Annotated in this window: 114 protein-coding genes and 2 riboswitches (2 of these 116 running past the window's edge); of the genes, 80 read left to right on the top strand and 34 right to left on the bottom strand. The window is 47.4% G+C overall.

Annotation, left to right across the window (positions count from 1 at the left end; genetic code table 11):
• On the bottom strand, nt 1-66 hold the 5' end (the start) of the coding sequence (locus MKY75_RS20160; RefSeq protein WP_029518208.1) for an MFS transporter. Its footprint begins 1,104 nt before the window's first position; the window shows 66 of its 1,170 coding nt (coding positions 1-66); its start codon is at nt 64-66; its stop codon lies off the left edge, out of view.
• A gap of 223 nt (nt 67-289) precedes the next feature.
• Here MKY75_RS20160 and MKY75_RS20155 point away from each other — a divergent pair, with 223 nt between their 5' ends.
• From MKY75_RS20155 to MKY75_RS20125, 7 genes are all read left to right on the top strand, one after another.
• A complete protein-coding gene (locus MKY75_RS20155) occupies nt 290-772 on the top strand; it encodes a hypothetical protein (RefSeq protein ID WP_340886351.1) in 483 nt (160 codons plus the stop codon).
• Between the two features lie 16 nt (nt 773-788).
• Complete coding sequence (locus tag MKY75_RS20150; protein WP_318627989.1) at nt 789-1,940, top strand: transglutaminase domain-containing protein; 1,152 nt, start codon at nt 789-791, stop codon at nt 1,938-1,940.
• Between the two features lie 20 nt (nt 1,941-1,960).
• A complete protein-coding gene (locus tag MKY75_RS20145; protein ID WP_069012605.1) occupies nt 1,961-4,045 on the top strand; it encodes a peptidoglycan D,D-transpeptidase FtsI family protein in 2,085 nt (694 codons plus the stop codon).
• Nucleotides 4,046-4,222: 177 nt separating this feature from the next.
• Nucleotides 4,223-6,301 carry a peptidoglycan D,D-transpeptidase FtsI family protein gene (locus tag MKY75_RS20140; protein ID WP_340886349.1) on the top strand — a complete coding sequence of 693 codons (2,079 nt, stop codon included), beginning with the start codon at nt 4,223-4,225 and terminating at the stop codon, nt 6,299-6,301.
• A gap of 82 nt (nt 6,302-6,383) precedes the next feature.
• Nucleotides 6,384-7,133 carry a Cof-type HAD-IIB family hydrolase gene (locus tag MKY75_RS20135; RefSeq protein WP_061829851.1) on the top strand — a complete coding sequence of 250 codons (750 nt, stop codon included), beginning with the start codon at nt 6,384-6,386 and terminating at the stop codon, nt 7,131-7,133.
• Between the two features lie 51 nt (nt 7,134-7,184).
• Nucleotides 7,185-7,664, top strand: a complete 480-nt coding sequence (locus tag MKY75_RS20130; protein ID WP_340886346.1) for a DUF456 domain-containing protein — start codon at nt 7,185-7,187, stop codon at nt 7,662-7,664.
• A gap of 138 nt (nt 7,665-7,802) precedes the next feature.
• Nucleotides 7,803-9,437 (top strand): putative polysaccharide biosynthesis protein, encoded by a 1,635-nt coding sequence (locus MKY75_RS20125; protein ID WP_340886343.1) that lies wholly within the window; start codon nt 7,803-7,805, stop codon nt 9,435-9,437.
• Between the two features lie 17 nt (nt 9,438-9,454).
• On the opposite strand, the gene MKY75_RS20120 is transcribed toward MKY75_RS20125, so the two are convergent.
• Nucleotides 9,455-10,744 carry a DUF2515 family protein gene (locus MKY75_RS20120; RefSeq protein ID WP_340886342.1) on the bottom strand — a complete coding sequence of 430 codons (1,290 nt, stop codon included), beginning with the start codon at nt 10,742-10,744 and terminating at the stop codon, nt 9,455-9,457.
• 239 nt (nt 10,745-10,983) lie between these two features.
• On the opposite strand from MKY75_RS20120, the gene MKY75_RS20115 reads away from it, so the two are divergent.
• The 8 genes from MKY75_RS20115 (at nt 10,984) to MKY75_RS20080 (ending at nt 19,062) form a co-directional block, all read left to right on the top strand.
• The gene (locus MKY75_RS20115; protein WP_029518216.1) at nt 10,984-11,328 is read left to right on the top strand and encodes a thioredoxin family protein; all 345 of its coding nucleotides are present in this window, start codon (nt 10,984-10,986) and stop codon (nt 11,326-11,328) included.
• 219 nt (nt 11,329-11,547) lie between these two features.
• The gene (locus tag MKY75_RS20110) at nt 11,548-12,477 is read left to right on the top strand and encodes a COX15/CtaA family protein (protein WP_029518217.1); all 930 of its coding nucleotides are present in this window, start codon (nt 11,548-11,550) and stop codon (nt 12,475-12,477) included.
• A gap of 129 nt (nt 12,478-12,606) precedes the next feature.
• Entirely contained in the window at nt 12,607-14,373 is a 1,767-nt protein-coding gene (locus tag MKY75_RS20105; protein ID WP_025723591.1) for a UbiD family decarboxylase, read from the top strand.
• 50 nt (nt 14,374-14,423) lie between these two features.
• Nucleotides 14,424-15,149 carry a Cthe_2314 family HEPN domain-containing protein gene (locus MKY75_RS20100; protein WP_069012609.1) on the top strand — a complete coding sequence of 242 codons (726 nt, stop codon included), beginning with the start codon at nt 14,424-14,426 and terminating at the stop codon, nt 15,147-15,149.
• 125 nt (nt 15,150-15,274) lie between these two features.
• A riboswitch (SAM riboswitch) is annotated at nt 15,275-15,414 on the top strand.
• Nucleotides 15,415-15,550: 136 nt separating this feature from the next.
• Entirely contained in the window at nt 15,551-16,573 is a 1,023-nt protein-coding gene (locus MKY75_RS20095) for a methionine ABC transporter ATP-binding protein (RefSeq protein WP_340886339.1), read from the top strand.
• Nucleotides 16,570-17,238, top strand: a complete 669-nt coding sequence (locus MKY75_RS20090; protein ID WP_069012611.1) for a methionine ABC transporter permease — start codon at nt 16,570-16,572, stop codon at nt 17,236-17,238. Before MKY75_RS20095 ends, MKY75_RS20090 begins: the two co-directional genes overlap by 4 nt.
• A 74-nt stretch (nt 17,239-17,312) precedes the next feature.
• Entirely contained in the window at nt 17,313-18,155 is an 843-nt protein-coding gene (locus tag MKY75_RS20085) for a MetQ/NlpA family ABC transporter substrate-binding protein (RefSeq protein ID WP_029518221.1), read from the top strand.
• Between the two features lie 142 nt (nt 18,156-18,297).
• The gene (locus MKY75_RS20080) at nt 18,298-19,062 is read left to right on the top strand and encodes an SDR family oxidoreductase (RefSeq protein WP_029518222.1); all 765 of its coding nucleotides are present in this window, start codon (nt 18,298-18,300) and stop codon (nt 19,060-19,062) included.
• 91 nt (nt 19,063-19,153) lie between these two features.
• Here the strand turns inward: MKY75_RS20080 and MKY75_RS20075 are convergent, their stop codons facing one another.
• Nucleotides 19,154-19,399, bottom strand: a complete 246-nt coding sequence (locus MKY75_RS20075) for a NifU family protein (RefSeq protein ID WP_013311836.1) — start codon at nt 19,397-19,399, stop codon at nt 19,154-19,156.
• A gap of 87 nt (nt 19,400-19,486) precedes the next feature.
• Here MKY75_RS20075 and MKY75_RS20070 point away from each other — a divergent pair, with 87 nt between their 5' ends.
• Nucleotides 19,487-19,744: a YuzB family protein gene (locus MKY75_RS20070; protein WP_023990179.1), complete on the top strand. Its 258-nt coding sequence runs from the start codon at nt 19,487-19,489 to the stop codon at nt 19,742-19,744.
• An 84-nt stretch (nt 19,745-19,828) separates the two neighbouring features.
• Here the strand turns inward: MKY75_RS20070 and MKY75_RS20065 are convergent, their stop codons facing one another.
• Nucleotides 19,829-20,896 carry an NAD(P)/FAD-dependent oxidoreductase gene (locus MKY75_RS20065; RefSeq protein ID WP_029518224.1) on the bottom strand — a complete coding sequence of 356 codons (1,068 nt, stop codon included), beginning with the start codon at nt 20,894-20,896 and terminating at the stop codon, nt 19,829-19,831.
• A 204-nt stretch (nt 20,897-21,100) separates the two neighbouring features.
• Nucleotides 21,101-22,207: an aminofutalosine synthase MqnE gene (gene mqnE / locus MKY75_RS20060; RefSeq protein WP_029518225.1), complete on the bottom strand. Its 1,107-nt coding sequence runs from the start codon at nt 22,205-22,207 to the stop codon at nt 21,101-21,103.
• A 371-nt stretch (nt 22,208-22,578) separates the two neighbouring features.
• Here mqnE and MKY75_RS20055 point away from each other — a divergent pair, with 371 nt between their 5' ends.
• Nucleotides 22,579-22,938, top strand: a complete 360-nt coding sequence (locus MKY75_RS20055; RefSeq protein WP_013311832.1) for a HesB/IscA family protein — start codon at nt 22,579-22,581, stop codon at nt 22,936-22,938.
• A 149-nt stretch (nt 22,939-23,087) separates the two neighbouring features.
• On the opposite strand, the gene MKY75_RS20050 is transcribed toward MKY75_RS20055, so the two are convergent.
• On the bottom strand, nt 23,088-23,288 hold the full coding sequence (locus tag MKY75_RS20050; protein WP_029518226.1) for a hypothetical protein: 201 nt from the start codon (nt 23,286-23,288) through the stop codon (nt 23,088-23,090).
• 261 nt (nt 23,289-23,549) lie between these two features.
• On the opposite strand from MKY75_RS20050, the gene MKY75_RS20045 reads away from it, so the two are divergent.
• The 3 genes from MKY75_RS20045 (at nt 23,550) to MKY75_RS20035 (ending at nt 26,162) form a co-directional block, all read left to right on the top strand.
• Entirely contained in the window at nt 23,550-23,915 is a 366-nt protein-coding gene (locus tag MKY75_RS20045; RefSeq protein ID WP_340886337.1) for a hypothetical protein, read from the top strand.
• Between the two features lie 94 nt (nt 23,916-24,009).
• Nucleotides 24,010-25,584 carry a sigma-70 family RNA polymerase sigma factor gene (locus MKY75_RS20040; protein WP_340886335.1) on the top strand — a complete coding sequence of 525 codons (1,575 nt, stop codon included), beginning with the start codon at nt 24,010-24,012 and terminating at the stop codon, nt 25,582-25,584.
• Between the two features lie 134 nt (nt 25,585-25,718).
• Nucleotides 25,719-26,162: a ferritin-like domain-containing protein gene (locus MKY75_RS20035; protein WP_445671531.1), complete on the top strand. Its 444-nt coding sequence runs from the start codon at nt 25,719-25,721 to the stop codon at nt 26,160-26,162.
• 20 nt (nt 26,163-26,182) lie between these two features.
• On the opposite strand, the gene MKY75_RS20030 is transcribed toward MKY75_RS20035, so the two are convergent.
• Nucleotides 26,183-26,890 (bottom strand): DUF421 domain-containing protein, encoded by a 708-nt coding sequence (locus MKY75_RS20030; RefSeq protein WP_069012613.1) that lies wholly within the window; start codon nt 26,888-26,890, stop codon nt 26,183-26,185.
• A gap of 193 nt (nt 26,891-27,083) precedes the next feature.
• Nucleotides 27,084-27,962: a LysR family transcriptional regulator gene (locus tag MKY75_RS20025; protein ID WP_340886330.1), complete on the bottom strand. Its 879-nt coding sequence runs from the start codon at nt 27,960-27,962 to the stop codon at nt 27,084-27,086.
• A gap of 149 nt (nt 27,963-28,111) precedes the next feature.
• Here MKY75_RS20025 and MKY75_RS20020 point away from each other — a divergent pair, with 149 nt between their 5' ends.
• The 5 genes from MKY75_RS20020 to MKY75_RS20000 all read left to right on the top strand — a co-directional run bounded on the left by MKY75_RS20020 (nt 28,112) and on the right by MKY75_RS20000 (nt 31,067).
• Entirely contained in the window at nt 28,112-29,041 is a 930-nt protein-coding gene (locus MKY75_RS20020) for a DMT family transporter (RefSeq protein WP_069012614.1), read from the top strand.
• An 84-nt stretch (nt 29,042-29,125) separates the two neighbouring features.
• The gene (locus tag MKY75_RS20015; protein WP_069012615.1) at nt 29,126-29,740 is read left to right on the top strand and encodes a hypothetical protein; all 615 of its coding nucleotides are present in this window, start codon (nt 29,126-29,128) and stop codon (nt 29,738-29,740) included.
• 57 nt (nt 29,741-29,797) lie between these two features.
• Nucleotides 29,798-30,124, top strand: a complete 327-nt coding sequence (locus MKY75_RS20010; RefSeq protein WP_039272696.1) for a hypothetical protein — start codon at nt 29,798-29,800, stop codon at nt 30,122-30,124.
• Nucleotides 30,125-30,142: 18 nt separating this feature from the next.
• A complete protein-coding gene (locus tag MKY75_RS20005) occupies nt 30,143-30,433 on the top strand; it encodes a hypothetical protein (protein WP_340886328.1) in 291 nt (96 codons plus the stop codon).
• 313 nt (nt 30,434-30,746) lie between these two features.
• Nucleotides 30,747-31,067 carry a hypothetical protein gene (locus MKY75_RS20000; protein ID WP_023990165.1) on the top strand — a complete coding sequence of 107 codons (321 nt, stop codon included), beginning with the start codon at nt 30,747-30,749 and terminating at the stop codon, nt 31,065-31,067.
• A gap of 156 nt (nt 31,068-31,223) precedes the next feature.
• Here MKY75_RS20000 and MKY75_RS19995 read toward each other — a convergent pair whose 3' ends face one another.
• From MKY75_RS19995 to MKY75_RS19985, 3 genes are all read right to left on the bottom strand, one after another.
• Nucleotides 31,224-32,081, bottom strand: coding sequence for a 1,4-dihydroxy-6-naphthoate synthase (locus tag MKY75_RS19995; protein ID WP_029518234.1), 858 nt, complete (start codon nt 32,079-32,081; stop codon nt 31,224-31,226).
• On the bottom strand, nt 32,082-32,744 hold the full coding sequence (locus tag MKY75_RS19990; protein WP_165148513.1) for a futalosine hydrolase: 663 nt from the start codon (nt 32,742-32,744) through the stop codon (nt 32,082-32,084).
• 200 nt (nt 32,745-32,944) lie between these two features.
• Nucleotides 32,945-33,190, bottom strand: a complete 246-nt coding sequence (locus MKY75_RS19985; RefSeq protein WP_029518236.1) for a hypothetical protein — start codon at nt 33,188-33,190, stop codon at nt 32,945-32,947.
• Between the two features lie 307 nt (nt 33,191-33,497).
• On the opposite strand from MKY75_RS19985, the gene ppk1 reads away from it, so the two are divergent.
• Nucleotides 33,498-35,606 carry a polyphosphate kinase 1 gene (ppk1, locus tag MKY75_RS19980; RefSeq protein ID WP_029518237.1) on the top strand — a complete coding sequence of 703 codons (2,109 nt, stop codon included), beginning with the start codon at nt 33,498-33,500 and terminating at the stop codon, nt 35,604-35,606.
• On the opposite strand, the gene MKY75_RS19975 is transcribed toward ppk1, so the two are convergent.
• On the bottom strand, nt 35,566-37,101 hold the full coding sequence (locus MKY75_RS19975) for a Ppx/GppA phosphatase family protein (RefSeq protein ID WP_029518238.1): 1,536 nt from the start codon (nt 37,099-37,101) through the stop codon (nt 35,566-35,568). The genes ppk1 and MKY75_RS19975 overlap by 41 nt on opposite strands.
• A 216-nt stretch (nt 37,102-37,317) precedes the next feature.
• Here MKY75_RS19975 and MKY75_RS19970 point away from each other — a divergent pair, with 216 nt between their 5' ends.
• Together MKY75_RS19970 and MKY75_RS19965 are read left to right on the top strand one after the other, a co-directional pair.
• Complete coding sequence (locus tag MKY75_RS19970; protein ID WP_165148519.1) at nt 37,318-37,974, top strand: YheC/YheD family protein; 657 nt, start codon at nt 37,318-37,320, stop codon at nt 37,972-37,974.
• A 282-nt stretch (nt 37,975-38,256) separates the two neighbouring features.
• Entirely contained in the window at nt 38,257-38,400 is a 144-nt protein-coding gene (locus MKY75_RS19965; protein WP_007431918.1) for a sporulation histidine kinase inhibitor Sda, read from the top strand.
• A gap of 160 nt (nt 38,401-38,560) precedes the next feature.
• On the opposite strand, the gene MKY75_RS19960 is transcribed toward MKY75_RS19965, so the two are convergent.
• Complete coding sequence (locus MKY75_RS19960) at nt 38,561-39,565, bottom strand: NAD(P)/FAD-dependent oxidoreductase (RefSeq protein ID WP_165148522.1); 1,005 nt, start codon at nt 39,563-39,565, stop codon at nt 38,561-38,563.
• A gap of 231 nt (nt 39,566-39,796) precedes the next feature.
• Here MKY75_RS19960 and MKY75_RS19955 point away from each other — a divergent pair, with 231 nt between their 5' ends.
• From MKY75_RS19955 to MKY75_RS19940, 4 genes are all read left to right on the top strand, one after another.
• A complete protein-coding gene (locus MKY75_RS19955) occupies nt 39,797-40,987 on the top strand; it encodes an NAD(P)/FAD-dependent oxidoreductase (RefSeq protein WP_340886326.1) in 1,191 nt (396 codons plus the stop codon).
• A 134-nt stretch (nt 40,988-41,121) separates the two neighbouring features.
• Nucleotides 41,122-41,628 (top strand): MarR family winged helix-turn-helix transcriptional regulator, encoded by a 507-nt coding sequence (locus MKY75_RS19950; protein WP_165148528.1) that lies wholly within the window; start codon nt 41,122-41,124, stop codon nt 41,626-41,628.
• A gap of 114 nt (nt 41,629-41,742) precedes the next feature.
• The gene (locus tag MKY75_RS19945) at nt 41,743-43,080 is read left to right on the top strand and encodes an HlyD family secretion protein (RefSeq protein WP_039272689.1); all 1,338 of its coding nucleotides are present in this window, start codon (nt 41,743-41,745) and stop codon (nt 43,078-43,080) included.
• Nucleotides 43,077-44,243, top strand: a complete 1,167-nt coding sequence (locus MKY75_RS19940) for an ABC transporter permease (RefSeq protein ID WP_340886322.1) — start codon at nt 43,077-43,079, stop codon at nt 44,241-44,243. Before MKY75_RS19945 ends, MKY75_RS19940 begins: the two co-directional genes overlap by 4 nt.
• Before the next feature lie 81 nt (nt 44,244-44,324).
• Here the strand turns inward: MKY75_RS19940 and hemQ are convergent, their stop codons facing one another.
• On the bottom strand, nt 44,325-45,104 hold the full coding sequence (gene hemQ / locus MKY75_RS19935) for a hydrogen peroxide-dependent heme synthase (protein ID WP_340886321.1): 780 nt from the start codon (nt 45,102-45,104) through the stop codon (nt 44,325-44,327).
• A gap of 345 nt (nt 45,105-45,449) precedes the next feature.
• Between hemQ and MKY75_RS19930 the strand changes: the two genes are divergently transcribed.
• The 4 genes from MKY75_RS19930 (at nt 45,450) to uvrC (ending at nt 50,656) form a co-directional block, all read left to right on the top strand.
• Nucleotides 45,450-46,967, top strand: coding sequence for a DnaD domain protein (locus MKY75_RS19930; RefSeq protein WP_069012623.1), 1,518 nt, complete (start codon nt 45,450-45,452; stop codon nt 46,965-46,967).
• Nucleotides 46,968-47,020: 53 nt separating this feature from the next.
• Nucleotides 47,021-47,968 (top strand): primosomal protein DnaI, encoded by a 948-nt coding sequence (gene dnaI / locus MKY75_RS19925; protein WP_029518246.1) that lies wholly within the window; start codon nt 47,021-47,023, stop codon nt 47,966-47,968.
• A 125-nt stretch (nt 47,969-48,093) separates the two neighbouring features.
• The gene (gene trxA, locus MKY75_RS19920) at nt 48,094-48,411 is read left to right on the top strand and encodes a thioredoxin (RefSeq protein WP_010347861.1); all 318 of its coding nucleotides are present in this window, start codon (nt 48,094-48,096) and stop codon (nt 48,409-48,411) included.
• Nucleotides 48,412-48,571: 160 nt separating this feature from the next.
• Nucleotides 48,572-50,656, top strand: a complete 2,085-nt coding sequence (uvrC, locus tag MKY75_RS19915) for an excinuclease ABC subunit UvrC (protein WP_069012624.1) — start codon at nt 48,572-48,574, stop codon at nt 50,654-50,656.
• Here uvrC and MKY75_RS19910 read toward each other — a convergent pair.
• Nucleotides 50,625-52,355 (bottom strand): CPBP family intramembrane glutamic endopeptidase, encoded by a 1,731-nt coding sequence (locus MKY75_RS19910; RefSeq protein ID WP_069012625.1) that lies wholly within the window; start codon nt 52,353-52,355, stop codon nt 50,625-50,627. The genes uvrC and MKY75_RS19910 overlap by 32 nt on opposite strands.
• 261 nt (nt 52,356-52,616) lie before the next feature.
• A riboswitch (cyclic di-AMP (ydaO/yuaA leader) is annotated at nt 52,617-52,770 on the top strand.
• 413 nt (nt 52,771-53,183) lie between these two features.
• Here MKY75_RS19910 and MKY75_RS19905 point away from each other — a divergent pair.
• Together MKY75_RS19905 and MKY75_RS19900 are read left to right on the top strand one after the other, a co-directional pair.
• Nucleotides 53,184-54,524: a TrkH family potassium uptake protein gene (locus tag MKY75_RS19905; protein WP_318628008.1), complete on the top strand. Its 1,341-nt coding sequence runs from the start codon at nt 53,184-53,186 to the stop codon at nt 54,522-54,524.
• An 18-nt stretch (nt 54,525-54,542) separates the two neighbouring features.
• Nucleotides 54,543-55,220 (top strand): potassium channel family protein, encoded by a 678-nt coding sequence (locus tag MKY75_RS19900; RefSeq protein ID WP_340886319.1) that lies wholly within the window; start codon nt 54,543-54,545, stop codon nt 55,218-55,220.
• A gap of 5 nt (nt 55,221-55,225) precedes the next feature.
• Here the strand turns inward: MKY75_RS19900 and MKY75_RS19895 are convergent, their stop codons facing one another.
• Nucleotides 55,226-56,131 (bottom strand): LysR family transcriptional regulator, encoded by a 906-nt coding sequence (locus tag MKY75_RS19895; protein WP_029518250.1) that lies wholly within the window; start codon nt 56,129-56,131, stop codon nt 55,226-55,228.
• 226 nt (nt 56,132-56,357) lie between these two features.
• On the opposite strand from MKY75_RS19895, the gene MKY75_RS19890 reads away from it, so the two are divergent.
• From MKY75_RS19890 to MKY75_RS19860, 7 genes are all read left to right on the top strand, one after another.
• Nucleotides 56,358-57,032 carry a succinate dehydrogenase cytochrome b558 subunit gene (locus tag MKY75_RS19890; protein ID WP_025724031.1) on the top strand — a complete coding sequence of 225 codons (675 nt, stop codon included), beginning with the start codon at nt 56,358-56,360 and terminating at the stop codon, nt 57,030-57,032.
• Between the two features lie 94 nt (nt 57,033-57,126).
• Nucleotides 57,127-58,872: a succinate dehydrogenase flavoprotein subunit gene (gene sdhA / locus MKY75_RS19885; protein WP_039272682.1), complete on the top strand. Its 1,746-nt coding sequence runs from the start codon at nt 57,127-57,129 to the stop codon at nt 58,870-58,872.
• Nucleotides 58,873-58,891: 19 nt separating this feature from the next.
• Nucleotides 58,892-59,659 carry a succinate dehydrogenase iron-sulfur subunit gene (gene sdhB / locus MKY75_RS19880; protein WP_013311795.1) on the top strand — a complete coding sequence of 256 codons (768 nt, stop codon included), beginning with the start codon at nt 58,892-58,894 and terminating at the stop codon, nt 59,657-59,659.
• Nucleotides 59,660-59,830: 171 nt separating this feature from the next.
• The gene (locus tag MKY75_RS19875) at nt 59,831-60,640 is read left to right on the top strand and encodes an aminoglycoside N(3)-acetyltransferase (protein ID WP_340887108.1); all 810 of its coding nucleotides are present in this window, start codon (nt 59,831-59,833) and stop codon (nt 60,638-60,640) included.
• A 64-nt stretch (nt 60,641-60,704) separates the two neighbouring features.
• Nucleotides 60,705-61,649, top strand: a complete 945-nt coding sequence (locus MKY75_RS19870) for a metallophosphoesterase (RefSeq protein WP_340886317.1) — start codon at nt 60,705-60,707, stop codon at nt 61,647-61,649.
• 104 nt (nt 61,650-61,753) lie between these two features.
• Nucleotides 61,754-62,494, top strand: coding sequence for a metallophosphoesterase family protein (locus MKY75_RS19865; RefSeq protein ID WP_318628009.1), 741 nt, complete (start codon nt 61,754-61,756; stop codon nt 62,492-62,494).
• Between the two features lie 51 nt (nt 62,495-62,545).
• The gene (locus MKY75_RS19860) at nt 62,546-63,154 is read left to right on the top strand and encodes a GNAT family N-acetyltransferase (protein WP_340886316.1); all 609 of its coding nucleotides are present in this window, start codon (nt 62,546-62,548) and stop codon (nt 63,152-63,154) included.
• A 351-nt stretch (nt 63,155-63,505) separates the two neighbouring features.
• On the opposite strand, the gene MKY75_RS19855 is transcribed toward MKY75_RS19860, so the two are convergent.
• Entirely contained in the window at nt 63,506-64,384 is an 879-nt protein-coding gene (locus MKY75_RS19855) for an NAD-dependent epimerase/dehydratase family protein (protein ID WP_340886315.1), read from the bottom strand.
• A 263-nt stretch (nt 64,385-64,647) separates the two neighbouring features.
• Between MKY75_RS19855 and MKY75_RS19850 the strand changes: the two genes are divergently transcribed.
• Nucleotides 64,648-64,920: an alpha/beta fold hydrolase gene (locus MKY75_RS19850; protein ID WP_238437842.1), complete on the top strand. Its 273-nt coding sequence runs from the start codon at nt 64,648-64,650 to the stop codon at nt 64,918-64,920.
• 37 nt (nt 64,921-64,957) lie between these two features.
• Here the strand turns inward: MKY75_RS19850 and MKY75_RS19845 are convergent, their stop codons facing one another.
• The 3 genes from MKY75_RS19845 to MKY75_RS19835 all read right to left on the bottom strand — a co-directional run bounded on the left by MKY75_RS19845 (nt 64,958) and on the right by MKY75_RS19835 (nt 67,626).
• The gene (locus MKY75_RS19845) at nt 64,958-65,698 is read right to left on the bottom strand and encodes a GTP pyrophosphokinase (protein WP_165148567.1); all 741 of its coding nucleotides are present in this window, start codon (nt 65,696-65,698) and stop codon (nt 64,958-64,960) included.
• Between the two features lie 155 nt (nt 65,699-65,853).
• On the bottom strand, nt 65,854-66,663 hold the full coding sequence (locus MKY75_RS19840; protein WP_039272676.1) for a histidinol-phosphatase: 810 nt from the start codon (nt 66,661-66,663) through the stop codon (nt 65,854-65,856).
• Nucleotides 66,664-66,723: 60 nt separating this feature from the next.
• Nucleotides 66,724-67,626, bottom strand: coding sequence for a LysR family transcriptional regulator (locus MKY75_RS19835; RefSeq protein WP_023990132.1), 903 nt, complete (start codon nt 67,624-67,626; stop codon nt 66,724-66,726).
• A 429-nt stretch (nt 67,627-68,055) separates the two neighbouring features.
• Here MKY75_RS19835 and MKY75_RS19830 point away from each other — a divergent pair, with 429 nt between their 5' ends.
• The 5 genes from MKY75_RS19830 (at nt 68,056) to MKY75_RS19810 (ending at nt 72,838) form a co-directional block, all read left to right on the top strand.
• Nucleotides 68,056-68,514 (top strand): chemotaxis protein CheX, encoded by a 459-nt coding sequence (locus MKY75_RS19830; protein ID WP_061830098.1) that lies wholly within the window; start codon nt 68,056-68,058, stop codon nt 68,512-68,514.
• 39 nt (nt 68,515-68,553) lie between these two features.
• The gene (locus MKY75_RS19825) at nt 68,554-69,333 is read left to right on the top strand and encodes an SDR family NAD(P)-dependent oxidoreductase (RefSeq protein ID WP_318628014.1); all 780 of its coding nucleotides are present in this window, start codon (nt 68,554-68,556) and stop codon (nt 69,331-69,333) included.
• Nucleotides 69,334-69,455: 122 nt separating this feature from the next.
• On the top strand, nt 69,456-70,847 hold the full coding sequence (locus MKY75_RS19820; RefSeq protein ID WP_029518262.1) for a DEAD/DEAH box helicase: 1,392 nt from the start codon (nt 69,456-69,458) through the stop codon (nt 70,845-70,847).
• A gap of 18 nt (nt 70,848-70,865) precedes the next feature.
• On the top strand, nt 70,866-71,612 hold the full coding sequence (locus tag MKY75_RS19815) for an ABC transporter ATP-binding protein (protein WP_013311782.1): 747 nt from the start codon (nt 70,866-70,868) through the stop codon (nt 71,610-71,612).
• A gap of 2 nt (nt 71,613-71,614) precedes the next feature.
• A complete protein-coding gene (locus MKY75_RS19810; protein ID WP_039272674.1) occupies nt 71,615-72,838 on the top strand; it encodes an ABC transporter permease in 1,224 nt (407 codons plus the stop codon).
• 111 nt (nt 72,839-72,949) lie between these two features.
• Here MKY75_RS19810 and MKY75_RS19805 read toward each other — a convergent pair whose 3' ends face one another.
• Nucleotides 72,950-73,066: a hypothetical protein gene (locus tag MKY75_RS19805; protein ID WP_023990126.1), complete on the bottom strand. Its 117-nt coding sequence runs from the start codon at nt 73,064-73,066 to the stop codon at nt 72,950-72,952.
• Nucleotides 73,067-73,272: 206 nt separating this feature from the next.
• Here MKY75_RS19805 and MKY75_RS19800 point away from each other — a divergent pair, with 206 nt between their 5' ends.
• The gene (locus MKY75_RS19800) at nt 73,273-74,550 is read left to right on the top strand and encodes a sensor histidine kinase (protein ID WP_029518264.1); all 1,278 of its coding nucleotides are present in this window, start codon (nt 73,273-73,275) and stop codon (nt 74,548-74,550) included.
• A gap of 101 nt (nt 74,551-74,651) precedes the next feature.
• On the opposite strand, the gene MKY75_RS19795 is transcribed toward MKY75_RS19800, so the two are convergent.
• A complete protein-coding gene (locus MKY75_RS19795; RefSeq protein ID WP_069012636.1) occupies nt 74,652-75,950 on the bottom strand; it encodes an aminotransferase class I/II-fold pyridoxal phosphate-dependent enzyme in 1,299 nt (432 codons plus the stop codon).
• A 180-nt stretch (nt 75,951-76,130) separates the two neighbouring features.
• Between MKY75_RS19795 and MKY75_RS19790 the strand changes: the two genes are divergently transcribed.
• Entirely contained in the window at nt 76,131-76,916 is a 786-nt protein-coding gene (locus tag MKY75_RS19790) for a helix-turn-helix domain-containing protein (RefSeq protein ID WP_061830088.1), read from the top strand.
• Nucleotides 76,917-77,103: 187 nt separating this feature from the next.
• Here the strand turns inward: MKY75_RS19790 and asd are convergent, their stop codons facing one another.
• Nucleotides 77,104-77,901, bottom strand: a complete 798-nt coding sequence (gene asd / locus MKY75_RS19785; protein ID WP_029518267.1) for an archaetidylserine decarboxylase — start codon at nt 77,899-77,901, stop codon at nt 77,104-77,106.
• Nucleotides 77,902-77,989: 88 nt separating this feature from the next.
• Nucleotides 77,990-79,117, bottom strand: a complete 1,128-nt coding sequence (locus MKY75_RS19780) for a YheC/YheD family endospore coat-associated protein (RefSeq protein WP_029518268.1) — start codon at nt 79,115-79,117, stop codon at nt 77,990-77,992.
• 204 nt (nt 79,118-79,321) lie between these two features.
• Here MKY75_RS19780 and MKY75_RS19775 point away from each other — a divergent pair, with 204 nt between their 5' ends.
• Together MKY75_RS19775 and MKY75_RS19770 are read left to right on the top strand one after the other, a co-directional pair.
• Nucleotides 79,322-80,485: a glycosyltransferase family 4 protein gene (locus tag MKY75_RS19775; RefSeq protein WP_029518269.1), complete on the top strand. Its 1,164-nt coding sequence runs from the start codon at nt 79,322-79,324 to the stop codon at nt 80,483-80,485.
• Between the two features lie 113 nt (nt 80,486-80,598).
• On the top strand, nt 80,599-81,381 hold the full coding sequence (locus tag MKY75_RS19770; RefSeq protein WP_340886313.1) for a WIAG-tail domain: 783 nt from the start codon (nt 80,599-80,601) through the stop codon (nt 81,379-81,381).
• A gap of 130 nt (nt 81,382-81,511) precedes the next feature.
• Here the strand turns inward: MKY75_RS19770 and MKY75_RS19765 are convergent, their stop codons facing one another.
• Both MKY75_RS19765 and MKY75_RS19760 read right to left on the bottom strand, forming a co-directional pair.
• Complete coding sequence (locus tag MKY75_RS19765) at nt 81,512-83,311, bottom strand: M4 family metallopeptidase (protein ID WP_340886312.1); 1,800 nt, start codon at nt 83,309-83,311, stop codon at nt 81,512-81,514.
• A gap of 468 nt (nt 83,312-83,779) precedes the next feature.
• Nucleotides 83,780-85,558 (bottom strand): M4 family metallopeptidase, encoded by a 1,779-nt coding sequence (locus tag MKY75_RS19760; RefSeq protein ID WP_069012639.1) that lies wholly within the window; start codon nt 85,556-85,558, stop codon nt 83,780-83,782.
• A gap of 559 nt (nt 85,559-86,117) precedes the next feature.
• Here MKY75_RS19760 and MKY75_RS19755 point away from each other — a divergent pair.
• From MKY75_RS19755 to MKY75_RS19670, 18 genes are all read left to right on the top strand, one after another.
• Nucleotides 86,118-87,047: a glycosyltransferase family 2 protein gene (locus MKY75_RS19755; RefSeq protein WP_069012640.1), complete on the top strand. Its 930-nt coding sequence runs from the start codon at nt 86,118-86,120 to the stop codon at nt 87,045-87,047.
• Nucleotides 87,044-87,979, top strand: a complete 936-nt coding sequence (locus tag MKY75_RS19750) for a glycosyltransferase family 2 protein (RefSeq protein ID WP_340886309.1) — start codon at nt 87,044-87,046, stop codon at nt 87,977-87,979. The genes MKY75_RS19755 and MKY75_RS19750 overlap by 4 nt, the downstream gene beginning before the upstream one ends.
• A complete protein-coding gene (locus tag MKY75_RS19745) occupies nt 87,976-88,776 on the top strand; it encodes a glycosyltransferase family 2 protein (protein WP_069012642.1) in 801 nt (266 codons plus the stop codon). Before MKY75_RS19750 ends, MKY75_RS19745 begins: the two co-directional genes overlap by 4 nt.
• Nucleotides 88,773-89,504 carry a sugar phosphate nucleotidyltransferase gene (locus tag MKY75_RS19740; RefSeq protein WP_029518275.1) on the top strand — a complete coding sequence of 244 codons (732 nt, stop codon included), beginning with the start codon at nt 88,773-88,775 and terminating at the stop codon, nt 89,502-89,504. Before MKY75_RS19745 ends, MKY75_RS19740 begins: the two co-directional genes overlap by 4 nt.
• 72 nt (nt 89,505-89,576) lie before the next feature.
• The gene (locus MKY75_RS19735; RefSeq protein ID WP_340886308.1) at nt 89,577-91,031 is read left to right on the top strand and encodes a glycosyltransferase family 2 protein; all 1,455 of its coding nucleotides are present in this window, start codon (nt 89,577-89,579) and stop codon (nt 91,029-91,031) included.
• A gap of 119 nt (nt 91,032-91,150) precedes the next feature.
• Complete coding sequence (locus MKY75_RS19730; protein ID WP_013311765.1) at nt 91,151-91,438, top strand: hypothetical protein; 288 nt, start codon at nt 91,151-91,153, stop codon at nt 91,436-91,438.
• A 29-nt stretch (nt 91,439-91,467) separates the two neighbouring features.
• Nucleotides 91,468-91,800 (top strand): hypothetical protein, encoded by a 333-nt coding sequence (locus tag MKY75_RS19725; protein ID WP_029518277.1) that lies wholly within the window; start codon nt 91,468-91,470, stop codon nt 91,798-91,800.
• Nucleotides 91,800-92,150: a hypothetical protein gene (locus MKY75_RS19720; RefSeq protein ID WP_039272663.1), complete on the top strand. Its 351-nt coding sequence runs from the start codon at nt 91,800-91,802 to the stop codon at nt 92,148-92,150. The genes MKY75_RS19725 and MKY75_RS19720 overlap by 1 nt, the downstream gene beginning before the upstream one ends.
• Nucleotides 92,098-92,457, top strand: a complete 360-nt coding sequence (locus MKY75_RS19715) for a hypothetical protein (protein ID WP_069012644.1) — start codon at nt 92,098-92,100, stop codon at nt 92,455-92,457. Before MKY75_RS19720 ends, MKY75_RS19715 begins: the two co-directional genes overlap by 53 nt.
• 182 nt (nt 92,458-92,639) lie before the next feature.
• Nucleotides 92,640-93,731 (top strand): CgeB family protein, encoded by a 1,092-nt coding sequence (locus MKY75_RS19710; RefSeq protein ID WP_029518280.1) that lies wholly within the window; start codon nt 92,640-92,642, stop codon nt 93,729-93,731.
• Between the two features lie 33 nt (nt 93,732-93,764).
• Nucleotides 93,765-94,898 carry a CgeB family protein gene (locus MKY75_RS19705; protein ID WP_029518281.1) on the top strand — a complete coding sequence of 378 codons (1,134 nt, stop codon included), beginning with the start codon at nt 93,765-93,767 and terminating at the stop codon, nt 94,896-94,898.
• Nucleotides 94,899-94,958: 60 nt separating this feature from the next.
• Nucleotides 94,959-96,620, top strand: a complete 1,662-nt coding sequence (locus MKY75_RS19700; RefSeq protein ID WP_069012645.1) for a glycosyltransferase — start codon at nt 94,959-94,961, stop codon at nt 96,618-96,620.
• Between the two features lie 121 nt (nt 96,621-96,741).
• Nucleotides 96,742-97,833 carry a non-hydrolyzing UDP-N-acetylglucosamine 2-epimerase gene (gene wecB / locus MKY75_RS19695; RefSeq protein WP_069012646.1) on the top strand — a complete coding sequence of 364 codons (1,092 nt, stop codon included), beginning with the start codon at nt 96,742-96,744 and terminating at the stop codon, nt 97,831-97,833.
• Nucleotides 97,826-98,812 carry a polysaccharide biosynthesis protein gene (locus MKY75_RS19690; protein WP_029518284.1) on the top strand — a complete coding sequence of 329 codons (987 nt, stop codon included), beginning with the start codon at nt 97,826-97,828 and terminating at the stop codon, nt 98,810-98,812. The genes wecB and MKY75_RS19690 overlap by 8 nt, the downstream gene beginning before the upstream one ends.
• Entirely contained in the window at nt 98,809-99,663 is an 855-nt protein-coding gene (locus MKY75_RS19685; protein WP_069012647.1) for a dTDP-4-dehydrorhamnose reductase family protein, read from the top strand. Before MKY75_RS19690 ends, MKY75_RS19685 begins: the two co-directional genes overlap by 4 nt.
• Nucleotides 99,624-100,622, top strand: a complete 999-nt coding sequence (locus tag MKY75_RS19680; RefSeq protein WP_029518286.1) for an NAD-dependent epimerase/dehydratase family protein — start codon at nt 99,624-99,626, stop codon at nt 100,620-100,622. Before MKY75_RS19685 ends, MKY75_RS19680 begins: the two co-directional genes overlap by 40 nt.
• Nucleotides 100,619-101,335 (top strand): glycosyltransferase, encoded by a 717-nt coding sequence (locus tag MKY75_RS19675; protein WP_029518287.1) that lies wholly within the window; start codon nt 100,619-100,621, stop codon nt 101,333-101,335. Before MKY75_RS19680 ends, MKY75_RS19675 begins: the two co-directional genes overlap by 4 nt.
• Before the next feature lie 28 nt (nt 101,336-101,363).
• Nucleotides 101,364-102,563 (top strand): glycosyltransferase, encoded by a 1,200-nt coding sequence (locus tag MKY75_RS19670; RefSeq protein WP_069012648.1) that lies wholly within the window; start codon nt 101,364-101,366, stop codon nt 102,561-102,563.
• Here MKY75_RS19670 and MKY75_RS19665 read toward each other — a convergent pair.
• Nucleotides 102,560-102,916, bottom strand: a complete 357-nt coding sequence (locus MKY75_RS19665) for a hypothetical protein (protein ID WP_239645229.1) — start codon at nt 102,914-102,916, stop codon at nt 102,560-102,562. The genes MKY75_RS19670 and MKY75_RS19665 overlap by 4 nt on opposite strands.
• A 196-nt stretch (nt 102,917-103,112) precedes the next feature.
• On the opposite strand from MKY75_RS19665, the gene MKY75_RS19660 reads away from it, so the two are divergent.
• From MKY75_RS19660 to MKY75_RS19645, 4 genes are read left to right on the top strand one after another with little or no spacing between them, the layout of a single operon-like run.
• The gene (locus MKY75_RS19660) at nt 103,113-104,354 is read left to right on the top strand and encodes a sialidase family protein (protein ID WP_069012649.1); all 1,242 of its coding nucleotides are present in this window, start codon (nt 103,113-103,115) and stop codon (nt 104,352-104,354) included.
• Nucleotides 104,354-105,580: a sialidase family protein gene (locus MKY75_RS19655; protein WP_069012650.1), complete on the top strand. Its 1,227-nt coding sequence runs from the start codon at nt 104,354-104,356 to the stop codon at nt 105,578-105,580. Before MKY75_RS19660 ends, MKY75_RS19655 begins: the two co-directional genes overlap by 1 nt.
• Before the next feature lie 33 nt (nt 105,581-105,613).
• Nucleotides 105,614-106,834: a glycosyltransferase family 4 protein gene (locus MKY75_RS19650; RefSeq protein ID WP_340886306.1), complete on the top strand. Its 1,221-nt coding sequence runs from the start codon at nt 105,614-105,616 to the stop codon at nt 106,832-106,834.
• A 31-nt stretch (nt 106,835-106,865) separates the two neighbouring features.
• On the top strand, nt 106,866-107,039 hold the full coding sequence (locus MKY75_RS19645; RefSeq protein WP_165148594.1) for a hypothetical protein: 174 nt from the start codon (nt 106,866-106,868) through the stop codon (nt 107,037-107,039).
• A 65-nt stretch (nt 107,040-107,104) separates the two neighbouring features.
• Here the strand turns inward: MKY75_RS19645 and MKY75_RS19640 are convergent, their stop codons facing one another.
• Together MKY75_RS19640 and MKY75_RS19635 are read right to left on the bottom strand one after the other, a co-directional pair.
• Nucleotides 107,105-107,527 (bottom strand): hypothetical protein, encoded by a 423-nt coding sequence (locus MKY75_RS19640; protein ID WP_029518293.1) that lies wholly within the window; start codon nt 107,525-107,527, stop codon nt 107,105-107,107.
• A 25-nt stretch (nt 107,528-107,552) separates the two neighbouring features.
• Nucleotides 107,553-107,900: a hypothetical protein gene (locus tag MKY75_RS19635; protein WP_029518294.1), complete on the bottom strand. Its 348-nt coding sequence runs from the start codon at nt 107,898-107,900 to the stop codon at nt 107,553-107,555.
• Nucleotides 107,901-108,145: 245 nt separating this feature from the next.
• Here MKY75_RS19635 and MKY75_RS19630 point away from each other — a divergent pair, with 245 nt between their 5' ends.
• The 3 genes from MKY75_RS19630 to MKY75_RS19620 all read left to right on the top strand — a co-directional run bounded on the left by MKY75_RS19630 (nt 108,146) and on the right by MKY75_RS19620 (nt 110,476).
• Nucleotides 108,146-108,793 (top strand): DUF1796 family putative cysteine peptidase, encoded by a 648-nt coding sequence (locus MKY75_RS19630; RefSeq protein ID WP_029518295.1) that lies wholly within the window; start codon nt 108,146-108,148, stop codon nt 108,791-108,793.
• Nucleotides 108,786-109,412 (top strand): DUF1796 family putative cysteine peptidase, encoded by a 627-nt coding sequence (locus MKY75_RS19625; protein ID WP_340886304.1) that lies wholly within the window; start codon nt 108,786-108,788, stop codon nt 109,410-109,412. The genes MKY75_RS19630 and MKY75_RS19625 overlap by 8 nt, the downstream gene beginning before the upstream one ends.
• Before the next feature lie 131 nt (nt 109,413-109,543).
• Nucleotides 109,544-110,476, top strand: coding sequence for an NAD-dependent epimerase/dehydratase family protein (locus MKY75_RS19620; RefSeq protein WP_209949729.1), 933 nt, complete (start codon nt 109,544-109,546; stop codon nt 110,474-110,476).
• A gap of 66 nt (nt 110,477-110,542) precedes the next feature.
• On the opposite strand, the gene MKY75_RS19615 is transcribed toward MKY75_RS19620, so the two are convergent.
• From MKY75_RS19615 to MKY75_RS19595, 5 genes are all read right to left on the bottom strand, one after another.
• Nucleotides 110,543-110,869 carry a PTS sugar transporter subunit IIB gene (locus tag MKY75_RS19615; RefSeq protein ID WP_029518298.1) on the bottom strand — a complete coding sequence of 109 codons (327 nt, stop codon included), beginning with the start codon at nt 110,867-110,869 and terminating at the stop codon, nt 110,543-110,545.
• A gap of 29 nt (nt 110,870-110,898) precedes the next feature.
• Nucleotides 110,899-112,335 (bottom strand): glycoside hydrolase family 1 protein, encoded by a 1,437-nt coding sequence (locus tag MKY75_RS19610; protein WP_340886302.1) that lies wholly within the window; start codon nt 112,333-112,335, stop codon nt 110,899-110,901.
• Nucleotides 112,336-112,405: 70 nt separating this feature from the next.
• A complete protein-coding gene (locus tag MKY75_RS19605; protein ID WP_318628026.1) occupies nt 112,406-113,701 on the bottom strand; it encodes a PTS sugar transporter subunit IIC in 1,296 nt (431 codons plus the stop codon).
• An 18-nt stretch (nt 113,702-113,719) separates the two neighbouring features.
• On the bottom strand, nt 113,720-114,088 hold the full coding sequence (locus MKY75_RS19600; protein ID WP_029518301.1) for a PTS lactose/cellobiose transporter subunit IIA: 369 nt from the start codon (nt 114,086-114,088) through the stop codon (nt 113,720-113,722).
• Between the two features lie 123 nt (nt 114,089-114,211).
• Nucleotides 114,212-115,343: the 3' portion of a BglG family transcription antiterminator gene (locus MKY75_RS19595; RefSeq protein WP_340886301.1), read on the bottom strand. 794 nt of this gene lie beyond the right edge of the window; 1,132 of the gene's 1,926 nt are visible here — the last part of the coding sequence; the start codon falls outside the window, past its right edge — the gene reads right to left on this strand; its stop codon occupies nt 114,212-114,214.

The following is a 115,343-nucleotide window of genomic DNA, read 5'->3' as shown; positions in this document are numbered from 1 at the left end:
ATATTGCGCATGCAGATCAAAAAAGGCAATGAACAAAAAGAGATACAGCCAGAGGGCTGTTTTCATGTGAATGACCCCCTTTCCTTAATGTAAACTTTCATGTTACTTCGTATTGGCCCTTCCTAAGTTGTACGCTGGATTGGACGAACATAGACCACTTTGTATGGACAAGAATTGAAAGACAAGGTATGTATAAGACCTAAGCTGACAGGACATTGCGTAATCATGTATAATTACAGAGACAATTTTGCAATTCGAATCATGTAGTTGAAAACGGGAGTGTAGCGAAATGGATAAGGGCGTCTGGAGAGAGTTTTTGGAACATAATTGGCAGATTGTTCAAGATAATTGGCTGTATATATTAATTGGGCTTGTCCTATTGTTAGTCATATTGAAGGTTGTAAGAACTCTCATAAAATGGCTGATTGTCATCGTCGTAATTGCAGGCTTGCTTATCTACAGTGGCATTTCCTTTGAACAGGTCGGCAAGATCGTTACTCAGGCAAAGGATGATGCGATTAACAAGGTTCAGAGCGAGGCCTTGAACATGATGATCAAAGAGGGACGGGATGCCCAATACACATCCAACGCGGATGGTACGTTTTCGGTAACCAGCTCCAACTTGGAAGTGAAAGGTCCATTTGATGGTGACAAGGTCAAGGTATGGTTTCAGGGGATGTCGCTGGGCGAGTGGAGTATGGGCGATACCGTCAAGAAATATATCGAAGGTGCGAAAGGCTCGGCTGTAACACAGTCGCCACAGTCGCCGTAGAGACAGGAGGAACACAATGAAACCATCCTGGCTGGAGCCTATTCTTCATTGGAATGGCGTGACGGTGTTTTTAATTGTCATTGTACTGCTGTCGTTGATTCAGGGCTGGAGACGAGGAGCTTCCAGATCTGTAGGGGCGCTGTTTAGTCTTATTGTGGATGGCATACTGACTGTAGCGGGTATTTTGTGCTCGCTCGGATTAGCCATGTGGCTTTCACCGAAGGTGCAACAATGGCTGGCAGCTTACATGGAGCATTTGCCACAGCGAAAACTAAGCGGGATTGAGCAATTTTATTATACGCTTGTGGCGGGGATAGAGGGTTTTCCGCTGCTGCGATTCGCCGTATTGTTCATGCTCAGTTATGCTATTGCCCAGTTTATACTGCGTGCCATTTATGTGTTGATGGTAGGTGGAAAATCAGATTCCTCTCTCCATGAGCATCCCCAAAAATCGGGCTTTTTCAGCAGGGTGGCAGGGGCTGGAATAGGTACTCTTATTGGTGGAGCTCGCGCCATGATAATCATAGCCCTGCTGTTCATAGGCGTAAGTCTGTACCCAGACAGCGGGTTTAGCAGCTACGTACAAGCTTCACCGATTTATAAGCAAGGTGCGCAATCGGTCATTGAGCCGTTGTCGGGGACTCTGATTAAGGATAAGCTGCCCGTATTTACGCAGGCTGTTACCAAGGAATTGAATGGTATCATGCAGCGCAAATATGAAATAATCGACCGGGACATTCCAAGCGATATCGTTCAGGCAGCGGCCAAGATTACAGAAGGGGCTAGCGGTGACGAGCAAAAAGCTAGAGCGTTGTATGAATGGGTAGGCACCCGTATTAGCTATGATTACAGTAAGGTCGAAGCCTATGAGCAACGTGGTGACTGGCATGAACAGACTCCTAGAGATACGTTTGATACACGTAAAGGAGTGTGCATTGATTATGCCCGCCTGTACTCAATGATGGCTCGTTCGCAGGGGCTACAGGTCAAGGTGGTGACAGGCCTTGGGTACAACGGACAGGGAGGATACGGGTCCCATGCCTGGAATGAGGTATATTTGAGCGGACAGAATCAGTGGGTACCGCTAGACCCGACCTGGGCGCAAAGTGGGGACTGGTTTAATCCGCCTGGTTTTGCCCAAACACATATCAAGGATAAAGTGATTTAATAAGGAGTGGAAAAGGGCACATGAGAAAGATAGACAACGAGCAGGGAACAGACAATGGGACGTCTGATCGAAAAAGATTCAGCTTTCGGATCAATCTGTTCTTTTTCAGCTCGTTCATTATATTTACAGTCATCATTGTAAGATTGGCGATACTTCAATTCGTGGATGGACCTCAGCTCAAGCAGCAGGAGGCCAGTAATGTTACCAAAAATGTACCACTTACGCCGATTCGCGGAACGATTTATGATTCCACCGGGCAGAACAGACTAGCGTATTCTACACCTGTACAATCGCTGTATATCACGCTCTCCAAGAACTACAGTGATGGTATGGAAGAAAAGCGTGATAATGACAAAAAGCTATTGCCTGAGCTGGAGAAAATGACACAGAAGCTGGCGAATCGCTTTGCTGAATATGGGAATAAAGATGAGCCGAAAATGACGGCAGAGCAAATTATGGACGCTATGGACCGTAACTATCAGCGATTTAGCGGTTTTACGCCGCGTCTGATTAAAACGAATCTTAACAAAGATGAAGTGGCCTATTTTATGCAGCATAAGAGTGAGTTCCCGGGCATAGATGTCGTAGAGGAAACGGTACGTCATTACGATCCAGATACGGTAGCTGTCCAAACGGTTGGCTACATTAAAAGCTATAAAAGTGCGCGTGAAACGTTGGATAAATATAAGAATATTCAAAAATCCATGTCAGCTGAAAATGATCCGGGCCTCATTTATATGGATAACGAATCTGTTGGCTTTGATGGACTGGAATATCAATATCAGGAACAGTTACGAGGGAAAAATGGCTATAAAACGGTTCCGATTGATCCACGCAATATGCCGGAAGGTGTAGATTCTGTTACTCCTCCGCAAAAAGGAAATAATGTATATTCTACGATTAACAAAGAAATTCAGGTTAAAACGGAAGATGCTATTATGGATCAATTGAGATGGCTCCATTCACACGCTGTATCTGGCAAGACCCATCCTTATGCTAAAACAGGCTTTGCTGTGGCTATGGAAGTGGATACAGGAAATGTGGTGGCGATGGCTAGTATGCCGGATTATGATGCTAATTACTGGCAGACCGGAAATATATCTAGTGATAATTATAAGAAAATACAAAATGTATACTTGAATGGTACTATTCGCTCCTTTGGATCGGGCCAATCAGGTCAACATCCAGAGTCGGTTGTCCTACTTGGCTCCACCATTAAGCCGCTTTCTGTGTTAGTAGGACTGGAGGAAAATCTATTCAGTACCTCATCGTATTACCAGGATACAGGAGCGGCTTACTTTGGGCGTAATAATTCGTCACGAGTTCGGAATTCCTCGGGTCATGTGTACGGCGGGTTGGACCCAGCTTCTGCCATTCGGCATTCCTCCAATGCATTTATGGTCGATATGGTGGGCAAAAGATTGTACAACAAATACATTAATAATGCCAAGGAAGATCAAGGTGTGAATGTATGGGACCGCTACATGAAGGAATTTGGACTAGGTGTTTCTACGGGTGTAGATTTACCAAGTGAATGGTCTGGACGCAGAGAGTATGCTCATAATTCGAAAGAGTCTTCATTATCTAAACTTGCATATGCTTCTTTTGGTCAGCAGGGTAAATATACAACGCTTCAGCTTGCACAATATACAGCAGTATTGGCTACCAAGGGCAAACGGATGGAGCCACATTTGGTCAGCCAAATTAAAGATACCAACGGTAATGTAGTTCAAACGTTTAAGCCAAAGGTGCTAAATGAAGTGAAATTCCCGGATGCCTACTGGAATGAGGTAATACGCGGGATGGCAACAGATGTCAGCGCATTTAAAGGTTTCCCTTATGACTTTGCTCGCAAAACAGGGACATCGCAGCAAAGTGTGGGCAGAGAACTAAAAGATAACGGGGTATTTATTGCCTTTGCTCCACGTCAAAATCCCAAACTTGCAGTAGCGGTTGTTATTCCTGAAGGGGGCTTCGGGGCCTGGAGCGCCGGACCTGTGGCACGTAAAATCTTTGATGCCTACGACGAAGTTTATGGATTGGACGGGGTACCTAAGAAAAAGGATGCCACAGCAACCGATCCTAACGCAATCAAACAGCCATAATCATTTTATACGATATCATTTCATAAAAGCTTCTCTTAGCCTTTGGGCTGAGGGAAGCTTTTTTATGTTTTTTCTATGTTTTCTTACAAAATTGTCATCTCGGAATTCATCGTTTATGGCTTTGGATATGGTAGGATCAGGAATATACCCTATTGGAAGGAGTAATGACAAGCTAATATGGACAGAGGAAGTTTGGATAAAAAGTTTTCATTCAAAAAGAAAAATGTTGAAGAGAATGAAGAGTCACGAAAAAAACGGACGGTTTTACGAACCAACCTGCTGTTTTTTAGTGCTTTTGTGCTGTTTGCCCTGATCATTACCAGACTAGCTGTATTGCAGTTTGTACAATCGGAGGAGCTGAAAGGCCAGCAGCAATCCATAAATACGAAAAATGTCCCGTTAGCCCCGAGTCGCGGCACGATTTATGACTCTACAGGTACGGTTAAGCTGGCGTATTCGACTTCAGTACAGTCCTTGTATGTAACTTTATCTAAGGATTATAGCAAACGTACGGAGAAAGATCGGAAGCCGGGGGAAAAACTGCTCCCTGAGCTCAATGCATTTGCTGCCAAGCTTGCTGCCAAATTAAACGAACTGGGTCGTACCGAAGGAGAGCAGCTTAATGCAGAGGAAATAAAAAAGAGACTGGACCCGGACTATAATCAATATAGGGGATTTACCCCACGTTTGGTCAAATCCGACCTGAGTCGGGAGGAAATCGCTTATTTTCTGGAACATCGGACAGAGTTCCCTGGTGTAGAGGTTGTAGAAGAAAGTGTACGCCATTATGACCCGGATCGGGTGGCGGTACAAACGATTGGATATATGTACAAGTTCAAAGGAGCTCGAACGAACCGGCCCAAATATAAAGAGCTCTATGAAGCGAATTCGGAGGTTTTAAAACCGGCACAGGTTTATTCGGAAAGTGAAACGGTCGGATATGATGGCTTGGAGCTTCAGTACCAGGACGAGCTGAGAGGGAAAAACGGATATAAAACGGTAGAGGTCAATCCTCGCAGCATGCCGGAGGGCATTGAATCCATTACTCCTCCGGAAAAAGGACATCATTTATATTCCACCATCAACAAAGAAATTCAGCAGAAAACCGAACAAGCCATTATGGATCAGCTTGGCTGGCTTCATACTCATGCCGTATCGGGGAAGCTTCATCAAGACGCAACCACTGGCTTCGCTGTAGCGATGGAGGTAGAGACCGGAAATATCGTGGCAATGGCCAGTATGCCGGATTATGACTCTAATGTATGGAAAAGTGGAAGTACCTCACCTTCGGTATATGACGAAATTCAGCATAAAATGGGAAATGGAACCATTAAATCCGTGCCTAGCGGAAAAGCGGGTCCACATCCAGAATCCTCAGTGCTTCTGGGTTCAACCATTAAACCACTGACCGTGCTGATCGGGTTGAAGGAAAACTTTTTTTCTCCCGGACAAACTTATCTGGATACGGGAAGTGCGTACTACGGCAAAAATCGCTCCAGCCGGGTTGGAAATTCTAGCGGGCATGTGTATGGTTCTTTGACACCTAGCAGGGCAATTGAGGTCTCGTCAAATACGTTTATGGTGGATATGATCGGCAAGCCGCTGTATGCCAAATACGGAAGTAATGCAGGGATGCATCAGGGAATTGACGTATGGGACAAATATATGAAGGAATTTGGATTAGGCGTACCGACAGAAGTAGATCTGCCGGGCGAGTGGGCAGGCAGACTTGAGTATACGAGCAAGCATGAAAGTGCACTGACACGTTTGGTACAGGCATCCTTTGGTCAGCAGGGAAAGTATACGGCCATGCAATTGGCCCAGTATACGACTGTGCTGGCAACAAAGGGCAAGCGTATGCAGCCTCATTTGGTCAGCAAAATTGTAGATGATCAGGGGAATCTTGTACGTGAATTTAAGCCGAAGGTACTGAATGAGGTCGCTTTTTCAGATACGTACTGGAATACAGTGATTCGGGGTATGGCTACCGATGTTAAAGCCTTTAACGGATTTCCTTATGACTATGCCCGTAAAACAGGGACTTCTGAGCAGGTGGTGGGACGTACGGTTAAAGATAATGGGGTGTTCATCGCTTTTGCTCCACGTCAAAATCCGAAGCTGGCGGTAGCGGTCATCATTCCTGAAGGGGGCTTTGGTGCGACGAGTGCGGGACCGGTTGCGCGTAAAATATTCGATGCGTATGACGAAGTTTACGGGCTAGATGGTACTCCTAAAAAGCCTGTGGCAGCAAAGTGAGGACTTGAATACTTTTGTGGGCTTCTCTTTTTCATGGTAAAATGTCGTTGGACATAAGGGACATACAGGAGGAAGAGAGACTATGGGAGAAAACCAATATAAATACAAACTGCTTGCGCTCGACATGGATGGAACTTTACTGAATGATAATCATGAAATTTCCCTGGAAACGATTAACTGGATTAACAAGGCGATTCAGGAAGGGATTCATGTATGCTTATCCACCGGACGTGCTGCCATGCATGCTCTGCCTTACGGTCAGCAACTCGGCCTGGAGACACCCATGGTAACCGTAAACGGCAGTGAGGTGTGGAAATCACCCCACGAGTTGTGGCGCCGGTATTTACTTGATAAGGAGCTCGTTCGCAAGATGCACCAGATTGCCGTAGAAACAGGCTCTTGGTTCTGGGCTTACTCAACGGAGGAATTATATAATAGGGATCGTTGGCCGGATACATTGGACACACAGGAGTGGCTCAAATTCGGTTATAATACGGAAAATGACGAAATTCGCCACCAAATTTTGCTTAAGCTTCAGGACATGGGTGGACTTGAGATTTCCAATTCTTCGATGACAAATCTGGAAATTAACCCAGCTGGTATATCCAAGGCCAGTGGAATCGCTGAAGTGTGCGACCTGCTTGGCATTACTCTGGAGCAGGTGGTTGCCGTTGGCGACAGTCTGAATGACCTGGCTGTGATTCAAGCGGTTGGACTGGGCGTAGCCATGGGGAATGCTCAGGATACAGTAAAAGAAGCCGCTGATGTGGTCGTGGCTTCGAACAATGACGACGGCATTGTAGAAGTGATCCGCGATTATGTGCTTGTGTAATAAAACGAATGATGCAGCAAGCAGAATAAATGGACGAGAAGGAGGAGGCCCATGGACATTGTAGGCTGGATTGTTGTTATTGTGCTATTCATTGTGGGCATGGCCGGGGCGGTATATCCCGTATTGCCGGGGGCGCTCGCCATCTATTTTGCATTTTTTGTATACGGCTGGTTTTTCTCGTTTGCTCCATACAATGCACTGTTTTGGATTATACAAACACTAATCGTCGTTGCCCTTTTTGTTGCGGATTATGCTGTGAATGCGTGGGGAGTTAAGCGATTTGGTGGCTCGCGCCTGTCAGCGATACTGAGTACTATCGGGATTATTATTGGCCCCTTTGTTATTCCGGCATTTGGCCTGATTTTGGGACCATTTATTGGCGCTGTGCTAGGTGAGCTGATAAGCAAAGCCCCGCTGGACCGAGCTATTAAAGTGGGCTTTGGCTCTGTGTTAGGCCTTTTTACCAGCACCGTGATGAAAGTGATTTTGCAGCTTGCCATGATTATTGTATTCTTAATTTGGGTGTTATAACCCGAGATTCATTTTCGTTTATTATGATTTGCAGAGACAGAATCGACATGCGGCTCCGCACCGGTGATGGCTCAGGCCATGACAGTTTGTGCGGGGCTTTTGCATGCGTGTGAACAGCAAGAAAGAAGGGAACGCATTTTGTCCAATAAAGAAACATTCCTTAAAGGTACGCTTATTTTAGCCGCTGCCGCCTTGGTGGCCAGAGTGCTTGGTCTGGTACAGCGTGTTCCACTGGAGCATCTGCTCGGTTCCGTCGGGAACGCCTCGTTTACCATTGCGAACAACGCTTACTTGATGCTGCTCACGGTGGCTACGGCCGGCATTCCAAGCACATTGAGCAAAATGGTTTCAGAACGTTATGCACTGGACCGACCTTCGGAAGCGCGACGTGTGTATCGTGCGGCTTTGATATTCGCGGCTGCGGCAGGCATTATCATTACAGCGCTGCTGTATTTTGGAGCGCCTTATTTTGCCGAGCATGTAGCAGGGGTTCCGCAATCCGCTTTGGCCATTCAGGCTTTGGCGCCAGCATTACTGCTGTTCCCTGCCATTGCTATGATGCGTGGATACTTCCAAGGGCGCGGTAATATGACCGCAGGGGGTATTTCACAAATTGTGGAGCAGGTTGCACGGGTAGCGACCGCTATTATACTCGCTTTTATTATTTTGAAGCTGGGTTATGGAGATCGCGAGGTTGCAGCTGGGGCCTCCTTTGGGGGTGTCATGGGAAGTCTTGGCGCTCTGGCGGTCATGTTGTACTACACGGTAAAATTGCGTCGTCAGGATCGACAGGATCGTCAAGATCAATTCCAAGAGGAAAGCTCCGCGCTACCGATGATGCGCATTTACAAAGATATTTTCAAGCTTTCCATTCCAATTGTATTGTCGTCTCTGACGGTTCCGGCGGTCAACTTTATTGATACGTCGATTGTGGTGAGACTGCTATCTGGTCAAGTGGGATTGGATCAGGCGACTACTCAGTTGGGTTATCTAGGCTCTCGGGCACAGAGTGTGGCGGGAATTCCGCCGATTTTGGCCATTGCGCTCAGTCAATCGCTTATTCCGATCATTTCAGCGGCATTTGCCCGTAAGGATGAGCAGCATTTACAAAATCAGATGACGCTGGCTTTGCGTATCTCTATTTTGACTGGAATGCCGATTGTGCTGGCTTTATGTGTGACCGCTTATTCTATTAATGGTTTACTGTTCAGCTCGCTTGGAGGCAGTGGTATCATCGCTGTTCTGACACTCGGAACGATATTCCAGATTACGATGATGACTTCTAATTCAATACTGATCGGTATGGGCAAGCCGCGTATTTCAATGGTTAATGTCATGGTCGGTATCGTCGTTAAGTTTGCAGCGAGCTGGCTGCTGGCTGGTTGGCTTGGGATTTACGGGATCATTGCCGCAACCGGATTATGTTTCCTCGTGATCACGTTGCTGAATTTGCGTGTGCTTAAAGGGATCGTCTCCTTTTCCATCATGGGCCGTCGCTGGGCAGGGTTCTTAACCGCAGTCGTCGTCTCGGGAGCTATCGGATACGGTGTAAATGAAGCCTGTATTCTGCTGGTGCATCTGATGCCTGCGCGTGTAGCCTTCTTCATCGCATGCTGCATTGCCGGAGCGACTGTACTGGTATGCTACTTGGTGTTGCTGGTTGTATTGCGCGTATTGCGCAGGGACGAGCTGGGCAACTATCCACGTATGTTGCAAAAGGTACTACGTCCGTTAATGCGCCTACAGGGTGAGTCCACAGGACAACGAGGCTAAAAGAGTCCTCGAGTCTTTCAGTGGAAAGGTTGCAGGCTGTTATGGGCAACGTGGGCCATCGCTGTTTTTTGGATGCTGTGGCGATGCTCGTGGCGCATGGCAAATAACAGCGGTCGCCTTGGTTCGCTGAGATGCCCGAGTGTGGAGCCGTCCTGAAACCAGTCATACCGGGGAATTGGATCATAAGCTGTATCGGACCAGACGGCGTTCAGCTCCGGGCTGTACAGACGTTGTCCTGGCGGTAGCCATTCATGTGCTAAAAGCGTTGCACTTTCATCTGGAGAGTGCAACGCTTTTTGTTCATTCGGTGTGAACAATCCGGGCCAATAGTCGCTACGTGAACCCGTATGCGGCACACTGTTAGCGAATGCTGATGCCTGATCCAGCACCTGCTGATGGCCGAAGAGCATAGCATAGAGACTTTTGCCAAAGCCGATCCGCTCATCCAAATGGCCGAAACGCTCCATCACTAGTCCAGCAAGCCCACCGTTCAGCCCAAGTGGAAATATAACCTGATTAAGCTGGAGCCAGTCATGCAAATAAAAGCCCGGCTTGTGTGTCACAAATTTTTGAAAATACGGATCTTTTACTACACGTCCTTCAATATAGTTTTGTTCATTAATGATGAGCGCCACAGTCAACAGAGAGCTATCACGCCATGCCCAGAAACGTTCCCAAAAGGGCTTCATGAATGGCGAAACGTGAAAATAAGGCAACAAATGAAAGCAACTCCGACCCAAATGGCGGCTGTGCATGTAAAGTTGCAACTGCGGATAAGCGTCTTGAAAAATAAGGGCGTTACAGCGCTCCAGTAGCCGATACAGCCATTCCTTTTCCTGCTCGCCGAATAGGTTGTCAATCAGTCCCCCTTTCAAATCGGTCATATGATAGCCGCCATTACGAGAAACCAGGTGGGCCAGTAATGCCCAGTGTAACTCCGGGTAGCCACGATAGCATTCAAGGTAAGCGGCAGTGCGGGTGACGTTGCTGCGATTCTCCTGTGCTGTATCATTCTTGATCCGCTCCAGCAGCTCACAGTCTGTTTCGCATAAGGGCATATTCAGAGAAGAGGGACGCGTAGCGGGTCCGTTCACCAACATTAACGCTTCAGCTTCATTCATAGCGGCCTGTGCCGTATGATAATCCCACGCTAGTTCACGCAAGGGGTAGCGTAATTTGCGGGATTCGGTCCAGGCTGCCCGTTTGCCTTCCCAAGCTTCCTCAGCAACACGGGGAACGGAACCCAGTAACTTTAGCCCTCCCTGAAGCTGTCGAGATGCCGTATGGAGCCATTCGGTAAGAGACATGACTAAATAACCTCCTTTCCAACTGCAAGCATCCCCGTATCCTGCCAAGTAAGTTGGGTATGCTGTTAGGATGTCGTCGTTTATGTGGTGGATTCTTAAGTATATCTTTAGTATGCCTCAATGAGAGGGCTTCCAATCGGCATGTGAGCAGAATGGGGGAGTGTGCAAAAGCTTCACTTGGCGTTACAATAGAAAGTGCAATCTTTTCAGTATAAAAAGAATTTAAGGAGGAATCATCCATGCAAAAAATCGTCTCTCATGAAGACTTTAATAAGGCAATATCCACTCCGGGCGTAACGGTGGCTGTATTTAAGGCGGACTGGTGTGGGGATTGTCATTTCATTGATCCGTTCATGCCTGATGTGGAACAACAATATGCAGATAAGCTTACATTAATTGAGATTGATGTAGAACAGGCCGAAAGCGTCAGTCAAGAGCAGAATGTATTGGGGATTCCTAGCTTTATCGCTTACAGTGAAGGGCGAGAACTGGTACGTCTGGTGAACAGACTGCGCAAATCCCGCGAGGAGATTGAGCAATTTTTGGATCGGGCTGTTGAAGTCCATACGAGCTTGGCAAAATAATGAATGCTGTACATGCATACATGAAGGTTCCAAATTGAATTTTAAACATCAAGACATTCAGAAAGCCGCTTCCTTTCAAGGGGGCGGCTTTCTCACGAACACGTTCACATTTTGTCAACAAAGCTCGTATGTCAAGGAACGATATATCAGTTATAATTACTATAAGTGATCATTTCACAACATATAAAGTGAATAAATATTATATTTGGAAGGATACGGGTGAATTTGAATAACAAAATTAGAATATTAAAATGGCTGGCACTCGTAACATGTATTGTCATGTTTTTGGCTACCTTCGGTGGAGGTGTTGTGACGCGGACGGATTCGGGTCTGGGCTGTGGCCGGGAATTCCCGCTATGCAATGGTAAGCTGGTTCCGGCACATACGATCGCATCCCTTATTGAGTTCTCTCACCGCTCCGTCAGTGCCATGGCCGGGATTCTTTCTATCGCCTCATTTGTTGGCTTTTTGCTGTTTATGAAGCATCGAAAGGATTTACAGCTATTCTCGCTGCTCACGCTCTTGTTTGTGATCATACAAGGTGCAATGGGGGCGTTGGCTGTCATATTCTCCCAATCAGCTGCGGTCATGGGACTGCATTTTGGCTTTGCGCTTATCGCTTTTGCCAGTGCGACTATGATGACGCTGGGGGCCTGGCAGGAGCATGCGGACTCACGCCACACTCCGCGTCTGATTCCTGGGCCTGTCAGTCGGGGCTTTCGTAATTTTATATGGCTATCGACGATCTATACCTATATTGCTGTCTATTCAGGGGCGTTGCTTAGTCACTCGGTCATCCAGAAGGTTGTAAATATTGGAGGCTTCATATCTCCACTGTTGCTTCATCAGATTTCAGCCGGTCTGCTGTTCGTCATTATCTTGGCTGTGGGTCACTACGCATACCGTTATCACCCGAATCACCGGGACATCCGTATATTGGGTGTTGTATCGGTCTTGTTAATCCTGCTTCAAGTGGTGATTGGAATTATCTTGCTGTACGTCAACAGACCTGAAATCTACATGTTTATCGTGCTGGGGCATATGCTGGTGATTGCATCGTTGTTCTCCATCTTGGCTTATCTGAGCTATCGTGTATGGCAATTGTCACCGGATCGCAAGCTTGTTCCGACCCAAGCACAACGTACCTAAGCATTTCATAGATCATAGTGAAGCGGATTTTTGCCCAAGTGGCGTTTAAACACGTATAATAGCATATAAGAAACAAACCAGGCCCACGAGTTTCTCGAGGGCTTGATTTGCTTAGGAGGAATCGTCCAGTTGATCTACCAGAATTTGCGCCAATTTATTGAAGCACTGCGTAAAGAAAATCATCTTAAAATTATAGAGGCACCTGTCGATCCTTACTTGGAGCTGGCTGAGATTCATCGAAGAGTCATTGAGGAAGAAGGGCCGGCACTGCTGTTCACGAATGTAAAAGGAACTCCGTTTCCTGTAGCCAGTAATCTGTTTGGCACGAATCGCCGTGTGGACATGGCTTTTGGCCCGCGCCCAGAGCAACTGATGGATGCGATTGTAGGAGCAACCAAAACATTGTTTCCACCTACACCCAAAGCATTGTGGAATGAACGTGGCCTGATTAAGGACATGCTAAAAGTAGGCCTAAAAACAGTATCTCATAGCGAGGCTCCTGTATTGGGAGTTCGCCGTACAGAGGCTCCGCTGGCACCACTGCCTAAAGTGACCAGTTGGCATGAGGATGGAGGACCGTTTATTACCCTTCCACTCGTGTATACCGAGAAGCCAGGTCAGCCCAAGGATCATAATCTGGGGATGTACCGCATTCAGATTTATGATGATCAGACGACGGGCATTCACTGGCAAATTCATAAAGGCGGCGGTTTCCATTATCATGAAGCGGAGCTACGTAATGAGCCGTTGCCTACGACGATTATCATCGGTGGCCCGCCTGCTCTGATTGCGTCTGCCATTGCTCCAGCACCGGAAAACTTGCCTGAGCTGTTGCTGGCTTCGCTTATTATGGGAGGCAAGCTGCCCATGACAGAGGACCCGCTTGGGGGTCATCGGATTCCAGCAGAAGCAGAATTTGCAATCAGCGGTTATGTGCCACCTCATGAACGCCGTCCGGAAGGCCCGTTTGGCGATCATTTTGGATATTATTCATTACAGCATGATTTCCCTGTATTTCATGTCAAACATATGCATCACCGCAAGGATGCCATTTATCCGGCAACCATTGTAGGTAAGCCTCGGCAAGAAGACTACTACCTCGGTGAGTTTTTGCAACGTCTGCTGTCGCCTGCCTATCCGCTTGTGATGCCTTCCGTCAAGTCCCTGTGGGCGTATGCGGAAACGGGCGTACATGCGCTGGCAGCGGCAGTCGTACGTGAAAGCTACTCCCGTGAAGCGCTTGTATCCGGTTTTACCATTTTGGGTCAAGGTCAATTGTCATTGACCAAGTTCCTGATGCTGACAGATCGAGTCATTGATTTATCTGACTTTAACCTGCTGCTGGAAACCATTCTGGAGCGATTTAATCCAGCAAGGGATTTATTTATTTTCAATCACACGTCACACGATACACTCGATTACACAGGCCGCAAGCTGAATCATGGCAGTAAGGCGATCCTGATGGGAATAGGTGAGCCTGTACGTGAATTGCCTCGTGCCTATGAGGGAGGCGATCTGCCGGGGATTCGTGAAATTGAACCCTATTGCGGAGGTTGCCTCGTCGTATCGGGTGCGTCTTTTGAGCAAGAGCCTGAGCTGGCGGCACGTGTTTTGGAGCGATTAGCTGCGGGTGAGCAAGAGTGGCCGCTCGTTTTCATTGTGGACGATGCCAAAGAAGTCGTTCGTTCTCAAGCCTCGTTCCTGTGGACGGTATTCACTCGCTTTAACCCGGCTACGGATATGTACGCGGACAGCGAAGTGCGTTTGCATCACCTGAACTATAAGCTGCCGATTGTAGTGGATGCGCGTATGAAGCCGGGGTATCCGGATGAGGTGTTACCGCGTGAGGATATTGTTAAGCTTGTAGATCAACGATGGACAAGTTATTTCGCTTGACGCCCTAATTAACCTACAGCCGGATTTTACATTTATAAGGAGGCGTAAGCATGATACGCAAGCTACTGGGTGAGCCGCCACGTGTGAACAAGGGCATCCTGCTAGATGCCATGAATAGCATGTCAGATATGTTGAACCTGCTGGAGCGGCAAATTCAGGCTGGTGGAGATCCGACCCACGATTTTCGGAAGGCGGATATTTTGACACGCGGTCTAATGTCATCCTTGGATGAACTGGAGCAGAGCCATCATGCTGCCGCCTTTTTCCGTATGAAAGTGAAAGCCGGATATGCTGAAGATATGAGTGAGGATGAAAAATCCGACTATGCATTGTATGTTTTCTTTTATAAGGATGGGTTTGTGAGGGTATTTTCCATTTTGGATAAGCTGGGCAACTGGCTGAATGATCTGTATGATTTAAAAACAGGGCAGTATAAGGCGCATTATTCGTATTTTACCGTGTTGCGGCAACTCAAGTATCTCAAAATGCATCCTGTATTGACCGATAATTTAAATGATATCAAGGATACATACAACGATGCCATCAATCGGCTGCGTAAGCGGCGGAATACGGAGATACACTATATGAATACGGAAATGCAGGATGATCTCTGGCAACGACACCGAGCTTTGTATGGAAAAATCCAATTGGAGGACCTCGATCACCATTTGGAAGATTTGCAGCAGGGCTTGGAAATGGTGTGTCGGTCGTTGTCAATCGCCTTTACTTATACTGCGAAACAATGGGAGAACCGGGCAGTACGCCCAAAAATATGATAGAAAATATCCTTTGACAAAGCAATGTAAACTATCTATACTGAAACCTAGTTTCAGAAAAATGCTTGAATTATGTTTTTTTATATAAACTTAACGGACAGCTAAAGCTGGAGTTTAACATATTTTTCTTATCCAGAGAGGTGGAGGGACTGGCCCGATGAAGCCCGGCAACCCGTTCTTTCCCGGTGTAATACACTGGGAGGGAACATGATGGTGCTAATTCCTACAAAACCGCTAGAGTTATAGCGATTTTGGCAGATGAGAAAAGGATCGCAAGGTGGGGCCCTTTTCATTCTGTGAAAGGGGCTCTTTTTTGTATAAATAAATAGCGATTTTATACAATCCTGAGAGATGACAACTGGTAAAAAGGGTAAGGAAGAAGTGAAGGGGGTCGCAGCACGTTGATAGAGCTTAAGCAGTTAACCAAGCATTATGGCAAAGGCAACCGACGCGTTAATGCGCTGTCTGGGTTGAATCTTTCTATACAGCGTGGAGAAATATTCGGAGTGATTGGTCACTCCGGGGCAGGGAAAAGTACATTGATCCGCTGTATTAATTTATTGGAACGCCCTACTTCAGGTGAAGTATGGGTAGACGGGGTAAACCTCACTACTGTGAGTCAATCCCAGTTACAAATGCAGCGCCGAAAAATCGGAATGATTTTTCAGCATTTTAATTTGTTGTCTTCGGCGACGGTATATGACAATATTGCATTTCCGTTGCGGCTGGTAAACACGCCCAAGCAGAAGTTGGACCAGAAGGTTCGTGAACTGTTGGAATTGGTGGGTCTCGAAGAACACAGTGGAAAGTATCCGTCACAGCTCTCAGGTGGACAGAAACAGCGGGTAGGAATTGCGCGGGCGTTGGCTAGTGATCCTCATGTATTGCTGTGTGACGAAGCGACTTCTGCGCTTGATCCACAGACGACGGGGTCTATCCTGAAATTGCTGCTGGATATTAATCAGCGCTTTAATTTGACCATCGTGCTCATTACACATGAAATGCATGTCATTCAAAGCATTTGTGATAAAGTTGGCGTCATTCATCAGGGTGACATCGTGGAGCAAGGTCCGGTGGCTGAGGTATTTTTGAAGCCGCAGCACCAGGTAACCAAGGACTTTATCCAGCGGGAGTCAGAACATCCCGAGGAGTTGCAAGCAGCGATTGCGGCAGCAGGTGAGGGCGAGTCGGCACAGGTGGTGCGTATCTCCTTTTTGGGCAGCAAAACATATGATGCGATTCTGTCGCGTACGGCTCGAAGCACTGGGGTTGATTTTGCGATCTTGCAGGGAACCATATCTACGATTAAAAATGTACCCTATGGTCAGCTAATCGTTCGTTTTGAAGGAAATCATGAGGATATAGAGCATACGCTGCGCGAAGTGTCTGGGCAAGGACTTGATGTGGAGGTGATCGGACAATGAGCGAACTTGATTTTTCACAAGTGAGTTGGGAAGAGCTAGGGAATTCTACTATGGAAACCCTTCAGATGCTCGGTGCATCCGCATTGTTCACCCTCATTATTGGTTTGCCGCTCGGCATATTATTGTTTCTGGCGAGCCGCTCCTCGTTGACTCTGATGAAGGTGATATACATTGTATTATCATTCATCGTTAACATTTTACGTTCCGTGCCATTTATCATTTTGATCGTTGCACTTATTCCTTTTACACGATCGCTGGTAGGTACCTCGACCGGGGTGTTGGGAACCATCCCACCATTGGTTATCGGGGCTGCCCCATTCTTCGCACGTCTTGTCGAAACGTCTCTGCGTGAAGTGGACAAGGGTGTCATTGAAGCCGCACAAGCAATGGGGGCCTCGACAGGACAAATTATCCGGCGTGTGCTGTTACGTGAGGCACTTCCGGGACTGCTAGCCGCATTAACCATTACCGTCGTTACACTCGTATCCTACACGGCAATGTCCGGGATGATCGGGGGCGGTGGACTGGGTACACTGGCTATCAACTACGGCTATTATCGTTATGAAACGGCTGTAATGATCGTTGCGGTCGTGCTGATGGTCGTATTGGTTCAATTGCTGCAAATGGCGGGAGACCGTCTCGTGCGGCATTATACTCGAAAATAGGGAAAACATATAGATATCCTTATTGATCAGGACGTCTGCTCCTGAATATTACAAATTTTTGGAGGGGTAATAACATGAAGAAATGGGTATTGGCTGTATTAAGCTTGACATTAATTGCGGTGCTGGCTGCTTGCGGCACAAAGAGCACAACATCGGATACAAACAATGCGGCCGAAAATACAGGCGGATCACCACGTGAAGTGGAGCTGAAAGTTGGAGCTTCTCCTGTGCCGCATGCGGAAATTTTGGAAGCAATCAAACCTCAGTTGGAAAAAGAAGGGGTTCGTCTCCAAGTCGTTCAGTTTAACGACTATGTACAGCCGAACGTTCAATTGTTTGACAAGCAGTTGGATGCTAACTTCTATCAACATGTACCTTACTTGAATGTTATGAACAAAGAGCGCAAAATGAATTTGGTTTCTGTGGGCGCGGTTCACCTGGAGCCTTTCGGCATCTACTCCCAAAAATATAAAAAGCTTGATGAACTCCCAGATGGCGCAACGGTAGCCATTCCGAACGATGCAACAAACGGAGGCCGTGCATTGTTGTTGTTGGAAAAACAAGGTCTGATCAAGCTGAAAGACGCAAGCAACATTGAAGCTACGGTAAAAGATATTACTGAAAATAAGAAAAACCTGAAATTCAAGGAGCTGGAAGCGGCTATGCTGCCACGTCAGTTGCCTGAAGTGGACATTGCGTTGATCAACACGAACTACGCTCTGGAAGCTAAGCTGAACCCGACGAAGGATGCACTGGCACTGGAAGATAAAGATTCTCCATATGCTAACGTTCTGGTAGCTCGTCCTGATAATAAAGATTCTGAAGCGATTCAGAAGCTGCTTAAAGCTTTGCAATCCCCAGAAACTAAAAAATTCATTGAAGATAAATACCAAGGCGCAATTATCCCGGCATTTTAAGTAGGGAACGAGAACACATTGCACGCAAACCCCAGATTCTCTTGAACAAGAGGACTGGGGTTTCTTTTGGATAGAGTTGTAGGGGAAGCTTAAATATTTTATACTTGGGGGTGACCGTTCTCTGTGAACAGGAGGAAAATTGTTGAGAGATAAAGTCGCATTCATAACGGGTAGTGCCAAAGGTTTAGGTAAAACGACCGCTCTGCGTCTGGCGAATGAAGGCTGTAATATTGCGCTGAATTATGTGCATAGCCAAGCAGAAGCCGAAGCGCTTAAGCGGGTGATTGAGTCTAAGGGAGTACGCTGCCTGTCTTTACAAGGGGATATCACTGTTCAGAAAGATATCACGAGGCTGATTGGTGAAGTCCAGGATCGGCTAGGCGGAGTCGATATTATGGTGAACAATGCTGGACCGTTCATCCGGGAACGCCGCCTGTTTGCGGATTACAGTGTAGCTGAGATTCATACCATGATACAAGGGAATCTGGTCGGTACCATGTTGCTGGATCATTTGGTATTGCCTCACATGCGTAGCCAGCAATGGGGACGTATTATTCATTTTGGCTTTGGTCATGCTGGAGAAGCGAGGGCTTGGCCGCATCGCGCCGTCTACGCAGCCGCCAAGGTGGGGCTGGTGTCTTTTACGAAGTCACTGGCTGTGGAGGAGGCTCCTTATGGCATCACGGTCAATATGATCTGTCCAGGGGATATTCGAGGAGCAAATAAGGAAATGTCAATCGCCGATGTCATCGGCATGCAGGATAAAGAGACACCGCGTGGGCGTCCGGGGAGCGGAGAGGACATTGCGCGAGTGATCGCCTATTTGTGTGAGGAGCATTCGGATTTTATAACAGGCAATATTATGGATGTATCGGGAGGATTGGACCCCATTCGGCCAACCATATAAGCTTGAGTGATCCCTCAGACGCTGTAACACAAAAAAGAGTCTTGAGCTTCGTTACCGAAGTCAAGACTCTCATGATCTTATGCATCAAGCATTAGAATACTTGTACCACTTCTTGGACGCCGTCGACTTCTTCGAGAAGAGCGCGTTCAATCCCTGCTTTCAGCGTGATTGTGGAACTTGGGCAACTGCCGCAAGCGCCTACCAGCTTCAGCTTAACGATGCCGTCTTCTACGTCAACCAGCTCAACGTCGCCGCCATCGCGTTGCAGGAACGGACGGAGCTTATCCAGTACATCTGCTACTTCATCATACATTTGAACGCTTTGTGTTTCGCTCATTAGAATTCAACTCCTTTCCTATACCTTTATTATTATATTACAAAGCGGGCCAAATTAAAATGCCCGTCATCCAAAGCAGGTGAAAAAATGTTAAGACCTATTATTGAGTTTTGCACCAGTAATATGCATTGGGGCACTGATGAAATCATGTCCAAGCTGGAACAGAATCCAGATTATGATGTGATTGAATACGGCTGCCTAAGCAATTGCGGTCAGTGTAACGCGGAACCCTATGCGATGGTCAATGGTGAGATTGTATCCGCAGATTCAGCAGAGCTTCTGTACGAAGTGATTATGAATAAAATTAAGGAAGCTGAAGCATGGGATAACCTAGACTTGGATTGAAATATAATGCTCTGTTAGCCCATACACGCAATATACAAAGAAGACCTGCTTTGGGAGCGGGTCTTCTTTGTTTGTTTAGCATGATCAGCCAAAATGGCGTTTGGACTTCCAGAGCACACCGCTTTTAAGCAGGCGTGGTACACGGCCGCGCAATGAAGTGCTGCCCATAAAGCCATAGCCGAACCCGGCCTTCTTGCCAAGTGCGCCTAATGTACCGCGCAGCTTTAAAGGATGCGGGTGAGGCGTTTGACCTTTCCATAGATCACGTACAATATGTGCGATTTGTTCCCCTTGCACCTCTGCTGCCTGAGCGCTTGGAGAGTAGGGAAGGCTCGCACAGTCTCCGACCACATATACCTCTGGATGATCTGGTATTTGGTAGTAATCGTTGAGCACGATACGACCCTGAGGGTCTTTAGGGACAGCTAAATCCTGCACGATTTTTACTGGCTGAATCCCGGCCGTCCATACCACTGCATCCGTTACAATTTGCTCGTCACGGTTATAAATAGCCCCCGGCTCAATACGAGAAACCGCAACATGGTTCAGGGCATTAACCTGATGCTCCTTGAACCAAGCATGTACATAGGCAGACAAACGTTGCGGGAATGCTGACAGCACCCGCTCGCCCCGATCCATAATGGTAATATTCAAATCCGTGCGGCTTTCACGTAACTCCGCTGCAATCTCAACACCGCTAAGACCGCCGCCTACAATATGGACATGTCCATATGGCTTGATTTCGTTCAAGCGCAGATAGGTTTGGCGGGTATGGTTAAACGACTGGATCGTACAGCTGTGTTCTTCAGCCCCCGGTGTATTGTGAAAGCGGTCGGTACAACCCAACGCAATGACAAGCTGATCATAGGGCAAGGGTTCACCGTCTTGAAAATGGACCATTTTATTCTCCAGATCCATCGAGGTGACCTCTCCGTATTTGCGAATAAGACGTTGCTCATCTGGAAAATGCACCCGCAAATCAAAATCAGAAACCGTACCTGCTGCGAGGGCATAGTACTCTGTTTTCAAGCCCTGAAAGGGCATTCGATCCACTAAAATAACTTGAACATCGTCGGGAATGTGTTTATCCAGCAATTCTTTGGCAATGGTAAGGCCGCCATAGCCGCCCCCCAGAATAACGAAATTTTTCATCAAAATCCGCCTTCCTTTCGCTACCGTGTCCCCGGCAAATGGTCTGGTGTCTCGTCGATCTAACACAAGTTTTTGTTGTTATAAAACCCGAGAATCGGGCCTGCCTGTGGCAGACAGACCAGCGTATTCCGGGGCAGCATGATGCTGCATGATGTGAGTAATGGGGATGATATGCTCGCGGGAAATCTGAATCCGATATTACATTTATTCGAAAACTTCGATTTCGTTATAGAAGGTGTCTCGTTCTACAGGTATGCGTCCTGCACCTTTGACCAGCCAGATCAGCTCTTTACGGGTCAATCCGGCAGGGGTCAACGCACCTGCGGCATGGCTGATCTGCTCGCGCACAATCGTGCCATGGACGTCTGATGCGCCAAAGGTGAGAGCGACCTGCGTCAATTGCGGGCCAATATTAATGAAGTAAGCTTTGACATGGTCGATATTGTCCAGCATCAGGCGGCTGATCGCAATGGTTTTGAGATCTTCGTAAGCGGAGTTACGACGCATAATGTTGGCGTTTTTGCTTTTCGGCTGCATGGACAGTGGAATAAATACCATAAATCCGTTCGTTTCGTCCTGCAATTCGCGAATTTGCAGCATATGTTCAATACGATCCTGATACGATTCGACCGAACCGTACAGCATAGTCGTATGAGTTTTCATGCCGAGATTGTGGGCCGTGCGATGTACTTCGAGATAGCGGTCCACGTTGGCTTTGGTAACACGCATCTTCTTGCGATATTCGTCGGACAAGATTTCTGCGCCACCACCAGTCAGGGATTGAAGTCCAGCCTTTTGCAGCTCCTCAAGCACTTCTTTAATACTCAAGCCGCTTATGCGTGTGAAAAAGTCAATTTCCGCTGCTGTGTAGGCTTTCAGTGTAACGTGGGGATATTTTTCATTCAGCGCCTTCAATGAGTCTACATAGTATTGGAAAGGCACATGATTATTATGACCACCGACGATATGAAATTCTCTTACCCCCGGATGGATGTGTTGCTCTACATAATCAATCATTTCCTGCCCGGACAACGTATAAGAGCCGTCCTCCCCCTGATCCTTGCGGAAATTGCAGAACGCGCAGCGCGCTTCGCATACATTGGTGAAGTACAGGCTCATGTTTTCGATAAAATAAACCTTTTTTCCGTTCTTGCGTAAATTAGCTTCGTTAGCCAACTGACCCAGTGTGAGGATATCGTCAGTTTCATACAAATATATACCATCTTCGAGGTTCAAACGAATCCCGTTCTGTACCTTTTCTACAATTTCCGCCATTCTGCGGTCTGTAAAAGGTGTAACTAATGTGGACATGCCTATTCCTCCTTCAAGTTGCTCTGTGCGAGGCTGTCCGCCAAATCAGCGGCACAAGCGCTTGATGCGCACAGGATGTCCCGTTCCGTCGGTAAAATCCGGCAGCGCGGATATACGATATGTGAAAAATGTTACAATGCCAGGCTACAATGATGAATATCTCAAAATATCGCCTTTGAAATGACAAATTTCCGACAGTTTCTTTTACACACTCTTCACCTATTATAAACCTCACACCACCGGTGTTCAATACAAACGAATAGAAAAACAGGTCTTGAAGCCTGTAAGGGAAGGACATTCCATGACTTGAGCACCTGCAAATAGTGGAGTATACTGAAGGAGAACATGAAGTAAAAGAGGAGGATGGAGCTATGATTAACATCACCGATTCCGCTGCTGAGCGTTTGAAGGATATGCTGGAGCAGCAGGAAACGCCGAATATGTTTTTACGTCTGGGTGTTACGCCAGGTGGTTGCACCGGATTCTCGTATGCAATGGGCTTTGACGACAACGAGACGGATCAGGATATATATATGAACGTACAGGATATGAAGATTGTAGTGGAAAAGGAAAGCATCCGCTACCTGGACGGTCTGGAAATCGACTTTGAAGAGTCTGGAATGTCAGGCGGCTTCACGATTCATAACCCGAATGCCGTAGCTACATGCGGCTGCGGTTCAAGCTTCCGTACAGCTACAGATGCCGGGAAACCGAACGAAGAGCCTTGTTAAGGTAGTTTAAAAGGGTACAATGAAATGAATTGTCTGCAAACCTGCATGATGGGGTGTTAACAATTCGAAAATGTAAATCAAGACCTCCAGAACGGTATAGTCACGTACTATATTCGTCCTGGAGGTCTTTTTTAATATGTAGAGATTACTTACTTAGGATCATTATCACTACGTGTGGATTGGACAAATTTACTCAGGGCATTAAAAAAGGCAAATGCAACTGTAAAAAGCAAAAGAGCTACGGGTTTAATTTCAATCTTAGAAAAAACACTATATAAAACTAAAAATGCAAAAAAGAGTACTGAGCTATTTACGTTTTGTTTTGTATAAATAGATTTTATAAAATTCATTGTATCACTCTCCAATTTGATTATAAGAATTCAAAACATATAGTATAAGTACCTCATTAACAAAATAGAAGTTAACTTGGTATATATACCATATTGCGAATGTATTCAATGAACGACTTCTTATACATAAATTACAGTATTGCATACAAACATTCAGGACTTATCAAATAAAAAATTCACATTATTTTAATTAGAGTTTTACTTCACTAGAATTTCAGTATAGGAACTTACAATTTAAATTCTGAGGGAGTGAAAGAATATATGAACAATCCAGTTAGTTTAAAAAGGGCTACCATGACATATGGACCTGATGATGATCCTCATATGTATGAATTAATTGAGGGAGTTCTGTATGATCGTAGTTATTTCTTTTATCTTGAACATGGGATACTGTGTCTGCGACATGTAAGAAAGGTAGAACAACCGGACCATCCACATCTTTATGTGGATGGGGAAAGTGGGGGCCTCCAACTAGCGAAGAATGTACAGCGTGGGATTATGGAAGTCGTTACAGAACTGATCGAGCGTTTGCGTAGTAAGGATGGATTGACGTTTTTACTGGACGAACTGCTATGGCTACATGGTCGAAGTCATATTGAACTTAACCTCGTAAAAAATAAAGGATGATATATTTCTGTTGAGAAACTAGCTGATTTGTAACCTTCCTCCACGGAGTTGGCACTTAAGACTAAGAACACGAAAGAAAAGAGGCTAGGGATGTATGAAGGAGTGGGTTGAAAAGGCACGGCAGGGGGATGAAGAAGCGTTCGGGCAGCTAATGCTGCATTTTCGCGGGATGGCCTATGCGGTGTCCTATGACATGCTGAAGGATGTTCATCTCGCGGAAGATGCCGTGCAGGATGCGTTCATAGAGTCTTATCAGAATCTGGAGAAGCTACAGAACCCGTCCGCTTTTCCAGGCTGGTTCAAGACCATTGTCGTAAGACAGTGCCAGCGGATGCTGCGGCGCAAGCATCATTCGGTGCTTCCTCTGGATGAGGCTGTGCAGATATCGGGAGGAGTACCGGGTGTAGCAGAAATTGCGGAGCGTAGGGAGGAGAGCCAAGTTCTGCAACAATCGGTGAAGGCACTGTCTGCCAAGCTGCGCGTGCCTCTGCTGCTGTTTTATTTTTACGGCTACTCTCTTCAGGAAATTTCCGATTATCTGGGCACTCCGGTCCCGACGCTTAAGAAGCGGCTGCACGATGCTCGCCGAAAGCTGAAAGGTACACTCCCGGTAGCTGATCTCGTTTCTGTGTTCAATCATTTGTATGAGGGAGGGCAAAACATGCTACATATTGTTAACGGTGATGTTGTAGGCGAGATGTTGAAGCAGGGTGTTGTACAGGGTGATGTGCTTGTATGGAGAGAGGTATATCCGGGAGGACCGATATTTTTAAATCCAGCGGGGGCGGAAGAACGGGCATTGCGGGCCAAGGTCCTAGAAGAAACGATGGGTATTCCGGCCAGCGAATATATAACGGGCTGTGAGGAACAAGAGCGGAAACTTCGTGAGTTTATCAAGTATGATGAAGTCGTGTTGTGGTTTGAGCATGACCTATTTGATCAGAGCATGCTCGCCTATCTGCTCCACTGGTTCAAAAGACAGAAACTAGGCCGCACGAAGCTGAGCCTGCTCTGTATTGGGGAGTTTCCGGGAATCGAACGGTTTCATGGTCTAGGACAGCTCACTCCGGCACAGCTTCAGACATTATCCGGGAGCTGGCGGACCATTGGGCGGCAAGAAATGGAGCTCGGAAGCGAGCTTTGGCAGGCGTATGCTTCTCCTGATCCTGCTCAAATGGCTAATCTGTTGGAAGACAAGAAGGCAGAATTGGCAGCATCCGGCCTGCCTTTTGCCTATGAAGCTTTCACAGCGCATCTCAAGCGGCTGCCCTCGGAGCGGAATGGTCTTGGCGTTGTGGAACAGACCACGCTTCAGGCCGTTCATAATGAAGTGAATACGGCATTGGAATTGTTTCGTCAGGTAACTGACGTTCTGCATGTGCTTGGCATGGGTGATCTCGAATACTGGAAATTTATTCGTGCTTTGGCGCAAGGCGAACATCCTTTGCTGATCATTGACGGGATTGAGGCGGGCTTGGATTTCAGACAAATTCCGGATTTTCTGAACCGAAAGGTAATTCTGACAGAGTTGGGTAAAGAGGTACTGAATGGATCAGCGGACCGCATTGCAGTTCAAGGGATCGATGAGTGGTTTGGGGGGCTGCATCTCCATGGACATGAGGTTTCTTGGCGCTGGGATGATGTAGCTGGAGGTTTGATCCGACATTGAAGGATAGCTATCATCAGTATATTCTCCTAATGTTAGGAACCGACATGGGCAGATGCGCATATACTTTCTAAAAACTAACATTAGGAGGAATAAACTTGTATCAAGTACCTTCTTACTGGGGAAATTCATACTATATGCGGGCCGATTTTGTACCGATCTGGAACACAGGATTTCCGAAAGCAGTACAAATGATAAAGGAAGCGGTACAAGGGGAGCGTAACGATGAGTTGTTCTACGGTGAATTGATCAATTTGGCACCCTCACAAGAGCAGGTGGCTATTATTGAAAGCATCCGTAATGATGAGCGCGGTCACAATAAAATGTTCAGAGAGATGTATCGGGCTTTGACAGGACAGGAAATTGCAGGCATCAGTAGTGAGCAATATGAGAGGGTGCAATCTTATACAGAAGGTCTACAGCGCGCCTTGATGGGAGAGTTGGGTGCGGTGGAACGATATCGCAACATCTGGTTTGGTTTGCCTGCCGGTATCTATAAGGACACGGTGTACGGTATCATTTTGGATGAGCTTAAGCACGCTGCCAAATACAATTATCTGATTACGTTGAATCTCAGGTAACTATTGACCGAAAGTCAATACTACTCCACATCAATTGGATGCTGGATTTTATCCTTATATTCATCCACATAGAGTTGGCCGTTGCTGCCTTTAACGGCATAGAATACGTCCTCTAACTTTTTGTCGCGGGCCTTCAGTTGAGACAGCAGCCATGATTCGGGAATATGATTGGAGTTTAAATTGCCATGCAAAAGCTGTCCGTCGATTACAAGCTCAATTGGGAACTGTGTGGCATTACCTGCATTCAACTGCAGGTCTTTTAATGTCACGGCTTGCAGTTCCTTTTTCTTTTGAACAGATAGTTTTCCGTTAATCTCAAGGAGGGCGTACTGCACTTCTTCTATATTAAAAATTTCTTTCTGGCGAAGTTGTTGGTTTAAAGAATCCAATGTCATATTATTTTTTTTTAGGTTATCTTCGAGAATGAACCCTCCTTCTATGAGAACGGTGGGTGCTCCCTCTGTCCACATCTTAAAGTTTCTGAATTTCAAAAAAAACTTGGATAAAACATAAGAAGTAATTGTAAAAACAGACAGGGCTATTAATAGGTGGACAACTTCTATTTTTTGGTTAAATGCAAAATTAGCAGCCATAGCTCCTAATATAACTGCCGTTACGAATTCGTGAAAGTTCATATTGGAAAGGGTTTGCTTCCCCAATATTCTCCCAATTAGCATGAGGATAACGAATGCAGAAAAACTTCTGATCAAAATAACGAGATGATCCATGCAAAACCCTCCTAGTTTGAAAATTGCAGGTATTCAGCATATAGGTTACCCGCTGGGATGGGATAATATACCAATGTAATTAATGCATTATATGTGATGTATAAGCTTATAGGTTAGAAATTTAGCTATTTGGTCGAATGATTTGATTTCTCTGCATATGAATAGACCTCCTTATGTTCATAATCCAATGCTTCTACTGCTTCATATCCGTAAACAGCTCCTGCGCAGTACGCACAAATAACTGTACAGCCAGAGAAGCATTGTGCAGGGATGGTACAGCGATACCGATTTGACGTGTGATCAGAGGTGAAGTCTCCTTGACGGTCAGATCATGGGGGAACGTGGACAAGGCGAGTGAAGAAACAATGCCCGTACCCAGTCCTTGTCGAACCATGCTGACCAAGGTGCTGACATTGTGAGTAATGAATTGTGCCTGCAACTGACTTTGTTCGCGTTCAAAACCTTCCATAATGGCGACCTCATGTCCACCTTTACAAAAGATCATATCCTGCTCATTCAAGTCACGGATGGCAATTTTATTGTGCGATTGTAGAGGGTGACCGTCTGGCAGGAGAATAACCATGTCATCCTGACATAATGGGATGATATCTACCTGAGGGTCTGGTAACAGGATGATACCGACTTCGATTTCTCTGGTATGCACCCACTCCTTGACTTCATTCGTGGAGCCTTCATGTAGATCGAAAACAAGGTTCGGATAATGCTGACGAATATGATGAATAATCGGGGGCAGAAAATAGGCTGAGGCAGAAGGAAAGGCACCGATCGTGATCGTGCCCACGTCTAGACCTTTTTCAGCAGCCACCTGCTGCTGTACCTTTTCCATGCTTTGCAGCATCATACGGAATTGCAGCAGTACCTTGTGCCCGATATTTGTCAGCAGCACTCCTTTTTTTCGGTCGCGCAGCAATAGCTGGACACCCAGCTCGTTTTCGATGCTGGCGATGGCATGGCTGACCGCGGGCTGCGTCATATGCAGCTCATGGGCAGTTTGGGTGAAGTTTAGCGTTTCAGCTACACGAACGAAGATCATAATCTGAGTAATGGTCATAAGTGAAAAGTTATCTCCCTTATTGAAAACATTCATTTTATTTATTAGTGACCACAGTATACGCTAGTAAAGCAAAACTTTGCAAACGGCTATTCAGATTTTAGTCGGTAGCAATGAGCGATGAAAAATCTAAGGGAGAGAAGACATCTATGAAAAAATTAACACCTAAAGCTACGTTGTGGCTTGTCTTGATATTAGTGATGGTATGGGGGATCAACTGGCCGTTGACCAAGCTGGCTTTGCCAGATACGCCGCCGATATTTTTTTCAGGAATCCGTACCCTGCTGGGTGGTGTGATTCTGCTATTGTTCGCTATACGTCACCGGGAAACCTTGCGTTTTAGACAGAATGCGTGGACTTATCTTGTGCTGTCCATATTTAATATTGCAGGCTACTATGGCTTGCAGACGGTAGGGCTGCGTTATTTGCCTGCTGGGTTATTTTCCACTTTAGTATTCCTTCAGCCGATCCTGTTGGGATTATTCTCCTGGATGTGGTTAGGGGAGCGCATGTTTCCCCTGAAGGTCATTGGACTGGTACTGGGTTTTGGCGGGGTGATCGTGATTAGCTCTGGTGGAATGGCAGGGCATTTATCGGTACTGGGTATTGTGTTGGGGCTAGCTTCAGGATTGTGCTGGGCGCTCGGAACGATTTATATGAAGAAAAAAAGTCAGCAGCTGGACTCCATTTGGGCGGTGACGATGCAGCTCGTATTGGGAGGGATTATACTCAATGGGATTGGATTTACGACCGAGAAATGGAGCGATATTCACTGGACGACCTCCTTTATCGCAATTCTATTGTTTATTTCGATATTCGTGATTGCGATGGGCTGGATAATTTATTTTAAACTGATCGACAATGGAGATGCAGGAACCGTCGGCTCATATACGTTTATGATTCCGGTGTTGTCCACAGTCTTTAGTATGGTAATGCTCAAGGAATCGCTTACTTTGACGTTTGTTGTGGGGCTGGTGCTGATTGCAGGCAGTGTGTATCTGGTAAATACAGCATCTCCTAGAAAACGAAAGAACCGAAACTCCAGGGCTGATGAAACGAATTCCTGTACAAATGCATAGAAATATGGAATTAGGAAAAATATACTAGATTATCAGAGAAGGGAATAGTAAAATATGACTATATAAGTAGAGAGGAAGTTTGGTATGGGAGAATTAAGCAGTCATGCTCAGTCTGTGGAGCCGCAAGCACATTCTGTTCGTAAGCTCGCAGTTGTAGCAACAGTCATTTCAGGAGTAGCTGTACTAGGATGTATAGCCTTGGCGGTGTGGAATTATAATCTGAATACGAAGGTCAATACTTTAACTAGTGCGAACGCTTCACTAAATAAAACAACACAAGCGTTAACGAAGCAACACAACGATACAGAGGCGCTACTGGGACGAGTTAGATTAACAGCTAACCTGTCAGCCATAACGCATATGTTAGAGCAGACATCTGTCGTTACCGATGATTTTGTATTGGAAAAAGTGACTTTTGATGTAACAGAGGATGGCACGTTGAAGGGTGTGCTACTGAATGTGAACAATCAACCTAATCTTGGTTTTGGCGGTGCTTATCAAGGTTATGGTAAATATAATATGTCCTCAGCTGCATTGACGAAGAAGGCGGAGGAAGTCATAAACATAGCTATGAAAGAGTACGGTACATCTGACAAGCTTCCGGTATGGGATAAGAATACGAGGGTGGAAATGACGGTTCAAAATTATCCGCTTGGGAAGCGGGAAGGCGGCACTTTTAAACTCACCGGTCAGCAGTAGGAGGAACCTAATGTATTCCGATGTTGGGTTTTGCAGATGAAGCGGGGGAGTTAAGGAATGGACAGATATACACCTACAGCGAGGGAACGTTGGCAGATGAAACAGAGCGAGCCGCAGCAGCAGGGATGGCTGCTCGCTTTCTTTGGCTGGATTTTTGCAGGTTTGGGGTTCATATTTAGTTTTTTTGTCTTTGGAGGATTGTTGGGTGTCTTAGGTTTGGTTTTTGGAATTTTGACGAAACGAATGGAACAAAGAAACACGCAGGGCATCTTCATTATTGTAATCAGCTCCGTTGCTATTGGCATCGGTCTATTGATTTTTATGATTTTTTTTACGCAAGGTTTTGTAGAGGGTCTGAGAGAAGGGTATAATGAGCATTATTAGGTCAGGGAGGTAACAGCATTGAGCGTCATTATTTCACAGCAAATCTCGGCAACGGGCGTGAAGGAATATACGAAGGTGATGAAAACATTTGATTCTCTGTTTACACCTTTAGTTGGACAGAAGATCAGGGACACGGCATTTGGCGATATGCAATATTACGATGTCGAGGACGTATTTATTGATCTAGCGGAGAATGAATATTGGGTTATTCTACCTGCCGTTTTGCTGCATACTGATGATATTGAGGATATACGAGACGCTGTGCGTGAGTATCGTTCACATGGTTGGGAATGTACGAAACCTCTGTAAATGCATACCACTTAGGCATCTATACGGAAACGTCTTTCTTTTGCGAGATAGGCGTTTTTTTGTGTATTTGTGTAGGTGATATTCCTAATGATTGGCATGAAAAGAAAGAATTTATGCTGAAAATGCGCAAATTTTATCATTTTTTATCATAAAACGACAAGTTGGGAAATGAAAACGGCCTTAATGTGTTATACTTAGTATATCAAAGGACAAGAGTCTAAAACGACCGGTAAGGCCCTTTCTTTGAAGAGCCTCTGAAAGGTTCAACGTTTATCCAAAATAAATGGTCAAAAGGAAAAGGGGAAATGCTAACGTGAGAGTGAATTTGAAATTTACCAACAAAGGGCAAGTTGCAGTTGAGAAGTTCAACAATGAGGAGCTTATCGAAATCTTTACCCGCTACATTAAAACGTTAAGCAAGAAGTATGATATCTCGGTTACCGTACCGGAGGATCTGAATGAGCAGATCTTGGAGGAGGGTACCGTGAAGGTCGTGTTGGATAAGATTAATTGTGACATGGACGCTTTTTTCAAGGAGCTGAGCCGGGATATCAAGGTGCCGCTGGTCAAAAGATTGGGTACCAAACTGGATAACGTATTTAAGACCGAGGTTGTGGAGCAGGAACAGAACTAAGTATAGGGATCAAGCGAGTCGAATGAAGATTCGCCATATGAAATGATAAAACCTCCCGAATGGGGCGCATGGCTAGGCCATGTGCTCGTTCGGGAGGTTTTATATGTTTAAACTACTCTATTCAGTAGGAAAACATGCAAGGCATGTCTCTCCCTTTTAACGTATTGTTGTGGATGTAGGGCGCAGTTGGGCTAAATCAAACGAAGGTACCAGCCCTTCCTGCGCGGCACGACCGAGCAAAGCTTCGATGGCGGCATATCCACTGTCGCCCAGATTGGCGGTAAAATCGTTAACGTACAGGTCGATATGCGATTGGGCGACATCAGGTGAAAGCTCCTGCGCATGAGACAATACATATTCACGCGAAGCTTCGGGATGCTGCCAAGCGTATTCGACAGAGGCGCGTATCCAGTTTGTGATCGCATCCAGATCCAGCGTACGGCGGGCAATAATAGCTCCGAGCGGGATCGGCAGTCCTGTATCTTCTTCCCACCAGTTCCCCAGATCGACTTGCTTACTAAGCCCGTAGGACGGATACGTGAACCGTGCTTCATGAATAACTAGTCCGGCATCTATCTTCCCGTCACGGACAGCAGGCATAATTTGGTCGAACGGCATCACGACGATCTCGCCGACACCCCCAGGCACATGCTTGGCCGCCCACAGGCGGAACAGCAGATAGGCAGTGGAACGTTCACTCGGAACGGCTACACGCTTGCCGGACAGGGCTTCCGGGCCTTTGACGGTGGAACCTTCCTTGGTCAGCACGAGTGGCCCACAACCCCGGCCCAGTGCGCCCCCACAAGGCAGCAGGGCATATTCATCCAGTACCCAAGGGAGTGCAGCATACGAAATTTTCATGATATCCAGTCCGTCTGGTGTGATCGCCAGATTGTTGGTGATGTCGATATCGGCGAATGTAATGTCCAGCGCGGGTGCGCCCGGAATCAAACCATGCGCCAGGGCATGGAAGACAAAAGTGTCGTTGGGACAAGGTGAAAAAGCAATTTGCATCTATATAACCTCCGTTAATGTAGAAAATGCGGCTTCCAATGCTTGCAAAGCCTCTTTGATTCGCCAGGCTGCACGGTCACGTGGACCGACAGCATTGGAAATCGTGCGGATTTCCATCGTCGGCAGTTCTAGCCTATTTGCCGCCACGGCCACGCCGTAGCCTTCCATCGCTTCGGCAGCAGCTCCAGGAACGCGTTTGGCCAGCCGTTCCGCTGTTGCCGCCGTACCGGTGGCCGTAGAGACGGTCAGGATCGGCCCCGCGACAGCCGTCTGTCCGGCGGCACGCAACGTCTGAACCAATCGCTGCGCGGTGGCAACGTTCACGGCAATTTTGCTTGAGCCGAACCCTAGCTCGTCCACGCTGCTGAAGCCCTCTGCCGTCTCGGCCCCCAGGTCGGCGGCAATGATCGCGTCAGCAACAACGACGCTCTCCAATGCAGCGACCTCCGCGAAGCCGCCACCAATTCCGGCGCTGATGACCAGACGGTAGTCACCAGCCGCCGCCAGTGCTAGCGCGGTTGAAGCCGCCGCGGACGGTGCGCCCACGCCAGCTAGCTCGACCACAAAACGGGTGTCGCCTTTCAGGCCCCGCAGTACAGCTTCCCGTTCGCCTTCAACCGCGGTCATAACCAGGATGCGCTCATCTGATGTTGTATGCTCCATCGGTTGATTCCCCTTTAAATTTAGGTAATATGCTCCCTTATCATACTGCTTTTCGAAACGATGTTCAAAAAAGGTCGACAAAAAAAGCGCTCTGAGGCGCTTTTTGAAAAACTGCAAGATTCAGCAGATATGAAAATCGGTAGTTGTAAACATAAAGCAATTCTAATCTGGAAGAACAGCGCAGGCATAGCATATAATAATTATATCGGCTGATCCTTTGTGATTAGCTGAAACATGGTAATATTGCGGTCATAATGGCTTGGGGTTCCATCTTGATTGCGCACCCGAATCATCTCGCTACTGAATAACTCGATATATCCACAGCCAATCTCACAGTATACACCTGTAGGGTCCTCTTGCCAGACCGTAACGAGGTGTTGAGACAGCGCTGCGGTGAAAAATTCGATGTTTTTTTGCAGTACGCGTGGCGTTTTCTTGGGTTCCATAACGTAAATCCTCCCTATATCATGCCATTTGAAAATCAGCAATTGAACGTGGCTTCTAAGTGGTTACTACACATCATAACGAACATAAACAACAGAAAAAGAAACGGTTCTTCAATCTACTCTATGAAACAGACGTAAACACTGTACCGCTTAATGCTATTTTTGTAAAGCATCCGAATGACCTTTTCAAATATCCAGTTTGTGTTTACACACATTTTACATTGCGTTTACACTGCTGTGATGCTAGTGCGTTTCATCTAATAGTACAATAAAGGGTAACTATACTGCATGAATTGATGGAGGCCATATGTTGATAGAGAGTCAGAATAAGGATAAAGCCGGGTCAGAACGTTACTTTAACCGAGATTTAAGCTGGATTGAATTTAATCGCCGTGTGCTTCAGGAAGCTCAGGATGCAGATACACCGTTGCTGGAGAGAGCCAAATTTTTGGCGATTGTATCTAGCAATTTGGATGAGTTTATGGCTGTTCGTGTTGCAGAGACGCGCGAGAAAATCAAGGCGGGTTTTATGCAAAAGGATTTTACGGGATATACCCCCTCCGGTTTGTACAAACGCCTGATCAAGCGTACTGTCTCGATGGTATCGGAACAATACCGGACCTATCGTGATATTTCTCGCCTCTTGACGAAAAAAGGTCTTTTACTGCTCGAATATGAAGACTTAAATACGACACAGCGCAAGTCGCTGGATGCATATTTTCATGAAATTATATTTCCGGTGCTCACGCCGATGGCGGTCGATCAGAGCCGTCCTTTTCCACTCGTTCACAATAAATACGTATATTTAGCGGTCGTTTTGAGACGTCCGGGGGATACGGAGGAGGATAAACCGCTTTTTGCCATTGTGCAGGTGCCTTCGAATATTCCACGTGTGGTTACAGTGCCGTTACGTTCCAATAGCAAGAAGAAATCATTTATTTTAATTGAGGAACTGATCAAGCATCATATCCAAACGCTGTTCACTGGGTATATCCCAGAGGCCGTTCATGCTTTTCGTGTGACACGTAACTCCGATTTATCCATTAATGAAGAAGAAATCGAAGATTTGCTCGAAGAGATTGAAAAAGAGCTGCGTCGAAGACGACGGGGCGCGCCAGTAAGACTGGAAGTAGAAAAAGGGATTCATCCCTATGCCCTGATGGAGCTTCAACGCGAATTCAAGCTGTTCGACCATGTGTTTGAGGTGGACGGGCCGTTGGATCTGACATTTTTATCGTCTTTTGCCGATCATTTGGAGGGGTATTCACATTTGAAATTTCCGGCAATCAAACCACTGTATCCGGAAGAACTGCCCCCGCAAGAGGATATTTTCAACGTACTTCGCAAACGGGACGTGCTCGTGTACCACCCGTATGAATCATTCGATGCGGTAACTGATTTTATCATTGAGGCATCAGAGGACCCAGATGTGATGGCAATCAAAATGACCCTGTACCGTGTCAACGGGGAATCGAAGCTGATTCCGGCATTGGCACGTGCGGCCGAATCGGGCAAGCAGGTAACAGTGGTGGTGGAGCTGAAAGCCCGTTTTGACGAGGAACGTAATATTGCCTGGGCGCGTACGCTTGAAAAAGCAGGCTGTCACGTAGTGTATGGGTTGGTTGGCTTGAAGACGCACGCCAAAATCATTCTTGTCATACGCCATGAGCGCAACGCACTCAAACGATATGTGCATGTAGGTACAGGCAATTATAATGAAAGCACGGCGCGTGTGTATACGGATATCGGATTGTTTACGTCGGATCCAGTACTTGGTGAGGATGCCTCCGAACTGTTTAATGAAATCACGGGATTCTCTGCGCTCAAGACTTTGCAAGCTTTTACGGTGGCTCCAACGGGAATGAAGAACAAGCTGTTTGAACTCATCCGTAGGGAAGCAGAGCAAGCATTGGCAGGTAAGCCCGCCCGGATTATTGCCAAGATCAACTCCTTATCCAATCAGGAGATGATCGATGAACTATATGCGGCTTCCCAAGCAGGTGTGAAGATTGATCTTATCATCAGAGGGGTCTGCTGTTTGCGTCCCGGTGTGGAAGGATTCAGCGAGAATATACGTGTCATCAGTATTGTAGACCGCTTTCTGGAGCATTCCAGATTGTTTTATTTTGAAAATGGAGGGAAATCCGAGTTATTTCTGTCCAGTGCGGATTGGATGACTCGCAATTTGACCCGCCGAATTGAACTGATGTGCCCGATTTATGATGACGGGATCAAAGAAATGCTGGCAGATATTCTGCATTTATCGTTAAGGGATAATGTGAAGGCGCGCCAGCTTTTGCCTAATGGCAGCTATCAATTTGTGTCCAGAAACGACAAAGAGGCTCCCATCAGGAGCCAATCTGAAGCGATGAAGGTTAGAAATTGGAAGAAGGTAGAATGGACCACGACAATGTGAGGTTCCACGCCTTTTGGAAATCTTTCGCAACGGATTCTAGTTCTCGTTGTTCTAATATGGGTTCACTCTTGCTTTCCAAACGAAGATGCATTGCGTCATCCCCTGTAGTAGGATTGATGCTGGTAATCATTCCGGACTCACTCCGATCCATGCCAATCGCGAGCTGGAGCAGCGAGCCGAGCCGATGTACACGTTCCTCGTCGGAAGGCTCCAAAATATCCGCATGTGTGCGTAGCAAACGGGGGGTCCGGTTCTTGGGATGGTAATCCGCGATCAACGCGGCTAGTACCGTTTCCCTATGGGATAGACCGCCAATGCCTGCATGTAAGATCCAGAACACGGAATTCTGGCGAAAATGATAGTAATTCAAGGCAGCTCCCGTTTTGTAAAGAGTTGCTGCGGTCAGTAACAAACGTTTGTCCATAGCAGCTGAGGTTCCGCTAGCTAATGTGTCATAGAGCCGGACGGCGTACTCGTTAACCCGCTTGACATGCGCTTCGCTAACCGGGACAGCAAACGAAAGGATATTGCGAATGGATGTGATAAGCGGATTAGCTACCACGGGCTGTTCCGCGTTGACCAGCTCATGAAATAGGCCGTCTCGCAGACCCGCTCCACTGACCAGATACGCGGAGCCTTGAGCAGCTTCAAATATCGTTTTCAATATAATAAGCCCCGGTACAATGATGTCGGCTCTGTCCTTGGACAGGCCGGCTGTTTTTTTGCGTTTTTCATAGGGAAGATGGGGCAGACTGCCATAGAAGTAATCGACATCTTCTATCGTCATTTCGTAATGGTGCGTCACAGGAAGTGAGTAATCCTGCCGCTTCTGATTGATTTTAGCCAAAGTACGCAGGGTCCCACCTAGCCCGATGAATGGCAGATCCGGATTGGAGAAGATCCAATCATGATTTTGCAGTGAAGAACGGACAAAGCTCTCCATTTCCTCAATCTGCTGAGGAGACCATTCGCCATTCTTGACCTCACGTCCAAAGCGCCAGTTCATATTGACGGCGCCAAAGGGAAATGACACCGTATGCAGTCGCTTTCGATCGCGGAACAGCGTAATTTCGGTACTGCCACCCCCGATGTCAATGATGATTCCATCACTCACATTCATAGTGTTCACTACACCCAGAAAACCGGCATAGCCTTCTTGCTCTCCGCTCAGTATTTCCAATGTTAAATTTGTCTCCTCCGCAATCCATTGGACGATTTCGTCCGAATTCGTGGCATTGCGGATGGCTGCTGTTGCTGCTGCACGCATACGGACAACCCCGTGCATATGGCATACCGCCATAAATTGGCGCAACAATGGAGCGATGCTTCGAATCGCCTCCCGCTCCATACGGCCGTTGGCCCCAACCTTTTCGCTCAGTCGGGCAGCTTCTTTGCATTCCTGCACAATGCGATAGGCTCCTGTCTCTGTCATTTCATAGATCACCAGACGTATGGAGTTTGAGCCAATGTCCATGATGCCAATTTTGCTATTCATGAGTTGACCTCCTTGTTGAAAAACGATTTGGCGGTAATTTCCGCTGTTCCGTGCAAATGGTAGTAGATTATTGTCATTGTACCAGTGATATTCGGTGCATGCTACCGTTCGCCATGATCTTGTCGAAATAGACACATGCCGCGGACAATCATCCAAGAATAGAATATTCCTGTTGAGTATGTATAAGTATACCTGACGGCGAAAGGAGAGGGTTAGATGAGACAACTTGCAAGCAAATGGCTAAAGACGAAGGCGCTGCTCCACCATCCACATACCGCCGTTTATATACCGGAAACCTGTCTATATAGTGAAGATCAATTGCGCATGATGCTGCGGCGGCATGCTTTTGTGTTTATAAAACCTGTAAAAGGAGGCGGAGGAATCGGAGTCATGCGTGTGGCAAAGGAGCGTAGGGGATACACCTGCACGCGTATGGAGCACACGCACCGGTTCAGTCATTTTAGAGCACTTGTAATCGGAATCCATAAGCTCCGAATCCAACGCCCATATCTCATTCAACAAGGGATCCAACTGGCAAGTATTCAAGGTAGACCTGTCGACTATCGAGTCAAAGTTGTGAAGGAAGGGCAGAGATGGGATTTTCGTGCGGTAGTTGCACGTCATGCTCGTCCCGGACTGGTCATTACGAATCTGTGCAGAGGGGGAACTTTGCTGAAGGGAACAGATGCGCTTCGAATGATATATCCCCGGCGGCTTGCTACGCGAAAGCGGCGAGAGATCATTGAACTTACACAGCGCTGTATTCCTGTGCTGGAAAAAAGGTTTCCTGGGATTGGACAACTAGGATTTGATTACGGGCTTGATCAGAATGGAAGGGTATGGATTTTAGAGGTTAATACAAGACCTCAATAAATTTCTGTTTTCTTCAATAAAATCCCAATTTAATCTATTAACAAGACGCTAAATATAATATATTTGTATAAATAATAAAAATATTTTTTTTGTGTTCAAGCTTCAAAATTCTGTGTATAAATATTGTCCACATTATCCCCTGTCACATATAAGGGTTAACGACACTTACCAACAATTTATACACAGGATTTCCACAATTGGCTGTGGATAACAGAACGCTTGTTCCGTTTTTGGTATTTTGATAGAATAGATTTTGAAATAAAAGGAAAGGTTGTGTCGAGGATGGCTATGCTGACGGATGAGATGCTTTTGGATTCCTATCAGATGGCAATCGAGCTTAAACTTGAATGTGACTTCATTGCACTGTTGCTGGCTGAAATTCACAAAAGAAATCTAGAGATGAATACAGCCGTAGTCCTTCATTAGACCGGACAAGCTCTCGTACTGCGACTGTAAAGTCATTCAGGGTTCGAATGGCTTTACGGACAATCACTGCAACGAATAGGCACACCGTAAAAAAGGGTATTTCACTCCAAACATTCAAATTTGGAGTAAAATACCCTTTTTTGTCATAGTCTAAACTAAACTACATTTTCATGTTACTGCTGTGACCAGGAGACAACTTGGCATCTGGATCTACATAGACCTTGGCGTTGTTGACTGCCGTAGGGGCTTCACCAAAGCCGACCGCAATCAGCTTGAGCTTGCCTGGATAGGTTGTAATATCCCCTGCGGCGAAAATGCCGGGAATATTGGTTTCCTGGCGAGAATCGACCACGATGGAATTACTTTCGATTTCAATTCCCCATTCAGCAATCGGGCCAAGTGTGGATACAAATCCAAAGTTAACGATCACATCGTCCACTTCGATTTCCTGTGTTTCTTTGGTTTTTACATGAGCAAGAGTGACTTTCGTAATCGTGTCTTCTCCATGCAATTCTGTAATTTCCGTTGGTGTAATAACATTTACTTTGGATGCGAGGAGGTTTTCGACACTGTGTTCATGCGCACGGAATTTGTCGCGGCGGTGAATCAATGTAACCTGTTCTGCAATTGGTTCCAGCATGAGTGCCCAGTCTACGGCAGAGTCACCGCCACCACTGATTAGCACTTTTCGGCCTGCAAATTTGCTCAGGTCGCTAACAAAGTAATGCAGGTTCGTTTTTTCAAAATGTTCGGCACCTGGAAGCTCCAGTCTGCGCGGCTCGAAAGCACCAACACCAGCGGTAATAATAACCGCCTTACCATGATACTCGCCACCTTTGTCTGTTTTTACGATGAAGTGGCGTTCTTCTTTTTTCTCTAACGATACGACTTTCTCTTCTAGCTGCACTTCTGGATTAAAGTGGTTCATTTGTTGAACCAAATTGTTGACCAGTTCCTGTGCAGTTACTTTAGGAAAGCCAGCAACGTCATAAATATATTTTTCAGGATAAAGGGCTGCAAGCTGGCCGCCCAGTTGGGGCATACTTTCAATTAAGGTGACGGATGCCTGACGCATTCCTCCGTAAAAAGCGGCGAAAATACCGGCTGGACCGCCTCCAATAATGATCAGATCGCGGATCTCCGCGCCTGTGGATTGAGTTGTCACTCTAAAAACACCTCCGAAAGGGATAGTATGGAATTTGTAATTATTGAATCAGCCGCATAGAGGTTCAGATAGCCGCCGAACGCATGATTCACTGTTTATCATTATAAACTGCCAGGTTCCGCTTGCAAAGTTAAAGCTATTAATATTTGATGAAGACTTTTTTGTGAGTGTAAATTAACCGTTTTGAGAGAACAGCTTTGAATAATTATGTATATCGGAAGGGGTAGAAGCATGAGCAGTATTCCCAAAATTGTCATTGTGGGCGCCGGATATGGCGGTATATTGACGGCTCAGCAATTGCAAAAGGAGCTCAAGCACAATGAGGCGGATGTCACGCTGATCAACCGTCATGATTACCACTATATTACGACACATCTTCATATGCCTGCGGCAGGTACGGATACGATTGAGCATTCAAGGATTCCGATTGCCCAACTGATCGATGAGTTCAAGGTGGATTTAGTCAAAGGAACGGTTAAGGAAATCATACCGAAGGAGAAAAAAATCTTGCTGGAGGATGGTTCGCTCTCCTATGATTATTTGGTCATTGGACTAGGCGGGGAGCCAGAAACATTCGGTATTCCGGGAATGGATAAGTTCGCGCTGACGATTCGCAGTATTAACTCGGTTCGCCTGATTCGTGAGCATATTGAATACCAGCTGGCCTTGTATAAAAACGACGGTAAACCAGGTCGCCTCAATTTCGTCGTAGGGGGCGCTGGTTTTAGCGGTATTGAGTTTGTAGCGGAGTTAGCGGATCGTTTGCCACAGCTGGCTAGAGCGTATGACATCGATTTTAACCGAATTCAAATCATTAACGTCGAGGCGGCTCCAACGGCACTGCCAGGGTTCGATCCTGAGCTGGTGGAGTATGCGATGGATGTCCTTAAGCGAAAAGGGGTCACCTTCCGCATTGGAATTCCGATTAAGGAATGCTTACAGGATGGTGTAATCGTTGGTGAGGGTGAGAAAATCGAAGCCTGCACCGTGGTCTGGACGGGAGGAATCCGTGGGAACGGATTAATCGAGAAAGCTGGATTCGAAGTGATGCGCGGAAGGGTGAAAATCGACGATTTTCTGCGTGCACCGGAACATGATGACATTTTTATTATCGGGGACAGCTCCTTGATGTTTAATCCCGAAGGACGCCCTTATCCACCGACGGCCCAAATTGCGATGCAGCAAGGGGTCCTTTGTGCCAAGAATCTGGCCGCTACTCTTCGCAAAAAGGAACTGCACAAGTTCGTATTTTCCAACAAAGGGACGGTTGCTTCTCTTGGAAAAGGCGAAGCCGTCGCTGTGGTGGGTAAGCGCAAAATAAAAGGTTGGGTGGCCGCACAATTGAAAAAAATTGTGGATCTCCGCTATCTGTTCATCATTGGCGGAATTCCACTGGTACTGAAAAAAGGACGGTTTTTCTAAGGCAAAAAGGTTTCCATGACTCCTAAAAAGGAGCTTGGAGACCTTTTTTATTTCAATGAACAAAAAAAGATATTGACCCATAACTATTCGACGTCGTATAGTATGATTACTAATTACAGAGGGGGAGCTTCACATTGAATTCTGATTTTAAAATCAATGCCGATCCCAGTAGAATACATTTATTGACTGAAAAGTTTCCAAATGTGGACTCCCAATCGTTGAATACGTGGGTACTTTTCGTGCAGGCAGCACATGAAGTGTACAATGGAGTGTCTTCCAGACTCTCGGAATATGGGCTATCTGTAGGCAACCTGAAAATTTTAATGCCATTGTTTTTACATGAACGTGCATTGACTCCATCAGAGCTGGCTGAATATTCAGGGGTTACTCGTTCAACAGTAACCAGCGTAATTGATAAGCTGGAACGGGACGGCATCATCCGAAGAAGTACGCTGACGGATCGACGTATGACCGCGATCTCCTTGACTGGTGAAGGAAAACAGTTAATGACGGAAAAAATTCCGATGTTCATCCAGCTTTTTTCGGATTTAATGAATGAATTTACTAAGGAAGATCATATTCTATTTGCTACGTTATTAAATAAGTTTTCTTCAGGACTTGAACGGATAAAACGGGAATAATCAAATTTCCCGGCTTAAATAGTTAGACGTCGTACTATCAGATTCCTTATTTGTTTTTGACTATTATTTTTTAACTATCATTGGCTAAATCATCATGAAGGAGAGTTTATTGCAATGAATAAAAAGATCATTGTGTACGTGCTACTTGTTGTTGCATTAGGTACCGGAGGTACGCTGATGGCAATGAGCGGCAAGGATGCTGTGAGTATGGCAGCCCAACAAAAAAACACACTGCTTACGGCAGATACCGTAAATGTTGCTTTTCAGGGCGTAGGGGGAAGAGTAAACACGATTGAGGTGAAGGAAGAACAACAGGTGAAAAAAGGGGATGTGCTCATGACCCTCGATCCTGTAGACCTTGATTTGCAAATTGAGAAATTAAAAACGGATATCGCACAGGCTGATGTGAAAATAAAACAGGCTAAAGACGGGCTGCAAAATCAGTCGGAAAAAATTTCAACTTCAGAAAAACAGGGACAATTGGACATTCAAGCCGCGCAAGCAGGAGAGTCCTTATTAAATCAAGGAACACGTGCGGAGGATATTCTAAGACAAAAGCTGGCTATTGAAGCAGCACAGCAATCGTTGGACGCAGCTCTGACAGGAGTAGAGACAGCCAAAAGGAATGCGGAAATCGCGCAAAAAACAGTATCATCCAGACAACAGGCTCTGGACTTGGCTAATGTGAATTACAACCGTATCAAAGCGTTATATGATGCTGGAGCTGGAACTAAAGCAGAACTGGATAACGCCAAAAACCAACTGGATAATGCCCAAATCGCGTTAGATACAGCTACAGATCAGGTTGAAATTGCCAAAAACCAGATTATAGCGGCTAGCAAACAATCGGACATTGCTAAAAATGGGATCGCTCAGCAGCAAACCGCTTTGGATAAAATGGAGGCAGGCGCAACTGCTGAGGAACGCCAGCAGGCTCGTATCAAAACAGAAAAAGCAAAGGAAGCCTTGACTCAAACCTCGCAAACACGAAAAGATGTTAAGAATAGCGAATACAATGTGGATCTTCTGGCTCAACAAAAGCAGGCATTAAGTGTTCAACTCAAAACTTTGGAATTGCAGCGCGGACGTATGGTGCTGAAGGCATCCGCAGATGGTAAGGTGTCGCGTATTGTACCTAAAATGGGAGAGATCGTTTCTACGGGGGCAACGGGCGTCGTTATTGAAACCAATCAGCTATACTACGATATTTATGTGGGCGAGGATTCCATGTCACAGTTTAAAGCTGGGGGAAATGTGAATACGCACGTCGTAGCTTTAGATAAAGATGTCCAAGGCAAGGTGAGGTACATTACTTCTGCCCCTCAGTATACCAACATGAGAATGAGTCGGGACAAAGGTCTGTCGGATATAAGCTCCTTCCAAGTGCGGGTGGATGTCCAGCGAACATCTGAATTATTACCTGGAATGACGGTAGAGGTTGTGACGAAATGAAGGCGTTTATAGAAGAATGGAAGCTGATGATCAGTGGTAAGATGGTTTTTATCATGCTGCTCGTTCCTATCGTAGTAGCTGTAGCCTTTGGATTTGTTTTTAAAAATAATCAGCTTAACGATGCCTCTGTAGCTGTAGTCGATTTAGATCATAGCAGTTATAGCCGACAGCTTATTAATAAATTAGATGCATCGCAGTATATTGATGTACGCCATGTGCAAGAGAATGAAGCCGATCCGAATTTACTTTTATATAATGAAAAGTTTTTTGCGGTGATTTACCTTCCAGCTGGGTTGGAGGAAAATAGGATCAAAGGAGTTCAGAGCAACATCGGTTTTTATGTGGATAATACGGTAGGTCAGGCTACGGGAAATCTACGCTCGGCAGTCACAGAGATTATGGCGACGGAAAATGCGATGCTGGCTGGTGGTGGATTAAAGGGTATGGGAATGAGTGACAGCCAGGTTACAGGGCTTACTTCCAATATGCTGCTTCAGCAGCGCCTGTTATATAATCCTACCAATGCTACTTTGATGACCTCAGTTATGGGGTTCATTAATACGGTCATGATTTCACTGATGGGTGCTACTGTACTGACAATTGTCCCGCGATTGCGGGAGCAAGGAAGATTAAAAGAGGAGCTTCAGTTTTCGTATGGTTTGATTCTTAGGGTGTTGCCGTATGCGTTAGTAGGATGTGTGTCCTTTTACCTGTCCATTGGTTTACTTAAGCAAATTGGCGGACTACGCTTTGAAGCGAATGTATGGCAGCTCAGTATTCCATTTCTCCTGTACACGATTACGTTGAGTTTGTTTGCTATGGCTTTAGGGTGGAATGCGGCGAATCCGGGAAAAGCTTCCCCACGCCTCATGCTAATTATACTGCCTTCGTTTTTACTGAGCGGCGCTCAATTGCCAGTAGCTATGCTGCCTACATCGCTGCAATATATTAGTAATATTCTTCCATTGACCTGGCATTTCAAGTTTTTGAGAGGGATGGGCTTCAAAGGTGGGAGCTTAAAATATTTTATTCCTGAGCTTGGCGGCTTTTTGATCCTATTAAGTGGTCTAATGCTTGTTATCTTTATTCAGATCGCTTTGGAGAAAAGAAAGCTGGCGAAAAGTGAGGATACATCCGTAGGGGTCGAGCCTGTGCTGCAATAAAAAAAGGATTCCGCCGTCCCGAAAGTGGGAGTTCGCGGAATCCTTAATTGTATGCTGCGATATGGTACTGACGGTTGTGCTTTACAGCTTCAACATGTCTTCAAATGATTCCTCATTCAACACACTGCCGACATAGAAGGAGCCAAATTCACCGTAACGGGCACTGACTTCATCAAAACGCATTTCGTAGATTAGCTTCTTGAACTGAAGTGCGTCATCGGAGAACAGTGTTACGCCCCATTCCCAATCGTCAAAGCCGACGGAACCGGAAATGATTTGTTTTACTTTGCCAGCATAGCTGCGTCCAATTAAACCGTGGCTGCGCATCAAGGTGCGACGCTCGTCCATTGAAAGCATGTACCAGTTATCGTTCAGGTCACGTTTTTTGTTCATTGGATAGAAGCAAATATAACGAGCCTTGTTTAATACAGGCTTCAAGCGTGCGACAATTTGTGGATTTTGCATAGGATCTTCATCTTTGCTCAAATAATTGCTCAGTTCCACCACACTCACATAAGAGTAGGTTTTAGTTGTATATTTGGCGAAGGTTGTTTTGTTAAAATCATTTTCCAGTTTATTGAGGTCTTCCAGCGTTTCGCGCAGGTGCATCATGACAAAATCAGCCTTTTGTCCGACTACAGTATAGACAGCTGAGCTGCCCAGACCCGCTTCCTCGGTAACGTTCCATTCCTTCATAAACTCTTGAAGCTCGTCCAGTGCTCCGGCGCGCTCTTCATCGTCTGCGGTCTTCCATGCTGTCCAGTTGATGGACCGAAAATCGTGAAGCGCATACCAGCCTTCCAGTGTGGAGGCTACTTCGTTAGGTGTTGCTGGGGTTTGTTGAGGTTGATGTTGACTCACGATCTACACTCCTTTACGATCTGTAAATGGTAATCGGCTTAGCCGAAATATGTGTACTTCCTAATATCATTCCTGTATCCAATACGTGATACTTAACCATTATATTGTAGCTCAAAGTAAAGCTTTTCACCAATGAAAGAAGTGTGAAGAATTTTATTTTTACCATGATGCAGGTCACAAAGTCATAAAATAGTTAGTATTCTCGAAAAAAGTAGAACTCAGACGAATACGGCTGCCAAAAAGGAGAACAATTGCCCTTATTTTGTTGGTCCCACCAGAAGGCAAGTATGATAGAATAGAAAAACATCTTGGAGACCGTTATGTCAGGAAAGGAAGAATGTTGGAATGCGGATGAAAAACCTGCTGCACTATACTGAGAACCACCGCTACTGCGTTTATCGGGAATTTGGCTTGAGCGCACTGGATGAATTGATGCTGGGAAGCGTCTATCAGCCGATGGTAGGCGCATTTGCGGTCAGTCTGTATCGACTGTTGTTCCAGCATGTGCCAGTCGGACAAATCGGTTATTCGCCGTTGGAACAGCAGCGTCGCCTTTTTCTGACACTGGGACTGGAGCCGAGTGAGAAGGGACGCAAGTATTTGATTGAACAGACCTCCAAACTGGAGGCCGTCGGTCTGTTACAGACGTCCAGGCTGTATGCACCCGAAACGGACGACTATATGTATGAATATGAGATGCAGCCGCCGCTCGCACCTGCTGAATTTTTCAGAACACAGCATCTCACCCTTTTGTTGAGAGACAAAATCGGTAAGTTTGCAGTGCTTTCTCTGAGAGAATCATTGTGGAGCAGAGAATCTAGCGAATGGTCGCAATCTTCCTATAATAAAGAGAATATTTCGATTCCATTTTATGAGTTATTTGAACTGAATACCCATGTTATAGATTATGAATTGGAGCAGGCGTTGTCCGAGGTGTCTACTAGCCGTCAGACTGGACCACTTGCGTCAGAATCGGAGGAAGCATTGAATTATGCAGATATTATTCTCCGTTTTCCGCGTGAATCTGCCAATCGTAAGCACGTGGAGCGTCTTCGGTTTGAGCACGAGCAGTTAGGCATGGTCAATTACGTTGTTCGCAAATTTGATCTATCTGTACAGGATATTAGCCGATTGCTGGATGAGGATGGTATTTTTACCGAAGCAGGCGACTTGTTGCTCGACGAGCTTCAGCTTCGGGCTAGCCAGCACTCCAGACAGGATCGCAAGCGTCAGGAGGAGCAGCAGGTTCAAGCCGCCAAGGTAGTTGCTTTGCGCCAAAGGGAAGCTTCCACATCTGAAGAGCCGCCTGCAGAGCAAGCTGTGGAAATGGAATTTTATGTGGAGGTTCCCCCACAATTCACAGCCAAGTGTGACATTCACCAATATAATATGATGTTGCGCAACGAGCCTTATCGCCGTTTGCTGCAAACCTTTTTCCCCGGCACGGTTCCCGGTAACCTGCTGGATATATTCGAGAAAATTGATATCAGCTATAAGCTGCCAGGCGAAGTCATCAACGTGCTGATCCATTATTTGATGTCACTGCTCGTATCCGGGAGCGATCAGCGGATTAACCGCAACTTTGTCGAGGCCGTTGCTTCCAATATGCTGCTTAAGCAGGTAAACACTTACGAGAAAGCCGTTCAATATATAAGGGATCAAGCTAAGGTAAAAGGAAAACAGTCCTCTGCTTCTCCTTCCGGCGGTCGATCCCGCGCGTATGCCAAAAATAACGGGCCAGCCAAGCCATCCATTCCAATCGTTCAAGATCAACCTTCCGAGGAGTCTGTATCTGAGGAAGAATTGGATGAACTGCTGCGTCTGGCCGAACGAATGCAATCCGGTAAACAGAAAAAGGTGTAGGTAGATTTTAAGGTATCCATAACTCTGCACTTTTTAAGAAAGGAGGAGCGTTCTTGGAATCACTGGGCGATTTGCTGCAGCAGATGCAGAACCCTTCGTTTCGCCAGCGTACTCGCAATGTAGCCGATCAGGTTCTAAATGATCCGCTCGTGCAGGAGTTTTGTGCTGCGCATCCTGATGTGGACGAAACACAATTGCGACTCAACATGAGCATGCTCTTTCAGTATGCCCGAGATCGTCGAAATTGCGACAATTGTCCGGGACTGGAACGGTGTCCTAACGATTTTCAGGGCCACTTTTGCAAGCTGGGCGTGGAATATCCGAATGGAACTGCTGAAATTGTAGACATTCGGACCCCATGTGCGAAGCAGATTGCTTCCCAACATGAGCAACGGGTGCGTGAGCGAATTAAAAGCTTCTATGTGGATGAACGCGCACTTCTGGAGGGATATAACGCCCTTGAAATTGCGCGCAAAGATTCACAACGCATGCCTGCCGTCACACAGCTATTCCGTTACATTGAAGAAACGAAAAGTCAGGGTCTATCCAAAAAAGGACTGTATCTGGAAGGTACGTTTGGTACGGGTAAAACTTTTTTGATGGGCTATTTATTGCACGAGTTGGCCCTGTCGGGTCTGAACGGTGTGATCGTGTATATGCCTGATTTTGTGGAGGACTTAAAGTCCATGATCCAGGATGGGCAGAAGTTGAAGGAAACGACCGAAATGCTCAAAAATTGTGATCTGCTTGTATTTGACGATATTGGAGCCGAAAATTTAAGCCCGTGGGTACGGGACCACGTGATGGGCTCTATTTTGAATTACCGAATGAACCGCAAACCTACTTTTTATACTTCCAATTATTCGTTGCAAGGGCTGGAGAAGCATCTCAGCTTTACGAGCAAGGATGGAGAGGAAATGTATAAAGGACAACGCTTGATGGACCGGATTCGTCCTTTTGTAGATGTCATTACCGTAAAGGGAAAAAATCAGCGGGGGTAAGCGTTTATCCGTCTGCTATTTCGATATCTTACAATTAAAAGACTATTGTGATATAATTAAAAGGTGTCGAAACAGACATTACAGGTTATAATAATCTTGACTTTTCTATAAAGGAGGAACATACAATGGCAATTGTTAACGTGTCCGATCAATCCTTCAACGCAGAAGTCGAAGGCACAGGAACCGTTTTGGTTGATTTTTGGGCGCCATGGTGCGGTCCTTGCAAAATGATCGCTCCTATTCTGGAGGATCTGTCCACAGAAGTTGGCGACAGCGTCAAAATCGCGAAGGTGAACGTGGATGAAAATCCAGAGTCTGCTTCCCGTTTCGGCGTGATGAGTATTCCGACCCTGATCGTTTTCAAAGACGGACAGCCTGTTGATAAAGTGGTAGGTCTGAACTCCAAAGAAGCGCTGAAAAGCATGCTTACTAAACACCAATAATCATTGCATGTGACCCATGCTCCCGCGGGGGCTTGGTGGAGCGGCCATGAAAGGTCAATGCCTCCGGTTGTAAATACCGGGGGCGTTTTTGTGTATTATTCCTATATATTATAAGTAGTTAGTTGAGTAGTCATTAAGAATGGAAGGAGGAACCGGGCAAATGAAACCTTATGCGGAGGACTTGCAGAATCAGGAGAAGGCGCTGGAGAACATACGGCACAAATTAGCGTTACTGCCGGATGCATCAGGCTGTTACCTGATGAAGAATAGCGAAGGCACCATTATTTATGTCGGCAAGGCCAAAGTGTTGAAAAACCGGGTCCGTTCCTATTTTACAGGTAGCCATAACGGCAAGACGCAGCGACTGGTTTCCGATATTCGTGATTTTGAATATATCGTTACAGGCAGTAATATGGAGGCGCTCATTTTGGAGTGCAACCTCATTAAAAAGTACCAGCCGCGTTATAACGTGCTATTGAAGGATGATAAAACCTTTCCGTATTTGAAAATTACGAACGAGGCACACCCCAAGCTGGAGGTGACCCGTCGCGTTCTGAAAGATAAAGCAAAATATTTTGGACCGTACCCCAATTCCTACGCGGCACATCAGACGAAGAAGTTGCTGGACCGTATGTATCCGTTACGCAAGTGTGGTGTGATGCCCAAGGAAGTGTGTCTGTATTATCACATGCATCAATGTTTGGGGCCTTGTGTGAAAGAGGTCGAAAAGGAAACGTATGACCAGATTGGTCAGGAAATTGGTTCCTTTTTGAGCGGGGGACATGAGGAAATTAAAAAGGATCTTCAGCGTAAAATGCAGGAGGCCGCAGAGGAATTGTACTTTGAGCGGGCCAAGGAGTTGCGAGATCAGATTATCAGCATCGACGCGATGATGGAAAAGCAGAAAATCACCACATCGGATGCGAAAGATCGAGATGTATTCGGTTTTTCAGTAGATAAGGGCTGGATGTGTGTACAGATCCTATATGTCCGCAAAGGTAAAATGATCGAGCGCCATATGTCGACTTTTCCTTTCTACGGTGAGGCTTACAGTGATTTTATGTCCTATGTGACGCAATATTATAGTGACAACCCAGCAGTGCCGCAGGAAATATTGCTGCCGGATTCTCCTAAGCTGATGCAGGCGAAACAGGTCAATGTCGATCAACCGGTTGCGGCAGAAACTGCACTCTACAGTGCACCTACAGCCGATGTTACCGGACAGACAGATGAGAATGCGATACAAACGGAGACAGAGCATTCTGCTGACTCACTGCTGGTGGCTGAAGAACGGGCAACTTATGCAGCGGCAACGAATCAAGATCAAGCTGGTGACCAAGATGCCGAGATAAAGGAAATAGAAACTCAACTATCCGGTGGACTGGAGGACCCGAGTACGGCGGCTCTCGCTCTGGCTGAATGGTTGGATGTAAAGGTACTTGTACCGCAGCGTGGACTGAAAAAGCAAATGACAGGCATGGCGACGGAAAATGCACGTGTAGCTTTGGATGAGAAGTTTAAGCTGATCGAGCGGGATGAGGAACGAACATCCAAAGCTGCAAGCAATCTCGGACGTGCCATTGGGCTGGATAGCTTGCACCGGGTGGAGGCATTTGATAACTCCAACATCCAGGGTTCCGATCCAGTCTCAGCCATGATCGTGTTTATTGATGGCAAGCCTGCCAAGAAGGAGTATCGAAAATATAAAATCCGTTCTGTGCAGGGACCCGATGATTATGAAACAATGCGTGAGGTTATCCGGCGTCGATATGAACGTGTGCTTAAGGAAAATTTGGAACGTCCCGACTTGATCGTTGTCGATGGTGGACGTGGACAAATTAAGGCGGCGACCGATGTATTGCAAAATGAGCTGGGTTTGTTCATTCCTGTATGTGGTTTGGTGAAGGATGCCAAACATAGAACATCCCAACTATTGGTGGGAGAATCCTCTGAGGCCGTGACACTTGCACGTAATAGCGAAGAATTTTACCTGCTGCAACGGATTCAGGACGAGGTTCACCGTTTCGCCATCACGTTCCACCGCGAGCAACGCGGCAAATCTATGGTAACTTCCCGGCTGGACTCTATTCCAGGCATTGGCGAGAAACGGCGTAAGTTACTGCTTAAGCATTTTGGATCGCTCAAAAAAATAAGAGAGGCCAGTGTCGAAGACTTCCGGCCTCTCTCTATTGGGGATAAGCTTGCGCGTCAGATTATAGCTGCCCTTCGGGAGGAGGAGTCGTAGAATGCGACTCCTCTTTTTGTATAGGTTCAAACATCATTCGATTTGGCTTTTTAGGACTAAACCAATAAATGATGTAACCCACAATGGCTGGAAGTAAGATCCAGAATAGGCCCGCGCTCACGTTCACAGTATCTCCCAGACTCATCACACTAAGTCCCATTAGAATGCTGTCAAAAATAACGTGGCTGAACATGGCGGCAATAAAGCCGTAACGCAGGAACACAAAACTGAACAGCAAACCAAGAAAAGTCAGCTCAATAGGTCTGGAAATCACTGGATAGATCGGATAAAGTGTATGTCCCAGTGCCCAAATCAGCGTGGTGATCAGACAAGCAACAAAAGTATTTTTCACTATTTTTTTGACCATCGGAATACCAAACAGACGGTAGACAGTCTCTTCACCAATACCTGCCATCCAGGCCATAATCGGCAGTAGCCATGGATAAGCCATATTGTAAGGGGATTGCGTGGCATCTGTGGTGGAGAATGTATTAAATGTGCGCTCCAGTATAAAGAATAAAATGGATTGTACCCCGAGCAAAATAAAGGCCCACAAGTAGCCAACATACATACTGCGAAGCACATACAGCCCGTAGCCCGGCTCTTTCGCACGTGGCCATGCATTCAGTCCAACCTGACGCATAAGTCCGTCACCGCCGACCAAGGAGAAGTAGAGCGCTACAGCCATGACGAAGGTAACACCAATCTGGAAAACCATAAGAAATAGAAGCATGCCCTTACCGCCTGCTTCTGCTTGCAATAAAGGCAGCATGTTCATGGTCCCAGCTATACTAGCAATAAAGTATATAACGGATAGAACAATGCCGCGTACAAATGAAGTATGTCGTCGGGTGAGTGACGCATACACAATGGCAAGTACACCCAGCACAAAGCTAAATAGGGCATAACCCGCATAGGTCATCCAATTCGCCCAAAATGTTTGCTTTTCGATATAATCGGTATAGGATGACGGGGCCGAAAAGCTTTGAGTGAAGGAGCGAACATCACCGTCTTCAAAAGTAAAAGCCAGTGTAAGTACCGAGGCGCCAATTTTTTTATCGTCTACGGTATACTTTAATCCGCCTTCTTGTTCAGTGGTCGCGAGCTTCAAGTCCGACGGCTTAAAGCCAAAGCGCTTCACCCATACAGCGGCCGCCTGCTCCTTGGCTTCAAGCGTCATGCCGTCCTCAGCCACACGTACAAGCCTGTTACGTGCTTGTTCATCCGTAGAAATATCAGCCTGCGTGTAATTGGTGCTGGAGGTGATCCGTTTAAAACTAACGACCTTCCCAGTGGATAAATCTACATGAATTTGCAGCTTGCTCTTCGCTGAGGATTCAGGCAGATCGACCCGAAAGGTTTCGTAAGGGTAATTTTTCTTCCATGTACGGTCGTACTGTTGAAGCAGTTTTTCTCTAGATAAATAACCGTACAAATCTGTTTCGGCCTGATAGGTTACCAGAGGCTCCTCTGGCTGTGATTCAGTATATCCCAGCTCGGAGCGGGCGAAGTCCAATGCGTGTATGACCGCTTCTTGTTTGCTGATGACCTTTGCATTCATTACTGATTCTGGACTCGGATTGCTAAGCGAGGGAATAAGCAATTGAAAGATAAAAAAGCAAATCAGGCCAATCCCGCCCAGCAAGCCTAATTTTTTGAAGTTGGCCGTGAGCACGACCGGTTTCCCGATAGGATTCATGAGTTTCCTCCTTAATCTGTAAATAAGAACATCCATTAAAGATATCATACTGCACAGGTTCCCGCCAACAGACCAGCGATATTCATGAAAATAGAGTGAAAGCACTTTAAAGTTCCAATAAAATAAGATAAGCTGCGATTAAACGATGCCCATTCGCAAAATAAAGCCAATTTCACGTTTTTTCGACGAAATCGGTTTTGTGATCTGGATATAGAAGGATTATAATCTTGAGGCAATGCCTATAAAATACATAGGTAATGATATACAGTTGAGCCGAATTTCTATGGGAAAACGGGGGAACCATGTTACTGGGGTGAATTTTACAGCCGATCACTGGTGGATCGGAAGTGTAAATAGGGCATACTGTGCTGCCCGAATCCGTCAGCTAACCTCGTAGGCTATGAGCAGGAACCAAGTCAGGCACTCGGTTTTCCGGTGTCTTTTTTTGTGTGTATAAAAGTGTTTGGATTGGTTAGATAGACCGCTGCGGGTGCAGATTATTCTTCCGATTGCTGTTATCCCCGGATTTTTTGATTGTATACCCCCTTTAATGGTTAAAATCCGGAGATAAAGGCAAACGCTTCGCTTCTTCAGAACAATTCTGCCCCCTTCGCTACTGCCCGCCAATAGCACAGGGGACCGAGTAGTGCTTGACATGCATTCTTCCTGTATTCAGGGAATGCTAATTATAGTTAACTAAGGTTTGGAAAAATCAAAAAATTCAGGGGCAACGACGATCGGAAGATCAAATGGAACGCGTAGCAAGCTTACACCGTATTAAATCACTGTTTTTATAGTTTTAAGAATTAGGAGAGAAGTGATGAATAGATGAATCCCAATGCAAGCTGGCTCCGGCTTTCTCCACCGCAGATATTCGTTGCGGGCTTTGCCATTATCATTCTAATAGGTAGTTTATTGTTAATGCTGCCGATCTCCAATACAACAGGAAAGCCACTTGCGTTTGTAGACGCTTTGTTTACTGCCGCTTCCGCGACCTGTGTTACAGGGCTTGTCGTAAAGGATACGGGGACCTTTTTTACAACCTTTGGTCAAGTTGTTATCGTGGCGCTCATTCAGATCGGCGGTCTGGGCTTTATGACCATGGCTACCTTAATCGCGCTGGTGTTCAAACGTCGGATTTCCTTGCGGGAGCGACTCATTTTACAGGAAGCGATGAATCAGACCTCTGTCGAAGGAATTGTCGGATTGATCCGTAAGGTGCTGTTGTACTCGCTGGTCATTGAGGGCATATGTGCTGTAATATTTGCGATTCGCTGGTCGTTTGATATGCCTGTAGGCAGGGCGATTTATTTTGGGATTTGGCATGCCATCTCCATGTTTAACAATGCTGGTTTTGACTTATTCGGGCACTTTCGCAGCCTAACAGGTTATGTATATGATCCGATTGTTAATTTTACAGCCATGTTTTTGATTATTTCAGGCGGCATTGGTTTTGTAGTGATGTCGGACCTGGCAGAATATCGCAAGCGTAAGAGACTGTCCTTGCATACCAAGGTGGTACTCAGCATGACGGGCGCTCTGATTGTAGTCGGCACGCTCGTGATTTTTGTGTTTGAGTTTACGAATCCAAAGACTCTTGGCTCGCTTGATTGGGGTGGTAAACTGCTGGGATCTTTATTCCAGTCTGTTACTCCCCGTACCGCAGGTGCCAATACACTGGACATTGCAGGCTTGCGGCAGGCTACGCAGTTTTTTATCATCATACTCATGTTTATCGGGGCTTCTCCTGGCTCCACTGGAGGCGGGATTAAGACCACAACATTCGCGCTGCTCATTGGAGCAGTGATTTCGATGCTGCGGGGGCGGGAAGATATTGTGCTGTTCAGGTATCGACTTGCGCAGGGACGAATTTACAAGGCTTTGACCATTACACTGCTGGGGCTGCTGTTCGTGATCGGGGTGACGATGATTTTGTCAGCAACCGAAGATCATCATTTTCTGATGATCTTGTTCGAGACGGTGTCTGCGTTTGGTACGGTGGGGCTGTCGATGGGGCTTACACCTGATTTGACAGTCATAGGCAAGCTGGTGATTACCCTGACGATGTTTGCAGGTAGACTGGGGCCACTCACGCTAGCTTATGCACTGGGGCCGAAAAAGGGTAAAGAATTATATCGTCATCCGGAAGGTAAAATGATTATAGGATAAGGGAGTTTTCGAGTAGACATGAAAACGCAGCAGTTTGTAGTTATTGGCTTGGGGCGGTTTGGCTCAAGCCTAGCTTTGCAATTGGTGGATATGGGGTGCGAGGTGCTAGGCATTGACCGGAATGAGGATGTTGTGGACAGTATGAGTGAGATGTTGACACATACTGTCGTGGCGGACGCTACCGATGAAGACTCATTGCGATCACTGGGCATCCGTAATTTCGATTGCGGCATTGTTGCTATTGGTGATGACATCCAGGTAAGCATCCTGACCGCCATTTTGCTGAAGGAGCTGGGTGTGAAAAAGGTCGTAGCCAAAGCCATATCTGTGCTGCACGGGCGTGCGTTAGAAAAGCTCGGTGTGGATCGGATTATTTATCCAGAACGGGACATGGGTATCCGTGTGGCTCACCAGCTAGTCACGCCTAATTTGCTCGATTATTTGGAGTTGTCTAAGGAATACAGTATTGTGGAACTCAATGTACCTGCATGTCTGAACGGCAAAACGCTTGCAGAACTAAATGCTCGCACCCGCTTTGGCTGTAGTGTCGTGGCGCTTCATACGGCGAACGGTATCTTGATCGCACCGACGGCTATGGATCGGCTAAAAGAAGACGATATTATGGTCATCATCGGCTCAAATGACAATATCGGCCGCTTTGAGGATGAGGTTGTTAATGTCAATGAAGAGGGCTAAACTCTCTACACCATACGATAGCCTGCAAACGACGCACGTGTCTCGCTAATCCAGCGTCGTGCTGTCGGACCGAGATCGGTCGTCTCCGAGTAAATGAGGGAGGTCGTTCGGCGTGTCTCCTTCAAATCGGGCAAGTACAATGCAGTGAGTCCATTATCCCGCAGCAGTTCGCTACGCAAATAGGATTTGGGTAGCAAGGCGGAAGCCTTACAGGTTGGAAGCAGGCGTACAATCGCCTCGAAGGAGTCGATTTCCATGCGGATATCCGGCATGATGCCGCTGCGCTGGAACAAGTCATCCGTCAGACTGCGGTACCAGGTTCCTTTGGAGAAAATAATCATCGGCAATCCTTGCAGATCTTTCATCGAGGCCGTTCCTGTCTTAACGGTTAATTCATGTCCAATGGGAACAACGAGCTCCAAATGATCGTCAAATAGCGGAATGCAACGCAGTCCGACTTCATGAATGGCAGACCCGACAATACCGGCGTCTGCTTTTTTGTCACGTACAAAGGCGACGATTTCATGGGTTTTACCGGTGAGCAGCTTCAGCTCGGTTTGAGGATGCTTGCTCATAAAAGCTTCGACAAGGGTAGGCAGCGTTGTCTGGAGTGTCGTGAGACTTGCGCCGAGTGTAAGCATACTCTGGGCTTCATTTTTGTGCTGGGAGAGCTTTTGTAAGAAGCGAAGCTGCCGTTGCCGTTGCTCTAGTGCGAATGTATAAACAAATCGGCCGGTGGACGTAATTTCGAGTCGTTTGCCCCGACGATCAAAGAGATTTACACCCAGCTCTTCCTCTAGCTTGGCAATTTTGCGGGACAGGGCGGGTTGGGACAGATTCAGCAGTTTGGAGGCTTTATTCAGGCTGGACTGCTCGACAATGACGGCAAAAGCGTTCAAATCCTCAAACAAATCATCCACTTCCTCTCTATATGCAAAAAAGACATAATAATTAATACGTATATTGCAATTCCATTATAAGCCGAAAAGGAGTAACATGAAAGCGACACAAGATGTTCACACTTTTGTTTTTCCTAATAAGGGACACCTTGTTGGACATTTCCTGTCGGGAACTGTCAATTTATATGTTATATTACTATTGAAAACGCTATTATTGGGAGAAGGGAGCATGACCTAGATGAGAGGATTTTATTCCAGAAAGCTGCATTCGCTTCTTGGCGTCATTCCGTTGGCTCTATTTTTTGTTGAGCATTTGGTGACGAACTTCACAGCGGTGGAGGGCGGCAAGGAAGGATTTAACCGCAGCGTGGCCTTCCTGAATGGTTTGCCGCTGGTTATTGTACTAGAAACGTTATTCATCTACTTGCCATTACTGTTCCACGGAATTTATGGCTTGTATATCGCTTATCAAGCTGATCCGAATGTCAAAAGGTTCGGCTATTCACGTAACTGGCGCTTTCTGTTCCAGCGTATTTCCGGCGTCATTACGTTTGTATTTATTATCTGGCACGTATACGACACACGCTTTCAGGTGGCTCTGGGTAATGTAACTCATGAGGAGCTAGGCGGGGTCATGCATGGCATCGTGACGAACCCGGTTTATTTCATTTTGTATCTAATCAGTGTCGTTTCGGCATCCTTTCACTTTGCTAACGGACTGTGGGCATTTATGGTCAGTTGGGGGATTACCGTGGGACCACGTGCGCAAAAAGTATCTTCTTATATCTGTATGACCCTGTTCGTGGTGGTGTCTATCGGCTTCATCGCTTCCCTGCTTGCATTCCGCAGCGCGGAATTTCAGGAAATAGCAACTGCCTTGGTGCAATGCAGTACTTTTAAACAACTACTGTAAATGAGTCATATCCATTATACATTGTGTTGAAATTCTATTTTCAAACGTAAAAGGGGATTTGGTTAAAAATCCTGAAAAAAAGGAGTGAGCAGAAATGGCAGCATCCAACATTATTGTCGTGGGCGGCGGTCTGGCAGGTCTAATGGCTACGATCAAGGCGGCAGAGGCGGGAGTTCACGTTCATTTATTTTCTTTGGTTCCGGTCAAAAGGTCCCACTCCGTCTGTGCTCAAGGTGGCATCAATGGTGCGGTAAATACCAAGGGTGAGGGAGACTCCCCCTGGATTCACTTTGATGATTCGGTCTATGGCGGGGATTTTCTGGCCAACCAGCCTCCGGTAAAAGCGATGTGCGAAGCGGCGCCGGGGATCATTCATCTCATGGACCGCATGGGCGTCATGTTTAACCGGACACCGGAAGGACTGCTGGACTTCCGCCGCTTCGGCGGTACCCAGCATCATCGGACCGCCTTTGCTGGTGCGACGACAGGACAGCAGCTTCTGTACGCTCTCGATGAGCAGGTACGGCGCTGGGAATCTGCGGGTTTGGTGACCAAGTATGAAAACTGGGAGTTTTTACAGGCTGTACTGGATGATGAAGGCATCTGTCGAGGGATTTGCGGGCAGGATTTGCGTACGATGGAAGTGAAGACTTTTGCGGCGGATGCAGTTATTTTGGCATCTGGTGGGCCCGGGATTATTTTCGGTAAAACCACGAATTCCGTCATTAATACGGGCACAGCTGCCGGTGCGGTGTATCAGCAAGGCGTACGCTATGCGAACGGTGAGTTTATCCAGATTCATCCGACGGCTATACCAGGTGATGACAAGCTACGTCTCATGTCCGAGTCGGCACGGGGAGAGGGCGGTCGTATTTGGACGTATAAGGACGGTAAGCCATGGTATTTTCTCGAAGAAAAGTATCCAGCTTACGGAAATCTGGTCCCTCGCGATATTGCGACACGTGAAATATTCAGTGTATGCGTTGATGATGGACTGGGTATTAATGGCGAGAACATGGTCTACCTCGATCTGTCCCACAAGGACCCGAAAGAGCTGGATGTAAAACTGGGCGGCATTATTGAAATTTATGAGAAATTCGTCGGTGATGATCCGCGCAAAATTCCGATGAAAATATTCCCGGCTGTTCATTATTCAATGGGCGGCATGTGGGTCGATTACAATCAGATGACCAATATACCAGGCCTGTTCGCGGCTGGTGAGTGTGAATTCCAATACCACGGAGCGAACCGTTTGGGTGCGAACTCGTTGCTCTCAGCCATTTACGGCGGGATGGTGGCTGGACCTAAGGCTGTGGAATATATCAAAGGCTTGAAAAAATCTGCACAGGATACAGCGTCCTCCGTATTTGATGCCGCAGTCAATCAGCAGACGGAGAAGTATGAGCGTATTTTGCATATGGACGGAAAAGAAAATGCCTATGTTCTTCATAAAGAGCTGGGCGAGTGGATGACGAACAACATGACTGTGGTTCGTTATAATGACAAGCTGGAAGCTACGATCCACAAGATCAAGGAGCTGAAGGAGCGTTATTCTAACATTAACATCAATGACGCTTCGCGCTGGAACAATGCGGGTGCGGCGTTTACACGGCAACTGTGGAATATGATGGAGCTGGCTGAAGCGATGACCAAAGGTGCGCTGCTGCGCAACGAAAGCCGTGGGGCCCATTACAAACCAGACTTTCCAGATCGCAACGATGAGGATTTCCTGAAAACGACGATTGCGGACTGGACACCGGAAGGACCACAAATCTCGTATGAAGCGGTGGATGTTTCGCTGATCAAGCCGCGTATTCGGGATTATTCCAAGAACAAATAACGGAAGGGAGTGTATTTAGATGTCGGAGCAAGCAGTGAAGTCGAATAAAACAGTGAAGTTCGTTGTGACCCGTCAAGCTGATCCTAAAGCCAGTCCCTATACGGAAGAATTCGAATTGGCTTATCGTCCGGGAATGAATGTGATTAGCGCGCTGATGGAAATTCAGCGTAATCCGGTGGACAGCCACGGTAAAGAGACGGCTCCGGTGTGCTGGGAGTCGAATTGCCTGGAGGAAGTATGCGGAGCATGCTCCATGGTGATTAACGGCAAGCCGCGTCAGGCTTGTGCGGCGCTTGTCGATAAGCTGGAGCAGCCGATTACGATTGCACCGATGAGCACGTTCCCGGTAGTACGGGATTTGGTCATTGACCGCAGCCGGATGTTTAATGCGCTCAAGAAGGTCAAAGCGTGGATTCCGATTGACGGTACCTACGATCTGGGCCCTGGTCCTAGAATGGCTGAGAAAAAGCGTCAGTGGGCGTATGAGCTGTCCAAGTGCATGACCTGTGGTGTCTGTCTGGAAGCTTGTCCGAACGTCAACGAGAAGACGACGTTCATCGGACCTGCGGCGATATCTCAGGTTCGCCTGTTTAACAGCCATCCGACAGGGGAAATGAATCAGGAAGAGCGGCTAGAGGCGTTGATGACAGACGACGGGCTGGAAGGGTGCGGGAACTCGCAAAACTGCGTACGCTCTTGTCCGAAAGGTATTCCGTTGACCACTTCTATTGCCGAAATGAACAAGGAAACGACCAAGCATATGTTCAAGCGCTGGCTGACTGTATAGCACTAGACAGCGAATAGGTTATGCCCAAACAGGCTTTTTCTCAAACTGGAGAAAGCCTGTTTTTTGCGCTCAGGAATGATGGAGGGTAACATGGAGGAAGGAGCGCGGGATAGCAGTTATGGTATAATTATGGTATTGTGTATCGTTTTTGGAGAAAAGGAGGCTGGACAGGTGACTGTGCAACCGATAACGAATCGACCTGTCACTAGGTCGGATGTATTGAAGGGATTAGAGGATCTGGGGGTTCGGAGCGGCATGACATTGCTTGTTCACTCGTCGATGCGCAGCTTTGGACGCTTTGTTCCAGGCTGGGCCTCGGTCATTCTTGCCGCACTAACCGAAGCAGTTGGCCCGGAAGGGACGCTGGTGATGCCGACACAGTCACATGACTTGACTGATCCCTCGACTTGGATGAACCCGCCTCTGGATGAGTCATGGTGGGAACTGGTACGCGAGGAAATGCCCGCTTATGATCCGGCCTGGACGCTGACCGGAGGGATGGGCATCATTGTAGAAACGTTCCGTGGCCTGCCGGGAACCAAGCGCAGCGGGCATCCGCATGTTTCTCTGGCGGCACGTGGACCCACAGCTTCGGAATTACTGGCAGCTCATGAGCTCGACTTTGGACTGGGTGAGCATTCGCCCTTGGCGAAGCTGTACGAGGCAGATGCTTATGTAGTGCTGTTGGGCTGCGGACATGACAGCAACACGTCCCTGCATTTGGCGGAATATCGAACAGCCTACAATGGACGTGAAGTGATCACCCATCAAGCTCCTATGATGGTGGATGGAGCAAAAGCGTGGGTATCTTTTCAGGATTTTAATATTACCTCAGATGACTTTGAGAAGCTGGGACTTGATTTTGAACGGGACTGTCCCTCAGCTTTTACGCGGGTGAACATTGGGGAGGCTTCATGTTTTTTCGCGAGGCAACGTGATTTGGTAGACTATGCGGAGCAGTGGTTGTCCACCCATCGCTAAAGCTTTTGGACGGTAAGAATTCGAATAAGTGAGATCAAGGAATAGATCGCAAGGGGGAACGCATATGGAGAAGACGCCGCACACCCGCCGCGAGAGTCAGGATGGCCCGCATCAGGGGGCCGCTATCCCTCCCGGTTCTTCGCGGCGTTCCGTTTCAAATGAACCAGCCAATCCTTCGCGCCGCCATTTTTTGAAAAAAGCGGCTTTAGCCACAGCCGGAACCGCGCTTCTAGCTGGAGGATATGCTTCCTTATGGGAGCCTAATCATTTGGAAATTACACGCTTCAACTTGTCTATCCCTCGTCTTCCGTCTGCTTTTGACGGAATCAGGGTCGTACATTTCAGTGATGTGCACTTGGGTTTTCACATGGATGAGCAGGATTTACGCGAGCTTGCGGACCGGATAGCAGGTCTGAAGCCAGATTTGCTCTGTTTTACAGGCGATATTGTGGATGACTATGCAGTATCCATGAAGGCTGCTGTTCCAGTTATGGCTTCTATGTACGCCACACTTGGCAAATTTGCTATTCTGGGCAATCATGATTATAGAGGCTTACCCGCCGGAGTACAGGAATTGTATCCGAAAACCGGGTTTACGTTGCTGAGAAACGAGCATGCGATTGTAGAGCTTGCGGGACAGCGTGTAGCTATGGTCGGTTTAGAGGATAACATCATGGGCAAGCCCAATCCGCAGCGTGCCATCCACGGACTACCTGATGAGATGTGCAAGCTCCTGCTGATGCATGAGCCGGACTATGCAGATGTGGCGGCGCAAATGTCCTTTGATCTTCAATTGTCGGGGCATACGCATGGAGGACAGGTACGCTTGCCGGTCATTGGAGCGCCAATGCCGCCTCCGGGTGGACGCAAGTACATCCAGGGATTATTTCATGTGGGAACGGAGAGAATGCCGCTATATGTTAGCCGAGGCATTGGCATGACACATCTGCCGATTCGCGTGCTGTGCAGGCCGGAGCTTAGTGTCATTACACTAAAATCCGGCCAATAGGCCATGATTTTTTTTCATCTTCGTCATATAGTTTGGAACTACATAAAGATGGCTTGAATGTAGTGTAGAGATGTAGTCGTTTCGGACAAAGGAGTGAGGTTCAGATGGATCGTATTGCTGTCATTTCAGATATTCATGGCAATTGGCCTGCCTGTGAGGCGGTGCTGGAGGATATTGCTTCCCGAGGCATTAGCCGTGTGTTTTGTTTGGGGGATCTGATCGGCAAAGGGCCTAGCCCGAGCGAGGTTCTGGATGCTGTCCGTCAACGTTGTGAAGTGGTCGTGCGGGGGAATTGGGATGAGCTGGTCAGTATTACGGATGATCTCAATTTTAGCTGGCAAGCCGAGCGCTTGGGGGCAGAACGAGTGCAGTATTTGGCACAGTTACCGTTTCATTATGATTTCAGAATGAGCGGACGCCGTATCCGTCTGGTGCATGCCTCGCCGCAAAGTGTGTATCACCGTGTGCAGCCATGGGATGAGCCGGAAAAACGGCTTGCCATGTTCGATCCGTTAGCAGAAGAAAATGGAAAAGTTGCTTTTGCTCCGGATGTTGTGGGATATGGTGATGTGCACAATGCTTTTATCCAGCATTTTCAGGGAAAAACACTTTTTAACGTCGGCAGTGTCGGGAATCCGTTGGATGTTACGCAGGCTTCCTACTGCATTTTAGAGGGGGAGATGGGAGAGGAGCAGCCTACGTCCTTCTCCATTCATTTTGTACGTGTACCTTATGATATAGAACTGGCGGTAAAACAAGCGGAGGAAGCTGATGTGCCTTCTTTGCCGTATTATATTCGAGAGCTGCGTACAGGAATTTACCGCGGGATTCAGGAACTGGATTAAGTATGGAAACATTCATTTCTAAAAGCCAATCCATCCGCAGGAGGGAACATTGTGCTGACCAGAGAAATGCTTCGTCTTGGGCTACCGGAGCTTTACACCCGCCGAGTCCGATTGCGCCAGCTAAGAACGGAGGATTATCCCGCGCTGGAACGGATCCTATCCGATCCATTGGTGATCCAATATGTGAATCGAATTCGCAAGCCAGTCTATGCACGAATGCGGCGTCTGGTTGCGCAAATTAAAATTTCTTCCGATTCACTAGATTCCCTGCATTTTGCGGTGGAATGGCATCCGAGAAATACAGAAGAAAGCAATCTACTTAGTGAATCCAATGAGCTTACCTCTTCACCGTTGCTCGGTATCGTCTCTTTTCAGCAATGGAATGAAAGAACGGGGGAGGCGCAATTGGGCTATATTCTGGATCGTCCTTTTTGGGGACAGGGGCTGGGTACAGAAGTGGTGGGAGAAATGTTGAATTTTGGTTTCGGATCTTTGAAGCTCCATCGGATCGAAAGTCGTTGCCAAGAGGATAATCAGGCTTCTATGCGAGTGCTTATGAAAAATAAGATGCGCCTGCTGCGTACCATTGGTGCTTATGATCCCTCAGGAGTGGTACCAAGTGTATTGGTATTTTCGATAACCCAAGGGGACTATGCATAGAAATGGAAGTGGAATATTTTGTTACAAAGATGAAATATAACTGCAAAACAACTCTAACACAGGACGGGTACAATACAGACATGACCCCCTTTTGAATAATATATGTTGCTGGGCCCGACGATTCGGGTCCTCTTTTTTTGTTATCCTATAGTAGGGCCTTCTCTATTTCTGCGGAAGCGAGTAGCCTTCTTGCCTTGGCTGTGCTCAGTTATATTTCAATTTGTTACAAAAATGAAATATAACTGCAAAGTTACTTTAACATAGAGTGGGTACAACATAAACATGACCCCCTTTGAATCATATATATATTGCTGGGACCCGAAGCTTCGGGTCCCCTTTTTTTTGTGATTTTTAGGAACGGGTCAGGCTGGTTATCAGCTCTGGAAGCCATACATTTAGGGAGAGAAATGAGTACCCCTCTGACTGGGCTTTGGACGTATCCATGTACCACGATTGTGTAATACCAAATGGAGACATGTGCTCGTCTGCTGTTTTTTCTTTCATCACAGCTTGTTTTCCAGTTACCTGCTCAATGATCGAAATGATCTCTCCAATCCTCACTGTACCGTCGGAGCAAGCATTTACAGGCCCTGTTAAAGGAGTGTGACCAAGCCAAAACAGAAAATCTGCGGCTTCATCGGAACGAATAAATGAGATTTGTGCTGCGGAATTAGGGACTCCGAATTCTATTCCTTCACGAACATGTTCGATATGAAAATGAAGTCTTTTCGTATAATCGTCTGTCCCCAATACAATTGGAAAACGAACAGAAACTACAGGAAATGTAGCTTGCTGCATAAAAACTGCTTCTGCCTGCCGTTTAGCCTCCTGATATGTAAAATCGTCCTTCCCGCCCTTGCGAACCGGGTAAGCCTGAGGGTCAAAGATGCTCTCTGTCAGCACTTCCGGGCTCGAATCATAGACGGATAGGCTGGAGGTCACGATATACCTCTTGGCTTTAGCATCAAAAATGCGGCAGGCTTCGCTTGCTTCATCTGGGGAAAAGCAAATATTATCATAAACAACGTCCCACACTTGCTCACCTACGGCCTCAGCGAGCGCTTGCGGGTCGGTACGGTCTGCACAAATCCGCTGAACGCGGTCAACAAACGAATCGCTTGCTTGGCCCCGTGTGAGGATGGTAACGGAGTTCTCGGAACTCTCTAGCAGACGTTCCACCAGTCTCTTGCCAAAAAAGCGCGTTCCACCCAGTACAAGTATCTTTTTCATACTTACATCACTCCTCCTAGAATGGTTTTCATTTATATTAAGATAGACGGACTAATGAATGTAAAAGATACAGGACGCAATGAAAAAAAGGAGGATCATATGCCATACGTAGAGATTCAGGATTTAGAAATGTATTACGAAAAAATGGGTACAGCTGCGAGGCAATGTGGCTTTATATTGTGCGGTGAAGCACCCTCAAATGTTTGCGACCGTTACGACCATAGGCTGTAGTGGAGTCGCATGTCCTGAGGGGGCAGATGAATTTGATTATGCGTCAGAGCGCACAGGATTGGCGCCAATATCCGCAATTGACACGTAGTGAGTTAAGTAGCATTACGTGCCCTGCATTATTTATCGCGGGTGAACATGACGATTTCGCCACAGAAGAGCAACTCCTGGAATTATGCTCAGGGGCCCAAGACTCACGTTATCTAATTGTTCCGGGTTGTAGTCATCGACCGCACATGCTTAGAGAGAAGCCGATCTTAATCAATGATTCTATTCTTTCATTTTTGAACAAACATGCGATTCGTTGAACCAATCATTCGCATAGCGGTGGAGCACCGCCTAATCCTACTCTCCTAGAAGCTTCAAGAAATTGGCCGGCACCGTAATTTGCTGATTATTAATCATAATCTTCCGAAGCTCCTCCATGGAGTCCTCTTCACCTCTAGCGTCTTTAATCTCCTTAATTTCACGATGCAGTCGCTCCATTTGGAGATCTAGCGCATTAGCGGAGTCTGCTGCGTTCTTTAATTCACGTGTCAGACTTTCGGGAACGGACTGGTTGTACTTATAAAAGATTTTATGCTCCAGGCTGGCCCAGAAATCCATCGCAATGGTTCGAATTTGCACCTCTACGCAGACTAGCTCCTCACAATCCGACATGAATACAGGAACTTGAACCAGCAAATGCAGGCTCTGGTAACCGTTCGGCTTGGGGTTCTTGATGTAATCCTTAATTTCCAGCACCTTCAAGTCACTTTGTCTCTGAAGCATGTTACTGACATCATAAATATCAGAAATAAAAGAGCAAGTAATACGCAAGCCGGCGATATCCTTGATATGATCTTTGATAGCATCCAGCGATAACTCGCTATGTTTACGAATCATTTTATTCATGATGCTCTCAGGAGATTTAAGGCGTGATTTGGTATGCTCAATAGGGCTGTAATCGTGTAATGCCTGAAATTCCTGCTTTAATATTTCAATCTTGGTTTCCATTTCGTCGAGCGCAAATTTATAGATTAGCATAAATCGCGTGATGTCATGCTTTAGCTTTTTAAATTTGTCCATAGGATCTTCCAAGTGCATATGTAATTCTCCTCACACATAGATGTCATAATCTTGCTAAGCATTCGCCTTTGCAATGGAATTATTACCTTATAAATTACAATCCCCAACAATTCCATTGCAGCAGCGTTCGTAAGATCAAATGATTTGCGGAGAGGCAATTCCCACCTTGAATTTTAAAGCGCCACAGAAATTTTACGTTTTTCTTTAAAATAGACCCATTCCCGGAAGCCGATATCCTTCAGCATTGCCTTTACTTCTTCCCAGTCATCGCCTACCCGCGAAGGTTTATGGGCATCCGAACCAAAAGTAACCTCCACACCAAAATGGTGCGCTCTTTCTAAAATAGAAGCAGACGGGTACCATCCGCCACTCAGTTTGGTTTTACCCGAAGTGTTAATTTCAATCGCCACATTGGATTCCGCAATTACCTGCAAGGTTTCATCAATGGCTTCATCAGCAGGAATGTCTGAAAAGGCTGGAAAGTTCCCCTTCATTGCGTCAATATGGCCTAAAATCTGAAACATGCCGCTTCGCGCAGATTCCTGAATGAGCGTGTAGTAGGCTTGTTTGACCTCGATTTTACGAGCGTCGCTTAATTTGTTCCAACGGTTACGGTTAAAAATGCTGTCCCCTTCGACATTGTGAATCGACCCAATGAGATAATCAAATGGATAAGGAGCCAGAGTGGAACGATATAATTCAGCAAAATCAGGAAAATAATCCGTTTCCAATCCGAGGAGCACGTCAATACGGCCTTCGTATTCTTTTTTAAGCTGTTGTACCTCTTCTACGTATTCAGCAAGCTGTGATTTGGCCATATAAATTTTAGGAAAAGCCTGATCCTGTTCGCTGCCCAGGAAAGGGGAATGGTCCGAAATACCAATCGCTTGTAAGCCCGACTGAATGCCTGCTTCAATGTAATCTCGAATGTTTCCGTCTGCATGACCGCAGCGGAAATGATGGGTGTGCAGATCAAATTTCATAGCCTGTCTTCCTTTCGTAATCAGGGTTTATATTGCGTATGTTGTTCATAGCGAATTACGTTATTCAGAACTGGTGAAATTCGTCTCCGGCATCCCCTTCAGATCACTTAAAAATTGCTGCATGGCTGAGTTTAGATATCGGCCGGATTTATAAATCACTCCTACCGGATGACTAACTTCCAGCTCAGGAATATGGATCATTTTTAATGTGCCTGCACGCAGTTCAGAAGTGACCGATAGTCTGGAAATAATGGCCGCACCGAGATTAATTTCGACCATCCGTTTGACTTCCTCACTGCTGGACAACTCAATCACGACATGAGGCACGATTTGGTGCTTTTTAAATACATCGTCTACGAATTTTCGTCCCACCGTATCAGGAGAGAGCAGAATCAGCGGAATTTCCCGAAGGGCTTCAATGGTAGCATGTGGTTGTGAAGCCAGCGGATGAGTAGGAGACACGACTAGCTCAAAGGAATCGTAATACAGAACCGAAGTGCTTAAATTAGGATTACGTTCGATCAGATAGCCGATGCCAACATCAATAAGTCCGTTCTCCACCTGCTGATAAATCATGGAGGAAGCCATGGATTGAATGGAGGTTTTGATGAGAGGGAACTGATCCTGAAAGTAGGAAAGCACGCGCGGTAAAATTTGAATAGCGATGGATGTTGTGGTACCCAGCGCAATGTGACCCTGTGGTGTTTCGTTTAGATCGTACAATTTTTGTCTTAATTCCTCAACAACCTCTAATATGCGCTCGGCATGTTCCAAAAAAACAGCTCCCCGGTCGGTCAGGGTGACAGGCTGGTTGCGGTCAATCAGGATGGTTTTGAACTCATCCTCTAGACTTTTAATTTGGGCGGACACCGCCGGCTGCGTCAAATTGAGAAGTTCTCCGGCTTTGCGGAAGCTCATCGTTTTGGAAATCATGATAAGTGTTTCGAGTTGACTGATGTTCATGAAGTTCCTCCTCTCTTTTCTTAATCTTATCGCAGCTGTATAGAATGAATATTTTTAGCCAATCCATAGGTTCATATGTAAAACCGTCGTTATGCTTTATTTCATTAAATTATAGGTTATTCGAGCAGGAAGGGCAATGAATCGAAGCAGAGCACCTTAAAGTGTGGTATATTGGGAAATAAAGACTAAAGTCCTGATATCCTTCAAAAATAATCAATCTAAAACCGATAAGAAGTAAAGATATAGGACATTATTCACATTTTTTGTGATTTAGCTATAAAAAATTACCGGGTAGCTGTCGATAAGTGATAGAGAGAGCATTTTATTGAGGATCGTTTCGTTTTACAGTAATATTTAATTAAAAAATTCTAATTTAAATGGGACTTTTGTTATGTGTCTAAAAGCCCATCGTAAAGGGGCGCTTTGATCGTGAAGGCAGAAGTGATAAATCCTTTTTTGGAGTCGGCGCGACGGGTCATTGAACAATTGATCCAAGTATCTCCTTCACCCGGAAATCTTGGTGTGAAAAATGTCGAGCTGGTGGACGACCACATCTGGATTATGATTGGGATGACCGGACAGCTTAGCGGAAATATTGTGTTCGGCCTGAATGAACAGGTGGCGCTACGTATGGTATCAGCGATGATGGGCGGATTTGTGTTGACTGAAATCGATGAGATGGGAAAAAGTGCCATTTCTGAATTGGGCAATATGATTAGTGGTAATGCCAGTACGATTTTGTCCAGTCAGGGAATTGTCGTGGATATTACACCTCCGCAGGTCATGAAGTCAGAAAACTTGACCACTTTTGTGCCTCAGCGTGCCCTTTATATTCCGCTCACGGTGGAAGGAATCGGTGAGCTGGATATTCAGGTAATGATCTCTTAATATTAAAGGAGCAAGTTTCTTTAATGTGGAGGAATGAGCGTGAGTATACTACAGGACAAGATAGTTGTGATTACAGGTGCATCTAGTGGGATTGGCGCCCTTTGCGCTCAGTTGTTAAGCGAAAAGGGCGCGATTCCTATTTTAACAGCACGCTCGCAAGAGCGACTGAAGCAAGTATCTGCTGGAATCAGCGGCAGACATGAGCTTATCCAACTGGACGTCACCCGCCAGGAGCAGGTAGAGGCTGTTGCTGCACGAGTATTGGAACAGTACGGACGGGTCGATATATTACTTAACAATGCGGGCTACGGAAAGTTTGAGTATTTTAATGAAACCGACCTGACGGAGTTTGAACAAATGATGGACGTGAACTACATGGGTGTTGTTCGCTGCATCAAGGCGTTTCTGCCGCAAATGACAGAGCGGGGCCATGGACAGATTGTCAATGTAGCATCAATGGCCGGGAAAATCGGGACAGCCAAATCGTCTTCTTACACGGCGACGAAGCATGCGTTGCTCGGTTTCAGCAATGCGCTCCGGCAAGAGCTGCGCGGGAGTGGAGTGACTGTAACGACGATTAACCCCGGACCGATCGACACACCCTTTTTTGAGCTGGCAGATCCTTCAGGAGGATATGTTCGAAATGTAAGCTGGTTTATGCTACAACCAGATAAGGTAGCACGGCATATCGTAAGAGCGATGGAGCTTCGCAAGGAGGAGGTTAATCTGCCACGGTGGGTATCTCCTTTTCTCAAGCTGTATCAGTTAGCTCCCAGACTGACCGACAGGCTGGGTCATGGGGTGATGAATAAGAAATAAAAGATGTCCCGTAAGCCATTAGCTATGGTGAGGGACATCTTTTATTTTTGTGATTTGGTAACAGGGCTATTTTCGCATATAATGGAGAGTAACGAATTTACGTATAGGGGTTGGACCTTTTCATGACATTGAATTTTGAATCGCTCGGCGTTGAACAAGATCTGTTGGACAAACTGACTGAGCATGAAATTACACAGCCTTCGCCAGTTCAGGCAGAGGCTATACCGGAAATAATGAAGGGAAAGCATGTATTGGCGCGCTCACAAACTGGCACAGGCAAGACACTGGCTTATTTGCTGCCGCTGTTGCAAGCGATTGATCCGCAGAAAAAGGCTACGCAAAAGCTGATACTAGCTCCAAGCCAGGAACTGGCCATGCAAATTGTACGTGAGGGTCAGCGCTACGGTGAGCATCGCGGAATCCGTGTACTCGGTCTGATTGGTGGGGCGGCTATCAAACGTCAAATCGAAAAGCTCAAGGATCATCCACAGCTTGTCGTGGGCACACCAGGACGTGTACGGGAACTCATCGCTTCAAAAAAGTTGAAAATGCACAATATTACAGCCATTGTTATCGATGAGGTGGATCAGATGTTCCAGCTCGGCGGAGCAGGCGATGTAACCAATATATTGGGCACCGCCCAACGCGATCGTCAATTGGTATTCTTGTCCGCAACGCTGAACGACGAGATTCAGTCGCTGGCGAAACGGGAGATGCGTGAATACGTAGAAATTGGGATTGATCCCGACCAGAAGACGGCCAGTGGACTGGAACACTATTACTTTGTATCTGAAGAACGGGATAAGGTGGATATGCTGCGCCGTCTGGTACGTCATTTTAATCCGAGAAAAGCGCTGGTGTTCGTGAATACAACCAATGCCATCGGGGAGATTGAGGCCAAGCTCAAGCATATGGGGCTGACTACGGCATCCTTGTATGGAGATGCGGATAAAGTCACGCGTAGCAATGTGTTGGCTCGATTCCGTGAGGACAAGCTCAAAGTGCTGGTCGCTTCGGATGTGGCAGCCCGTGGTCTGGATATTGAGGGCCTTGAAATGGTTATTCATTTTGATCCGGCTACGGATAGTCAAGCTTATGTTCACCGTGCAGGACGGACAGGACGGATGGGACGCAAAGGATTGGTGGCATCGGTTGTCACTGACCGTGAAACGTTCATCATGCGTAAGTTCTCCCGTGAACTGGGCATTGACATCGCAGAGCGTGCGTTGCATGGAGGTCGAGTAGTTGTGCCGCGTCCGGCGGATGCCAAGCGTGCACCTGTAAGACCCTCCGAGGCTAGATCCTTATCTAACGGAGCATCGGCGGAGGACCGAAAGGCACCTGTTCGTGCCGAAAACGGACGTCCTGGCAGGAATTCCGCGAACGGTTCAGCTCCAGGCAAGAGCAAAGGTGCAGCCTTGTCCAAAGCAGGAAAAGCACAGCGCGAGCGTGATCGCAAAAACAAGGGTGCACCAAGATGGCTGAAGGAAAAAGGATCAAAACCGAACGAGTAAGGGAGAAGAGGGGGAGCCATGGAACAACAGCCTGTGTTGCAAATTAACGGACTGACCGGCGGATATAGCGCCAAGCGCCCGGTGTTGCATCAGATTTCGCTGGATGTGAAACCGGGCGAAATGGTAGGACTGATTGGTCTGAACGGGGCCGGGAAAAGTACGACCATGAAGCATATTTTGGGCCTGATGACACCGCAGGCCGGAGAAATTCGTGTGCAGGGGCATAAGCAGGATGAAAATCCCGAGGAATATCAGGGAGCCATTGCTTTTGTACCTGAATCTCCAGAGCTGTATCCTGAAATGACGGTGATGGAGCATATGGAATTCACGGCCAGAGCGTACGGAGTTAGCGAAGCAGATTTCCGCACACGCAGTGATCAAATGCTGGACTTGTTCCGTATGCGGGATAAAAGTGGAAGTATGTCGATGCACCTGTCTAAAGGGATGCGCCAGAAAGTGATGATTATGTGTGCATTTTTAGCGGGACCGCCGTTGTATGTCATAGATGAACCTTTTTTGGGTTTGGACCCGCTTGGTATTCGTTCCCTGCTTGACTTTATGTTAGAGATGAAGCGTTCGGGTTCGTCCATTCTACTCAGTTCTCATATTTTGTCCACGATTGAAAATTATTGCGATCGTTTCATTGTACTTCATCAGGGTGCCATCATTGCGCAGGGTACGCTGGACGAAGTGACAGCACAGGCGGGTAAGCCGGGCATGCCGCTGGAAGATGCATTTTATGAGCTGGTACAGGGCAGGGAATGAGCATGGATTTGCAACGTCTGCATAAAGAAAGACGTGTAGCGTTCTGGGGACAGGTGTTGCCTTATCTGGGCTATGTCATTCAGAGCGGTCTGGCGGTGGTGTTCGGCTTTGCACTGATTGCCTTTGCCGCATGGTACACGTCGCTACTAATGCATACTCCACCGGATTTGCCCATCCGCTGGATCATGCTTATTGTGGCTATTCCGATTGCTCATGCGAGCTTTCGTACGTATTTAAACGCAGCGGATATTGTTTTTCTCCGTCCACAGGAGCACGCAATGCACTATTATTTTAAGGCCAGCCGGATTCGGGGTGTGGTGTATAAAATATTCGGTTTGCTATTGCTGTCTATTATAGTGTGGCCGCTGTATATTCGCAGTGATTCCGCGCCTAAGCCGTTGCTACTGACCCTGCTACTGTTCGTGCTATTAAAGCTGCTATTCAGCTACGGCGGCTGGCAAGAGCTTCGTATGGTATCGATTGGCGGGAGTATAGGCTATCGTCTGCTTCGGTGGGTGTTGGCTGTGCTGATGGTAGCCGCATGGCTATGGCAGCCTCCACTACACAGCGTACCATTTATCATATTGGTCGGTGTGGTGTACGTGCTTGTTCTGCGTTTTCCGGTCAAGCTGCTAGTGGCTTGGGAAAAGCTGATTCGTACAGAGGGTATGCAGGCTGCTCGGGTGATGCGCACTTTGGGCTGGTTTGTCGATGTGCCCGCCCTTACGCAGAGAGTGACGCCGCGCCGTTGGCTATCCTGGTTGGGAGGTAACATACCTTGGAACAGAAGGGGAGCGTATCGTTATCTGCTGTTTAAGACGTTCCTGCGCACAGAGCCAGCAGGTATTGTCATTCGGCTCGGGATTCTGGGGTTGTTAATTATATATATCACCCATGCTAGTTGGATTGGTATTGCAGTATATTTATTTTTCATATTCCTCATTGGTGTACAGGTCACTTCACTAAGGCAGTATCACAAGGATTCGTTATGGCTTCAGTTGTATCCGATTCCTGCGCATAGTCGTCGTGCGTCTTTTCTCGACTTTGTTGTTCGGTTGACGTTGCCGGCTGCTGTGGTTCTGTGGCTTCCTTTTCTGGCAAAGGGAACGGAAGATCTACTGTCTACACTGCTCACGTTGCTTGGGGGAGTTGCAGTAGTGTTCCTGCTACGAGGCGCTCAAGCCAAAAAATGGCGTTTGGACGGTCAGGATGAAGAAGAAGTGTGATTTGTATCTATGTGAATAAAGTAAAGGCTAATTCGCAGGCAGCACTTGCTGCTTGCGAATTAGCCTTTTTTTGTACTGCTATCATAGCCGTGGGTGCAGATATCCGTCAGCTTATATAAAGATCGTTTTGCTGATGATAACTAATAAAATGAACAGTACCAGAATTGTTCCTGTGCTTGTGAATGCGCCGTAACCACCGTAACCGCCTCTTGTTTCTTCTGCTCCCATGCTCATTCTCCTCTCGGTCATTGTGATAAAGGATACATCGTATCTTATGAAGTGGATTTTCAGATTGCGTGGGCCATTGCTCAGGTATGTTGCTGAATCGCCTTATATTTTTCATCAGATGTAGGGGAGGAGAGAGGAAAAGACACGTATTGTCGAGAATAGAAGAAGTACGTAATCATTATCACTTGGAAAGTGGGAAAGACGAGATGCTGATAGATAAGCTGCTCGTGAACATATTTCTTGTGTTTGTACCGTTATTGGTATATAGCGCTTTGTCAGATCATCGGCATATGAAACATACCCCGTTGCTTATGGGAGGGGTGCTGGGTGTGTCTTCTGTGCTTTGCCTTATGTTTTCGTATATTTGGTATGGACTATTTTGGGATCTTCGATATGTTCCTCTGATCCTTTCTGTTTTATATTTTGGTCCTAAGGCAGGGCTTCTGAATATAACGTTGATGGTGATGGCTCGTATGTATATAGATCCTGAGTCTATAGTGGTGAGTTTTCCCAGCATGATGTTGTGTTATTTGGGGCCTCTCTTGGTGAGAAAAAAGTTTATGCAGCTCAATAGTATATTGCTTCGGGTGGGCATGAATATGCTAATGAGTATATGGACCAGTATTGCCATGTTTATATTTCTGTTAATACATTCCTGGGTCAATGGAAGGCTAGATAAGGATGAGATCGAGCTGATCCGGGCAATACTCTGGTTCGGTATGATTCAATTCCTAAGCATTGGAGCCTCCTCTTTCTGGATGGAGTTTAGTTTGGAACGGGAAGAAATGAGAAGAAAGATTAAATATGCTGAGCATCTGAATACGTTAGGTGAACTGGCTGCCTCTATGGCTCATGAAGTACGGAATCCATTGACCGTTATTAAAGGGTTCTTGCAAATGGTTCAGTCAGGGCTAGAAGGGAAAAATCGCAGATATATTGCTTTGGCACTAGCAGAGGTCGATCGGGCTGAAAGAATTATTAGCGACTATCTGAACTTATCCAGACCGCAGATTGGGAACACAGAGCTGATGGATCTGTCTGGCATGGTTCAACAGATTGTTTTGCTTTTGAAACCGATGGCGACCAAGCAAGGCGTAAGACTGTATACTGAGCTAAGGAATGAAATATACGTACATATGGATCGTAATCAGCTGTTACAGGCGTTAATACATGTGACGAAAAATGCGATCGAAGCTGCGGATGATGGAGGCAGGGTATACATAAAGCTGGCGATTCAGGAAGAGAAGGCATGTCTGCATATTAGGGATACAGGAAAAGGCATGAGTCAGGAGCATCTGGAGCGAGTGGGTACTTTGTTTTTTTCAACCAAAGAGGTAGGAACGGGACTGGGAACGGTCGTCTCCTTTCGAATCATTGAAGCCATGAACGGAAGTATACACTATGAGAGTGAGCCCGGAGTCGGAACGGAGGTAGTCATCCTGCTGCCACTCGCACAAGAATCAATGCTCGCTGCTGAAGGATAGTTTGTTTCGAAGTGTGACTTACAATGGTTCAGCCCATTAAAAAGCGGTATGCCACAACATCCGGCATACCGCTAATGATGCTATATTGAATCTGTTACATATTATGCGTTCAACAAATCTTGTGCGCCACGGTAAACAATGTCATACAGGTCTTCCAGATACTCTTCCTCGATACATGAGAATGCGATTCGGAGATCATATTCACCCAGCGCAATTGTTCCTACCCCATATTGTTCCAGCAAATGTGTGCGCAGTCGTTCAGCGGACAAGCCGTTCAGCTTAAGGCACATAAAATAACCCGAATTGAAAGGATAGTAGCTCCATACATCTCCGTATTTTCCACTATCGAGCAACGCTTTGACTTTATTAGCCCGCCCCTTCATAATTTGGAACTTTTCATTTTTCTGTTGTGCAAAATCGGGTGATTTGAGGGCATCCAGGACGAAGGTTTGAGATGGGTGAGGACCGCTCGAAATCGTTGCCCGAATAATCCCTAATGTTTTTTGTTCCAGTGCGCTCAGTACATCCTGATGTTCCGAAGCAAAGGTAATAAATCCGACACGGAAGCCCCAAACGAATTCTTCTTTGGTAGCTCCGTCAATTTTGACGGGTAGAATTCTCGGATGAAGTCCAGCTAACTGACCGAATAGTGATTCATGCAGGGAGTCCTCGAAGAACAGACCAAAATAAGCGTCATCCGTCACAACTACGACATTGATGCCTGCTTCTGCGGCTTCCTGAATGGCAGCAACAATCGCTTTACCCTCTTCGACTCCCGGTGTGTAGCCCGTCGGGTTATTCGGGAAGTTCAGCACAACGATTGCTTTGCCGTATTCTTTCTGTGCCAGTAGCGCCTCGCGTAATCCTTCACTATTAAAACGTTGATCCTCTGTGAACAACGGGAAATTCACCAAACGTCCATGACGGCGAATACCGAAAGTCAGCTCATAGTTTTCCCAGTTTTTGTCTGGGTAAATGACAGCGTCCCCTTCATCCGTGAACAGGTCGGCAACGATGCTCAAACCATGGGTCAGCGCGTTCGTAACTACGGGAAGGCCATAACCTTTTCCAGCCAATGAAGGGTTTTCCTTCAGCATTTTGTCACGCCATACACTACGAAGTTCAGGTTTGCCCGCAGGGGGTGCGTAAGGGTATAAATCCTTGGGATTGTAAGCGGACAGCTTCTCCTGAATGACCTCCAAATGCATAGGACCGTTACCTTCCGTAGCAATACCAATCGTGGCGTTGTACTTTTTAGCAAGCTTCCCGGCTTCTGCGGATTGACTCAAAATCCCCTCTTTTGGGAAATAAATTTCTTTCCCTAAAAGAGAAAGCATTTGATATACATGCTCGTTGCCTGTCTGAATGTTTTGGTTTAACTGCGCTGCCAGTGGATTCATTCCCGTTTCATCCTTCCAAGTCATTTTGATTACATATTATAGCATCACACACGGTAAGCGTCACGCAAAAGCATCTGGGAGCATAAAAACGCATTTTTTTGCTTAATGAAGGCGCTGAGCTTATATTATAAATTAACGGGATAGAGGACAACCAAAGATTAACAAGAGGAGGTGCAGATTTTGCTGGATACATCTGCGTCATCGTTTATCCTGTTGTCGGCCTTCGCCAAAATTGTGTGCGAGCCGGGCTGGAAATGGCAGGTACGCGAGAAGCCGATGCCAAACTATGATTTATTTTATGTATGGAGCGGAGAAGGAACAGTGGTCTTAAACGGAACATCGTATCCGGTGAGCAAGGGGAGTTGCTTCCTGTTCAAGCCGGGGGATGATACCCGTGCCACACATAACCCGCAAAAGCCGCTCATACTTACCTATATTCATTTTGATCTCATCGAACAACCAAAGCTAATCCCTGCAAGCTACCGTATGCTGGAGGAAACGTTCGAGGTAGAGCATATGCTTGCCAGGTACGTTCGACTGCGCCTGGAGCGTGCTTACGGAGCTGACGAGGAAGGCAAGCTGATTCTAAAACAACTGATGATTCATCTGCTGCGTGCGGACCGTAAGGAGCCGCAGGAGCAACAGGCCAGTAACCAGCTCACCGAGGTCATTCGGGAAACGGCCAACTACGTGCGTCAGCATCCGGGACTTCCTCATCGCGTCGAGGATTTAGCTGCACGGGCAGGGCTGTCACCGCGTTATTTTTCGATTAAATTCAAGGAGCTGTTAGGTGTTTCTGCGCAATCTCATATTATCAGCATGCGGATTGAGCGTGCACAGCATCTATTGCTGCATGCGGGAATGAATGTGACCGAGGTGGCAGAGGCTTTGGGGTATCGTGACATCTTTTTTTTCAGCCGCCAATTCAAGCAATACACGGGGAAAAGTCCGTCTGAGATCCGGTAATGTTATAGACGGTGGACAAGCTGTTTCGGATTTAGGCATAATGGGAGTAACGCATGACAAATATAAAGGATAAATTCCAAAAAAAGGACCCGAGCCATTACGCCGGGTCCTTTTTTATATGAGCAATTTATATCATTCGATCCCAATGCTCATATGTGTAGCTATAATCCTGTTATGATATATTCACTTATGCTTTGGGATCATGTCGAAAGCAACCCAGACGTTGTCCCATTTTCACCACATCCCCCAGCTTCAATGCGGGGTCTGGCTCAAACGTACCGTTCTCAGTTAGCAAAACGACGGTTGACCCAAATTCGAAATAGGCGAGATCGTCTCCTTTTGTCCATGAGACGGCTTTATCATCCGTATATTTGATGCTACTCACATTCATTGCGCCAACCTTAACGACCGCCACCTCACCATATTCGTGGGCGATGTACGTAATCTGTCGTTCATTGCGGCTAAGAACTGCTCGCATATGCTGCAAGCCGAAGTCATTCACTGGGTATACCTTGCCGCGCAGATGCTCTTTTTCTACCAGCGTACCGGATACTGGTGCATGAATGCGATGATAATCCGTCGGGCTGAGATAGAGTACAAAAGCATAGCCGTGTGTGTATTTTTCAAGACGCGGAGAGCGGTTAAGAAGCTCTTCCAGCGTATAGTCCTGCCCTTTGACATTCAAAAGAGTGCCGGACGTAATTGGGCCAGTGAAAGTAATCCGTGCATCCACCGGACTGGTCATCACCTCGGCGTTCGTATCAATCGGGCGCATGCCCGCTTTTAATTTGCGTGTAAAATAGGCGTTCAGAGAACGGTATTCCTTCCATTCCTGTTCAGCCTCATGCGTCTGGATCTGGTACGTACGTATAAAGGTGGGGATAAAAAGTCGGCTTGCACCGCTTTGCGCGAAGGAGCCCACAATCCGGCACACCCACTTGCGCGATGATAGCTCCGTCATGAGCCGCAGCCACTGTTTTGCCATTACAGATCCCCCTTGTTCATTTCCGAGCCGTCTTGGCCGGAACCTGTCCGGCCGCTCTGAACTATATTGACACAGAATGTGACGTAAATCAATACAGTGGACGGCCTGGTGAACGTTCGGTATCTGACGAAGGCATCCGTTCGAGAAGCCAACGAGCGTAAGCCATCGGCTGAGTGTATGTTTCTTTCCAGACATTGTGCATGCCAGCCTGGCTGAAGCCATAGCGCTGGTCACGACCGTTGCATTCGATAAAAACAATCTTGCCTTCACGGGTAATTCCCAGATCCAGACCGACATCGGCGAGACGAGGAAGGGTTTGTGCCAGTCGGTGCACGATTTGTAACGAGAGCCGCTCTAGTTCATTCATTAACCGGACTGCGTTCGAAGTCTGAACCGTCTCTGTTTGTGATAACACCTCCAGTAAGGAACGGGCCGTCCCCCCCTGTGCCACATTGGAGACAAAGGTGTGGGAAGGAGCAATTTTAGCGAACATGCCTGTCACACCCCAGATACCGCCATATCCGCGCTGAACCGTCACACGGATATCAAACGGACGATTGTTGTACAAAGCAAGCGGTATGGTTTCCTGTACGATATGAGGCACATGCAGCAGTCGTTTGTGTAGAAATAACGGGAGTTCTCCGACATGCAAACGTAGTGTGGACCAACGCTCAGGTATAGAAGGATGTGCACATTGCAAAGTCCAGCCTCCGCGGGAATGCCGCAGACGCATAATTCCTCTACCCACGCTACCGCTACTGGGTTTAATGACAACATCTCCGGTTTCCTCCATTAAGGTATGGATGGAGGAAAGGTTGCCTTGCAAGGTTTTGGGGAGGTGGATGCGTAGCAGAGGGTCTTCCTGCAGAATTGCATGTATATGGTCTTTGGGGAAACGGTTTTGTTCATTAAAAATATAGTATCCCTTTTGTACAAGCTTGTTGATATCTCTAGCATTTTCATTTTGCCGATAGAGAGTCCGATTGTGGATGACCGGCGGCAACGGAAGAGTCATTTGCCGATACTCGTTGCCGTGTTTAACAAAAGCCCGGCATGTTCCGGTCGCTATATGAATATCCTCCAGACGAAGAAAGCAGGGGATGAGCTCGTAGCTTAACCCGGCGTCCTCGTAATTGGCGATGGATTCATATCGCGTCCTCATGGCGGGAATGCCCCGGTAGGTTGCCGGGTTGAGCATGACGCCGACATGCAACATGAGTATGTCCGCCCTCCTTGTAGCACTCCAACTGATCATACTGTGATTGTAGTCCATCATATGTATCAAAGATCGGCCAGGCATGGACGCTAGCCTTGCGGTAAGCCCAAAGTTAGAAGCGAGGCACCTTTCAGGGAGGCAGACGATATTATACAAGATGAGTGTTGCAGAGTGTTGGAATAAGGTCAGAAAGTAGGTGTGGTGATGCAGAGGCCGAAGGTAGCAGTTGTTACACCGGGCTCCTTTGTTATACCTTCGCCCCGCAGCAGTTCTGTGGAGCGGGTAATTGCCCGCATGGTACCGCTGGCTAGTCATGAGCTTCAGGCGCAGATCTATGGCATAAAGGGAGCAGAGGCATCGGATCATGGCGATGTCGACGGAATTCCCTGTATGCGTTTTACGCGGGGAGCAGGTTATATTTCTGAGGTGATTGCCGATTTAAAGAGATGGTCACCAGCGGTAGTAGATGTACACAACCGCCCGGCAGTTGCGTATGCCATTCGCGAGGCTTTGCCCAATAGCCGAGTTGTGCTGACTTTGCATTCGACCACGTTCATCCGGGAGCCTCACCTTGAACGGAAGGACATGGGTAGGCTACTGGCATCAATGGATCGCATTATTGTGAACAGTGCGTATTTGGGAGCAATCGTAGCTTCTGACTGTTCCGAAGCAGTCAGGAAACGCATCGTCGTAAACAAGCTGGGTATCCATCCTGGCGATTTCCTGCCACGGTGGACTCCAGCAGCAGAAGCGGCCAGGTCGGCGCGATTGGACGATTTCGGCTGGTCAGGCCGCCAAATCGTATTATTTGCGGGCAGACTGATGCCAGGGAAGGGCGTTCACCGGCTGCTCAAGGCCCTGCGGCATGTCGTCCGCGCCTGCCCGGGCGTACTGCTGCTCATTGCAGGTAGTGCCTATTACGGGCATGACCGCCTCACGCCGTATACGGCGTCGTTGCATCGGCAGGTGCGTAAACTAAGGTTGGGGAAGCATGTGCAATTCCTAGACTATGTTCCGCATCCAGCATTGGCCTCGCTATATCAGCTAGCCGATGTGACTGTTGTTCCTTCAGTGAAGGATGAGGCCTTCGGGCTGGTCAATCTGGAAGCTATGGCGGCAGGAGTGCCGGTGGTCGCTTCACGAATCGGCGGTATTCCAGAGGTAGTACAACACGGCGAGACAGGCTGGCTTGTGTATCCGTCTCACGGTGAGCAGGAAATGGCCGATGCCATCATCAGGCTGCTCCAGCAACCTGACTTGCGACGACGGATGGGAGAAGCCGGACTTGGCGAGGTACGGAGACGATTTTTGTGGCAGCACTCAGCACAACGCTGGGCACAAATCATAACGGACTGCGCAACGGAGTGACGCAGGCGCTGTTACGCGCATAGGTTATCTTATAGGCATTAGCCATGATACCCAGCCGGGTGAATGAAGCGGAGCGACCGCTGGTTCACTCCTGTGCCAAAGGAGCGGTCACCATGAACCATCGTACGAACCATAGCCCTAAGGATAAAAGAACAGCGCGACGTAACCCTTCCAATGCGGTTCCCTCCCCCCGTGTTAACAAGGAAAAAGCGGCTTCTACTTCCGGCAGTCCTAGACCGAGCCAGCGCGGGACGGCAACGGTTCCTGCCCCTGTAGAGAAGGATACCTCCGTTCAAGCTGTAGAGGAAGCGGCGTGGAAGAAGCATAAGCTTCCCAAAACGCTAGAGGAAGCGATGCAGATGAATCGAGCATCTGTACTGCTGTTGTCTGTGCCTGAGTCAGATACGGAATGCAGGATGGATAACGATAAACCGTCTATTACGACGGAAGATCAGGCAGAGCAAGATTCATTACTGGAATGTTCCATAACCAGTATTCACATTGCGGAAGGAAGACACCGCCCAAAGCAGCGTGTGATCTTGCCTGAGCAAGATATCGATCTAGCCTTCGATACGGAGAAAGAAGAATTAGACTTGAATGCCATTCACGATGGATCAGCGACCAGTGACGAGGCTTCTGACGATCATATAGCTTCACCACAATATGGGAGCATTTCTTTTCACCTACCCGCACGGGCAGATAGGGGCGAAGTGAGCGTTGTATTTGAGAAGCCATTTATAGATACACAATATGTAATCACTGCCAATGCGAGTATACCGGGAGTGATGGTATCCGTCACACAACGTCAGAGGCATTCGGTAGTACTTACTGTGGAACGCATACACTCGGGACCGATATGTGAAGGGTTGGTCCTTTGGATTGCGATGGGGCAATAATAAGAAGCCAGGAATATAAGTGTCCATAATCAACTTTATACTAGAAAAAAGGCGTCCCATAGTGGGACGCCGTATACATAAAAGGGAAGGGGGTAGACTTGTAATATCGGGGAAGTTTGTATTATTTCACTTATCTCACACCTACAGCGTCAAAAGACTTCATAGCAGAGGTTACGGCTATTGAATTTTCACCATAACTATCTTTGGCCGCTTGGATAACAGCGGCACGCGCGGTGGAGAAGTTAGACGTAGAAGTCAGATAATTGGTGAAGGCATTATAATAAATATATACGGCTGCATCACGTCCGATTCCATCTACCTTGACACCATGGAAGGTGCCTCCTTGTGCCAGTAGATAGTAGGCTTTATTAATAATGCCACTATTAATATGGGCTCCACCATAATCCTCGTTGTTAGGATCAGGATAGAGATTGCTGTAGTGATCGACTTGACCGTATTTGGCAGGATCGGAAAGGGAGCGAATGGCGTCGCCCTTAATATTAGGAGTATAAGCGACTTTGCCGAAATCCCAATTGGTACGCTCAATGTCGTTGCCTATAATATCTGAGATGGCTTCACTTAATGCACCAGATTCAGCGAAATACACGAGCCCTGATGAATGCTCGGTTACACCGTGTGTCAGCTCATGGGCAACAATTTCAAGATCGCTGCTAAAAGGGGCAAATAACGTGCCGTCTCCGTCTCCGTAAAGCATGTGAGTGCCACCCCAGTGGGCATTATTGTAGTTCTTTGCGCCGTAATGGACTGCCGAAGCGATAGCCATGCCATGCCCGTCAATGCTGTCGCGTCCAAATCTATCCTTGTAATAATCGTAAGTGCGGATAGCGTAAGCGTGGGCATCCACCGCAGCAGGATCTTCCCATACGTTATCGGAATCTGTATACAGGGTGCCGGGGAGCGTCTCGGTGTTGTGGACGTTATAAGTTAGGATTCCTTTACCACGAGTCGTATCCTTTAGTTGATACTTCTTGCCCGAGACTGTGGTTTCAAATGTTTTGGTATCGCCGAATACACCGCGCCCTGTGCCGATCACTTCGTTAAGAATGTCATACTTGAATACGATTTTTCCGTCATTAGCGTCAATAAAGTAACGTGTGCGCAGCAGAGTGGGCTGTAGAGTATTAACTTCGGTTACATAGACGAGACGTGTGGAGTCTCCATCGGGATAGATGTACAGTTCTGCTGTAGGGTCCACGCTTGGTTCCAGATTTGCAATCTTGGGAATAGAGGATGCAGGCTCTACCACTTCCAATGTACTGTTCTCCAGTTCAGCTGCTTTATCCAAATCCAAGGAGTCCTTATCAACAGAGATTGAAAATTCATTGTTAGATGCTGTTCCGTAAGTGTCTTTACTTACACTACTTGTACCCTCGTAAGGTTCAGGAACGATTGGGGCGGAGGAAGGGAGAGACTGAACCCGTATAGCTGCATCTTTATAAGCGGTATATACAGCCTCAGTAGCACTGATTTTTGGAGTTGTATTTTCTTTAGCATCGGCTTGTTGATTTTCTGAAATGACAGCTCCCAAATAAGAGGTGATTTGACCAGACTTGTTCACATGGATGGTCTGTTCGGCTCCAAATACGGGAATTCCGTCTACATATTGTTTTAACCGATAATGCTTTGTACCAAATTTGTCACTGGTGCGAACCACGATACGAAATTGCTCGCGCACATGGGAACCGATGTGGGTATCGTCCAGACTCAATAATGTTTTTTGTTGTCGATTTAAAAAGCTCCAGACCAGATTGTCGCCTGTTACCGTTGAAGGAGACTTCCAGTTCACCGTTTGGAATGTTGGCGTAAACTGAGTCGGATCGGGAACAGAATTTTCAGCTGCGGAGGCTCCAGGCGCAATGGCTCCTAATAACATAGCTCCTCCTAGAAGTGAAACCCATACTTTTTTCAATTCATACTCACTCTCCTTAATTAATGTTGGGGTAAAAAACACCCTGTTTGCAGAAGCCTAGCGTCATATATGTAAGTCTTGTTGCTCCTTTGAAACGTGAAGAGGCTGGATAAAAATGACCTTATGTAAAATATTAAGGTTTATTTTTTTTGCAATTTCATCGTCTCGGCTCTGATATTAGCACAGAGGTTGTCGAACGAGAAGATTAATTTTACAAAATACCCCAAAATGAATCTTTAGTCCCTGATTTACGGTTTATTTGTCTTATTTAGTCGAAAATGATCGTAGGGACTCTATGAATATGAAAAGGGCGCCCCTTTGAGGGGACGCCATAAATAAGGGGGGAAGGGGCGCAGACTTGTACACTGCACCCCTATTTTTTCGTCCATTGTATGAGTAGGGCCACATGACAGTTGCACAACGGCAACGGTCTATGGACGAGAATATGAGGATTATAGCGTATATGATTTAGTTTACACCTACAGCATCAAAAGATTTGGCAGCTGCAGTTGCTTGTGCCGAGTTCGCACCGTACAGATCTTTTGCCGCTTGGATCACAGCAGCGCGTGCGTTGGAGAAGTCAGAAGAAGAAGTCAGGTAGTTCGTAAAGGCACTATAGTAAATTTGGACCGCTGCATCGCGGCCAATTCCATTTACAGCTACCCCATGGAAAGTACCACCTTGTGCCAATAAATAGTAGGCTTTATTAATAATGCCGCTGTTCGTATGAACGCCACCGTTATCGGAGCTGCCTTTATACAAGTCGGAATAGTGATCTGGTTGATCATACAGCGTAGGATTTGACATAGAGCGAAGAGCATCGCCTGCAATGTTTGGCGTATAAATATCATCGCCTACAAGCCAGTTTTTACGCTGAATGTCATTGCCGATAACGTCCGAGAAAGCTTCATTTAATGCACCGGACTCTCCGTAATATTCCAAATTCGAAGTATACTCTGTGACACCGTGCGTAAGTTCATGTCCCACTACATCGGGGTCCCCGCTGAAGGCGATAAATGTGCTACCATCCCCGTCTCCATAAGTCATTTGGGAGCCATTCCAGAAGGCGTTGTTGTAGCGGCTACCGTAATGGACTGTCGAACGGAGTTGCAGCCCGCGTCCGTCAATGCTGTTGCGTCCAAATTTAGACTTATAGTAATCATATGTTTTGGCAGCATATGCATGGGCATCCACGCCGGCTGGATCATTCCATACATTATCGGCATCGGTCAAAAGGGTACCTGGGATGCTTTGGCGGTTGGAGGCCGTGTAAGTCACGATACCATTACCGCGTGTTGTATCTTTTAACTGGTAGCTACTACCGGAAGCCGTCGTGTTGAATGATTTGCTATCACCAAGCACACCTTTACCTGTGCCTGTCGCTTCATTAATGATGTCATACTGGAATACGATGCTGCCATCATTGGCATCAATAATGTAGCGAGTACGCAGTGGGGCAGGTTCTAAAACATTGACTTCTGTTACATAAACCAGCTGCAGGTCATCCCCTTTAGGATAGAAGTACAGATCGGCTTTAGGATCTACTTCTGGCTGCAGATTAGCGATTTTGGCAATGGAACTTTTTTCTGTCTCCACCGCTTCAATTTTGCTATCTTTCAAGGCAGACGCTTTATCAAGACTCAGCTCGTCTTTATCAATGGATAGCGTTTTTTCGTTGTTAGCTGCTTCGGCGTAAGTGTCTTTGCTTACACTGCTTTGTTCCTCAGCATCTTTAGAAATCGTATCGTCGGAGGTAGGGAGGGCTTCAATCCGTGCAGATGCTTCTTTATATGCAGTGTAGACCGCTTCAGAAGCGCTGATTTTTGGAGTTGTACCTTGCGTAGCTTCAGCTTGCTGATCCTCAGTAACCACCGCTCCTAAGTAAGAGGTGACCTCACCAGATTTGCCCACATGAATAGTCTGTTCAGCTCCATATACGGGAATCCCGTTTACATACTGTTTCAGCCGATAATGGCTCACACCGGACTTGTCGCTTGTGCGATCAACGATTCGGAATTGTTCACGTACACTAGAGTCGTCCGCACCCAATAACGATTTCTTTTGCCGATTCAAATAGCTCCATACAATGTCGTCACCCGATACCGAGGAAGGGGCTTTCCATTGCTCGGCGTGAAAGGTCGGTGTAAGCTGAGTCGGCCCCGAAACGGAACTCTCCGCTGATGCACCAGACGCGACAGACCCTAACAACATAGCTCCTCCAAGAAGCGAAACCCATACTTTTTTCATTAAAAATTCACTCTCCTCGATTAATGTCAGGATGAATCATCCTGTCTTGAATAAGGCATTGCGCCATTTATGTAGGTCGTGTTGTCGTCTGGAATAGAAGAAAATGGAACATGAAGAGAAATACCGAAGTGTTTTTCATGAAGCGTACGTGAAAAGAGGGTACTGCAGTATGAAGCATGTGGCCTAAAAAGGTGACAAACTCCTCCTTTCCTGTCGTATATAAAGAAAATAGAATAATGGTGGATAATGGAAAAGAATGACTTATGCAAAAAAAACTAATGTTGATTTTTTGAACTCCCATCATCTGGCTCTGATATTAGCACAGAGAATGACAGACGAGAAGATCTATGTCACAAATTTATCCAAAATGAATCTTTAGACCCTAATAACTCACTTATTTAATAGGATTAATAAGTTATGTAAAATAAAGTCGAAAATTGCTATGTCGAAAAGACTCCACGCTTGCCGTTACACACGGCTTTTGGACCGCATAGGTTATGTTGAACTGTCCTAATCATGCTGTCCATCTATACAGCAGGAAGGGAGGTGAGACGGGAGCATGAAGAAGCAGGGAAGAGCTGGATACAAGATCAAACGGAGGCGGCATTCCGGCGCATACTATCATTCTAAGATGTGGCTGCCGTTACGAATGCCGAACATGCATAAGACCCCTGCCATGAGGGAGGTACTCGACACGGAGAGAGGGGCACAGATCGGCGAAGAGCGACCATCTGGACCGTCATCAGTGGGAAAGTTTTTCGTATCTGTCATTATTCCGGCCATGAATGAGCAAAAAACAATCGGAGCTGTGATTCGCGAGGCGCGCCGTGTCCATCCACATACAGAGGTTATCGTCGTTGAGAACGGATCACACGATAGAACGGCGAAGGTGGCAGCAGCGGCGGGAGCTCGTGTACTTTCTTTCCCGGAACCGCTCGGACATGATGTTGGCCGTCGTGTTGGAGCGGAGGCGGCATCCGGACAGATCCTGCTTTTCCTGGATGGGGATATCGTCATTCCCTGCGTTAGACTCCGGCCGTTTATACACGCCATATGTGCAGGGGCGGATGTGGTGCTGAATGATTACCATGGACCTGTGAATCATACGCCCGTACATCCTGTAGTGGAGGCAAAGCATGTATTGAATATCTTGTCGAATCGTGCTGATTTAGGGGGAGCGTCTATGACTGGCATTCCACACGCCATTAGTCAAAAGGCTCTAAATAAAATAGGTCCAAAGCCCTTGGAGAAACCTCCCTTATTTCAAGCTATGTCCATCGCTTCCGGGTTACGAGTGGTGACTGTATATGGAATAGCTGTCGGTAAAATAAATGCGACACGTAAAAAACAGAACGGCAAGGACCCGCTGGCAGGTGTAATTGTTCAGGATCATCTGGATGCCATTGCCTGGCTTACATCGCATCTGGGAACGCGTGCAGGCTTTACGGATTTGGAGCGCAAACGGATCAGAGACGAGGTGAAACTGTGAGTAGACCGTATCGCAGAGGGAAGCGTGAAGAACCGAGCTGGGGGATCAGACGTGTTCAGCGAAAACGAGGAACGACGACTTCAATGCATAGCCGTAGGGTGAGAAAGCCCACACCTCGGGCAACAGGAATGACCAAAGTGACTCCGCCTGTGGAACGCGAAGTTCCGGGAGATATTGTATTACAGGGAACCGCAGCGGCCGTGGTCAGCGCCTGTAATGAAGAGTCAACGATTGACCGGGTGCTGAGCGAGCTGGAAAAACTTCCGCTTACGGATATCATTGTCGTATTGAACGGCTGCACGGACGGCACGCGCTCCACCGTAGCCAAACATCATCCTAATGTGACTCTCGTCAACGTGCCCGATCGACTGGGGCATGATGTTGGCCGTGCAGTAGGCGCGCGTATGACGCAGGCTGATATTGTGCTGTTCGTGGACGGAGATTTGCCGATTTCAGCATCTGATTTGCTGCCTTTTCTCCACGCGGTGGATCAGGGAACGGATGTTGCGCTTAATGATCTGGGCAGACATTTGCCGCCCTATGCCCAGCAAGACAGCGTGACACGGTGCAAAGCATTCCTGAATCGCGTACTGCGCAGGCCGGATCTGGGAGCAAGCTCATTGACCGCCGTACCGCATGCATTATCTCGGCGTTTACTGGATCAGCTTGGCTCAGCCGTGCTTGCCGTACCGCCAAAAGCCCACGCCATGGCAATTCTGTATGGCATGATCGTGGCGGCAGTACATGCTGTTGATGTCATTAAAACGAACCGTAAGCGGACCTTCAATGTTGGCAAAGGGAACGCTATGGAACAGTTGATCGTCGGTGATCATGCAGAGGCACTGACGGCGGTGTTTCAGGTAGCCGGGTATTCCCCGCTCGGGCCTGTTCCAACACGGGTAGACGTTGCCAAAGGGAGGAATGCACAATGAGTCTGACGAGCATCATTATTCCGACTTATAACGGCCTGCATCTGTTAAAGCCGTGTATTGAGGCGATTCGGACACATACGATAGATGTACCGTATGAAATCATTGTTGTGGACAACGCTTCGAATGACGGAACGGATGATTTTTGCGCATCCGAGCGGCTGATCAGCATACGTCTTCCTGAAAACAGGGGCTTTCCAGCAGCATGTAATATGGGGCTCCGGCTGGCTTCGGGTGATCAGTTCGTTATTTTAAACAATGATGTGACGGTTACGCGGGGATGGCTATCGAATATGTTGGCCGCATTGCAGAGCGAAAGCATCGTGGGATTGGTGGGACCGGTGACGAATTGCGTCAGCGGTATTCAGCAGATACACGGCTTGGAAGGAGATTTGGCCAGCTGTCTGAGATATGCGGAGCAGAATAATGTAAGTAATCCCTCCAGGTGGCAGGAGGTTAAGCGGTTGGTCGGATTTTGTTTGTTATTCCGGCGTGATCTGATGGAACGGATCGGATTGCTGGATGAACGGTTCAGTCCCGGACATTATGAGGATGACGATTATTGTCTGCGCGCACGTGTGCATGGCTACAAGCTGCTCATGTGCAACGACTGTTTTGTCTATCACGAGGGGAATGCGAGCTTCTCACGCTCGGAAACTTCCTGGATCGAAGAGCTGATCGAGCGGAACTATCGTTTATTTATAGAGAAATGGAGCATAGATCCCAGAATGTTCATCGAAACTGGAAACGCTGGGGTTGTATGCACTGAACATGCTGTCGAAGGAGGAAGGAAGATATGAAAGGGGTTATTCTCGCAGGAGGAACCGGATCGCGCCTTCATCCGTTGACTACATTACTCAACAAGCATCTGCTTCCGGTCGGCAAGTATCCCATGATCGTATATGGTATCGAGAGGCTGCGACAGGCTGGAATCACCGATATGCTTATTATTATTGGTAAACAATCGGCCGGGCTGTATACCGATTTTTTGGGCAGTGGCAGTGATTATGGTGTCCAACTGACCTACCGGATTCAAGAAAAGGCGGGCGGCATTGCAGAAGCACTCGAACTGGCAAGAAGCTATATGCAGGCAGAAGAGAAATTCACTGTTTTGTTAGGTGATAATTTGTTCAAGGAAGACTTGGGACCTGTGATCGAACGATTCAAGCAACAGCCCCCGGGGAGCGCCAGAGTGTTGTTGAAAAAGGTGGCAGATGCTCGTCGTTACGGGGTACCCGTGTTTGATCCTGAGCGTCCGGAGAGCATTACGCGGATTGAAGAAAAGCCACAGCATCCCCAATCCAAATACTGCGTTACGGGTATCTATATGTACGATACTGCCGTGTTCGATAAGATCCGGCAAATTACACCTTCGGCACGTGGTGAGCTTGAGATCACGGATGTTAACAACTGTTATGCCGCTGAAGGCAAGCTGGAATATGATATTTTACGGCGTTATTGGAGCGACGCAGGAACCTTCGATTCCCTTCAGGAAGCTGGATTGAAAATGAAAGGACTTCTACCTTGATCTCAATGAAACACCATCCTACCGGGCCAGGCATATAGTATAGGCATAATGCCACCCGGAGGAGTGAACGGCATGAAACGCCTGAATATGCAAAGGAAACACAGCAAGCGGCTCGGAAAGAAAGGCTACTGGTCAGGATATAAAAGGGGCCAGGAGCAAGGTAACAGGTTGGGTCAGGCTTCGTTCGGCAAGGTTTTTGAAGGCGTCAGTATTATCATTCCGTCCTGCAATCAGCTTCAACAGCTCCGTGCATGCATTCACCGTATTGAGGAGAATACGAGCCATCCTCACGAAATTATTGTAGTGGACTGCGGCTCGACGGACGGGACATCCACCTATTTGCTCCGTAAAAGCATCGCTGTGCGTTATGCGCTGTTAAAAAAGGATGTGCAAATGATAGGTAGCCTGAATCAGGGGCTGATGATGGCAAAAGGAACAACTATTGTGGTACTGGATCAAAACTCCATGGTGACCCCCGGCTGGTTGGATCGGTTGTTAGGGTGTTTACACAGCGATCCGCGTATGGGTGTTGTTGGGCCTGTAACGAATGGTCCATTCAAAGAACAGCAGATCGAGGTTCCTGATATGAACGAAAATGGAGCACGTCAATTTGCCATGACCTTCAATGTTCCCAAACCGGATGCATGGCGAGAGACCGAAAGCTTGGCTGGATTTTGTTTATTGCTGCGCAGAGAGACACTGAAAAAAACGGGCTACTGGGACGAAGGCTGCCACAGTATTGAGGAGGCCCATGCAGATTGGCTACTGCGTGTGCGTTTGTTGGGGATACGTATGGCAATTGCCGGAGATGCTTTTATCCATTATGAAGAAAGAGATCGGGATACGGTGTATGGTTTTCCTCTAACGACCGAAACGTCAATGGAGGAAAGCAGCCGGAACCGATCCTTTTTTGTACAAAAGTGGGGGGACGCGGATAAGCTGTTCCACAACCTGAAATTCAGTACAGCGGAGACGGACGACCAGATCTCAACAGGTAAGGAAACACACGTATCAGCGGCAAGCTTTTACCCCATCGGAGCGGTTGTTCAGGGACCGTCCGGTGTAGTATTTCGGTTAGAATCGGGAAGAAGGCGGTATTTGCATGGAGTCAGTGCTGCGGGAGGTGAAAACGTGCGCCCTGTCAGATTGTCTCAGCTGGACTTGTTGGCACTTCCCTTGGTAGGGAAGCCGGAGGTCACAGTTTCCGGCAGCACTGATGCACCTGTAGCTGAGTCGCCAGAGGAACCCTTGCCTGTGCTGGCGGCTCCTGAGCTGGGGAACATGTCCATGCTTCCCACACTTCATATCCCGGCCCAACGTAGGCGATGGATCGAGTTACTGTATGCTGAAGGTGGGCAACTGTACCAAATCGGCAACGGTTGGAAAAGACCATTCCTTACCCTCTACGCTGTGATGAGTTGGCGGGCTGAGGACTATCCAATTCAATTTTTGTCCTCTGAAGAATTGTCGGCATTGCCGGAGAAGCAGCCTATTATTGCTCCACCGGTGCTGCACGGGCATCTGTAATGATCTGAATAGGCGCTTTTAGGCGGAACCGACTACTCGCTGCGGCATACGCTGTAGTAGCGGAAAGCCCGTAGGTAATTCGTGCGTTCCGCACGGCGGAGCACATAAAGGAGGGGCTTATGCATAACGAGTTAGATGATTTGCTGATCCACATTTCGCACTCGCAGCAGCAGATGTCAAGGTTGTTGGATGCGGAACGGCAGGTGGTTGTGCGCATGGCGCAGATCATACATGAACTGCCAGATGAGGAGCCGCGTTTTGACGGAATTCCGGGCATTCTCGACAGCTCGGGACAAGTAAACAAAAGCATTGTGGCCTATCTGAACGGCATTGCCGATCTTCAGGAAGCAATGGCTGAAATGCTCGTTCGTGTCGTGAAGGAAACGGCATACCCGGAAGAGGAGTAACGTAACAACCGAGGGCAGGGAGTGAACACATGAGTAGGGAACAAGCAATGATTCACATGCTGGACGCAGCCTCCAAAATGCAGCGGAATGTGTCTATGATCCTGGAGGCCAAGGCGGTCGAAGCAGAAAAAGTGCGTAATTGGGCGCTGAACCATCTGGCGCCCCACGCCTTTGACACCGATGAAGAACAGCTGGGGCGACCTTTGGAGATTCACGAGCAAATGGTGGAAATGCTGGAGGGATTAACGCGGCTTCAGACTGGTCTTTGCAGCAATCTCAAAGCATTGCTGGATCAGGATGAGCAGCAGGGTGGCGGCATGGAAGGGATGATGGGAGGCATGGGCTCGGGGGATATGAACTAATGAGCATGAGGCGTGAACGTGAGATCAAGCTGGATATAATGGAGTCTATTGCTGCCAGCCAGCACGCCGTTGCCCGGATGCTGACCAGTCTTGCGGACTTGACGCCCCATGCGGATATGTCGGCTACCCGTCTGGAAGAAACCATTCGTATACTCAGCAACTACCAGGGCGAAATCACGCAAATGTTGGCGGGTATTCCATTAAGACGACAGGTATATGGAAAACCGACGAAACCGTGGCTCCATGTGCCTGTTCAGAAAAATGAAACCACCACGAGAAAGCAAAGGAGGAATGAAAATGAGCACAAGGTGGGAACGCGCCACTCGGGAAAAAGCCCGCAAAAGACGTAAAGATGCCCGGCGTTCCAGCATTCGCAGATTAAAACGGAGAAGAAGACGTCTGCTTGCTCTAAGACGCCGTAAAAGAGGACATCATTCTGCACGTAGAAGACATCCTCTTTTGCGGCGGCGAAAAAAACCTCAAGCTAACCCGGTGGCAGTCCCTTCTGCGGAGAATCCACAGCCCGGGACTGTTGCATTGGAGCATGATCCGCAGGCATTTCAGCAGGGGTATGATGCAGCTTACAACGAGGGTTTCAATTCAGGCTTTGCCAAAGGTTATGAAGATGGACACCAGGTCGCTTACCAGGCTCAGTAAACTATGCAGAACATCCATGACAGCTAACCCCCCGAAGCTACACAGCTTCGGGGTTATTTGCGGTTCGGCAGTTGGACGGGCAAACGCCAATTTTGTCCGGGCAGTGGCAGTCGTCCATGATGCGTTTGACCCCTCCGCATATAGTTTAGGAGTGACAGAAGTTTATCCTACAACAGGACAGGGTGAAGGATGTGAACGATCAACAAAGCGGAAATGAACGCGAAGCGTACCGATGCGGCTATCGGGAAGGACGCAGAATGGGCGGTTGCACGGCTGCTCTGTCACAGGTCGTGGCCATACAGCCTGCTGTTCGTCATTTGAAAGTGTTGTATATTCCGCAAGGTTTCGCAGCTATAGACACAGGTGTGCAAGAAGCATTAGGCCAAATATGCAGCTCATGCGCCATCGGTACGCCTGCTACGATGCTAGCTGACGCCGAGGCTCAACGTCCAGACCTCGTGCTGGTCATGAACGGGCTGCATGTTTTTCCGGCGGATCATCTGGAGCAGGTACAGCAAATACGAGCCCTAGGCATTCGGACGGCCATATGGTTTGTAGATGATCCTTACTTTACGGAGGATACGGCGTTGATCTGTCAATCCTACGATGTCGTATTTACGCACGAAATTTCTTGCCTGCCGTTTTATCGCGATCAGGGAGTAACGAGGGTTCACTATTTGCCGCTGGCTGCGTCAGCTCGTATCTTTTATCCTCGGCGGGTAGAGCGGGAGCATCAGCATGATATTTGTTTCATTGGAAATGCCTTCTGGAACCGTGTGAAGCTATTCGACCACCTAGCTCCCTTCTTGGCGGACAAAAGAGTGCTGATCGTAGGTGGGCACTGGGATCGGCTGACCCGGCGGGATGTGCTGGAACGCTTTATCCGTCCGGGCTTTATGGAGCCGGAAGAGACCGCTCAATATTATAACGGCTCCAAAATTGTCATCAATATGCACCGCCCGACAGACCCCGGACTGGATAATCGGAATACACACCAGCTTTCAGCGGAGTCCATCAATCCTCGGACATATGAAATTTCTGCTTGTGGCACGCTTCAAATGACGGATGTTCGGAAGGATTTGAGCCGTTATTACCGACCAGGCTATGACATTGAAACTTTCTCTGGAGCAGATGAATTGAAAGTGAAGCTGGATTACTATCTCAAGCATGATTGGGAACGCGAACGCATGGCCTGGCGCGCATTGTACACGACTATGCAAAAGCATATGTACTCCAATCGCATGGAAGAACTGCTGGACAAGGCGATGGCCTAAAGTAAACACCATAAACAGTGAGGAGTGAAAGTGATGACGATATCTACGACAGGACCGTATGACCCGGCTGTTCACCAGACGGCGGCAGCCTCCTGGGAAAAGGGGAGAACTGCGGGATTGCATGACGGATACGACGAAGGATATCTGCGCGGCCGTGCTAACGCAATTGTTGCGCGGATGAAAGCAGTTTTCCCTTTTCGACAGATCCATGTACTGTATGTCGTCTCAGGCAAAGGCCTTCCGTATTCTCCGCTGGATGAGGCGGTCATTACCACATTGCAGAGCATGACGGCTCAGGTTACCGTAACAGACCCACGTCAGCCGGTAGGAGATATTGCCGCTCAGCTCCGTCCGAATCTGATGCTGGCACTGGATGGAATGGATCTTCCGTTGGAGCAGGTTACTGCGGTACGCCAGTTGGGCATCCCCACCGCCATCTGGCTAACGGACGATCCATATTACACCGACACGACGACCAAAATCGTTACGAATTATGATTATGTGTTCACGTTAGAAATGAACTGCATGGAGCTGTACCGTCAGTTGGGTTGCACGTCTGTGCACTATTTGCCCTTTGGAGCATTTCTGACTCACTATTTCCCCCTCAGCTCGCCCGCTTCGGTACGACGTGAGATTGGGTTTACAGGCTCAGCCTACTGGAACCGCATCTATTTCTTTAATCCGATTATGCCGCAGCTCATGGCTCGTAACATTAAAATCAACGGAATCTGGTGGGATCGTCTCCCAGATTATCAGTCGTATGGCGACAAAATTGAGCTGGGTCGCTGGATGTCTCCGGGCGAGACCAATGATTCGTACAACGGCAGCAAAATCGTAATTAATCTTCATCGTTCCCATCAGGATGATTCGGTGAACAACAACTCACTGAAAATTCCGGGGGCTTCGCCCAATCCGCGTACGTTTGAAATTTCTGCCAGTGGCACGTTGCAACTGACAGATACAAGAGATGATCTGGCTCGTTTTTATAAGCCAGGGGAAGAGATAGAGACCTACAGCTCTCAGCAGGAACTGCTGGAGAAGGTTGAGTTTTATTTGACGCATGAAAAGGAGCGTCGTGAGATTGCTCTGCGTGCTCTGGAACGAACCCTGCGGGAGCACACGTATGGTCACCGGATTGACCAACTGTTGTCGGTCATATTTCCATAAGGTGATTCACACGTCCGGTGGTTGCTATTTTAAAGGAGGTGAACTCCGATCAAGCCGAAAATGATGTTATTCAGCCATGTTAGCAACGTCCGCAGTATTACGGGGGCAGAGAAGCTGCTATTGCAATTTTGTCTAGATATGCGTACGTACTTCGATTGTATTCTCGTAACGCCTGGTGAAGGGCGGCTGACCTCAATGGCCCGCAAGCGCGGAATCACCGTTCTGACACAGAATCTGTTCATGCTGCATGGCATGTATACCCCATATGAGGGATTGGCGCAGGATGCGGAGAATTTGCGGACCCATGTGGCGTATGCACCGTTGTTCCAGATGCTTCGGCATGCTCGACCTGATGTGGTGCTGGTCAATACCTGTGTGAACGTCATGCCTGCAATGGCTGCCCATGAGCTTAATATTCCGGTGATCTGGAAAATTACCGAAGTCATTAACCAGAATGCGCATACGCCAGTTTCTGTTTCTATCATTGAGCGCTATAGCCAATGGGTCATCGGCATTTCTCAAGCTGTAATGCGTCCTTTGCATGGTGGGGGACTGACACGTCCGCATACGGTGTTGTCTCCCTGCCGGGATATGGATATGCCGTCTCCCAGAGAGCATGTGCTGGAACGGAAAAGGAAACGTGAAAAACTGGGGCTGCGGGATTTTCATATTTGCATTGGTTATATTTCTTCCTTTATCTACGAAGCCAAAGGGCTGTTACCTTTTGTCCAAATGGCTCTAAAGCTGTGCGAAACCAATTCGCGGTGTCGTTTCTGGATCATCGGCAGCTCGGTGGACTCGGAATATTACGTAAAATGTGTCTCTTTAATCCGCCAATCTCGTTATAGCCACCGCTTCCAGTTCAATTCATTCGAGGAATCCGTGTCAACGGCCTATAGCGCAATGGATATTGTTGTGATCCCAAGTATGGTGGAAGAAGGCTTTGGTCTGACCGCCCTGGAAGGGCTAGTTTACGGTAAGCCCGTAGTAGCCTTTGCGCAGGGTGGACTTGTGGAATTGATGGAGGCTACCGGAAATACAGATTTTTTGGTAGAGCCGGGCAACAGCGACATGCTGGCGCAAAAAGTGGGCTATCTGCTCGATCATCCCGAGGAAGTGGAACGGATTGGTGTCCGTAACAACAGTGCAGCTACACGTGTATACGGACCTGATTCCTACCGAAGCAGTATGCACCTCATGGTCAGTCAATGGGTATGTCATCATCCGCATTGGTTCCCGTTGATTCAGCAGCCGGGTGGACCTGTATGGACGAGGGAAGGCGAAGGGCTGCGTCAGGTCACCGCTATACCGGAGGGTTATACCAGCACGATTCGAGAATTTCCTGAATCGGTGGTGTGTCAGCTGCCTGTGCTGGGTCTGCCGCCAATCGAATATGCAGCCATTCAGGGCTTGCCACAACCAGCACCCCCTTTACCTGAGTCACCACCCGAATTGCCCCGCGGCAAGCGTAGTATTCGGGCGAGATGGCCAAAGGGCCGCAAGCGTACCAGACTTCGGAATCGCAGGTATAAGAGAAGCGGCGGCAAGAGTCGCCTTAAGAAAATTCACGGGTTCCCGTTGTCGAAGGGACTTTATCCGAAAACCAAGTCCAGACAGAAGCTCAAGCGGAAAATCAAGCACCGGTCACGGCGACACAACGCGCACAAACCGAAGCGAGTCACACTCAAGGCTGGACAGCATACAAAACAACGGTCCGGGTGAACCTACGCCGGACCTTTGAGATGAACGTTAAGCTGGAGCACAGCCAGTCTGCTGGATGGCTATCCTTCATTGAACGCGACAATTCAATGAAACAACGACAGCAAAGGTGGGTTCCAAAACCATGAAAATATTGACCGTGCTCGGCACAAGACCGGAGATTATACGGCTCAGCCTGATCATTCCGAAGCTAGACCGCCATGCAGATGAACATGTGCTTGTGCATACGGGCCAAAATTACACCGAAAGCCTGAGCGGGCAGTTCTTTCGCGAACTGGGACTGCGTGCCCCGGATTATGTACTTCAGGAGAAAGCGGGGACACTGGGCAAACAGTTGTCCGCCATGTACTCGCAGATGGAGGATATTTTAAACAAGGAACGCCCCGATCATGTGCTATTGCTCGGTGATACGAACAGCGCTCTATGTGCCTTACTTGCGGAACGTATGGGTTATCCGGTCGTGCATATGGAGGCGGGGAACCGCTGTTATGATCTGGATGTGCCGGAGGAGAAGAACCGGCGTGTCATTGATGCGATATCTACCATTAATATGCCTTATACGGAGCAAAGCAAGCAGCACCTACTACGCGAAGGCTTCCCAAGCCAACGAATCATACTGACTGGAAATCCGATCTACGAAGTAATGCAGCACTATGAGAAAGAAGTAACTGGTAGTGGGATTTTGAAAAAATTGGGACTGTCGCCGGGAGAATATTTCCTGGTCACTGCCCACAGAGCCGAAAATGTCGACCATCCACCGCATTTGCTGGCTATTTTAGATGGTCTTAACCGGGTAGCCCAGCAGTTCGGGCAGCGGGTCATTTGCAGTATTCATCCCCGGACTGCCGCCCGGATCGCAAGCCATCCGCCGATCCAGCTTGATCCGCTTGTGGAATTTCACGAACCGTTCGGTTTTTTTGACTTCGTTCTGCTGGAGCGGCATGCCCGCTGCGCTTTGACAGACAGTGGTACCGTACAGGAAGAATGCTGTGTCATGGGGGTGCCGACGGTTACGATGCGCCGGACGACTGAACGGCCGGAAACGGTAGATTGCGGCAGCAATATCGTGTCCGGCCTTAATGGCGAGGTTATAGCAAACGCGGTAGCCATAATGACCGGGATGACCCATAAGTGGCAATGTCCCGCAGGCTATCTGGTGGAAGATGTGTCGGATAAGGTAGTTAAATTTCTGCTTGGAGGGAAACGGCATGTTTGAAAACCAACGTATCTTGGTTACCGGCGGTACCGGCTCCTGGGGGCATGAGCTGGTTGCCCAGTTACTGCCGCGTAACCCCAAAGAGGTCATTATCTTTTCACGCGGAGAATCCAGTCAGGTTGCCATGAACAGGCAGTTTGAGGATGAACGACTCAGCTTCTGTATTGGAGATATTCGGGATAAGGATGCGCTGACTACCGCTTGTCAAGGAGTGGACTATGTATTTCATTTGGCAGCGCTCAAGCACGTACCCGTCTGTGAGGATCAGCCCTACGAGGCACTCAAAACCAATGTCGTAGGCACTCAAAACGTAATCGAGGCCGCTGTCGTTAATCAGGTCAAGAAAGTCATTTATATATCGACCGACAAGGCCGCGAATCCGTCCAATTTTTACGGCATGACGAAGGCAATAGGAGAAAAACTGATTGTTTACGCCAATCTGCTGAATAGCGATACACGTTTCGTGACGGTGCGCGGCGGTAATGTTTTGGGCACAAACGGAAGCGTGGTGCATCTGTTCCAAAGCCAGATTCGCCAAAAGGGCAAGGTTTCGATCACAGATATGAACATGACGCGCTTCTTCCTAACCTTGCGTGATGCGATCAGTCTCCTGTTCAAAGCCTCGGTGGAAAGTGTTGGCGGGGAAATTTTTATCATGACCATGCCAACCTGCCGTATTTTGGACTTGGCTGAGGTGCTCATTGAGGATTCAGGTGTGGAAAACGTAGAAATTGTAGAAAAAGGTGTGCGTCCCGGTGAGAAAATTCATGAGATTTTGATGAGCGATTTTGAAAGCCTGACGACGGTAGTCTATGACGAGCAATATTTGGTCATTCTCCCAACGCTGAATATTCCTCAATTAAAGGACCGCTATAATCAGTGCCCTCCCGTGTCATTCAGCAGCTTTAGTTCGGAGTTTAATTTGATGTCGAAAGAGGAGATTCGCAGCATTCTCCAAAGCGGGGGGTTCATCAAATGAAGCTGCTTATTTTGGGTGGTAACGGCATGGCGGGCCATGTTCTGGTGAAGTATTTCCAAAACCAGAGCGGGTATAACGTGTTCTACACCACCCGTGATCCCGAAAATAAAGGTGGTCTGCTGCTGGATGTAAAGGACAGCTTTATGGTGGAGCAGCTGGTACGGAGTGTACGGCCAGACGTTATTATTAACGCGGTAGGTGTACTGAATCAGCATGCCGGGGAGGATCAAATTGCAGCATACCAAATTAATGGGTTGCTGCCACATCTTCTCCGGCGGACAGCGGACAGTATCGGTGCCCGATTGGTTCATATCAGCACGGATTGCGTATTCGAGGGAAATCGGGTACCTGGTTTATATAAGGAGACGGATCAACCCGATGGGACAAGTGCCTATGCTTTGACGAAAATACTCGGAGAAGTAAAGGCCGCAGGGCATCTGACTATCCGTACCTCCATTATCGGGCCGGAAATTCGGCCCAGTGGCATTGGTCTGCTGCACTGGTTCTTGCAGCAGAGCGGAGACGTTAACGGGTATCGCCGGGTCTTTTGGAACGGGGTTACGACGCTGGAATTAGCAAAGGCGATACAGGTGCAGATGAATGAGCCGCTGGACGGACTCATTCATCTGGTTCACCCTGAACCGATCAGCAAGCACGATTTGCTGCTGCTGTTCAAAGATATCTGGAATAGGGAGGATATTCGGATCGTGCCGAAAGATGAGCCGGTGCAGGACCGGACGCTTCGTTCTACCCGGGCCGATCTGCTCTACGATGTTCCTCACTACAGCATCATGCTGAAGGAGCTGCTGGAATGGACGGAAGCACAGCGGAACAACGTCGGCCTGTCATAGTCATTACCGGAGCGGCGGGCTATACCGGGATGCATGCCTGCCGCCATTTTGCAAAGCTCGGCTGGGAGGTAGCGGCGCTGACTCGCACTGCCGCTTCCGTCTCAGAACTGATCTTACTGGCTCGCGATGATGAAAATAACAGCCCAGAGGCGGAGACTCGCAACTGTATTACGCCTTATGTGTGTGACTTGCTCGACAAGAAACGTCTGGGCGAAGTAATTAGACAGATTGCTCCGGATTATGTGCTTCACCTGGGTGGTAAAAATTCCGTCCCTGAATCTTGGGAGAGTCCCCTGCTATACATGGAATCCAATGTACTGTCCACCCTGTATCTGCTCGATGTACTGCGACCTTTCCCCAAAGCCAGAATTGTCGTGGCGGGTTCTCGGCTAAAGACGGCTTTGCAGGCTCCGTATCATCCAACACATCCATACAGCCTTAGCAAAAGCCTTCAAGAGGCAGTCGCGCTCTCGTGGGGCGCGCTGTTCGAACAATCCGTCATGCTGGCAGAGCCTTGCAACTTGATCGGTCCGGGTCCATCTACCGGATTTTGTGCATTACTCGCGGGGTATATCGTTCAGACGGAACGTAGGGAGGGGCAGTCCGCAACTGAAACTGTCCCGTTCCGGGTATCTTCCCGACATGCGCAACGTGATTTTCTCGACGTTCGTGATGCCGTTCGCGCATACGGTGTGCTATTGGAACAGGGTGTGCCAGGCCGAGTGTACTCGGTCTGCACAGGCCGCATTGTGGAACTGGGCAATATCGTGGAACGTATGGTTGCGCTGGCCAAAACATCTATTCCCATACAATGGGGGGATGTGGCAGAGTCAGCATCTACCGAGGCATACCGTGCGAAAGAGCTGGAGGACATGGGCTGGAAGCCGACCATACAGCTGAGGCAATCTCTGGAGGATATGATTCAATACCGCCGAGCCGGAAAGGAAGGAACGATATGAGACCGAAAGTAACGATCGTCATTCCCTTTTATAACTGTGCATATGTGGATCAGGCTTTGCAAAGTGCACTAGAGCAAACTTATGGCCCACTCGAGATTATTGTCGTCGATGACGGCTCCACGGAACATGTTGATATGCTTCAGGCCTATCTTCCTTATATACATTATTTAGGTAAATCCAATGGTGGAACAGCCAGCGCTCTGAATCATGGTATCCGACATGCCAGTGGCGATTATATTGCGTGGCTCAGTTCCGACGATACCTATCATAGGGATAAAATTAACAATCAGGTTTCTTTTATGGTGGAAAACGGTGCGTACATCTCCCATACCAACTTCAATTTCATCAATCAATACAGCCAAGTCACAAGCTACCAGGCAGCCGCCGTGTTTCCGTCTATGACGGAGTTTTACCGTTTTTTTCAACAAGGAAATCCGGTCAATGGATGCACGGTTATGTTTAAAAAGGAGCTGTTTGCACATATCGGTTTGTTTGATGAATTGCTGCCGTACACACATGATCTGGATATGTGGTACCGCGTGATGCTGGCGGGATATCCATTTCCTTTTCTGAACGAGTCCTTGGTTAACTACCGTTGGCATGATGAAATGGGAACCAAAAAATATTGGCCCGCTGTGGAGCGGGAGTACAACATCACCCAAGCACGTTATCGAGATCGCTTCAGTCAGGTATTGAGTGGTTTATCCTCATGAAGCCGAAAGTCTGTCAGGGGGGATTGATATGGTAGATACGGGGATTGTTATGCCACTGTACAAACAGGATATCGGCTATCTGCAAGCTGCAATCTCATCCGTACTAGCCCAGAGCTACAGGGGATTTCGCTTCATCATTGTTATTGACGGAGCGCCGGAAATGGTGGGGCCAGCGCTCTATGCAGCAATGGGAGACCCGCGCGTTCAGTTGGTTACACTCCCTCAGAACCAAGGAGTATCCCACGCCCTAAACCGGGGATTCGATGAGTTGTTTAAAGATCCTGGGATCAAGTATGTGACCTGGGTCTCCAGCGACAATGTTTATAATGCTTCCTTTATTGAACGATTGCGGCAAGAGCTGAAGCAGGGGCCAGACTCACTCGGTCTTGTGTTTTCTACCTTCCGCCAGGTTGACGCATATGGGAACCCGTTGTATGACGAGCAGCATCAACAGGCGTTGATCCGGTACCAAAGTCAGCCACATCACGAATTGCTGAACGCCAGCATTGTTGGGGTTTCATTTATGTACAAAAGCAAATATGCCCTCCAGATTGGCGGCTATCGGCTGCAACCCGTTGAGGATTATGATTACTGGCTGCGGCTGACCGAGACGTGCAATATGAAATTCATCCCGGAGATCCTGATGGATTACCGGGTGAATTCCACATTTAGTGTATCGGCCGGCCTACACAGCCAAAAGGAGCACCGACGCTGGCGGCGCGCATTCCAAATCGCCAAGTATGAGGCGAGAGCACGCCGGGGCATCCCACTTGAAATGACGATTTTAATGCCTGTCACGGATATGGCTCAAGCTGAATCATTGCTGGATAATCTGCTGGAGCAGCACTACAGCAATTGCGTGGTACGGCTGCTGGATTTAACGCCAGAACAGGAAGCTAGCGCTTTCCTGTCGATGATGCTCGACCCTCGGTTAATCGTAACATCACGGCAGCATTATTCGATCCAGGAAGCACTGGTTCAGGCTATTGGTGAAACCACGACTCGCTTTGTTGTATGCTTCGGTGTCAAACCTTATATTGCCGTGACGGATCTACTGTATCTCACGGATTTGTTGCGCCCATTACAGGATACACATGCCTTTTCCTACTATACAGATGACCATTCCACCATCGGCAGCGGACGAGGGGTTCAGTCCGTACCGCCAGAATGGAATTACGTGTATTACACCCACAGATTGCATCAGGCACTGGAACAGGGTGGCTTTTAAATAACAGGGGACAGTGCAGGGATTGTGGTCAGCTCGGACTGGAGAACACGGTGCTCCTGTACAACATTACCAAACTGATCCAGTCCAAAGTTGGAGAGCACGACATTCGCTGGAGCAGCGGAGGCCACGTTGTATTGTACCTCATAGGCAAGAACCCCTTGTATAAAGAAGGTACGGCGGGCAATGGAGTTTGCAGGCAAGTTAACCGATGTCACATACAGTGGTGTCTTGGTATCCGGTACCAGCGAGAAAAAAATTTGGATGGTCACGGTTGCCGCATTTACTGTGTCCTCATTGACCAAGTTCACAACAACATTGGAGCAGGCAGTACCAAAATCTCTAGTGTTCGTCATATAACCGGTTGTAAAAGCCAATCGAATCATCCTCTCAAAAAACAGAATATTGGATAACCCTTGAAGGGATGCTTTTATACTATGAATCTATTGAAAAGAAAGCTTGTATGGTTGTCTCTAGGCTGTGCTGAAAAAAGTACATTTTGATAGAAATACTTCAGGCGTATCTATTTATATAATGAAGGGAATGCTCGCGATGCCTTTGAATTTTCAGGTGACACCCAGCGGCCTGCCCAAATTTGAGCCTAGTGTTGCTGTTAATTTACTGAATCCGAATATTGTTATAGCTGTAGCTGTTGATTTTAGCAGTGGGCCTCCCTTGATTGGACTGTATCGCTCATTGGATGCCGGAGCGAACTGGACGGATACTTTATTGCCGATTCCGCCGGGTTATACAGGAGCCGAGGCAGGAATGGTAGCCTATCTGTTCCCCAATATTTTTATCGTATCCGCGCATGTATTTCCGGGCAATGAAAACGGGGCTGTCGTGATCTACCGTTCTACGGACGATGGAGCCACCTTTGATCCTCCAGTGGTCATTAACCCGGGCTATGGAGATTACATTAATAATGACTGGACTAATATTACGACGGATAATGCGGGGGCAAGTCCCTATCTCGGACACGTCTATGTCACGTATAACCGCCAATATAATGTGGATTTTAATGCTCAATCTGCGGCCTTCTACCAGCGTTCCACCGATGGAGGACTAACTTGGGACCGACCGTTAATGCTCTCCAATATCCAATCCTCAACGGAGCGGCCTGAGCCTGCGGTCGACAAATATGGAAGCGTATATGTCAGTTGGATTCGTACGGGACCGCAAACACCAGCTTTTTTTATCCGACGCTCCTTTGATGGCGGGGCAACCTTCAGCGGGGATATTCTCGTATCCAATATAACGCTTGTGCCCAATCCTTTGCCCGTTCCTGGTTATGACTTTCGGATATTGAATTTCCCCAGCTTGGCCGCGGACTGCTCGGGTGTGCCTTCCACAACAAATACGCTATATGCCGTGTGGCAGGACTTTGGTCAGGGATACAGCAATATTTTGTTGTCCAAATCAAGCGATTTTGGCGGTACCTGGAGTGCTCCGGTCATTGTGACAGACAGCCCGCCCGGCTCGCAAAATTTTTTCCCTGCAATTTCAGTGTCGCCCAAGACGGGACTGGTCGTTGTCGTGTACTATACCAATCGCGTGGACGGCTTTAATCTGGATGTGTTCGCCGCAGAGTCGTCCGATGGAGGTAACACCTTTACGAACAGTCGTCTCACGACGACCTCCTTTAACCCGAATGTCGGTGGAGGCGAATCAGAGCTGATCGGTGATTATATTGATGTCGCCATTGTACCGCCGAACAGCTATATTACCGTCTGGACAGATACGCGCACAGGCAGTTTGACGATATTTGCGGGTGTACCGGGGGGTGGAGCCTGATGCCGAACGTACAGCTTACGCCTAACGGAAGGCTGGCCCAGGAGCCGAGTGTAGCTTTCAACCTGCTCGACGGTACCATTGTGTCTGCGGCTATCGATTTTACGACAGGGCCGCCGTTGACGGCGGTATACCGTTCAGGTAACGGCGGTGCCTCTTTCACACAGCAGATTTTACCGCTACCAGCCGGCTATGTAGGGGCGGAATCCCATAGCGTCAGCTACGGTTTTCCCAACTTGTTTGTCATAGCCTGTCACGTATTTACCGCAGACGGTTTGAGCGGTACCATCGCCACTTATGTGTCGAGAGACAACGGTAATACATTTGATCCGCCTGTGATTGCCCAGCGAGGGTATGGGACATTTGTCAATAATGTTGAGGTCAGCGTGAAATTCGATACTTCTCAGGTCAGCTCCTATACCGGAAATATCTATTTATGTTATACGCATCAGTACAATCCTGACTTTTTCGGCGGATCAGTCATGTTCTTCCAACGTTCGCAGGATGGAGGGATCACATGGGGGACACCCGTGGTGCTCACCGCTGGCTCCAATCAGATTACGCGGGGGGAAATCACTGTGAGCATTACAGGGGTGATTTATGTCGGGTACATTGTCACGAATCCGGTTAACCAATATCAGGTCATTGTGTCCTTCAATGGAGGGACAGCATTTAGTTCCTCGCTACCTGTATCTTCTGTGGTCCCGGTTCCGAGTCCGTTGCCCGTGGCCGGCTTTGGTTTCAATGTGCTGCCGGCAGCTAACATTGCCGTGGATCGCTCTACGAGCCCGAATCAGGGAACACTTTATGCGGTCTGGCAGGATAATCGGGCAGGGTATGCGGATGTGCTGCTTGCCAGGTCGGTGAATGGTGGATTAAGCTGGACTGCGCCGCAATCGGTGACAGGGGCCAGTGCAGGGGCACAGCATTTTTTCCCGGCTATTGATGTTTCGCCTGTGACCGGCGTGATCAAGATCGTATATTATACCAATCAAATAACGACCTCTTTATTAGACGTATTTGTGGCCGAATCAACGGACGGAGGAAGTACATTTACGAACCTCAGAATAACAGACAGCTCCTTTAATCCTAACGGGATTAGTCCGGTTCCAGTCGTTACAATCGGTAATTTTATTGATGTAACGATCGTGCCGAATAATGGGTTTTTTGCGGTCTGGACAGATGCGTTATCGGGTTTCCAGCAAATTTACGGAAGTAATGGGGTGTAGCTCAGCGTACGAGACAGAGGAGGTGAGGCTGTTTTGAAAATTTTGTTGGCTACGTACTGGCCGATTCCTCATTTGGGTGGCGTATGGCCCTTTATGATGCAAATTAAACGGAGACTGGAGCTACTGGGCCACACGGTAGACTTGATGGGAAACGGACCGGATACACCTAAATACCATATTGTTTTTGAAGATAGGGAGCTACTGAAGGATCAACTGCTGCCCCTGCTGGATACGAAGCTGAATGAATCGGCTGTCCCTGTATTACATTTGAATTCATGGGTGCAGACGGTGGAAAAGGATCGATACTGTATGGAGCTGGCAGCGGCGTATTTCGGGGTCGAGCAGTATGATGTGATTCACACGCAAGATGTCATTGCGACGCGTGCGCTAAGTCGGGTCAAACGCAAAGATAGCGCGTTGGTAGCGAATATTCATGGCTCGCTGGCTCGTGAAGTTATGATGGCTTTGGAGCGGGATCATGAGGAGGGTTACCGTGAGACGCTGATGTGGAAGTATTATTGGGCGCTAGAGCACTATGGCGCTCTATCCGCGGATATTACCATTACGTCTACAGAATGGATGAAACAGACGCTTGTGCGTGAGTTCGAAGTGCCTGAGCAGCAGATTGCTACTTTCCAATACGGTTTGGATACCGAGCACTTCTGGAAAGTCCACGCCCGGGGAACGGACATGATACGACCTGAGGGGAAAAAAGTTATCATTTGTCCTTCACGGCTGGTCTATATCAAAGGGCTGCATTATTTAATGAGCGCTCTTGGCTTGCTGAAAGCAAGTCGTACGGATTGGGTTTGCTGGATTGTCGGGGAGGGAGATAAAAGGGAAGAGCTTCAAACACAGGCGAAGGAGCTAGGGCTGGAAGAAGACGTGGTTTTTCTGGGGCATCGTGAAGATGTACCTGCTCTTTTACAACTGGCGGACCTTTTTGTTCATCCAAGCATACAGGACAATCAGCCGTTTTCGGTCATGGAGGCGCAGATTATGGGGCTTCCGGCAGTGGTATCGGATGCGGGTGGACTGCCGGAAATGGTGAAGCATGAACACACCGGACTAGTCTCCCCGGTTGGCGATGTGGAGGCACTGGCAGCTCATTTGCAGCATTTGCTGGCACAGGATGAAGTGCGGATAGTCATGGGAAATCGTGCCAAGGCATGGGGGATCGCGCATTGGTCTCTGGATGTTATGATTGAACGACTCGTGAATATTTATGGGCAAGCGCTGAATCAAGTACGTTGAATACGTTGATTCAATAGTTAGGAGGGAGAGCATGACTTTTCCTGTCGTTGGAGACTTGTACAACCGTATTTTTGAAATCCAGCAGTCACACCCGGATTTGAAGGTTGATTACGCAATATGGAACCGAATTAACACTTCGTTGCCAGAAGATTATACGCTGCCGGACGCTGACATTTTAGAATGTCTGAAGCAATCCGCGCCATGAGAATACAGACCCTATAAAAAGGCAGGTTGGGCTTAAAACTCCCACCTGCCTTTAGTTATTTCAGTTCATTGTCCATCCGGGTTCTCGTCCATCGAATCTACATACACAGAGCCTCGAACCATGAGTGGTCCTGTAACAACAGCACGGCGGTCGGCTGATTGTACGGTCAGGCAGTATACATAAGGCTCTCCCTGTGTTCCCGTTTCCTCATAGATTAACTCGGCAAATCCCTCCTGATAACAGGAATCCTGCAACCAGTCCAGCATAGGTCCCCGCTCATCGTTGCGACGCAATCGAATATCCAGCTCCCCGATATCCCAGTTGAGCAGCGGATTTTCCCATGCCAAAGAGACTTCAATGACAATACGTCCTTCAGCTTCACTTGCAGGAATGATCAATGTAGAGAGCACGCTCTCCTGATCGGTAACCTGAAAAGGCAGTGCATATGTGCCTGGCTCAGCTTTGTTTTGAACTGAATATTTCAACATACCTTCTTCCTCCTCTGCCCGTTCATTAGGGTGTCACGGTAAAATGACTGGCTGTACGCTTAGCGACAACGTTCCCGTTTTCCAAAAATTCAGCCAGGATAAACAGCGTTTCTGGATTGTAAATATTCGTGATCACTCGCAGATAAAACGGATTTTGGGCTGCCTCCATATCCTTGAGTTCTAGCACGGAGTCAGCTTCGGGAGAAGGGCCCAGTCGAAGAAGTTGCCGCCTAAAAACGCCACTGTCATTCCCCATTTCCAGCAACACATCGACGGCCCTCTTTTCACGATTGAAAAAGGTCACATGGCAGCTTTGTATATGGGCGCTGTGGTAAGCGAGATGGTGATCGATGGTTAAAAGAAACACGGACATATGATGATGCCTCCTTGAATTCCGTTAGGTTACCAGCCTTAATATGATATGAAAAATAACCGGGATTGGACTGGATAGTTGTACGCCTCTTTGACAAAAAGCGCATCGGTGTCCAACCCTTTTCGCCGTGCTGTGCATGTAATGTAGAGTGGAACAAACTACGGCCTGAAGTCCCTTTTTCGACTACAGAAGAAGGATAGAGTAGGAACTGAGAGAAGGGTCGTATTAAAAAAGGAGGCACGGCTATGAGACTCGCACAGCTGGCAGGGGAATATGAAGCGGTCTTCAGTCTGGGGCAAAACTGTACACCTGCCATTCAATTGGAAAAGAACCGTTTGCGGCCGTTTGCCGGGGTACTGGATTGGATGATGTCTGACACGCTGTCCGATGTGAACCGCTTGCTTGAAAATCGGTTTGCCGGATTTATGGAATTGCCCAATTTGAGTGTCGTTGGTACGAGCCAACTGAATTATATGGTCAGAGATATCGCTTATAATGTGATCTCGGTACATGATTTTCCGCAGGAGCGCAATACGTCCTCAGATCTGGTGACCTATCCCGAGTTCAAGGAAAAGATAGACCGTCGTATTGAACGTTTTTTTGCAAAAACACAGATGGCGAAGCGCAGCTTGTTCGTCCGTATGCTGGGAACCTATGAAGAAGTAGAGGAACTGGAACGTATTTTGTCAGGCATGGTAGCGAATGAATTTTGTTTGTTGGTAGTGAATTGTTCCGGCGTAACGGAGTTGACGGAGGTGGATTGGCAGCTTCCGCATGTATGCGCGGTGGAAATGCCTTTTGCCGATGTATGGAATTACAAGAGTGATCCGCATTGGCGTACTCTTTTTAAAGGGATGACCTTGTCTTCGGAAAGGGGAGGGCGTCGTGCTTGAGCGGTTGCAGGGGGATTATGATGCTGTATTCAGTCTGGGTGGACATTGCTTGCCTTCCATTCAGCTGGATAAAAACGGACTGCGTCCCTATGCGGGTCCGCTGGACTGGATGATTTCCGGTAACTTGTCACAGATCAGTCGCTTGCTGGACGCCCGTTTTGCCGATTTTATGGATGTTGACAGTCTACGTGTCACGGGACATGATTACGGCGAACATAACTTCATGGTTGAGGATGCAAACTATGAGATTATAGCGGCACACCATTTTCCGGTTAGCCAAAATACATCGGAGCAGCTGACTTCCTACCCTGCATTCAAAACGACGCTTGATCGCCGCATCGCACGTCTACTGGATCAATTCACGCTTGCGTCCCGTCTGCTACTAGTTCGTCTTGGAGGCAATCGGGAGCAAGCGGTGGAACTACATGATGTGTTATTACAGAGGATTACACATGATTTTCGCTTGTTATACGTGGATTATACAGGGACTGATGGTGTGACGGAGTTGGATTGGGGATTGGAGCGGCTGGTTTCAGTGGAGCTGCCGCCTGAGGATATATGGAACGGTCAGGATGGGATGTGGCGTTATATGCTGGAAAATGTGAGACTGCACGTCTGAGGTGCTGAGATTCCACAGGCACATTATAGATTGTCTTCGGACTGTGCGTGTGCCTGCGCCAAGCTATAGGGAGTCGCATAACATGATGCGAAGGGAAGTCATATGCTTCGGTTCAAAAGGAGGGTGAGCTAGTGAAGGCTTTGGTCACCGGGGGAGCTGGATTTATTGGTTCTCAGCTGGTACGTGCGCTTGCTGATTCGGACATCAGAGTACATGTGCTGGATAATCTGACGACCGGAAATATGGCAAATGTGGACCCGCGCGCGGTCATGCATATTGCGGATATTCGCAGCTCTGAAGCTAGGACGTTGCTGATTCGGGAAAGCCCGGATATTGTGTTTCACTTGGCCGCACAGGCTGATGTGCAGCAATCCATCCATCAACCCGATGAGGACGCGGATGTGAACGTGCTGGGGACGATTCATTTATTGCAGGCTTGTCATGAAGCCGGTGTGTCAAAATTCATATTTGCTTCCACATCTGGCGTATACGGAGAGCTGCAAAAGCAATGTATACAGGAAGACGATCCCGTGGAGCCCATTTCAGGCTACGGACTGTCCAAGCTGACCGCAGAATCGTATATTCGACTTTTTTATCGGCTGCACGGTATGAACTACACGATTTTGCGTTATGGAAATGTGTACGGTCCCGGTCAGGCCGCGAAGGGAGAGGGTGGTGTTGTCGCTCTTTTTATGGAGCGGCTGAAAAAAGGAAGCCCCTTGCTCATTCACGGCGATGGGACGCAAACTCGTGACTTTGTGTACGTCAAGGATGTAGTTCGAGCGAATATGGCGGCTATTCATGCAGCGGATCAACGCACAGTACATGTAAGTACGGGACGAACGACGTCCATCAATCGACTGGCCTACGATTTACTGAAGCTGCATGGTTCGTCTGTCCGCCCTGTGTATTCACCAGCGCGAGCTGGAGACATTCACCATAGCTGTCTTAGTAACGCAGTCGCCAGACATTGGCTTCGTTGGGAACCGCTATACGGCATTTCTGCCGGTTTACAGGAAACGTATGTGAGTAGTATGGGCTCAGGCAAAGAAGATATGTCGTGATAAAGAGCGCGCAACTCAAGAAAGAGACTGAGGGAATTCTCAGCCTCTTTTTCATTTGAATAGCAATTAGATGTTCTCGCCAGCCAGCTTAAAGGCTTGATCTAGGATAGCTGCACCGTTCCCTCTACCATAAGCCAACGTGTCAATGACATCTACTGGGATACCATAGGGAGCTGCAATTTCGGTGACTGCCTTTTTACGCATCCGCACTTGAGGTCCGAGCAAAATAGCAATCACGGAATCTGTAATGCCTTCCAGCTCTTCCTTGATGGTGCTTTCGGGGATGGCTTCGATGTTCAGCTCTATGGATCTTGCTGCTGCTTCTTTTTTCATTTTAGAAACCAAAATGGATGTGGACATACCCGCAGCACATGCCAAAATAATTTTTTTCATATTTGAGCGCCTCCAGAATTCATTTTTAACTACTTGTACTCTTCATCCAGATCAGCAATAAATGAGCGTTCTTTGATCGCGGCCTGATACCAGTAGCCGGATTTCTTCAAATGTCGACTTCGATCATTGTCCAGGTTAATTTCTACCAGTCCATAGCGATTTTTAAAAGCATTCATGGGAGAAACGTTGTCTGTAAAGGCCCACAGCATATAACCTGTACAGTTGGAGCCCGCTTCTACAGCTTGTAATGTGTAGTACAAATGCTCTGTTATAAAGTCAATACGATAGTCGTCCTGAATGATGTGTTCCTCATTTTTGAAAGCAGCTTCATTCTCAATACCCATACCATTTTCTGCGACAAACCACTCGATATTGTGATATTCGTTCTTAATGCGCATTCCCATATCGTAAATGATTTTAGGATAAATCTCCCAGCCCCGTGACTTGTTCATTCTTTTACCCGGAAGATCAAAATGCTCATAGTAGTAAGAGGGGTGGAAGGGGGTGTTTTCGTTCCACGCTTTACTCTGCGCTTTGACCCGATGGGGATAATAGAGATTGATTCCGACGTAGTTAACGGTATTTTCCTTAATCACGGCCAGATCTTCCGTTGTAGCTTCAAATGCAATATCATGCTTGCCCATGAGATCGAACAATTCTTGTGGGTATTCGCCTTTGATAAGCGGGTCCAGAAATACTCGATTGTAAAATAAATCATACACATGTGCCGCATACTGGTCATGAGGGGCGCTTGATCGGGCATAAGTGACTTCAGGATTCAGAATAACGCCTATTTTAGCCCCGTGCTGACTATAGTTTTTTGCTTTGAAAAGCTGTACGCACTTTGCGGTAGCCAGCGTTTTGTTATAGTTCCATTGCATCCACTTCCGCGTATTTTGTTCATAGGGATAGCGAAGGGCATCCAGATAGACGCGAGTCTGTACAACAATGGGCTCATTAAACGTAAACCAGTGCTTGACCCGATCGCCGTACCGTTCAAACACTTTTTCCGCATATTTTACAAATAACTCCACTACATGCTTGGAAGACCAGCCCTCATATTTATCCAGCAGATAGGCAGGGACCTCATAGTGTTCCAGACAAATCATCGGCTCGACTCCACTCGCAATCAGCTCATCAATGACCCGGTCCATATAATCCGCATACGTTTCATCCACCACTACATTCTCATAATCCGTTAAGAAGCGGGACCAATTAATAGAAGTCCGATAATGGGTTAAGCCAATCTGCTTCATCAGCGCAATATCTTCGGTATAGCGATTATAAAAGTCGGTTGCAACCGCGGGTCCATATCCATTGTGCCAGACATAGCGGTCATTTTTGTACCATTGGTCCAGGAATGAGTCCTGGCCTTCTTTTTTACCGCTCCATCCCTCTGTCTGCCAGGCGGAAGCCGCTGCACCCATGATGAAATTCGATGGAATTTGTATCGTATGTTTAGCCATGACATGTTTCTCCTTTTCATTGTATAAAGAATGCGTTTTCAATTAATTAGTGTATTTCTATAGTAGCGCATTATTCAGTCGTTCGCTTGTTGGCAATTTTGACGAACGGGAAATAAATGATAATCGCTACCACAATGCAAACGATCTGAGTGACGACGGCTCCAATGCTTCCACCTGTAGACAGGTAGGCATTAATAATAGGCGGAGTAGTCCATGGAACCATGACGACGGCTTTACCTGCAAATCCAAGCAACGTCGAGAAGTAACCAATCGTTCCTGTGATGAGCGGAGTAATAATGAAAGGGATAGCCATCAATGGATTCAACATAATCGGAAGTCCGAAAATGACAGGCTCATTAATATTAAACAGACCTGGGCCGAGCGAAAGCTTTGTTATTTCCTTCATATCTTCACGCTTGGAAGCGATCATAATACAAATCAAGAGGGCCAGCGTAATCCCTGAACCACCAATACTCATGTATACGTCCCAGAAAGGCATCGTAATAATGTTCGGAATGGGCAGTCCTTGCTCATAAGCAGTCATGTTGACAGTAATCGCGCCAAGCAGCAGGGGTTCACGAATGGGCTTTACCATTTGGTTCCCGTGAATACCGATCACCCAGAAGATTTGCGCAACCAGCATCAGCACCAGTATACCTGGCAGTCCCTGTACTACGGTCTCCAGAGGTTTTTGCACCACATTATAGACGGCATCGTACAGGTAGAGTCCCGTAAACTTATGAAAAAAGAATCCAAACATGGAGAAGACAGTCACCGTAATAATGGTAGGAATGAGTGCGGAGAATGAAACGGCCACATTGCTGGGAACACTTTCAGGCATTTTGATTTTTAGCTTGTCGGACTTACCCAGTTTGCTGTATAGCTCGACGGACAGGATGCTTATGAAAATCCCTAAAAACAAGCTCTTGGTATCCGTAAATTGACGGGCTATGACGTCTGTTACTTTTTGCATGTCACCGTTAACCATCAACTCTATCGTGGTTGGTGTCACAGAGATAAAACAGATTAAAGCAAGCAAACCGGGGAAAAGATTTTTCTCACCATTAATTTTTCCTAGCTCCAGACCAATCATGAAAACAGCCAGAATGGTAAGGATATTCAAGCTGGCATAGTTAATGCCTGAGAAAATCGGTTTGTACTCAGCCAGGAATGAGAATGGCCTAAAATGGGCCAAACCATTGACTGGGTCCATGACCATATTGGAAATCAGTACAGCAAAGGCCCCGACAATAATAACGGGCATCAATGTGATAAAAGCTGATTTGATCGCTATAATATATTTAAAATTGTTGATTGCATTTGCTACCGATGTGAGGCCGTCAACCAGTTTGTCTTTGAATGCCATGGGATAGCGTCCCTCCCTCTACGATTTCGGTACGAATTGATCCATGCGTTCATACAGGTCTACAAACTCTGAGGCCATATCGCGAATGGTGAGTGCATTCATCAAATGATCTTGAGCATGTACCATCATGACGGACATCTCTGTTTTTTCACCCGCTGCTTCCTTGCGGATAATTCTGGTTTGAATCTTGTGGGAGGACACCAGTTCTTTTTTTGCTGAGGCTAATTCTTCTTTGGCTTCACGAAATTTCCCCGCCTTTGCAAGCTCAATCGCCTCCATGGCGGAGCTGCGTGCATTCCCTGCGTATAATATAATTTGGAATACAATCTCTGTATCATCCATGTCCTCCATGTTCACGTCGTGTTCTGTAGATTCATCATGATTCACGTGATCCTCTCTCCTTTCAATCATCTCGTTCGTATGGCTATTATAATTTGGAATCGCTTTCAACATAACACACATTATTTCCTCTTCTTAACGGAAATCAATCGTTCTTCATACTCCTTATGTTCAACTATTTTTATGCAACACTTCTATGAATTCTGTATACGTTTTGCAGCGAATAAGCTGCTGAACGAGCTGTTCATTATTTAAAATTTCAAGCAAGATATGATACATAGTCTGTAAATCTTCTGATTTCGTACGCTGTATACAGAGCATACAAATAAACTGTACCGGCTTGCCATCCCAATCGATTGCTTTTTGTAATGTACAGATGGCCCAAAATGTGGAATCTGCGAAAGGTTCCATCGGATGCGGGATCGCGACCAAGTTGCCAAATGAAGTGGGGGAAACGGCTTCACGCTCTATTACCGATTGCAGCAGGGGGCCTTTTACAAGATCTGCTTCGTGTATTTTTTCGGCTATAAATTCAAGCACTTGGAGTTTGTTCTCAAACTTCTGCTGAAGAAAGACCAATTTTTTTCGTACATACTGCACAGCAGGAAGTCTGACCTCAGAAATGGCTTGTTCAATTTTAGTAATATCAGAACTGCCCAAAAATGTATTCACATGGATCATAGGGATAGAAAGCGGTTCTGAAATGGGGATCGTGCTAATGACAAAGTCCAGTGTATCCAACGGCATTTGTTTCAGCTTATAAAGTTCAGTGGTTCCCACGATATCCAACCTGGAACCGAAAACCGATTGAAGCTTATAATACAGCAGCTTAGCACTGCCTAGTCCAGAAGCACATACGATCATACATCTTTTGGGTGCGCCCTCCATTTTCTTTCTTTCCATCGCGACTCCGATATGAATGGCTAAATATCCAATTTCATTTTCCTCGATGTGTATATGAAGCCGCTGCTTGATGACCTCCGCAGCAATGATACCTGCTTCAAAGGCAAGAGGGTAATTGGCTTTGATTTCATCCAGCATAGGATTACGCAAATTCATTCCGTATTGATAACGGTTGATCACTGGTTTGAGGTGAAGGCAAAATGCAATCAGCAATTCTTGATCGTGTTGAATGTTCATCTTCAACTGCTGATCAATTTGGTCTAGTATTTCGATAGTCAGTTCGTAGATATCTTTATCAATGATCTTTTTAATCTCCACTTCATCCATACGTGCACTAACGACGGTCCTTACACCCAACAGGTGAACAGCAATGTACGCAACTTCAACAAGTGGAAAGGAG

Origin of the sequence: Paenibacillus sp. FSL L8-0663 (genome assembly GCF_038008125.1) — a bacterium.
GTDB lineage: Bacteria > Bacillota > Bacilli > Paenibacillales > Paenibacillaceae > Paenibacillus > Paenibacillus polymyxa_D.
The sequence above is the reverse complement of the archived record's forward strand: the minus strand, read 5'-3'. Positions and strand labels throughout refer to the sequence as shown.

Bases quoted from the DNA above. Each gene is read 5' to 3' on its own strand.
- MKY75_RS19735 (WP_340886308.1), top strand. From the start codon at position 89,577: ATGAAACGCCTGAATATGCAAAGGAAACACAGCAAGCGGCTCGGAAAG.
- MKY75_RS20155 (WP_340886351.1), top strand. From the start codon at position 290: ATGGATAAGGGCGTCTGGAGAGAGTTTTTGGAACATAATTGGCAGATT.
- MKY75_RS19975 (WP_029518238.1), bottom strand. From the start codon at position 37,101: ATGAATAGCAAAATTGGCATCATGGACATTGGCTCAAACTCCATACGT.
- MKY75_RS19910 (WP_069012625.1), bottom strand. From the start codon at position 52,355: ATGAATCCTATCGGGAAACCGGTCGTGCTCACGGCCAACTTCAAAAAA.
- MKY75_RS19965 (WP_007431918.1), top strand. From the start codon at position 38,257: ATGGCTATGCTGACGGATGAGATGCTTTTGGATTCCTATCAGATGGCA.
- MKY75_RS19615 (WP_029518298.1), bottom strand. From the start codon at position 110,869: ATGAAAAAAATTATTTTGGCATGTGCTGCGGGTATGTCCACATCCATT.
- MKY75_RS19795 (WP_069012636.1), bottom strand. From the start codon at position 75,950: ATGAATCCACTGGCAGCGCAGTTAAACCAAAACATTCAGACAGGCAAC.
- MKY75_RS19720 (WP_039272663.1), top strand. From the start codon at position 91,800: ATGAGCATGAGGCGTGAACGTGAGATCAAGCTGGATATAATGGAGTCT.
- MKY75_RS19755 (WP_069012640.1), top strand. From the start codon at position 86,118: ATGAAGAAGCAGGGAAGAGCTGGATACAAGATCAAACGGAGGCGGCAT.
- MKY75_RS20075 (WP_013311836.1), bottom strand. From the start codon at position 19,399: ATGAGCGAAACACAAAGCGTTCAAATGTATGATGAAGTAGCAGATGTA.
- MKY75_RS19715 (WP_069012644.1), top strand. From the start codon at position 92,098: ATGAGCACAAGGTGGGAACGCGCCACTCGGGAAAAAGCCCGCAAAAGA.
- MKY75_RS20085 (WP_029518221.1), top strand. From the start codon at position 17,313: ATGAAGAAATGGGTATTGGCTGTATTAAGCTTGACATTAATTGCGGTG.
- MKY75_RS19945 (WP_039272689.1), top strand. From the start codon at position 41,743: ATGAATAAAAAGATCATTGTGTACGTGCTACTTGTTGTTGCATTAGGT.
- MKY75_RS20120 (WP_340886342.1), bottom strand. From the start codon at position 10,744: ATGTCTCTTACCGAATGGCTCCATACGGCATCTCGACAGCTTCAGGGA.
- MKY75_RS19940 (WP_340886322.1), top strand. From the start codon at position 43,077: ATGAAGGCGTTTATAGAAGAATGGAAGCTGATGATCAGTGGTAAGATG.
- MKY75_RS20100 (WP_069012609.1), top strand. From the start codon at position 14,424: ATGATACGCAAGCTACTGGGTGAGCCGCCACGTGTGAACAAGGGCATC.
- MKY75_RS19865 (WP_318628009.1), top strand. From the start codon at position 61,754: ATGGATCGTATTGCTGTCATTTCAGATATTCATGGCAATTGGCCTGCC.
- MKY75_RS20145 (WP_069012605.1), top strand. From the start codon at position 1,961: ATGAGAAAGATAGACAACGAGCAGGGAACAGACAATGGGACGTCTGAT.
- MKY75_RS19900 (WP_340886319.1), top strand. From the start codon at position 54,543: ATGAAAACGCAGCAGTTTGTAGTTATTGGCTTGGGGCGGTTTGGCTCA.
- MKY75_RS20015 (WP_069012615.1), top strand. From the start codon at position 29,126: ATGGGAGAATTAAGCAGTCATGCTCAGTCTGTGGAGCCGCAAGCACAT.
- MKY75_RS20020 (WP_069012614.1), top strand. From the start codon at position 28,112: ATGAAAAAATTAACACCTAAAGCTACGTTGTGGCTTGTCTTGATATTA.
- MKY75_RS19740 (WP_029518275.1), top strand. From the start codon at position 88,773: ATGAAAGGGGTTATTCTCGCAGGAGGAACCGGATCGCGCCTTCATCCG.
- MKY75_RS19745 (WP_069012642.1), top strand. From the start codon at position 87,976: ATGAGTCTGACGAGCATCATTATTCCGACTTATAACGGCCTGCATCTG.
- MKY75_RS19725 (WP_029518277.1), top strand. From the start codon at position 91,468: ATGAGTAGGGAACAAGCAATGATTCACATGCTGGACGCAGCCTCCAAA.
- asd (WP_029518267.1), bottom strand. From the start codon at position 77,901: ATGGCAAAACAGTGGCTGCGGCTCATGACGGAGCTATCATCGCGCAAG.
- sdhB (WP_013311795.1), top strand. From the start codon at position 58,892: ATGTCGGAGCAAGCAGTGAAGTCGAATAAAACAGTGAAGTTCGTTGTG.
- MKY75_RS19675 (WP_029518287.1), top strand. From the start codon at position 100,619: ATGAGACCGAAAGTAACGATCGTCATTCCCTTTTATAACTGTGCATAT.
- MKY75_RS19775 (WP_029518269.1), top strand. From the start codon at position 79,322: ATGCAGAGGCCGAAGGTAGCAGTTGTTACACCGGGCTCCTTTGTTATA.
- MKY75_RS20135 (WP_061829851.1), top strand. From the start codon at position 6,384: ATGGGAGAAAACCAATATAAATACAAACTGCTTGCGCTCGACATGGAT.
- MKY75_RS20140 (WP_340886349.1), top strand. From the start codon at position 4,223: ATGGACAGAGGAAGTTTGGATAAAAAGTTTTCATTCAAAAAGAAAAAT.
- ppk1 (WP_029518237.1), top strand. From the start codon at position 33,498: ATGTTGATAGAGAGTCAGAATAAGGATAAAGCCGGGTCAGAACGTTAC.
- MKY75_RS19805 (WP_023990126.1), bottom strand. From the start codon at position 73,066: ATGGGAGCAGAAGAAACAAGAGGCGGTTACGGTGGTTACGGCGCATTC.
- MKY75_RS20040 (WP_340886335.1), top strand. From the start codon at position 24,010: ATGAAGGAGTGGGTTGAAAAGGCACGGCAGGGGGATGAAGAAGCGTTC.
- MKY75_RS20150 (WP_318627989.1), top strand. From the start codon at position 789: ATGAAACCATCCTGGCTGGAGCCTATTCTTCATTGGAATGGCGTGACG.
- MKY75_RS19985 (WP_029518236.1), bottom strand. From the start codon at position 33,190: ATGGAACCCAAGAAAACGCCACGCGTACTGCAAAAAAACATCGAATTT.
- MKY75_RS19800 (WP_029518264.1), top strand. From the start codon at position 73,273: ATGCTGATAGATAAGCTGCTCGTGAACATATTTCTTGTGTTTGTACCG.
- MKY75_RS20065 (WP_029518224.1), bottom strand. From the start codon at position 20,896: ATGAAAAATTTCGTTATTCTGGGGGGCGGCTATGGCGGCCTTACCATT.
- MKY75_RS19845 (WP_165148567.1), bottom strand. From the start codon at position 65,698: ATGCACTTGGAAGATCCTATGGACAAATTTAAAAAGCTAAAGCATGAC.
- MKY75_RS19770 (WP_340886313.1), top strand. From the start codon at position 80,599: ATGAACCATCGTACGAACCATAGCCCTAAGGATAAAAGAACAGCGCGA.
- MKY75_RS19645 (WP_165148594.1), top strand. From the start codon at position 106,866: ATGACTTTTCCTGTCGTTGGAGACTTGTACAACCGTATTTTTGAAATC.
- MKY75_RS19890 (WP_025724031.1), top strand. From the start codon at position 56,358: ATGAGAGGATTTTATTCCAGAAAGCTGCATTCGCTTCTTGGCGTCATT.
- MKY75_RS19655 (WP_069012650.1), top strand. From the start codon at position 104,354: ATGCCGAACGTACAGCTTACGCCTAACGGAAGGCTGGCCCAGGAGCCG.
- MKY75_RS20050 (WP_029518226.1), bottom strand. From the start codon at position 23,288: ATGAATTTTATAAAATCTATTTATACAAAACAAAACGTAAATAGCTCA.
- MKY75_RS19780 (WP_029518268.1), bottom strand. From the start codon at position 79,117: ATGTTGCATGTCGGCGTCATGCTCAACCCGGCAACCTACCGGGGCATT.
- MKY75_RS19640 (WP_029518293.1), bottom strand. From the start codon at position 107,527: ATGTTGAAATATTCAGTTCAAAACAAAGCTGAGCCAGGCACATATGCA.
- MKY75_RS19990 (WP_165148513.1), bottom strand. From the start codon at position 32,744: ATGGAGCATACAACATCAGATGAGCGCATCCTGGTTATGACCGCGGTT.
- MKY75_RS19700 (WP_069012645.1), top strand. From the start codon at position 94,959: ATGATGTTATTCAGCCATGTTAGCAACGTCCGCAGTATTACGGGGGCA.
- MKY75_RS19690 (WP_029518284.1), top strand. From the start codon at position 97,826: ATGTTTGAAAACCAACGTATCTTGGTTACCGGCGGTACCGGCTCCTGG.
- MKY75_RS19855 (WP_340886315.1), bottom strand. From the start codon at position 64,384: ATGAAAAAGATACTTGTACTGGGTGGAACGCGCTTTTTTGGCAAGAGA.
- MKY75_RS19870 (WP_340886317.1), top strand. From the start codon at position 60,705: ATGGAGAAGACGCCGCACACCCGCCGCGAGAGTCAGGATGGCCCGCAT.
- uvrC (WP_069012624.1), top strand. From the start codon at position 48,572: ATGAAACCTTATGCGGAGGACTTGCAGAATCAGGAGAAGGCGCTGGAG.
- MKY75_RS20055 (WP_013311832.1), top strand. From the start codon at position 22,579: ATGATTAACATCACCGATTCCGCTGCTGAGCGTTTGAAGGATATGCTG.
- MKY75_RS19955 (WP_340886326.1), top strand. From the start codon at position 39,797: ATGAGCAGTATTCCCAAAATTGTCATTGTGGGCGCCGGATATGGCGGT.
- MKY75_RS20045 (WP_340886337.1), top strand. From the start codon at position 23,550: ATGAACAATCCAGTTAGTTTAAAAAGGGCTACCATGACATATGGACCT.
- MKY75_RS20115 (WP_029518216.1), top strand. From the start codon at position 10,984: ATGCAAAAAATCGTCTCTCATGAAGACTTTAATAAGGCAATATCCACT.
- MKY75_RS20090 (WP_069012611.1), top strand. From the start codon at position 16,570: ATGAGCGAACTTGATTTTTCACAAGTGAGTTGGGAAGAGCTAGGGAAT.
- MKY75_RS19680 (WP_029518286.1), top strand. From the start codon at position 99,624: ATGGACGGAAGCACAGCGGAACAACGTCGGCCTGTCATAGTCATTACC.
- MKY75_RS20030 (WP_069012613.1), bottom strand. From the start codon at position 26,890: ATGGATCATCTCGTTATTTTGATCAGAAGTTTTTCTGCATTCGTTATC.
- MKY75_RS19665 (WP_239645229.1), bottom strand. From the start codon at position 102,916: ATGACGAACACTAGAGATTTTGGTACTGCCTGCTCCAATGTTGTTGTG.
- MKY75_RS19660 (WP_069012649.1), top strand. From the start codon at position 103,113: ATGCCTTTGAATTTTCAGGTGACACCCAGCGGCCTGCCCAAATTTGAG.
- mqnE (WP_029518225.1), bottom strand. From the start codon at position 22,207: ATGTCCACATTAGTTACACCTTTTACAGACCGCAGAATGGCGGAAATT.
- sdhA (WP_039272682.1), top strand. From the start codon at position 57,127: ATGGCAGCATCCAACATTATTGTCGTGGGCGGCGGTCTGGCAGGTCTA.
- MKY75_RS20025 (WP_340886330.1), bottom strand. From the start codon at position 27,962: ATGACCATTACTCAGATTATGATCTTCGTTCGTGTAGCTGAAACGCTA.
- MKY75_RS20130 (WP_340886346.1), top strand. From the start codon at position 7,185: ATGGACATTGTAGGCTGGATTGTTGTTATTGTGCTATTCATTGTGGGC.
- MKY75_RS19835 (WP_023990132.1), bottom strand. From the start codon at position 67,626: ATGAACATCAGTCAACTCGAAACACTTATCATGATTTCCAAAACGATG.
- MKY75_RS19605 (WP_318628026.1), bottom strand. From the start codon at position 113,701: ATGGCATTCAAAGACAAACTGGTTGACGGCCTCACATCGGTAGCAAAT.
- MKY75_RS19760 (WP_069012639.1), bottom strand. From the start codon at position 85,558: ATGAAAAAAGTATGGGTTTCGCTTCTTGGAGGAGCTATGTTGTTAGGG.
- MKY75_RS20070 (WP_023990179.1), top strand. From the start codon at position 19,487: ATGTTAAGACCTATTATTGAGTTTTGCACCAGTAATATGCATTGGGGC.
- MKY75_RS19815 (WP_013311782.1), top strand. From the start codon at position 70,866: ATGGAACAACAGCCTGTGTTGCAAATTAACGGACTGACCGGCGGATAT.
- MKY75_RS19670 (WP_069012648.1), top strand. From the start codon at position 101,364: ATGGTAGATACGGGGATTGTTATGCCACTGTACAAACAGGATATCGGC.
- MKY75_RS20010 (WP_039272696.1), top strand. From the start codon at position 29,798: ATGGACAGATATACACCTACAGCGAGGGAACGTTGGCAGATGAAACAG.
- MKY75_RS19930 (WP_069012623.1), top strand. From the start codon at position 45,450: ATGCGGATGAAAAACCTGCTGCACTATACTGAGAACCACCGCTACTGC.
- MKY75_RS19995 (WP_029518234.1), bottom strand. From the start codon at position 32,081: ATGCAAATTGCTTTTTCACCTTGTCCCAACGACACTTTTGTCTTCCAT.
- MKY75_RS19705 (WP_029518281.1), top strand. From the start codon at position 93,765: ATGACGATATCTACGACAGGACCGTATGACCCGGCTGTTCACCAGACG.
- MKY75_RS19630 (WP_029518295.1), top strand. From the start codon at position 108,146: ATGAGACTCGCACAGCTGGCAGGGGAATATGAAGCGGTCTTCAGTCTG.
- MKY75_RS19610 (WP_340886302.1), bottom strand. From the start codon at position 112,335: ATGGCTAAACATACGATACAAATTCCATCGAATTTCATCATGGGTGCA.
- MKY75_RS19810 (WP_039272674.1), top strand. From the start codon at position 71,615: ATGGATTTGCAACGTCTGCATAAAGAAAGACGTGTAGCGTTCTGGGGA.
- MKY75_RS19905 (WP_318628008.1), top strand. From the start codon at position 53,184: ATGAATCCCAATGCAAGCTGGCTCCGGCTTTCTCCACCGCAGATATTC.
- MKY75_RS19970 (WP_165148519.1), top strand. From the start codon at position 37,318: ATGAGACAACTTGCAAGCAAATGGCTAAAGACGAAGGCGCTGCTCCAC.
- MKY75_RS19840 (WP_039272676.1), bottom strand. From the start codon at position 66,663: ATGAAATTTGATCTGCACACCCATCATTTCCGCTGCGGTCATGCAGAC.
- MKY75_RS19635 (WP_029518294.1), bottom strand. From the start codon at position 107,900: ATGTCCGTGTTTCTTTTAACCATCGATCACCATCTCGCTTACCACAGC.
- MKY75_RS19685 (WP_069012647.1), top strand. From the start codon at position 98,809: ATGAAGCTGCTTATTTTGGGTGGTAACGGCATGGCGGGCCATGTTCTG.
- MKY75_RS19820 (WP_029518262.1), top strand. From the start codon at position 69,456: ATGACATTGAATTTTGAATCGCTCGGCGTTGAACAAGATCTGTTGGAC.
- MKY75_RS19730 (WP_013311765.1), top strand. From the start codon at position 91,151: ATGCATAACGAGTTAGATGATTTGCTGATCCACATTTCGCACTCGCAG.
- MKY75_RS20035 (WP_445671531.1), top strand. From the start codon at position 25,719: ATGCGGGCCGATTTTGTACCGATCTGGAACACAGGATTTCCGAAAGCA.
- wecB (WP_069012646.1), top strand. From the start codon at position 96,742: ATGAAAATATTGACCGTGCTCGGCACAAGACCGGAGATTATACGGCTC.
- trxA (WP_010347861.1), top strand. From the start codon at position 48,094: ATGGCAATTGTTAACGTGTCCGATCAATCCTTCAACGCAGAAGTCGAA.